Here is a 115,343-nt window from a genome sequence, read left to right as displayed (position 1 = left end):
CTTCATCGACAGCAGCATCCGGATGCCGAGGATGAGCAGGGCGCACGAGGCGACGGTGAGGCCCAGGCCGGCCAGGATGGTCTGGATCGACTTGAACATGCCGTCGAGGGTCGTCGCTGCCAGGATCATGAGGTGTCTGTCCTTCGGTGTGAGGGGCGTACGGATGGGTGGCGCGTCGGGCGGGGCGGTCGGTACGCCGCCTCGCGGATGACGCGTCAGTGGGACTTGGAGGCTTCCGGCTTGGGCGAGGGGGAGGGGCCGGCGGAGGCCGGACCGGACGGCGAGGGTGAACCGGACGGGGCCGGTGAGCCGCTCGCTCCGGTGGCCGGGGCGGCGCTCGGCGAGGCCGTGGCCGTGCCCGGTGTGTCCGCGCGGCCGCCCGTCGGGTCCATGACACCGCCGCGGATGTCCTTGATGAACCAGCCCTGCGCCGTGTTCACCACGGTCACCCGGTACGAGCGCTTCAGCGTCACTTCCGCCTTGGCGTCATCGGCCCCTCCGCCGCCCCAGGCGACGGTGACCCGTGCCGGGACCGCCTGGCCCTGGTTGTACGTGATCTTCTTGCCCGTCTCGGTGCCCTCGGGGGCCAGCGCCTGGACCTCCTGGACGACCGGTGTGGTCAGCGCACCGGCCAGGCCCGAGACCGCCGCCGGGGTGGCGTCGGGGGTGGTGAAACGGGCGAGGGCGGTGGTGTCGGAGGCGGCCCACGCCTTGAAGTAACCCGCGAAGACCTGGTCCCTGAGCTGGTTGGAGAGCTCCTGGTCGACGACCTCTCCCCCCTTCTCCAGCGCGGGCGCGGTGTCACGGACCGGCAGCGGCATCTCGCCGACGTTGCCGACGACCCGCAGCCCCGAAGCTCCGGCGAGGTCCTTGACGTACACCGGTACGGAGAGGGTGGTGGTGCGGCCGCCCGTGTAGGTGACCTGGATGTTGAGGTACCGGCCGTTCTTGCCGTACTCGGGGAGCTCTTCGACGGTCCCGTCCCAGCTCGCCTGCTTGACCTGCTGCTTGCCCCTCCCGTTCCATCCGCAGTCCCGGTCGACGCCGGACGAGATGTAGTGGGAGAGGGATTCACGGCGCTTGTCGGCGTTCTCCGGCGAGTACGTCATGCACAGGGACGCGTACTCCTCGGCGAAGACCGCCGCCGACTGGACCGGGAAGTCGGTGAGCCGGTAGCGGGTCAGGTCCTGCCCGTCGAGGGCGGCGGGCTTCACGGAGACGGACGACCTGCCGATGACCAGGCCGGTGACACCGCAGGACCCGAGCGCGAAGGCGCAGGCGGTGATCATCAGGGTCGCGCGCAGGGCGACGTGCGTACTCCTGCCGTTCGAGGGCAGCCGGCCCCCGGGGCGCGGCACCTCGAACCGGGCTTCCGGCCCCTTGGCGCCGCTTCGCCCGGGCGCGGTCACGACGGCGGCGGACGGGTCCGCGGCAGTGGCGGGTGCGGCGGCGGCGCCGGGTGCGGCGGCAGCGGGTGCGGCGGATGCGGGTGCGGCGGATACGGCCGGTATCCCGGCGACGGAAGCCTTCCCGCCCCCCTTGCGGCTCTCGCGCGCGGCCTTCTTGCTCTCGTACTCGGCCTTGCGGACCGCCTTCTTGCGTTCGTACTCGGCCTTGCGCGCGGCCTTCGCCTGCTCCCGCTTGTCCTTCTTCGACTCGGCGGCGGGCCCGTCCGCGCGCGGCGGAAGGCTCGGTACGGCGGCCTGGCCCGGCGGGACGTTGGACTGCGGGGCCACACGCACCCACGCGGCGGCGACCTGGCTGCGGGCCGCCTCGGCGGAGAGCTGGGGCACGGGCGGGGCGTCGTACGGACCCGGCGCCTGCTGCGCGGGGTGCCCGGCGGACCGGCCCTCGCCGACCCCGTCCGCAGAACTGCTGTGGTCCGTCATCGAGTCGGCTCTCTCCCCGCGTGTGATCCCCGTCCGCCGGTCGGGCGTGCGGCGGGCCCTGGTGAGACCAGGTGCGGACCGCAGTGTGGCAAATCGAGCTGACATTCCCCTCCCGCTTTTCCCCGCGAGAGGGGGTGAGGAAAAAATAAGGAATCCCTGCGAGGAAAACCGAGGGGCCGTCGGCGCGGTGCCCCGCCCACGGCTCCGTCACAATGCCGGGTTGTGCCCCAGTCGCGGGCGCGGAGCCGTCCCCGACCTCCCGAAGGACGAGAGTTGAGCGAGCAGAAGCTTCACCCGTGGCAGGACGCGGGCACCGCCCCCGAGGCCCCCGAACCGCCGCTGGTGGAGGCCGAGCACGCCTGGATCGCCGGCTACGAGCCGGGAAACCCCTGGCAGTCGAAGCTCTGCCTGCGCACCCCGCACGGCACGGTCACGTACCCCCTGACCCCGCACACCATGCCGGACCTCCTGGAGGGCCTGGTGGTGGTCGCGCAGGCGCAGCAGGGGGTGACGGGCGCGGACGCCCTGTACGACTCCGAGGCCGACGAGCCCGAGGACGACGCGGAGCCCCATGAGCCGACGGAGACCCCGAGCATCCACAACGGCCGCGCGGCACGCCTGACCGGCTGGGCCGTGGTCCACGAACTGTGGGAGCGCGAGGACCCGAAGGTCCGCCTCGTCATGGGCGCGATCGTGGTGGCCGTGTTCTCGTTGGGGATCTTGCTTTCCTGACGAGATACGGTCAACTGCACGCCACGCACGAAGGAGCGCACATGCTGACGGAGACCACCGGCCGCACGCCCCAGGACCTCGCCGCCGAACTGACCGGCCTGCGCACGGTCGACGACTGGCCGTCGGTCTGGTCCGGTCCGCCGCAAGGCGGTTCGGCCGAGTTCGACGCGTGGTGCGGCCGGTACGGCTGGGAACCGCTGACCTTCGACCGGCAGCTGCGCGTACGGACCCGCAGCGGCGGACGATGGACGTTCTACGACCGCATCGGCGGCGAGTGGAGCCCGCTGGTGAACCTGACGCACTATCCGTGGCAGGTGAGGGCCGGCTCGGCAGCCGAGAACAGCGAGGTCCTCACGACCGCCGCCACGGTCTGGCCGGCGCACCTGGAGGCAGCCGTGGGCGTGTTGGGCGCACCCACATGGACCGGCCCCTGGGACGCCTCGGACTTCCCGGAGCCGCCCCACCCGTCGTACTGGCACAGCCGTGACGCGCGCATGCGGTCGCGCCGCCCCTACCAGTTCGCGTACTGGGCACCGGGCGCGGACGTGTCGGGACAGCCGTTCATCGTGCTGAGCCAGTCGGTGGCGTTCCCGACCTGGACTGCCGACATGCCCGGCGGATCGGCGATCTCCCTTGACGTGTACGCGCCCGAAGAGCTCCAGGGCTCCGGCCGATGACGGATGCGACGCACCCCACTCCCGCCGAGCTCGCACGCGCCATAGCGCTGGAGACCGCGTACGAGGCGTCCAAGCCGCGCACCCCGGACCGGGTGGAGGAGGTGACGTCCCGTATATGGGGCGACTGGGCAGCGGCCTACCCGGAGGCCGGGACCCGGCCACCCCTGCTGGACTTCATCCGTGAGGTCGCCGCCACCCGTTCGGTCACCATCGAGGGCCGTGGCGACACCCGCGCCTTCTGGTCCTACAGGTCCCAGCCGGAAGGCGCCCCGCAGGACGTGGGACACCGGTTCCTCGCGCAGGCGTGCGGTGAGAGCCGCGGGTACCAGGTGCTGGAGGACACCGAAGCGGGCCGGACGCTGGACTCCTACCACCTGTGGCAGCCCGAGGTGCAGAAAGCACTGGCCCAGGACCTCGGTCTGCCCGAGCAGGAGTTGCAGTCACTGGCTCCGGAGGTCTGGAAGGCCGCCTCGTTCCGCTATGCCCAGGCGGCCCAGGGGCCGGTCGTGGCCTTCGCCGCCGATATCGGCGCCCGTTCCGTCCTCGGTGAGATCGAGATGCCGCAACTCCTCGACCACCCGAACGTCGGGAAGGAAGGCGTCAGGTTCCCCCTCCCGCTCCCCCGCCACGAGCATCTGCCCGCGGAGCTGGACGAGCTGATGTCGGACGAGGCCGTACGGTGCCAGTTGCGGATGGAGGACTACGACGCGAAAAGCACCACCCCCGCGACGTTCGCTGCCAAGCTCGCTGCCATCGACGCCCCCGAGCGGCAGAGAACGGCACTCGCGGCGGCCGTCACGAGTCTGCGGGCGGCCGAGAGTTACACGGATCTGGCGGGACCGGCTGCAGGACACCAACAGCCCGAGCCCAAGAAGCCCGTACTGGGTCAGTCCTTCATCCACGGGGCAGCCATCCCCACCACCCTCACCGTGCCACCCCGCCCCGCGATCGCCGTAGCCAGCACCCATGGCGTGATCAACCCCGGGGTCGAAGCCGCACCCGAGTCGGCGGGAATCGGACGGTGACCGGCTCCGTGGACACGACCGCTCCCGGCGAGCAGGTCGAGCTGTACTTCTCCGATGTCTTCGCCTTCGTCAAGGATTTCCTCGCCCCGACCGTCCGCCGCCGCCTCAACGGCTCCTCCGCCACCTGGTGCCCCCGCTGGTGGGAGCACCCCGAGGCCGGCGCGCGGCTCTCCGCGCTCTGGCTGGCCTGGGAGCAGCTGCGCCTGGAACCGACGCTCGGCCTCTCCACGTGGTGGCTGCACCACGCCGACCCGCACCTGCGGGTGCTGATGGACACCGACCTCGGCCCGTTCGCGGCCTGCTCCCCCAAGCCGGGTGGGCACACGGCGTACCCCTTCGACCCGCTCCCACTGGAGGAGTACGACCCGGAGGCACAGCCCTTGTAAGGAACCGGTGAGGACGCGCGAGCCGTTCCTCACCGTTTCCCCACATCCCCCAACCACCCCCCGGAAAGCCCGTTTTCCTCACCCGGTCCCCGCGTTTTCCTCGCCTTTCCCCCGCGAGGAAAACCCGCGCTCCCCCGGCCGTCCCGCCACCTACGGTGGCTCGGCGACCAGACTGAGGGAGGCCCGGGACGGTGGATTCACCTGCCGAGAACAAGCGAAGTGCCGTACTGGCATTGGCACTGCTCGGTGCCCTGCTGGTCGGCAGCCTGGTCGTGCTCACCGTGTTCGACGGCGAGGACGATCCCGGAGACGACGCCAAACCCAAGGCTCCGGCGACCACCCGGAGCGCGGGCACCGGCACCGGTGCGGGTTCCGCCGCCGGTGCCTCCGCAGCGCAGTCCGGGTCGGCCGACTCCGTTCCCCCCATCGTCAAGCCGGACGACCTGGCCGCAGCGCACCGCGTGATGGCCGAGTACATGTCGGGCCTGAGCACCTACAAGCACACCGACACAGCCGCCTCCTGGACGCCCCCGCTGCTCGACCGCACCGTGCGCAACGAGGAGATGAAGCAGCTGACCGTGCTCCCGACCGGCAAGGCATGGGCGGAGTGTCAGCAGGCCAAGTGCTCGTCCGTCGGGAAGGCGATCGTGCGCCGGGACGCGCAGATCGCCGACGAACTCGCCCGTGGCAGCGGACAGATGATCTCCAGCGTGGTGGAAGTGACCGCGACCCGCTCGAAGGACGGCCACAAGACCGAGACCGAGACCAACACCTGGCTCGTGAGCGCGCGCAAGAGCGGCGGCGAGTGGCAGGTGGCGGGCTTCGACATCTACGGCCTGGGCAACGTGGGCGCGCCCGAGCCGAAGGGGGGGTGAACGCCCATGGTGGCTCCTGCCGTACTGGCAGCCGCGTCGAAGGCCGCCAAAGTGGCGAAGGCCGCCAAGAGCGCGGCCCAGGTCGCCTCGGGACAGGGTGGCGGAGGCGGCGGCAAGAAGAAGAACAACCTCAAGTGGGTGCTGCTCATCGCCGCCGGCGGGATGCCGATGTTCGGCATCGGCATCGTCCTCATCATCCTGCTCATCGCCCTGGTGGGCGGCATCGGCGGCGGAGCCGCGCAGGCGGCCTGCGGCGGGTACGGGAACACCGCCGGGGCGGGCAACACCAGCGACAAGGCGGCGACGAACCCGATCATGCCGGCCGGCAAGATGTACATGCCGAGCGACACCGCCCGCGACGAGATCCCTCCGAAGATGATCCTCGCCTCGATGCGCGCGGCCGCGCGTTACGACGGCCTGGACTGGACGATCATCGCCGGGCAGATGTACCAGGAGACGAGGTACGGCCAGGACAAGTCCGCGGCCCCGGGCGGAGACAACGGCCTCGGCTACAAGGGCCTGCTGCAGTTCGGTGACTGGGCCTGGGGCCAGTATGGCGAGGACGGCAACGGCGACGGCCAGAAGGACCGTTACGGCATCGACGACCTGGCCTTCGCCGCGGCCAACTACATGCACGCCCTGAAGGCGGAGACCAACGCCTGGGACGCGCTGCTCGGCTACTCCGGCTCCACCAAGACCAACACGGTCTATCCCCGCGTGGTCCTCACCCAGGCCGCCCGCTACCGCGGCACCCTCACCAGCGACAAGGACCTGATCAACCGCTGGTACGCGCACCTGAAGGCCACCGTCGAGAAGAATCCTTCCTTCCCGGTCCTGGGCCAGAGCCAGGGCATTCCCGAGCCCGTCAGCAGCGACGCCCAGCCGAGCGAGGCGCTGAGCATCCGTTCCAAGGGCCCCCACAGCTGGTCCACCCCGCCCCTCGGCGGAGGCGGACAGGGCGGCACGACCACGGCCATGGCACCGATGGGCTTCTCCCGCCCGCTCACGGCCCCGTTCCGCCCGGACGACCCGCCGGCGACGACCAGCGGCAAGAACTGGCAGTGGCCGCTCAAGGAGGGCTCGTACAAGCTCGGTACCAAGTACCACCAGGAAGGCCCGCACTGGAGCCTCGGCTACCACACCGGGCTCGACCTGGAAGCGTCCACCGGCACCCCGATCTACGCCCCGGCCGACGGCAAGGTCGTGAAGGTCGGCAGCGGTGGCGCGTACGGCAACGAGACCCGCATCGAACACGCGGGCGGCGTCATCACCCTGTACGCCCACCAGAGCAGCGTCGCCGTGAAGCTGGGCGACACCGTCAAGCGCGGCGACCAGATCGGCGCGGTCGGCGAGACGGGCAACGCCTTCGGCCCCCACCTCCACTGGGAGGTGCTGATGCCGGGCGTCGACGACCCCTTCCGCAGCGGCCAGGACAACGGCCCGGGCGAGATCGACCCGGAGGGCTGGCTGGCCGGGAAGATCACCGCCAGCCCGGACTACGGTGGTGTCCCCGGCGGCAGCGGCAAGGGCAAGGACGCGGACTACCGCGACTGCGCCAAGAACGGCCAGGGCACCCCCGTCTCGCCGGACGGCGCCGGCGCGACCGGGCCCCTGCCCGACGTGGACGACCAGGTGGTCCGAGCGGCACTCGGCTGGGCTCAGCGCGGCATCGGCAAGCCCTACGTCTGGGGGGCCGCCCGCCTCCAGGGCGACAACCCCACGTCCTTCGACTGCTCCAGCTTCACGCAGTGGATGTACTACCAAGCCAGTGGCGGCAAGATCAACATCGGGTACAACACCTACGAGCAACAGCCCAACCTCTCGAAGTACAAGGTCGACCTGAGCCAGTCCAAGCCGGGCGACGTGATCTTCTTTCACCCCAGCGCGGCCGGCTCGGAGCACGTCGGCATCGTCTGGGACCCGGCCAAGCACACGATCCTTCACGCCCCGAGGCCGGGCAAGAACGTCGAGTTCAGCAACTGGGAGTGGCAGGGGCAGATCACGGGCGTCTACCGGGTGCCTACGGGCGGGAAATTCCCTTCCTGATCCCGGCCGCACGACACGACGCCCGAAACCACCGGAAGAACGAGATGCCGATGCCCCCCACAGGCCCGGCGGAAGGAACGCCCTGACCATGGCCCCCGAACCACAGAAGAAGCCGCGCGCCGAGGACGACTGGACGATCGAGATCGTCCTCCTCGTGGTCGGCGTCCTGGCCCTCCTGTCCGCCGCCTGGCTCGCGGCCCGCCTCGGCGCCGCGTTCGCCGACCAGCCGGAGCCCCCGGGCAACCCCTTCTCCTTCGGCATCGCCCTGGCCAAGGGCGACTACCCCTGGCCCGGCGGCGCGGCCAGCGCCATCGCCGCCGCCGAGGCGCTGCTGCTCGCCGGTCTGATCACCGCCGGGTACCGGATACGCCAGCGGCTGCGCGACAAGCCGGACGTGGACCGCGCGGCCAAGCACATGGCGGACGGGACGGACCTCGGCAAGCTGACCATGAAGGGCGCGGCGGCGACCGCCGAGCGGCTCGGCGTGAAGGCGCAGGTGCCGGGCGTGTTCATCGGCCGCTCCGTGAAGGGCCGCCAGCCCCTGTTCGGCTCCTTCGAGGACATGCACGTCGACATCTGGGGACCGCGTACCGGCAAGACGACCCGGCGCGCCATGCCGGCGATCCTCGCCGCCCCGGGCGCGGTGCTCGTGACCTCCAACAAGCGCGACATCGTCGACGGCACGCGCGGCCCGCGCCAGGCCCGGGGGCAGGTGTGGGTGTTCGACCCGCAGCAGGTGGCCCAGGAGCCGCCGCTGTGGTGGTGGAACCCCCTGTCCTACGTCACCGACGTGGCCAAGGCCCGCAAACTGGCCGACCACTTCGCCTCGGGCTCGCGCGACGCCGACGCCTCCACCGACGCGTTCTTCGACCCGGCGGGCCAGGACCTCCTCGCCAACCTCCTGCTCGCGGCGGCCACCGCCAAGCTGGCGATCACCCAGATCTACACCTGGCTGTCGAACCCGAAGGACGACACCCCGGAGCGCATCCTGCGCGGCGCCGGACACCACATGCCGGCCGACGCCCTGGGCGGCGTCATCACCGCCCCCGACAAGCAGCGCAGCGGTATCTACGGCGTCGCCCAGCAGATGGCGTCCTGCCTGATCAACCCCGAGGTCAACAAGTGGGTGTCCCCGCTCGGCGCGGACGACGGCCGCCCGGAGTTCGACCCGCACGAGTTCGTCCGCTCCTCCTCGACCCTCTACTCGCTCTCCCGCGAGGGCAGCGATTCGGCCGGTCCGCTGGTGACGGCCCTGACCGTGGCCGTCGTCGAGGCGGCCGAGGAGTACGCCACCACCCAGCGGGGCGGCCGCCTGTCGCTCCCGATGGTCGGCGTCCTGGACGAGGCGGCGAACGTCTGCCGCTGGCGCGCCCTGCCCGACCTCTACTCGCACTACGGCTCGCGCGGCATCGTCCTGATGACGATCCTCCAGTCCTGGGCCCAGGGCGTCGAGGTGTGGGGCGACCGCGGCATGGAGAAGCTCTGGTCCGCCGCGAACGTCCGGGTCTACGGCGGCGGCGTCTCCGACACCCGCTTCCTCGGCGACCTCTCGGAACTGGCCGGCGAGTACGAGCTCCGCGAGTACTCCGCGACCCAGGAGGCGGAGTTCGGCGGCTGGTCCGGCAACCGCACGGTGAACGAGTCACGGCGCCGCGAGCGCCTCCTCCAGGTCTCCGACCTGGGCGCGATGCCCCCGGGCCGCGCCCTGGTCCTGGCCTCGGGCACGAAGCCGGTCCTGGTGGAGACCATCCCCTGGTGGGAGGGCCCGTACGCCACCGAGGTCAAGGCATCCCTCTCGAAGTACGACCCGGGCGCCCGCTGAGCCCACGAAACGTGGCCGGCCCCCGGGGCCGGCCACGGTTCCGCTCACGCATCACAGCCGGACGGAAGTCCCGGCTGCTCCCGGGCCCAGCCCTGGGCGCCGGCGCTGCCGCTCCGGCCGCCGCGATCGTGCCGAAGCCCTGGGATACCTCGCGCATGCCGTCGCCGCGCTTCGCCGGAACCAGCCGCTCCACGACGACCGCGCCGCCGGCTCACGGGCTGCTGTCCTTCTGCCTGCTGATACGAGCGGCCGCCCGTCACTGACGGCATGTCATGATGCCCGACGAGCAACAGGATGAGGAGCTTGGGACGATGCTGACGGAGACATCGGGCCGCACGGCCCGTGACCTGGCCGCCGAGCTGGAGGGCCTGCGGGGGGTGGATTGGGCATCTGTCTGGGCGGGTCCGCCGCAGGGCGGTTCTCCCGAATGCCGCACCTGGTGCGAGCGCTACGGCTGGGAACCGCAGACGGCCGACCGCAATCTTGTGGTGCTCAGCCGGGCCGGCGGCAGGTGGACCTTCGAAGCGGGTGGCAACTGGCATCCCGTACGACGCCTGACCCACTGGGCGTGGCACCTCAAGGCAGACGAGGCGTCCGAGAACCCCGGTCTCTTGACCCGCGCGGCCGACGAATGGCCCGACTTCGTCAAAGCGGCCGAAAGTGTGCTGGGGCCCGCGGTATGGGCCGGCCCCTGGGATGCACCAGACTTCCCGGAGCCGATGGAACCGGCGTTCTGGGAGAGCCGTGAATACCGCCTCGAGACCCGCACCCCCTACCGGATGGCGTACTGGAAGCCGGTGGGTGACCATCCCGGGCAGGCACTCATCGTGCTTGCGCAGTCGGTGTCGTTCACAGCGTGGACCACTGACACGCCGGGCGGTTCGCGGATCCAGCTGACCGTGTATGCCCCTGAAGGGTCACGGAGGAACCCGTGACCCCCGACGCCCCTCCGACCCCGGAGGAGACAGCCCGGGCCTTTGCCCTCCAGCAGGAACATGCCGCGGCGGAACCACGCGACAGGCAGTCCGGGGCCGCGATAGCCCGCAGGCTGTACGGCGACTACCTGTCGACACTCGATCCGGAGGCGGAGGGTCCCAGGCCCGGTCTTGTGGACTTCATAAGGAGGGCATCAAGTTCGCCACGCCGTTGCCTCAGCACGCTCACCTTCCGCCCGACATCAACGCGTTCATGGCCCATCCCCCCATCCGCTGCCAACTGCGGATGGGAGACGACGACCCCGGGAAATCCCCCGAGGAATTCGCCATGAAGCTTCACGCCATCGATGTCCCCGAGGACCAGAAGCAGGCCCACGCGGTGATCGTCGACCGGCTGTCGACGGCCAACTCCTACGAGGAACTGAACCCGACGACCGCCGAGGCGAAGCGGAGGGAGCACATGAGCACCTTCATACCCGGTGTGAACCTAGGCCACGGACTCATCCGCACGCCTCGCAGCGTCCTCACCGGCCACGGCGTGAGCGAGCCCACACCCCGCAGATCACACCGAAGTCCTCCGGTATCGAGCACTGACCGGCAGGTCTGCCACGATGCGTTCGCGCGCACCCCTCCCTGTACCGAGCACGCGAGGACGCTGACCAGGACCACGGGCGGAACCGCCCAGCACCTGGTTCCGGCGTATTGGCGGCCACCGCAGTCCTGGGGGCGCCGCGGGCTCCGGTTCCCGCCCCATGCCCTCACACCAAGCAAAAAAGCAAAAGCCCCAGGTCACGGCGAGTGAGTCCTGGGGCTTCTACAGAGCCGCCTTCGGGATTCGAACCCGAGACCTACGCATTACGAGTTGTCCGATCTTGGTCCGCCAGCCTCCACTGACGTCCCCCACGAACTTGATTCCCCTGCTCAGAGGGCGTCCCGAACATCAGCGAACACCGGCGCACAGCGCCGGATACAGTCCCGAGCGAGCCCCCAACTGAGACCCGTTCGCCGCGCCGGGTAGGGCTGCTCGATGCCCTGCTATCCGGCGCCGTTGATGTCAGCCATGGACGCCAGAGGCCTTCTGACCGGCTCTGGAACCGCCGCACCGCGCAGGAGCCTGCCACACCACCGTGGCGCCGACGACCAGAACTGGCAAGTCAGTACCAGCGGCGATAGCGATTACTCGGCTTCGTGATTCGGTCAGATTTCGTCGCATTGCATTTCTCGCAGAGCAACTGCAGATTTGTGACGTCATTCAGTCCGCCACGCGATAGCGGCATCATATGGTCATAGTTCGCAACGTCAAGCGAATCAATTAGCCCCGACAGATTCACGCCGCAGTCAGTACAACGGCCGCGATCACGATAGAAGACGGCCCTACGGGCCCACACCGGGGGGCGTGAACGCTTGAGTTCCCCTTCGCGCTCGAAGAGCCGAGCGAAATCGCTTTCGTCTTCATCGAACGCTTCCGGGTCAACGTCGTCCACATACATGGCCAAAAATCTGTTCAAGTTGGCCAATGCCTGCCGATTCAAGAACATGACATAGAAGACTTCATCGGCAATGCGGGACATGAGGTCTTCGTAGACCTGAGTCAAGCGCAGGTGCACGAGGTAGTCGTAGCAGGCGTTGGCGACGTAGTGCGGGTCCTCGGAACCTGACGGATCACCATCACCCCCCGTCTGCCCGCCCGGCATAGGGTCATCAGGAATCAGAAAAAGTGGTTCACGGATGATCCCGTAGTTCATCATGGCGGCGTCTGCGGGGAGAATCCACCGAGGGTGGACTAGATTAGGCCCGAAAGGCACCCGAGTGGGACCATGCGCGTCACCCATTAGAATATCTTCGGCAACGAAGCGGATGAACTTATGGAGAGCGGATTCCTTCTGCCAATTCGGAAGAAAGTCGTAGATTCCGTTGTCGACAGTCAGCGCCTCCAATTCGCGCAAATAGGCGAAGGGGTCGCGCATGATAGTTTCGACGGCGTTTGCGATTCGGTACGTACGGAAGTACTCGTGGGCCAACCACTCGTTCTTCTTGCCCTTCACTCACTCCCCCTAGGTATGTGATCAACGGCCACCCCATCCTGCCCCGTGATACTGCACGGCGTCCCGGATATCGACGGCCGCCCCCAGCCGCAGCCGGGTTCACCACCCATCAACCCGAACTGTCCGGCGTGCGGCCGATGGCCGGCAGGAGCGGGGCGTAACAGGAGCGGCGGTCCGCACGACGACCCGCACGCGCCCCGCCATGCGCGGCGCGTGCCCTTGATGGAGTAGGAACTTCCCACCATGGGAACGACGCCGTCTGTCGCCGCCAGGCACCCATCACATCGTCCGAGACGGAAGCCCGGCGGCTTCGACGACCTGCGGTCGGACTGTTGCGGGGCCGATCATCGATGGGCTACGAGGCGGCTCGTGAAGCCCTCAGAACAGAGACGTTTGTAGGCCGCGGAAACGGCCGGCGGAATGTCTTGGTGGATCAGGAGCCCCTGCTGCGGGTAGATGGCCAGACGCTGCTGCGCGCCGACGAGCATGTCGATGACCAGGCGTGGGTCCTGGATCGAATCCACATACTCCCCAAGCGTCATCGGCGCAGAGGCGCTGACGATCTCGACCTCCGGCCACAACTTGCGAGCTGTCGCATAGGCCCGCCGCTCTTCGTACGGCTTGGTGACCAACAGCACCGACTCGACGTGGACGCCACGGTCTACGAGCAGCGACCGAGAGAAAACGATGTTCTCGCCCGTGTTGCGAGCCTGCGGCTCCACGAGAATGGCAGACGCAGGCACGCCCAGCTCCATCGCCCGCTCGCGATAGTGCTCCGCCTCCCCGCGGGGCATCCGCTCGCGGGTCGTCCGGCTGGTGGCGCCGGTGAAGACGATCAGCGGCATCATGCCGCGCTCGTAGAGGTCAACTGTGAAGTCAGCGACGCCCAGGTCGTGGCTTCCGAGCACCGCCTCGACAAGCTCGCGCCGGAACACCTGGAGGTGATGTACGCGGCGATGCTGGAGGAGGGGCACGCCCCTTCGCACGTGGTCAAGGTGCACCGGATCCTCTCCCGCGCCCTGAAAATCGCCCACCGTCGCCGGATCATCAGTGAGAACGTCGCCACGCTCGTGGACCCGCCGTCCGTGGACGAGACGGAGGCGAACCCGTTCTCGCGGGAGGAGTCGAAGGCTTTCCTGGCGGCCGCCGCCAAGCGTCCGACGTTCATGCGGTGGGCCATCGGGGTCGGCATGGGCTTCCGGCAGGGAGATGCCTTTGGGCCTCCGCTGGCCCTATGTCGACCTGGAGCAGGGGTTGTTTCACCCCGCCTGGCAGCTCCAGCGCCTTACCTGGAAGCACGGTTGCAAGGACGCACACGCATGCGGGGCCCGACTGCACCGGTTCGAGCCATGCTCGCCTGACTGCTCGGCGCACAAGGGTTACAAGCGCGGTTGCCCGCAGCCCTGCCCCAAGACCTGCCGCCGGCACGCCAGCACCTGCCCAGAGCGGAAGGGCGGGGGACTCGCCTTCACCCGGCCCAAGACGAAGAAGAGCCAGAACCCCGTACCGATCCCGCCGCCCTTCCTGCCCTATCTCCTGGAGCACACCCGCGAGCCGACTGGGCGGAGTTCAAGGAGCTGCTTGACGAAGCGGGGATCAGCGATCGTCGCCAGCACGACGGTAGCCGTCACACGGCGGGGACGATCCTCAACGAGTTGGGCATCGACATGCCGACCATCATGGAGATCCTTCGGCACACGCAGATCAGCCAGACGAGGCGGTACGTGAAGGGGCGATCGGAGCTCTCGCGGGAGGCGATGCGCCGGATGGGCGAAGCATTCATGCCTGGCCCCAATCCGGTGTACGAGACCAGAACTGAGACCGAGAGCACCCGAACGGCCCGCGCACGGCGGCGGCGCAAGATCCGGTAAATAGCAAAAGCCCCAGGTCACGGCGAGTGAGTCCTGGGGCTTCTACAGAGCCGCCTTCGGGATTCGAACCCGAGACCTACGCATTACGAGTGCGTTGCTCTGGCCAACTGAGCTAAGGCGGCACCGCTGGGAAGACAAGATTTTCCCCGCAGGGAGCCTCTCATCAGCAGCGTCGCCAAGTCTACAGGGTGGGAAGCGATGCCCCGAACCGGGTTCCGGCTGTGGGGTCAGCAGCGTTTGCCCGGGGTGGGGGGACTGCCCTCCAGGAGGTAGCGGTTGATCGCGGTGTCGATGCAGTCGCTGCCGCGGCCGTACGCGGTGTGGCCGTCGCCGTCGTAGGTCAGGAGGGTGCCCGAGTCCAGCTGGTCCGCCAGGGCCTGGGCCCACTTGTACGGGGTCGCCGGGTCGCGGGTGGTGCCGACCACCACGATCGGGGCCGCGCCCTGGGCCTTCAGGGGCTTCGCCGTGCCCGTGGCCTTCACCGGCCAGTAGGCGCAGTTCAGCGAGGCCCAGGCCAGCCCCGCGCCGAAGACCGGTGACGCCTTCTCGAAGGACGGCAGGGCGGCGTCCACCGCCTCCGGCCCGCTGAAGGCGGCGGGCTGGTCGAGGCAGTTCACGGCGGCGTTGGCGAACATCAGGTTGGCGTACTTGCCGTCCGCGTCGCGCTCGTAGTAGCTGTCGGCCAGCGCCAGCAGGGCGGCCCCGTCGCCGTTCATCGCGTCGCCCAGGGCCTGGCGCAGCTGCGGCCAGGCGCTCTCGTCGTACAGGGCCGCGATGACGCCCGTCGTCGCGAGGGACTCGCCCAGCGGGCGGCCCTGGTCGCCGGAGGGGACCGGCTGGGCGTCCAGCTTGCGGAAGAACTCCTTCAGGCGCTGTCCCTGGGCCTGCGGGGTGCCCTGGCCCAGCGGGCAGTCGGCCTGCTTCGCGCAGTCCCGGGCGAAGGAGCGGAAGGCCGTGTCGAAGCCCGCCGTCTGGTCGCGGTTGAGTTCGAGGGCGGGCCGTGAGGGGTCCATCGCCCCGTCCAGGACCAGCCGGCCCACCCGGGCCGGGAAGAGGTCCGCGTACGTCGCGCCGAGGAAGGTGCCGTAGGAGGCGCCGACGTAGTTCAGCTTCTGGTCGCCGAGGACCGCCCGGAGCAGGTCCATGTCGCGGGCGGCGTCCACCGTGGAGACGTGCGGCAGGACCCGCGCCGAGCGCTGCTCGCAGCCCGCCGCGAACTCCTTGAACGCCGCCACCAGCCGGGCCCGTTCCGCCTGGTCGTCCGGGGTCTGGTCCACCTGGGTGAAGCGGTCCATGGCCGGCCCGGCCAGGCATTCCACGGGGCTGCTGCGGGACACCCCGCGCGGGTCGAAGGAGACCATGTCGTAGCGGGCGCGCACCGGCGCCGGGTAGCCGATGCCCGCGTACGCCTGGAGGTAGCCGATGCCCGATCCGCCGGGGCCGCCCGGGTTGACCACCAGGGAGCCGAGCTTCTTGCCCGGGCCGGTGGCCGTGCGCCGGGACACCGCGATGTCCACGTCCTGGCCGGAGCCCGGGTGGGCGTAGTCCAGCGGCGCCTTCATCGTGGCGCACTGGAAGCCCTGGACACCGCAGTCGCGCCAGCTCAGCTTCTGCTCGTAGTACCGGCGCAGCGCGGAGGGGACCGCGGACGGTTCGGCCGAGGCGGAGGCCACGCCCGGGCTGCCGGAGGTACAGCCGGAGAGCAGCAGCCCGGCCGCTGCGATCACGGTCCCGGTGGTACGCAGCAGTCGCCTGGTGTCCATGCGGCGAGCGTACGGCCTGCCGGGACGCCTGTCCGTCGGCCGCCGCTCGTACGGGTGAACCCGTCAGCCGGCCCGCAGGGCCATCGTCATGGCCTCCACCGCCAGGAGCGGGGCCACGTTCCGGTCGAGGGCCTCGCGGCAGGCAATGATCGCCTCGATGCGCCGCAGCGTGCGCTCCGGACCCGAGGCGCGGGCGATCCGGTCGAGGTCCGGGCGTATGTCCTCGTTGGCGATGGCCAGGGCCGAGCCGAGCTGGAGGGCCAGGACGTCCCGGTAGAAGCCGGTCAGGTCGGTGAGGGCGAGGTCGAGGCTGTCGCGCTGGGTGCGGGTGCGGCGGCGTTTCTGGCGGTCCTCCAGTTCCTTCATCACCCCGGCCGTGCCGCGCGGCAGCCGGCCGCCGGCCCCCGCTCCGGCGCCGAGCGCGGCCCTCAGCTCCTCGGTCTCCCGCGTGTCGACCTCCTCGGCGACCTGCTTGGCGTCCTCCGCGGCGGCGTCGACGAGCTCCTGCGCCGCCTTGAGGCAGCCGCCGACGTCGTCCACCCGCAGCGGGAGCTTCAGCACGGAGGCGCGCCGGGTGCGGGCGGCCTCGTCGGTGGCGAGCCGGCGGGCCCGGTCGATGTGCCCCTGGGTGGCGCGGGCGGCGGCCGCGGCGGCGGCGGGCTCCACGCCGTCGCGCCGCACCAGGACCTCGGCCACCGCCGCCACGGACGGGGTGGTCAGGCTCAGGTGCCGGCAGCGGGAGCGGATCGTGGGCAGCACGTCCTCCAGGGAGGGCGCGCACAGCAGCCAGACCGTACGGGGCGCGGGCTCCTCCACTGCCTTCAGCAGGACGTTGCCCGCGCCCTCGGTGAGCCGGTCGGCGTCCTCCAGGACGATCACCTGCCAGCGGCCGACGGCCGGCGACAGCTGGGCTCGGCGGACCAGCTCGCGGGTCTCCTTCACACCGATCGACAGCAGATCGGTGCGGACGATCTCCACATCGGCGTGCGTCCCGGCCAGGGTGGTGTGACAGCCGTCGCAGAATCCGCAGCCCGGTTCACCGCCGAGGGCGCGGTCCGGGCTGACGCACTGGAGGGCCGCCGCGAAGGCGCGGGCGGCGGTGGCCCGTCCGGAGCCGGGCGGGCCGGTGAACAGCCAGGCGTGGGTCATCTTGGAGCCGGGCGGCAGCGGCTGTCCCTCGGCGACGGCCGAGACCAGGGCGTCGGCGTCGCGGGCGGCCGAGGCCAGCTGCGCCTGCACGCGCGCCTGTCCCACCAGGTCGTCCCACACGGGCATCCCGCCCACCGCCTTTCACCGTCCGCCGGTGCTCCGCACCCGCCTGCCCTGCCTGCCCTGCCTGCCCTGCTCACATTGTGGCGCGCGCCACTGACAATCCGTCCCTTCCCCGCCCCGGGAGGACCGGCCGCCGGGTCAGCGGCGGCGCCGCCGGCCGCCCCGGCCGTCCGCGTCACCCTGGTCGTCCCGGGCGTCCCGGCCGTCCGGGCGCGGGCCGAGCAGTTCGTCCGCCAGGCTCGGCAGGTCGTCCATCGGGGTCGCCTCGGCCCAGTCGGAGGGGGCCCGGCGCGGCCGGCCGTCCTCGTCGAAGGCGGGGAGCTCACGCGTCACGTCGTTCGCGGAGTCCCGGAAGATCCCCGGCGGCACCCGGTCGGCCGGCGGCTCCTGCGTGTGCGGGGCGGTCGGACGCTCCGCCGGACGGGTCCGACCGTCCGGGGCGGCGGGAGCCTGGCCCTCGGGCCGTACGGCGGGCATGACCGCCGTCTCGTCGGACGGGCGCCGGGCGGACGGGTCGACCTTGGGCACGGGGACGGTCTGGGTGACGTCGTCGGGCTGGACGACCCGTCGCACCACCGGCGTCTCGACCGTGAGCTCCTCGTCCGCCGGCAGCGGGTCCTTGCGCATCACGACCTTGGGCGCCGGCGTCTCAGCCGGGGGTTCAGCGCGCGTAGCGGCCGGCCTCTCGGCCGCCTTCGCCGCCGCGGCGGCCGCAGCGGCCGAGGCCGCGGCGAGCTTGCGCGCCTCCTCCGCCCGCAGCAGGGCCTCCTCGGCCCGCCGCTGCTTCTCCCGCCGGAGCTCCTCCGCCTCGGCGCGCAGCCGGGCCTCCTCCGCCTCCTGGAGCCGGATCCGCTCGAGCTCGGCGGCGCGGGCCCGCTCCTCGGCCTCGGCGCGCAGCCGCTCGGCCTCGGCCCGCACCCGCGCCTCCTCCTCAACCCTGCGCCGCTCCTCCTCGGCCCTCACCCGGGCCTCCTCCGCCTTCCGCGCGGCCTCCACCTCGGCGAGCCGGCGGGCCTCCTCGGCCTCCCGCTCGGCCCTGATCCGCGCCTCCTCGGCCTCCCGGGCCAGACGGGCTTCCTCCTCGGCCCTCAGCCGGGCCTCCTCCGCCTTGCGCGCGGCCTCCTCCTCGGCCTTGCGCCGGGCTTCCTCCTCGGCGAGCCGGCGCGCTTCGAGCTGCGCGGCCACCTCCGCCTCGGACAGCGGGAGCATCCGGTCCAGGCGGTGGCGCACGACGGTGGTCACGGAGCCGGGGTCCTGGCCCGCGTCGACCACGAGGTAGCGGCCCGGGTCGGCGGCGGCCAGCGTCAGGAAACCGGCCCGCACCCGCTGGTGGAACTCGGTGGGCTCGGACTCCAGCCGGTCGGGGGCCTCGGTGAAGCGCTCCCGGGCGGTCTCCGGGGACACGTCGAGCAGCACGGTCAGGTTCGGGACCAGGCCGTCGGTGGCCCAGCGGGAGATCCGGGCGATCTCGGTCGGGGAGAGGTCGCGGCCCGCGCCCTGGTAGGCCACCGAGGAGTCGATGTAGCGGTCGGAGATGACCACCGCGCCCCGCTCCAGGGCGGGCCGGACGACGGTGTCCACGTGCTCCGCCCGGTCGGCCGCGTACAGCAGCGCCTCGGCGCGGTTGGACAGCCCGGCGGAGGAGACGTCCAGCAGGATCGAGCGGAGCCGCTTGCCGACCGGGGTGGCGCCCGGCTCCCGGGTCACGACGACCTCGTGGCCCTTGCCCCGTATCCAGTCGGCCAGGGCCTCCACCTGGGTGGACTTCCCGGCGCCGTCGCCGCCCTCCAGGGCGATGAAGAACCCGGTCGCTGACGGCGCCTGGACGGGCTCCCCACCGCGCAGCGCCTCGCGCAGGTCACGGCGCAGCGGTACGCCGCCGCGGTCGTCGGCCCGGAGGAGGACCACCACGGCGGCGGGCAGCAGCAGGGCGCCGACCAGCATCAGCGTGTAGCCGGCGCCCCCGTGCGCGAGGACGATCCGGCCCGCGTGCAGGCGGTGCGGGCCGATCGCGCCGGCCAGCAGCGGGGCGGCCACGGCGCCGAGGGCCACGGCCACCCGGACCACGGCCTGGAGGTGCTCGGTGACCCGGGCCCGGCGGAACTCCTCGGTCTCCTGGTCGAGCAGGGTGTGCCCGGTGTTGGCGGCGACACCGGCGGCGGTACCCGCGAGCAGCGCCAGGAACAGCACGGTCGCCGTGTCCCGGACCAGCCCGGTCAGCAGCAGCGCCAGCCCGGCGACCGCCATGGCCAGGGCGAGGAGCCGGCGCCGCGACAGCCCGGGCAGCACCTTCCCGGCCTGGACGGCCCGGATCCCGGCGGCGGTGCCGCCCACCAGGGCCAGCACCATCAGGGCGTACGAGGACGGCCCGCCGCCCAGGTCGAAGGCGTGCAGCACGGCCACGGAGGCGGCGCAGGCCACGGCCGCGGCGACGGCGGCGCAGGCCAGCACCAGCAGCCGGAACGCCCCCGTGCGCCCCTTCTCGGCCCGCTCCCCCGACCGCGGGGCCCGCAGCCCCTCCAGCGGGGAACGCGGCCTGGGGGTCTTCACGGCGGGCAGCGTCAGCGGCAGCAGCAGCGAGACGGACGCGGCGAACAGGCCGGCGGCCACGTACGAACCCAGCGCCGACTGGTTCGCGGCGAACCAGTCCACGCCCAGGCCCAGCGCCCGCCCGACCAGGGTCGCCACCAGCAGGGCGGCGGCCGCCGCGGGCATCGCCGCGAAGGCCGTGCGCAGGCTGAGGCGGCGCAGGGCGTCGAGGTGGTCCGGGAGCGGGCGTACGGTCGCCCCCTCCGGAGGCGGCGCGGGCAGCAGCGCGGGGGCGGCGCTCTCCTTGGCCAGGGTCCACACCCGCTCGGCGGCGCCGGACACGAGGACGGTGGCCAGCAGGGCGGTCGTGGCGTACGCCGGGATCCAGTCGAGCCACAGCGGGGCGACGACGAACAGCAGGATCCGCAGCGCGTCGGCGCCGATCATCGTCCAGCGGCGGTCCAGCTTGCCTCCGGGGGCGGTGAGCTGGGCCAGCGGGCCGAGCAGGACCGCCCCGAAGAGGACGGTGGCGAGCCCCCGTACCGCGAAGACGGCGGCAACGGAGAAGGCCGCGCCCCGGTAGCCGCCGCCGAAAAGGTCTCCGGAGGCGGTCGTGACGGTCGCCTGGAGGGTCAGCAGGACGAGCACCAGCAGGGCGAGGGCGTCGCCGATGCCGCTCACCAGCTGGGCGCTCCACAGCCGGCGCAGCCCGGGCGTGCGCAACAGGGCGCGCACCGCTCGCTCGCGGGAGTCCGCGGCCAGGGCTTCGTCGTAGGAGGGGTTCTCGGAGGCGGTCACGACCGTCGGCTGCTCGGTTCGCGTCATCCGCCCAGCCTATCCGCTGCGCTGGGCCGCCGCGGTGGCCTGTGGACAGCGCCCGGTGTGACCCCGCACCCACCTCCCGGCGCCGCCTCCCGACGTCCTCCCCCCGGCGGCTACTCCTCCGCCGGGGCGGTGACGGCCGCCTTCTTCGCGGCCGCGGCCGTCGTCGTCTTCTTCGCCGCCGTCTTCGCGGTCGTCTTCTTCGCGGTCGCCGTCTTCGCCGCGGTCGTCTTCTTGGCGGCCGTCGTCTTCTTCGCTGCCGCGGCCGTCGTCGCCTTCTTGGCGGTCGCCTTCTTCGCCGGGGCCTTCTTCGCCGGGGCCTTCTTCGCCGTCTTCTTCGCCGGCGCCTTGGCCCGCTTCTCCGCGAGCAGCTCGTAGCCCCGCTCCGGCGTGATCGTCTCGACGTCGTCGTCCCGCCGCAGCGTCGCGTTCGTCTCGCCGTCCGTCACGTACGGCCCGAAGCGGCCGTCCTTGACGACCACCGGCCGCTCGCTCACCGGGTCCGTGCCCAGCTCCTTCAGCGGCGGCTTGGCCGCGGCCCGGCCCCGCTGCTTGGGCTGCGCGTAGATCGCGAGGGCCTCGTCCAGGGTGATCGAGAAGAGCTGGTCCTCGGTCTCCAGGGACCGCGAGTCCGTGCCCTTCTTCAGGTACGGGCCGTAGCGGCCGTTCTGGGCGGTGATCTCCACGCCCTCCGCGTCCGCGCCCACGACCCGTGGCAGGGACATCAGCTTCAGCGCGTCGTCCAGCGTCACCGTGTCCAGGGCCATCGACTTGAACAGCGAGGCCGTGCGCGGCTTGACCGCGTTCTTGCCCGTCTTCGGCGTGCCCTCGGGCAGGATCTCCGTCACGTACGGCCCGTAGCGGCCGTCCTTGGCGACGATCTCGTTCCCGCTCACCGGGTCCTTGCCCAGCGCGAACTCGCCGCTCGGCTTCGCGAACAGCTCCTCCGCGTACTCCACCGTCAGCTCGTCCGGAGCCAGATCCTCCGGTACGTCGGCGCGCTGGTGGCCCTCCGCGTCCTTCTCCCCGCGCTCCACGTACGGCCCGTAGCGGCCGACGCGCAGCACGATGCCCTCGCCGACCGGGAAGGAGGAGATCTCCCGGGCGTCGATCGCGCCGAGGTCGGTGACCAGTTCCTTCAGGCCGCCGAGGTGGTCGCCGTCGGACGGGACGACCTCGGAGGCGTGCTCGGAGCCGAAGTAGAACCGCTTCAGCCACGGCACGGACTGGGCCTCGCCCCGCGCGATGCGGTCGAGGTCGTCCTCCATCTTGGCGGTGAAGTCGTAGTCGACCAGCCGGCCGAAGTGGGTCTCCAGCAGGTTCACGACGGCGAAGGACAGGAAGGACGGGACGAGCGCCGTGCCCTTCTTGAAGACGTAGCCGCGGTCGAGGATGGTGCCGATGATCGACGCGTACGTCGACGGGCGGCCGATCTCCCGCTCCTCCAGCTCCTTGACCAGCGACGCCTCGGTGTAGCGGGCCGGCGGCTTGGTCGCGTGGCCGTCGGCGGTGATCTCCTCGGCGGTCAGCGCGTCGCCCTCGGCGACCTGCGGCAGCCGGCGCTCACGGTCGTCGAGCTCGGCGTTCGGGTCGTCGGCGCCCTCGACGTACGCCTTCATGAACCCGTGGAAGGTGATCGTCTTGCCGGAGGCGCTGAACTCGGCCTCACGGCCGTCGGCCGCCCGGCCGCCGATCTTGACGGTGACCGAGTTGCCGGTCGCGTCCTTCATCTGGGAGGCGACGGTCCGCTTCCAGATCAGCTCGTAGAGGCGGAACTGGTCGCCGGTCAGGCCCGTCTCGGCGGGGGTGCGGAAACGATCACCCGAAGGCCGGATCGCCTCGTGCGCCTCCTGCGCGTTCTTGACCTTGCCGGCGTAGACGCGCGGCTTCTCCGGCAGGTAGTCGGCCCCGTAGAGCTGCGTGACCTGCGCCCGGGCCGCGGCCACCGCGGTCTCGGAGAGCGTGGTGGAGTCCGTACGCATGTAGGTGATGAAGCCGTTCTCGTACAGCTTCTGCGCCACCTGCATCGTCGCCTTCGCGCCGAAGCCGAGCTTGCGCGACGCCTCCTGCTGGAGGGTCGTCGTACGGAACGGGGCGTACGGGGAGCGGCGGTACGGCTTGGACTCGACCGAGCGGACGGAGAAGTCGGCGCCCTCCAGCGCGGCGGCGAGCGCCCGCGCGCCGGCCTCGTCGAGGTGCAGCACCTCGCCCTTGAGCTGCCCGTTCGAGCCGAAGTCTCGGCCCTGGGCGACGCGCTTGCCGTCCACCGAGTTCAGGCGGGCGACCAGGGTGGACGGGTCGGAGGCGTCGCCGGTACGGCCGGTGCCGAAGGTGCCGGTCAGGTCCCAGTACTCGGCGGAGCGGAAGGCGATCCGCTCGCGCTCGCGCTCGACGACGAGACGGGTGGCGACGGACTGGACGCGGCCGGCCGACAGCCGCGGCATGACCTTCTTCCACAGGACCGGCGAGACCTCGTAGCCGTAGAGGCGGTCGAGGATGCGGCGGGTCTCCTGGGCGTCGACCATGCGCTGGTTGAGCTCGCGCGGGTTGGCGACGGCGTCGCGGATGGCGTCCTTGGTGATCTCGTGGAAGACCATCCGGTGGACCGGGACCTTGGGCTTGAGGACTTCCTGGAGGTGCCACGCGATGGCCTCGCCCTCGCGGTCCTCATCGGTGGCGAGGAAGAGCTCGTCGGACTCGGCCAGCAGCTCCTTGAGCTTCCTGACCTGGGCCTTCTTATCCGCGTTGACGACGTAGATCGGCGCGAAGTCGTGCTCGACGTCCACGCCGAGGCGACGGACCTCGCCCGTGTACTTGTCGGGGACCTCGGCCGCGCCGTTCGGGAGGTCGCGGATGTGCCCGACGCTCGCCTCGACGACGTACCCAGGGCCGAGGTAGCCCTTGATCGTCTTCGCCTTGGCAGGGGACTCGACGATGACGAGTCGGCGGCCGCCCTGTGCGGTCTCGCTAGTCGGGGACAACTTGGCTCTTCTCTCCGGTCGGCACTCGGTCGCAGTACGGCGACGCTGCGGAGTGTGACGGTACAACCCGCCCCCGTGTCAAACGGCACAAGCCCGCAACGGCCACTCGAACGGTAACCCGACAAGTGCCATGTCTGCCGCACAGATGCCGCGCCGGACCCGTCGCGGTCACCGGGCCGAGTGGCCCCGGGGCCGTCTGGCCCCGCCCCCGCACCCGCCGCGACGTCGCGTTTCCCACACCGTGGAGATCATCTCCGGCCGGCGCCTCAGAACCGCTGGAGGCACCAGACTCCCAGGGCCAGCGATCCGGCGCCGGCGAGCAGGGCCAGCGGTACGGCCACCGCCGGGCGCACGCCCTCGGCCACCGGCGCGCGGCGACTCGCACGCGCCCCCGTCCAGATCAGCAGAGCCGCCCCGAACAGCAGGAACACGCCCGCCGCGAAGACCGCCGGACCGCGTTCCATACCGTTCCCCTCACCCCCGGACCGCCCGGGGGATCCCCCCGGATCCCCCGCCGCCGGGGAGCCTGCCACCCCCGGGGGTACGGCGGGCGAACCCCGGGTTACATCACGGGGTCGCCCGGCGCCACGGCTACGCGTCCGGCTCCGAGACGGGCTCCAGGAAGCCCTGCTCGACCAGCATCCGGATCGCCTCCGGGGTCCTGTCCCGCAGCAGGACCGGGTCCTCCTCGACCAGCTGGGCGATCGCGTCGAGGATCCGGCCCGCGCTCAGCGAGCCGTCGCAGACCCCGGCGAAGCCCGCCCCGACCGTGTCCACCGTGGTGGCCCGGCGCATCCCCCGGTTCTGCCGGAGCACCACGTGCTCGGGGTCCTCCGCCCCGGGCGCGCCGACCTGCTCCTGGACGACCTCCTCGGTCAGCCGGAAGTACCCGGCCAGCAGCGCGGCGTCGTCGTGTTCGCGCAGGTAGTCCTGGCGGGCGAAGTGGGCGAGGACGGTCTCGCCGAGCGGCTGCTCCACCGTGTGCGGCCACTCCTCGGCCACGATCGAGGGCTCGGCCGCGTCCGTACGGCGCAGCGTGATCCAGCCGAAGCCGACCGCCTTGGTCTTGCGGGACTCGAACTCGTCCAGCCAGTCCTCGTAGCGCGCCGCGTACTCGGCCGGATCGGCGCGGTGGTCCCCGGCGTCACGCAGCCACAGCTCGGCGTACTGCGTCACGTCCTGTACGTCACGCTGCACGATCCACGCGTCGCAGCCGCGCGGCACCCAGGAGCGGACCCGGTCGCGCCAGTCCTCGCCCTCGACGTGCTGCCAGTTGCCGAGGAACTGCGCGAACCCGCCCGGGTTGAGGTGCTCCCCCGCCTGCTGGACCAGGGTCCGGCACAGGTCGTCGCCGCCCATGCCGCCGTCCCGGTAGGTCAGGCGGGCGCCGGGGGAGATGACGAAGGGCGGGTTGGAGACGATCAGGTCGTACGTGGCGTCCCCGACGGGCTCGAACAGGGACCCGGTGAGCAGCTCCGCCTCCGGTGCCCCGGACAGCGCCAGGGTCAGCCGGGTGAATTCCAGGGCGCGCGGGTTGACGTCGGTGGCGGTGACACGGGTGGCGTGCTGGGCGGCGTGCAGCGCCTGGATCCCCGATCCGGTGCCCAGGTCCAGGGCCGAGCCGACGGGGATGCGGACGGTGATCCCCGCCAGGGTGGTGGAGGCGCCGCCGACGCCGAGGACGACGCCCTCCTCGCGGCTGCCGATGCCGCCGGCCCCGCCGACGGCGCAGCCGAGGTCGGAGGCGATGAACCAGTCCTCACCGTCGGGACCGCCGTACGGGCGCACGTCGACGGTGGCGTGCACCTCGTCGCCCTCCCGCCGCAGCCAGCCGTCGGCGAGCGCGGCCTCGACCGGCAGCGCCTGCGCGGCGTGCACGTACGGGACGGGGCACTGGAGGAGGAACAGCCGGACCAGGGTGGGCAGGGGGCCGTCGGCGTGGCTGCGGGTGGCGCGCAGGGCGGGGACCGTCTCGCTGCGGGCGAGCGCGGCGTAGGCGGGGGCGCCGAGCAGGTCGAGCAGCCCGTCGGCGGTGAAACCGGCGGCGAGGAAGGCTTCGCGGAGTTCGGCGGCGCGCTCGGGCGTGGGGAGGCTGGTGGTACTCACGCGTCCATTGTGGCCGTTGGCGCCGCGGTTCCGTACGACCGGCGGCACCTGACGGGGCGGCCGCGGGGCACGGACGGCGCGGGCCCGTACGCGCCCGCGCCCCGGCCGGCGGCCGTCACTTGGGTGCCGAGACCTGGCAGCCCTTCTGGGTGTAGATCACCTTCAGGCCGGTGGAGTTGAGCTTCTCCTTGCTCGCGGTCTCATTGGCCGCGACCTCGGTGAGACCGCTGGCGACCTGCTGGAGGCCGTCCGCGAACTTGGCCTGGTCCTTGGGGTCGAGCGCGTCGATCTTCGTCTTGAGGTCGGTGTAGCCCTTGGCGATCTCGCCGTAGCTCTTCACCACGGAGTCCTGGGCGGCCTTGCCGTCCTTGACCGGGGCCTCACCGGCGGCCGTCAGGGAGCCCGCCATGCTCTTGTAGGACTCGGAAAGCTTCTGGAAGGCGGCCGAGTCGGTCGACTGGACCTCCTCGGGCTTGCTGCTCTGCGAGGCGACCCGCTTCAGGTCGTCGTTGGTGACCTTGATCTTGGTGAGCTCGGGCTCCCACTTGTCGCAGACCTTCTTGGCCCAGGCGTCGGCCTTCTTGTCGCCGTCGTCGTCACCGCCGCAGCCGGACAGCACGAGCATCAGTACCGCACCGCAGGACACCGCGGCCGCAAGCTTCTTGTTCACCGGATTGGTCCCTTCGAAGGCTCTCGGCCGGAAGATACACGTCCGCCAACGAGCACACACAAAGGCGGACGGACGGCGCGTCAGTACGCGCCGCCCGTCCGCCGTTCGGGCGCATGCCCCGGCCCCGCTCGGGCCAAGGGGCCGCAGGCCGCCCCAAGGGTTCCGCGGGGTCAGGAGACCGTCGCCGGGTCCGCCTTCTTGGCCACGCGCTCGGCGGCGTCGCCCCCGTCGTCGTCGCCGACGGCGATACCGCGGCGCTTGGACGCGTACACCGCCCCGACGATGACCAGGAGGGCGACCGCCGCGACGACGGCCCGTACGGTCGCGCTGGTGTCCTCGCCGTAGCTGAACTGCACGACGGCGGGGGCGATCAGCAGGGCCACCAGGTTCATCACCTTCAGCAGCGGGTTGATGGCCGGTCCGGCGGTGTCCTTGAACGGGTCGCCGACGGTGTCGCCGATGACGACCGCGGCGTGGGCCTCGCTGCCCTTGCCGCCGTGGTGGCCGTCCTCGACGAGCTTCTTCGCGTTGTCCCACGCGCCACCGGAGTTGGCGAGGAAGACCGCCATCAGGGTGCCGCAGCCGATGGCGCCCGCGAGGAAGGAGCCGAGCGCGCCGACGCCGAGGGTGAAGCCGACCGCGATCGGGGTGAGGACGGCGAGCAGGCCGGGGGTGGCCAGTTCGCGCAGGGCGTCCTTGGTGCAGATGTCCACGACGCGCCCGTACTCGGGCTTCTCCGAGTAGTCCATGATCCCGGGGTGCTCGCGGAACTGGCGGCGCACCTCGAAGACGACGGCGCCCGCCGAGCGGGACACGGCGTTGATGGCGAGACCGGAGAAGAGGAACACGACGGCCGCGCCCAGGATCAGGCCGACCAGGTTGTTGGGCTGGGCGATGGACAGGCTGAGGTTCATCTCCCCGGCCTTGGCGCCGACCGTCTTGACCGCGTTGGTGATGGCGTCGTTGTACGAGCCGAAGAGCGCGGCCGCGGCGAGCACCGCGGTGGCGATGGCGATGCCCTTGGTGATGGCCTTGGTGGTGTTGCCGACGGCGTCGAGGTCGGTGAGGACCTGGGCGCCGGCGCCCTCCACGTCCCCGGACATCTCCGCGATGCCCTGGGCGTTGTCGGAGACCGGGCCGAAGGTGTCCATCGCGACGATGACCCCGACGGTGGTGAGCAGGCCGGTACCGGCCAGGGCCACCGCGAAGAGGGCGAGCATGATGGACGTGCCGCCGAGCAGGAAGGCCCCGTAGACGCCGAGGCCGATGAGCAGCGCCGTGTAGACGGCGGACTCCAGGCCGACGGAGATCCCGGCGAGGACGACGGTGGCGGGGCCGGTCAGCGAGGTCTTGCCGATGTCCCGGACGGGGCGGCGGCTGGTCTCGGTGAAGTAGCCGGTGAGCTGCTGGATGAGGGCGGCGAGCACGATGCCGATGGCCACGGCGACCACGGCGAGGATCCGCGGGTCCCCGGAGTGGCCCAGGATCGCGGCGTCCTCGACTCCGGTGAGCTCCTTGTAGGTGGCCGGCAGGTAGGCGTAGACGGCCACACCGACGAGCACCAGGGAGATCACGGCGGAGATGAAGAAGCCGCGGTTGATCGCGGTCATCCCGCTGCGGTCGGAGCGGCGCGGGGCCACGGCGAAGATGCCGATCATGGCGGTGATGACGCCGATGGCGGGCACGATCAGCGGGAAGGCGAGGCCGAGGTCGCCGAAGGCGGCCTTGCCGAGGATGAGGGCGGCCACGAGGGTGACGGCGTAGGACTCGAAGAGGTCGGCCGCCATCCCCGCGCAGTCGCCGACGTTGTCGCCCACGTTGTCGGCGATGGTCGCGGCATTGCGCGGATCGTCCTCCGGAATGCCCTGCTCGACCTTGCCGACCAGGTCGGCGCCCACGTCGGCGGCCTTGGTGAAGATGCCGCCGCCCACGCGCATGAACATCGCGATGAGCGCGGCGCCGAGGCCGAAGCCCTCCAGCACCTTGGGGGCGTCGGCGGCGTAGACGAGCACGACGCAGGACGCGCCGAGCAGGCCGAGGCCGACGGTGAACATGCCGACCACACCGCCCGTACGGAAGGCGATCTTCATGGCCTTGTGGGCGACTTCGGTCAGGTCCTTGGCCGGTTCGCCCTCGGCGGGGGTGGCCTCGCGGGCGGCCGCGGCGACGCGGACGTTGGCGCGGACCGCGAGGCGCATGCCGACGTAGCCGGTGGTCGCCGAGAAGAGGGCGCCGACGAGGAAGAAGGCGGAGCGCCCCGAGCGCTGCGTCCAGTCGTCGGCGGGGAGCAGGAAGAGCAGGAAGAAGACCACGACGGCGAAGACGCCGAGGGTGCGCAACTGACGGCCCAGATAGGCGTTGGCGCCCTCCTGCACCGCCGCTGCGATCGCCTTCATGCTGCTGGTGCCCTCGTCGGCCGAGAGGACCTGGCGGACCAGGATCTGCGCGACGACGAGGGCGGCCAGTGCGATGCCCGCGATGACGAAAATGATGACCCGGTTGTCATCGGTGAGTACTGCGGCCGCCAGATCACCTGCGTGATCCACGGCGGTGGGGGTGAAGAGCCCCGTCATTCGTCCTCCTTGACGTGATGAGCTCAAGATGTGGACGGATTGTAGGGAGCGCGCACCGATCAAAACAGTGGGCGTGAAACGGAATTGGCGTGCTCGTGCTCCTCAGCAATAGATCGCGTCACTCCTTTACCCCCGAAAGAGGTAATGGGGCAAAGGCATTGACAGCAGATCAGCGATCAAGAGGATTTCCCGGCAAATGAAAAAGGCCCTGCTCAGCAGGGCCTTGATAAAGATCGGAAGATACGACGGGTGCGATCAGGCAGGGCCGGGTACGGCCTTACGGAAGATCGGTTCCCCCGGAGACGGGCCAGCGCATCCGGATGGTTCCGCCCGATTCCCCACTGGTGACGGAGACGTCGTCGACCAGCCCGCTGATCACGGCGAGGCCCATCTCGTCCTCCCCGTCGGCATCGGGGTCCAGGGCCGCGTCCATCCCGGGGACCGGCTCGGAGGATCCGCCGGCCGGTCCGGGCACCTCGTCGCCGACCTCGATGGAGAACGACTTCTCCTCCTCGGTCAGCACCACCCGGACGGGCGCGGTCAGCCCATTGCTGCGGTGCAGTCCGACGGCACGCGAGCACGCCTCGCCCACGGCGAGGCGGACCTCGTCGAGGACGGCTTCCTCCACCCCGGCCCGGCGCGCCACGGCGGCCGCGACCAGGCGGGCCGTGCGGACGTGTTCGGGCTGGGCGCTGAAGCGCAGTTCAACGGTGGCCATGTGCGTCCCCCTCGGACTACAGGCGTGCCTTGACAGGGGCCCGGACCACTCCTGGTCCGGCACCCCCTGCTCGTCATCGGCTCCCGCGCCGCCGGAGCGGCGCCCGCCGGGAGCCGTCAGTCGGTGGCGTTGACGGCGTCTTCCACAGACGTGTGGATCGGGAACACCTTGGTCAGGCCGGTGATCCGGAAGATCTTCAGAATGCGCTCCTGGTTGCAGACCAGACGCAGCGAGCCCTCATGCGCGCGGACGCGCTTGAGACCTCCCACGAGCACACCCAGGCCGGTGGAGTCGAGAAAGTCCACTCGCTCCATGTCGACGACCAGGTGGTAGCTGCCGTCGTTCACCAACTCCACCAACTGCTCGCGCAGCTTGGGCGCGGTATACACATCAATCTCGCCACCGACCTCTACGACCGTGCGGTCGCCGACAGTGCGAGTCGACAGGGACAGGTCCACGGATCCTCCAGCACCTTGCTATCGAGCGGCGCCCCCCAGGGGCCTCCCACCCGAAGGTAGGGGAGGGATCGGCTGCCGCGATGGCATTCAATCACTTACCGGCAGGCGCGCACGACGCCTTGAGCCCATTGTCCCGCACGCCAGTGACACACTCGGTTCCAATGGCCAACACTCAGCGCCCCGGTCCGGCCACGGCACCGGTGGACCCACGACCCACCCCTGGCACCGTTCTGGACCGCCTGTCACGGGGGCCTTCCCGGGCTGCGCGTATCACTCATACGGAGCACTTGCCCCCGAGGGAGGGCCGTCATGCGGTCTGGCCGCACCGGGTCCGATCGGATGTCGTGGCCGCGATCCGTGCCGCCGGGATCGAACACCCGTGGGAGCACCAGGCCGCCGCGATCGAGCACGCCCTGGACGGCGAGTCGGTCGTCGTCGCCACCGGAACCGCCTCGGGCAAGTCCCTCGCCTATCTGGCCCCCGTGCTGTCCGCCCTGGCCGACGGCGCCGAGGCGCCGAACGGGCGAGGTGCGACCGCCCTCTACCTGGCCCCGACCAAGGCTCTGGCCGCCGACCAGCGGCGGGCCGTCCGGGAACTGGCCGCGCCCCTCGGGAACGCGGTGCGACCGGCCGTGTACGACGGCGACACACCGGTCGAGGAACGCGAGTGGGTACGCCAGTACGCCAACTACGTGCTGACCAACCCCGACATGCTGCACCGGGGCATCCTGCCCTCCCACCCCCGCTGGTCCTCCTTCCTCAAGGCGCTGCGGTACGTCGTCATCGACGAGTGCCACAGCTACCGGGGCGTCTTCGGCTCCCACGTCGCCCAGGTGCTGCGGCGGCTGCGCCGGCTGTGCGCCCGCTACGGATCCGAGCCGGTGTTCCTGCTGGCCTCCGCCACGGCCGGCGACCCGGAGGCCGCCGCCTGCCGACTGACCGGGGTACCGGTCGTGGGGATCACCGATGACGCCTCCCCGCGTGGCGAGGTGGTCTTCGCCCTGTGGGAGCCGCCGCTGACCGACCTCAAGGGTGAGCGGGGCGCCCCGGTCCGCCGCACCGCGACGGCGGAGACCGCCGACCTGCTGACCGACCTGGTCGTCCAGGGCGTCCGGACGGTGGCCTTCGTCCGCTCCCGGCGCGGGGCCGAGCTGATCGCGCTGATCGCCCAGGAGCGCCTGGCCCAGGTGGACCGGTCCCTGCCCGGGCGGGTCGCGGCCTACCGGGGCGGCTACCTGCCCGAGGAGCGCCGCGCCCTGGAGCGGGCCCTGCACTCCGGGCAGCTGCTGGGGCTGGCCGCCACCACCGCCCTGGAACTCGGCGTGGACGTGTCCGGCCTGGACGCCGTACTGATCACCGGCTATCCCGGCACCCGCGCCTCGCTGTGGCAGCAGGCCGGGCGCGCCGGCCGGTCGGGGCAGGGCGCCCTGGCGGTGCTGGTGGCCCGCGACGACCCGCTGGACACCTACCTGGTGCACCACCCCGAGGCCCTCTTCCGGCAGCCGGTGGAGGCCACCGTCCTGGACCCCGACAACCCCTACGTGCTGGCCCCGCACCTGTGCGCGGCCGCCGCCGAGCTGCCGCTGACCGAGGCCGACCTGGACCTCTTCGGCCCGGCCACGCGCGAGCTGCTGCCCCAGCTGGAGGCGGCGAAGCTGCTGCGCCGCAGGGCCGCGGCCTGGCACTGGACCCGCCGGGAACGGGCCTCTGACCTGGCCGACATCCGCGGCGGCGGGGGCCGCCCGGTACAGATCGTCGAGGCTTCGACGGGGCGGCTGCTGGGGACGGTGGACGAATCCGCCTCTCACACCGCCGTCCACGACGGCGCCGTCCACCTGCACCAGGGCCGCACCTATCTGGTGCGCCGGCTGGACCTGGAGGATGCGGTGGCCCTGGTCGAGGAGGCGGACCCGCCCTTCTCCACCACGGCCCGCGACACCACCTCCATCTCCATCCTGGAGACCGAGACCGAGATCCCCTGGGGCGCGGCACGGCTCTGCTTCGGCTCCGTCGAGGTCACCAACCAGGTGGTGTCCTACCTGCGGCGCAAGCTGATCACCGGCGAGGTGCTCGGCGAGGCCAAGCTGGACCTGCCGCCGCGCACCCTGCGCACCCGGGCCGTGTGGTGGACGGTCACCGAGGAGCAGCTGGACGAGGCCCGGATCAACCCGGAGATCCTCGGCGGCGCCCTGCACGCCGCCGAGCACGCCTCCATCGGCCTGCTCCCGCTGTTCGCCACCTGCGACCGCTGGGACATCGGCGGGGTCTCCGTCCCGCTGCACCCGGACACCCTGCTGCCCACGGTCTTCGTCTACGACGGCCACCCGGGCGGCGCCGGCTTCGCGGAGCGGGCCTTCCACACGGCCCGGGCCTGGCTGACGGCCACCCGGGACGCCATCGCCGCCTGCGAGTGCGAGGCCGGCTGCCCCTCCTGCATCCAGTCCCCCAAGTGCGGCAACGGCAACGACCCCCTCCACAAACGCGGCGCGATCCGCCTCCTCACCCGCCTCCTGACCCCGCCCCCCTGACCCCGCCCGGCCCGCCGAATCCCGACGACCGTTGGCACAGCGTCCGGGCGTGGCGGGCCCGGAGGGGGGCCTTGGCGCGGGCGGTTCCGCCAGGGGTGGTCCCGCGCGGGCGGCGACCGCCGGGGCGAAAGGGCCGGCCCGGACGGCGGCCGGGCGTGGCGGGCCCGGCAGGGAGCCGGCCGCCGGCACCGCCGCCGGGCTCACCGGCCCTGGAGGGGGCCCAGGCGGGGGCGGTTCCGCCAGGGGTGGTCCCGCGCGGGCGGCGACCGCCGGGGCGAAGGGGCCGGCCCGGACGGCGGCGGTGACCTCGGCCACCTCGCCCTGGACCCGGCACCCGGCCAGCACCGCACCCTGGGCCACCGCCACCCGCCCGGCCGCCGCGCAGGCGGCCTGCGGGCCGTGCGCCCAGGTGGCCGCCGCCGCGAGGGCCGCCAGATCGGCCGCGGCTCCCGCACGGTGCCGCGCCACCACCGCCTGGCCCAGCAGCAGCACGCCCCCGAACACCGCCACCAGCACCGTGGCCACCACGGTGGCCCACACCGTCGCCGAACCCCGGTCCCGGCTCACGGCGGCGGCCCCACGCTGTCCTCGGCCAGGGCCACCGCCTGCGCCCCGAGCCGGACCGGCAGCCCGGCCGGCCCCGGGGCGGGCGCCGCCACCCGTACCCGCCACAGGTCGCCGGACCGCTCCAGCCGCACCTCCGCCCCCGGCGGGGCGGCCTGGCGGGCCGCCGCCAGCACCGCACCGGCCGGCTCCGACCGGGCCGCCGCCCGGGCACCCGCCCGGGCGGCGTCCACACACCGGATCTGCGCGGCCGCCGCCATCAGCGCCCACACCAGAAGCGCCGCGAACAGCACCAGGGCCGGAATGACGAGCGCCGCCTCCGCCGTCACGTACCCCCGGTCGGCGAAGCCCGGCGGCTTTCGCTCAGAAGGGCGCATCGAGCGCCTTTCCGATGGTCGACTGGAGTGCCGCCGAAACCACGTCACTCGTCACCACCTTGTACAGAACGGCGGCGAACGCGCAGGCCGCGATCGTGCCCATGGCGTATTCCGACGTCGACATTCCCGCGTCGTTCCCGCGACCGCTCACAGCCGCCCGCAGACGCGTCCAGATGATCCTCATGACACCCTCCAATGGGATTACGTTCTTGATCTGTTTTCAGGTTTTGATTCCGGAACCGACCACCGGATCACGGACCACGGGGTCACCGGATCCCGGCGGACTCCGGGAATTCAGCCGGCCGACAGCAGGCCGGAGGCCATTCCGATCACCACCGGCGCCACCCCGACCGCGAGGAACGCGGGGAGGAAGCACAGCCCCACCGGCGCGGTGACGAGCACGGCGGCCCGCTGCGCCCGGGCGCCCGCCTGATGGGAGCGGTCCGCCCTCAGGGCCGCCGCCAGCCGGGCCACCGGCTCCGCCGCCGGCGCCCCCGTCCGCGCGGCCCGCTCCAGGCACTCCGCCAGCCCCCGGGCCCCGGGTATGCCCGCCAACCTCCCCCACGCCGTGCCCGGTTCACCGCCGAGCCGCAACTCCGCTCCTGCGAGCGCCAGCCGCTCGCCGACCGGGCCGCCCAGCGACTGACCCACCACCTCGGCCGCCTCGACCGGGCCCGCACCCGCCGCCAGACAGGCGGCCAGCAGGTCCGCCGCGAGGGGCAACTGCCGCTCCGCCTCCCGTGGATCGACCCCGGGGGCCGGCCGGGGCCGGGCCGACCACCACCGCGCCCCGGCCGCCGCACCGCACCCGGCCAGGAACCCCGGCGCCCCGCCGATCAGCACCCAGCCCGCCAGCAGCGCCCCGGCGGGCGCCGCCCAGGCCACCGCCACCGCCCGCATCCGGCGGCCCAGTGGCGGCCCACGCCGTACCGGCTCCGCCGCCCGGAAGACCAGCACGAGCCTGCGCCCGGCCGCCCGCCGCCCCAGCCGCGCCGACACCGCCGACGCCGGCCACCACACCGCCACCGCCAGGCACAGGACCGTCCCCAGCCTGTGGACCACCGCCCCGTCCATCACCCTTCCCCCGTCCGCACGATCCGCCGGCACCACAGCAGCCCCAGCGCTTCCAGCACCCCGCCCGCCGCCAGGCAGCCCCACCCCACCGGGGAGTGCAGCAGTACCTTCAGCGGATCGGCCCCGAGCCCGGTGCCCATCAGCAGTCCCACCAGCGGCAGCAACGCGAGCACGACCGTCGTCGACCTGGCCCCCGCCAGCTGGGCCCGCAGCGACTCCTTGCGGTCCCGCTCGGCCTGCAGGGCGCCCTCCAGCCGGTCCAGCCCGGCCGCCAGGCCCGCGCCGCCGTCCACCGAGACCCGCCAGCAGGCCGCCATCCCGGCGAGCCCCTCCGCGCCCGGCTCCCGCGCCGCCTCATGGAGGGCACGGGCCACGTCCCCGCCGAACGCCGCGGCGGCCAGCACGGCCGCCTCCGCCGGGCCCGGACCCCCGGGACCGGCCGCCGTCCGCCGCAGCCCGGCCGTCAGCGCCTGCCCGGGCTGGGCCCCGGCCCGCAACTCCCCGACCAAGGCCCCGCACAGCGCCAGCACCCCGGCGGCCCGGGCCGCCCGGAGCCGCTCCCGCTCCCGGACCCGCAGCCACCGCCGCAGCATCGGCACCGCGACCGCGCCCAGCACCAGCGGGATCACCGAGCCGCCCAGTACGGCGACCAGCAGACCGGCCCCGAGCGCCGCCCACTCCCGCCACCGCACGACCCGCACCCGGACCACGGCCGCCAGCCGCCGCACCGGCGAGGGCCCGCGCGGCACGACCGCGCCTCCCCCGGCCAGCACCAGCCGGGCCCGCCGGGCCGCCCCGTCCCCGCCGGACAGCCCCCAGGCGGCCGCTCCGGCGCACAGCACTCCGGCGAACACCGGCACCGTCCCCAGTGCGTCGGTGTTCACCGGGCACCTCGCAGCAGGGGCCCGAGCCGCTCCCAGCCCCGCTCCCGTACGAACCCCCGCGCACCCCAGCGCAGCGCGGGGACGGTCACCACCAGCCCCGCCGGATCCCGCTCCAGCACATGGACCTCGGCCACCCTCCGCCGCCCGGACCGGTCCCGGGTGAGGTGGACCACGAGGGTGAGGGCGGCCGCCAGCTGACTGTGCAGGGCGGCCCGGTCGAGCCCGGCGGCGCTTCCGAGCGCCTCCAGCCGGGCCGGCACGTGCTCGGCGGCGTTGGCGTGGACCGTGCCGCAGCCCCCCTCGTGCCCGGTGTTCAGGGCGGCCAGCAGATCGGCCACCTCGGCGCCCCGGACCTCGCCCACCACCAGCCGGTCGGGGCGCATCCGCAGGGCCTGGCGGACCAGGTCGGCCAGGTTCACCAGCCCCGCGCCCTCCTGGTTGGCCGGCCGGGTCTCCAGCCGCACCACGTGCGGGTGGTCCGGCCGCAGCTCGGCGGAGTCCTCGGCCAGCACGATCCGTTCGCCGGGACCGACCAGCCCGAGCAGGGCGCTGAGCAGGGTGGTCTTGCCGGTGCCCGTGCCGCCCGAGACGAGGAAGGACAGCCGGGCCTCGACCATCGCCCGCAGCAGCCGCTGCCCGCCCGGCGGCAGGGTCCCGGCGGCGACCAGTTCGTCGAGGGTGAACGCCTTGGGCCGCACCACCCGCAGCGACAGGCACGCCGACCCGACGGCCACCGGCGGGAGGACGGCATGCAGCCGGGTGCCGTCCGGCAGCCGGGCGTCCACCCAGGGCCGGGCGTCGTCCAGCCGCCTCCCGGCGACGGCGGCCAGCCGCTGGGCCAGCCTGCGCACGGCCTCGGCGTCGGCGAAGGTGACGGCCGTCAGCTCCAGCCCGCCACCCCGGTCCACCCACACCCGGTCGGGCGCGGCGACGAGTACGTCGGTGACCCCGGGGTCGGCGAGGAGCCGCTCCAGCGGCCCGGCGCCGACCAGTTCGGACCGCAGCTCGGCCGCCACGCCCAGCACTTCGGCGTCCCCGAGCAGCCGGCCCTGCGCCCGCAGGGCCGCCGCGACCCGGGCCGGAGTGGGCTCACCGCCGCTCTCGGCCAGACTCCGGCGTACGGCGTCGAGCAGGACGGCGCTCATGCCGCCACCCCCTGCGCCGGGCCGAGCGCCCGCTGCCAGAAGCCGTCGCAGAACCGGGCCAGCGCACCGCGCGCACCCGGCGGTTCCCCTTCGGCCACCCGCCCCGGCAGCCCCACTTCCACCGGAACCTCGCCCGCCAGGGGCGCTCCCAGCAGCCCCGCCACGGCCTCGGCGTCGAGCCCCTGGCGGCAGCGTCCCCGGACGACCACGCGGACGTCCCGGGCCACCATCCGCACTCCGGCGGCCACCCGCCCCGCGGCGGCCACCGACCGCAGTTCACCGGGGACCACGAGCAGCACGAGGTCCAGCTGGGCCAGAACCTCCGCCACCGCCTCGTCCACCCGCCGGGGCAGGTCGACCACGACCACCCCGCCCCGGCGGCGGGCGGCGGCCACGACCGACCGCATCGCGGCGGGCGGCACCACCACCCGGTCCCCCCGGTCCCAGCTCAGCACCCGCAGGGCGTGCAGTTCGGGCAGGGACTCCTCCAGCGCTCCCGCCCCGACCCGGCCGCGCGAGGCGGCGAAGTCCGGCCAGCGCAGCCCTTCGGCGCCCTCTCCGCCCAGCAGGACGTCCATGCCGCCGCCGAGGGGGTCGCCGTCGATGAGAATGGTGCGCTCCCCCGCCCTGGCGGCGCGGAGCGCGAGGGCGCAGGCGAGGGTGGACGCCCCGGCCCCGCCGCTGCCGCCGATGACCCCGACGGTCAGGGCGGGCCGTCCGGCCCCTTCGACGACATCGGCGAGGCGGTCGACGAGCCTGTTCTCGGCATCGGGCAGCCGCAGCACCTCCTCGGCGCCGATCTGGACGGCCCGCTGCCATACGAAGGGGTCGTCGAGGTCCCGCCCGACGAGGAAGACGCCGTCCCGGCGCGGCACCCCGCGCACCCGGCGGGCGGCGTCGTCGCCGACGAGCACCAGCGGGGCGTTGTCCCAGCCGACGCCCCCGCGCGTCCCGTCGGCGCCCGCGTCGTCCCCGGCGCCGGGGTCACCGGCTCCGCTGCGCTCCGGCACCGCATGCTGCACATGCGGCTCGGCCCCCGCCGCGGCGCACAGCCTCAGCAGGTCGTCGAGCAGCAGCGGGTCCTCCGTGATGATCAGCGGCCGCCCGCCGCCCGGCCCGGCTCCCGAGGCACGGGCGGGCAGCCCGCCCCCGCCCGCCACGACGGGCTCCAGCGCTCCACACGACTTCGATCCGGTCACGATCTCCGCCCCCTTCTTCACCGCGAATCCACACGCCGCGGACTTCGCGGCCTGGAATCACGGTGCAGGGACCGGGAAAAAGAAGTGGATCTTGCTTGAAAACTGTGGACAAGAAGCCACTTGTGAATATCTTCGCCACCCCGGCGGGTGAGTTCCTAGCGCGCCGGAACAACTACACAGCGTCACGCGTCGGAGGGAGTGAGGGCCTGAGCCATGTAGGGCCGCCGAGCAGGAAGGGCCGGAAAGATGTCCGTCAAAACCCTCAAGTGTGGGGCGCGAACCGCGTCCGGACATGCGACGACCCCCGCCGGGGGGGAGAGCGGGGGTCGTCCCCACGGTCCGACTCGGGGGGGGAGGAGCCAGACCGGGTTAGCACGGTCGCGAACGATCCGTGACTTCCATGGTGTACCCGAGAGCCCTCTCAGGCAAACCCACGCGCCACACCTTACGCCGAATGGTGGGCGCATATGCTCGGTGCGTGGAAAATCAGCCCTTGCCGCACTCCTCGCCCCGGACCGCCGCCTTCTTCGACCTGGACAAGACGGTCATTGCGAAGTCCAGCGCCCTGACGTTCAGCAAGCCCTTCTACCAGGGCGGTCTGATCAACCGGCGGGCCGTGCTGCGCACCGCGTACACCCAGTTCATCTTCCTGGCCGGCGGCGCCGACCACGACCAGATGGAGCGGATGCGCGAGTATCTGTCCGCCCTCTGCAAGGGGTGGAACGTCAGCCAGGTGCGGGAGATCGTCGCCGAAGCGCTGCACGAGCTGATCGACCCGATCATCTACGACGAGGCCGCGTCCCTCATCGAGGCCCACCACACCGCCGGCCGTGACGTGGTGATCGTGTCCAGCTCCGGCGCCGAAGTCGTGGAGCCCATCGGGGAGATGCTCGGCGCGGACCGGGTTGTCGCGACCCGCATGGTGGTCGGCGAGGACGGCTGCTTCACCGGGGAGATCGAGTACTACGCCTACGGGCCCACCAAGGCGGAGGCCGTGCGCGAGCTCGCCGAGTCCGAGGGTTACGACCTCGCGCGGTGCTACGCGTACAGCGACTCCATCACCGATGTGCCGATGCTGGAGGCCGTCGGACACCCGCACGCGGTCAACCCCGACCGGGCGCTGCGGCGCGAGGCGGTCGCGCGGGAGTGGCCGGTGCTCGTGTTCAGCAAGCCGGTGCGGCTCAAGCAGCGACTGTCCTCGCCCACACGTCCCGCGCTCGTCGCCGCGGCGGCGGTCGGGGCGGCGGCCGCCACCGCCGGGCTGGTCTGGTACGCGAGCCGCCGACGGGCCGCGGCCGCAGCCCTCGCGTCGGCCTGATCGGGCATCCGGGCATCCGGGCATCCGGGCCCGTCGGCAGCGGAGGGGCAGCGGCGAGCCCGCACGCGAGCCGGTGGCCTTCCCGCACGCCTCACGCGACTCATCCCCTGCGAAGGTCAAATAAGGCGCCCGAATAGCACTGATTTAACCCGAAAAGTAAAGAACCTGGCCTAGGGGTTTCACTCAGGCCCCAAGAGAGGTACAAAGGATTCACGGCCCGCGAGACCAAAGAACATCCGAGAGGATCATCTTTAAACCGCAGTAAGGCCCACGGACCGAAGCAGGAACGCCGGGCACCCACGCGACGTCGACCCGTCGATTACGGGCCAGCCGCACCAGGCGACGGGCAAAGCACCCGGCCTGATGGGCATCATCGAGGACGCTTGGTAACTTGGCGGGAATGCCAGCGGCGACACCATGAGCAGGACGGTGTCGCCGCAACCCTGCGCCCAGGAGCCTTGCTCCCGGGAACCCCGCACCTCGGGCCCCCGCGCCGGCGACCTCGCGCCCGGGCCGCAGCCCTACGCCGCGCCGCGCTGGAGCGCCTCACAGACCGCCGTCGACTCGCGCGCACCGAGCTCCACCGCGCGGCCGCAGTGCGCGATCCAGGCGGCCATCCCCTCCGCGGTGCCGGAGACATAGCCGTGGAACGCCTCCAGGTAGGCCCCGGCCCCCTGTTCGGCGTGCCCGACCTCCGCCGGGCAGATCGCCTTCGGGTCCAGACCGCTGTTGATCAGGACGATCCGCTCCGCGGCGCGCGCGACCAGACCGTTGTACGAGGCGAAGGGCCGCAGGGCCAGCAGTTCGCCGTGCACCACGGCCGCCGTGACCAGGGCCGGCGCCGACCCGCCGGCGATGACCAGCCGCGAGAGCCCGTCGAGCCGGCCCGCGACCTCCTCGGCGTCCGGGAGCGGGAGGTCCACCAGAGGCTCGTCCACCGGCTCACCGGCCAGCCGTGGACGCCCCACCACGTCCCCGGCCACGGCTGAGCCCGACGCGACCAGGTGCAGCCGGGCGAGCACCCGCATCGGCGACTGGCGCCAGATGCTCAGCAGCTGGCCCGCCTCCGCCGTCAGCCGCAGGGCGGCTCCGACGGCCAGCGCCTCGGGGTCCGCGCCGAAGTCCGTCCGGCGGCGCACCTCCTCCAGCGCCCAGTCGGCCCCCGACAGCGCCGCACTCCCCCGGGCCCCGCGCAGTGCGGCCTCCGAGGTGATCTCCCCGCCGCGCCGGCGCATGACCCGGTGCCCGTAGACCCGGTCCACGGCCTTGCGTACGGATTCCACGGACTCGGCGACGCCCGGGAGGGCACCCAGGGCCACCAGCGGGTCGGAAGCGCTACTCATAAGTAGGGAGCCTACGCACTGCGGACCCGTACCACCGACCCCTCCTTGGAGTGGTCTTCTTCACTCGCCTCGGCCACTCCGCGCACTCAACCCACTACGCTTGGTGAACATGAAGATCGCTTTCGTGGGAAAGGGCGGTAGCGGGAAGACCACGCTGTCCTCCCTCTTCATCCGCCACCTCGCTGCCAGTGGAGCCCCCGTCATCGCGGTGGACGCCGACATCAACCAGCACCTCGGAGCCGCCCTCGGACTCCCCGAGGAGGAGGCAGCGACGCTGCCCGCGCTCGGTGCGCACCTCCCGCTGATCAAGGAGTACCTGCGCGGCTCGAACCCGCGCATCGCCTCAGCCGACAGTATGATCAAGACGACCCCGCCCGGGACCGGTTCGCGGCTGCTGCGGGTGGACGAGGACAACCCCGTCTACGCCGCCTGCGCGCGCACGCTCCCCCTGGACGGGAACCCCGTACGGCTGATGGCGACGGGCCCCTTCACCGAGTCCGACCTGGGGGTGGCCTGCTACCACTCGAAGGTCGGCGCGGTCGAACTCTGCCTCAACCACCTGGTCGACGGCCCGGACGAGTACGTGGTCGTCGACATGACGGCCGGCTCCGACTCCTTCGCCTCGGGCATGTTCACCCGCTTCGACATGACCTTCCTGGTGGCCGAGCCGACCCGCAAGGGCATCTCCGTCTACCGCCAGTACAAGGAGTACGCACGGGACTTCGGGGTGCGGCTGCGCGTGGTCGGCAACAAGGTGCAGGGTCCGGAGGACATCGAGTTCCTCCAGGACGAGGCGGGCGAGGACCTGCTGGTGACGTTCGGCCACTCCGACTGGGTGCGCGCGATGGAGCGGGGCCGCCCGGCCGCCTTCGAGCTGCTGGAGGCGGGCAACCAGCTCGCCCTGAAGGCCCTCCGGAGTGCGGCGCAGGACTCCTACTCGGGCCGCGACTGGGCCAAGTACACCGAGCAGATGGTCCACTTCCACCTGCGCAACGCCGAGAGCTGGGGCAACGCCAGGACCGGGACCGACCTGGCGCAGCAGGTCGACCCCGGCTTCGTCCTCCACGAGGGCCTGGTCAGCCCTCGTCCGGCTCCCCGGCCGGCTCTCCGGCCGGCCCCTCAGCCGGCTTGACCTTGGCCGCGGGGGCGGCCGGCGGCGCCGGCGGCCCCGCGGTGAGGAACTTCGTCCAGCCCTCCTTGGGCGCCTGGCCGACCTCCAGGGTGCGCAGCCAGTCCAGGATCTTCGGGTCCTGGGCGTCCAGCCAGTCGGCCAGCTCACGGAAGGGCACGCAGCGGACCTCCGGCTGACCGCACATGCTCTTGATGGACTCCTCGACGGCGTGCATGTAGGTGCCGCCGTTCCAGGACTCGAAGTGGTTGCCGATGATCAGGGGTGCGCGGTTGCCCTGGTAGGCGCGGTCGAACGCCTGCTTGAGGCCGTCGCGCATCTGCTCGCCCCAGTACTGGTGCTGCGAGGGGTCGCCCTGGGTGGTCGTACCGGACTGGTTGACCATGTAGTTGTAGTCCATGCTCAGCGTGTCGAAGGCCCGGCCGGGCATCGGTACCAGCTGGAGCGGGAGGTCCCAGAGCCCCTCCGTCTTCTTGGGCCACACCTGCTTGCTGATTCCGCTGGAGTCGTAGCGGAAGCCCATGTCCTTGGCCGCCAGCATGAAGTTCTTCTGGCCTTCGAGGCAGGGGGTGCGGGCGCCGATGAGCTCCTTGTCGTAGTCGAAGGGGAGCGGCTCCGCGTCCTTCAGGCCGGAGTTGGTCTTCCAGCTCTTGACGAAGGACTTGGCCTGGTTGATCTCGCTCTTCCACTCCTCGACGGACCAGGTGCCGACGCCTCCCTCGGGGCCGCAGAAGTGGCCGTTGAAGTGGGTGCCGATCTCGTTGCCCTCCAGCCAGGCCGCGCGCACCTGTTCGGCGGTGTCCTTGATGCCCTGGAGGTCGCCGAAGCCGATGTCGGAGCGACCCGGGGCGTGCTGCGGCGCGGTGTAGAGGGAACGCTTCTCCTCCGGCAGCAGGTACACGCCGCTGAGGAAGTACGTCATCCGGGCGTTGTACTCCTTGCCGACCTCGCGGAAGTGCGAGAAGAGCTTCTGGCTGTCCTCGCCGGCCCCGTCCCACGAGAAGACCACGAACTGCGGCGGCTTCTCACCGGGCTTGAGCTTCTGCGGCTTCTGCACGTTCGGCTGCGCACCGGTGTAGACGGTCGAGCCGTCGCCGATCGGCCGGTTGACGCTGCCGGGCGCCTCCGGCGCGGGGGCGCCCTTCCTTCCGCTCGGTCCGCCGTGGGCCCCGCGCTCCGCGGGCCCGGAACCGCTGCACCCGGCGGCGCACAGGACCAGGGCCGTGGCGACCAGCCCGCCGGCGATCTTCTTCGTGGCGGCCATCATCCGCACACCTCTCCCTCGCAGTACCGATGCAGGACGTTCGCGACGCAACGTCCCACGCGGTGCGGTTTTAGGAAGGTATGACAAGGCCGACAAAATGCTTAATCACCCCTAGGGGTGGGTTTCTAGCCCGTGTGCACGGATTTACTCCCGCTCTTCTTTACTCTCCATTACCGTCCATTTACTGACTGTTGAGAATCCCGCCGCTTCATCCCTCCTCAGAGGAGACGGGAACCCATGACATCCACCGCACCAGCCACCGCACCCGCCGAAGCCCCTCTCCCCTCCCAGGCCCGGAAGCCATCGGGCTCGAGAGGCTTCCGCAAGGACCTCCCGGCCGACCTCTCCGCCTCCGTGGCCGTCTTCCTGATCGCCCTGCCGCTCTCGCTCGGCATCGCGCTGGCCACCGGCGCCCCGCTGCAGGCCGGGCTGGTGGCCGCGGCGGCGGGCGGGATCGTGGCCGGGCGGCTCGGCGGCGCACCTCTCCAGGTCAGCGGACCGGCCGCCGGACTCACGGTCGTGACCGCCGAGTTGATCCAGCGCTACGGATGGCGCACCACCTGCGCCATCACCGTCCTCGCGGGCTGCTGCCAGCTCGGGCTCGCCTTCCTGCGCACCGCCCGGTCCGCGCTCATGGTGAGCCCGGCCATCGTGCACGGGATGCTCGGGGGCATCGGGGTGACCATCGCGCTGGCCCAGCTGCACATCGTGCTCGGCGGCACCCCGCAGAGTTCGGCCGTGGCCAATGTGGTCGGTCTGCCCGCCCAGTTGGCCCACCCGCAGCCGGCCGCGCTCGTGGTGAGCGCGCTGACGCTGTGCGTCCTGCTCGGCTGGAACAGACTGCCCGGGCGGGTGGGCCGCGCCCTGCGCAAGGTGCCGGCCGCGCTGGCCGCCGTCGCCTCCGCGACGGCGTTCGCGGCCCTCGCCGGGCTGGCCCTGCCCCGGGTCGAGCTGCCGTCCTGGAGCAGTCACGCGCTGCCGGAGCTGCCCGAGGGGCCGGTGCTCGGCCTGATCGCCGCCGTGCTGACCATCACCCTGGTCGGCAGTGTGGAATCCCTGCTCTCCTCGGTGGCCACCGACAAGCTGATCGCCGCCGAGCGCGGTACGGACCGCCCGCCCCGGGCCGACCTCGACCGCGAGCTGCGCGGCCAGGGCGCGGCGAACATCGTCTCGGGCCTGCTGGGCGGGCTGCCCATCACGGGTGTGGCCGTGCGCAGCGTGGCGAACGTCAAGTCCGGTGCCGTGAGCCGGAAATCAGCCATGTTCCACGGGCTGTGGGTGGTGCTCGCGGCCGGGCTGCTCGTCCCGGTCCTGGATCTGATCCCGCTCGCGGCCCTGGCCGCGCTGGTGATGGCCGTCGGGATCCAGATGGTCAGCATCACTCACCTGCGGACGGTCTCCCGGCACCGCGAGGTCCTGGTCTACGCGACGACGATCGCGGCCGTGGTGCTGGGTGGGGTACTGGAGGGGGTGGCCGTCGGGATCGCGGTGGCGGTGGCCCTGGCCCTGCGCCGGCTGGCCCGGACCCGGATCACGTGGGTGGAGGAGGGGCATGTCCACCGGATCACCGTGCGGGGGCAGCTGACCTTCCTGGCGGTGCCCCGGCTGAGCCGGGTGCTGAACCTGGTGCCGCACGGCGGGCACGCGGTGGTCGAGCTGGACGGCTCCTTCATGGACCATGCCGCCTACGAGACCCTGCACGACTGGCAGGAGTCGCACCTGGCGCACGGCGGTTCGCTGGAGCTGACCGGACGCGGCGGCGCGGCCTTCTCCGGCGCGGCCGCGGGTGCCCCCCGTCCGCGCTCCGGATGGGACGAAGGGGCGGGCGGGGACCTGTCCCGGGTCTCGGCGGCCGATGACCACCGGGCCGAGGGCGGCCGGGGCGGGCACCAGTGCTGCCGCCCCTGGACGCCCTGGCGGAACCACTGCGACCACCGGGCGGCGCAGACCGCCGAGCCGGACCCGGCCGAGGCCACGACCGCGGCCGCGGCCGGCGAGGACTCCCCCACCGCCCTCCGTACGGTTCCCGGCGCGCCCGGGGTCCCACGCGGTGCGGCGGCCGACGCCGGGCGGCGGCCCGGGGCGGGACAACTGGCCAGCGGGATCAGCGCCTTCCAGCGGGACACCGCGCCCCACGTACGCGAGGAGCTGGCCCGGCTGGCGCGCGAGGGACAGCGGCCCTCGCAGCTCTTCCTGACCTGCGCGGACTCCCGCCTGGTCACCAGCATGATCACCGCCAGCGGTCCGGGTGACCTGTTCACCGTGCGCAACGTGGGCAACCTCGTCCCGCTGCCCGGCGCCGAGTCCGGTGACGACTCCGTCGCCGCGGCCATCGAGTACGCCGTGGACGTGCTCCAGGTCTCCAGCATCACGGTGTGCGGGCACTCGGGCTGCGGGGCCATGCAGGCCCTGCTGGGTTCCCGCCCCGGGGACCCGGCGACCCCGCTGACCCGCTGGCTGCGGCACGGCCTGCCCAGCCTGGAGCGGATGGGCAGCCGGCACCACCCCTGGGCCCGCATCTCGGGCCGGCTCCCGGCCGACGCCGTGGAACAGCTGTGCCTGACCAACGTGGTGCAGCAGCTGGAACACCTGCGGGCGCACGAATCGGTGGCCCGGCGCCTGGCCGAGGGGGCGTTGGAGCTCCACGGCATGTACTTCCACGTGGGTGAGGCCCAGGCGTATCTCCTTTCCCCCGGAGAGGACTTCTTCGACTGTCGGGTTTTCGACACCGTCGGCCAGAACGCCTGACCAGAGGCCCTCTCGAACCGATACCCTCCCGTATCCGTGCAAGCTGTCGGCCCCTTCGCGCACGCGGTGGCGAGAAGGGGCCGTCTGCGCGCCGCCGCACGCACACCCCGCCCCACCGTGCGAGGGCGGCCGGGCACGGGCCCAGCCGTGGTATAGGTCTAAACCAATTTTCGGGAACCCCTTGTCACCTGGGCGTCTGACTGATGAGCTGTCCCCGGGACCCAGCTATGCCCGGGGAACAACGGACACCCTGGGAAAGGGAGATGTCGTGAGCAACGAGAGCCTGGCCAACCTGCTGAAAGAGGAGCGGCGGTTCGCACCGCCCGCCGATCTGGCCGCCACCGCGAACGTGAAGGAGTCCGCGTACGCGCAGGCCGACACGGACCGGCTGGGCTTCTGGGCCGAGCAGGCCCGACGGCTCTCCTGGGACACCGCGCCCACCGAGACGCTCGACTGGAGCAACCCGCCCTTCGCGAAGTGGTTCGCCGACGGCAAGCTGAACGTCGCGTACAACTGCGTCGACCGGCACGTGGCGGCCGGCAACGGCGAGCGCGTCGCCCTCCACTTCGAGGGTGAGCCCGGAGACAGCCGCTCGATCACCTACGCCCAGCTCAAGGACGAGGTCTCGCAGGCCGCGAACGCCCTCACCGAGCTCGGCGTCCAGGCCGGCGACCGGGTCGCCGTCTACCTCCCGATGATCCCCGAAGCGGTCGTCGCGATGCTCGCGTGCGCCCGCGTCGGCGCCGCGCACTCGGTGGTCTTCGGCGGCTTCTCCGCCGACGCCGTCGCCTCCCGCATCCAGGACGCCGACGCCAAGCTGGTGATCACCGCCGACGGCGGCTACCGCCGCGGCAAGCCCAGCGCGCTCAAGCCCGCCATCGACGAGGCCGTCGCCCGCTGCCCGCAGGTCGAGCACGTCCTCGTCGTCCGCCGCACCGGCCAGGACACCGCCTTCACCGAGGGCCGCGACCTGTGGTGGCACGACCTGGTCGGGCGCCAGTCCACCGAGCACACCCCGCAGGCGTTCGACGCCGAGCACCCGCTGTTTATCCTCTACACCTCGGGCACCACGGGTAAGCCGAAGGGCATCCTGCACACCTCGGGCGGATACCTCACGCAGGCCGCGTACACCCACCAGGCCGTCTTCGACCTGAAGCCGGAGAGCGACGTCTACTGGTGCACCGCCGACATCGGCTGGGTCACCGGGCACTCCTACATCGTCTACGGCCCGCTGGCCAACGGCGCCACGCAGGTGATGTACGAGGGCACGCCGGACACCCCCCACCAGGGCCGGTTCTGGGAGGTCGTGCAGAAGTACGGCGTCACCATCCTCTACACCGCGCCCACCGCGATCCGCACGTTCATGAAGTGGGGCGACGACATCCCCGCCAAGTTCGACCTGTCCAGCCTGCGCGTGCTGGGTTCGGTCGGCGAGCCCATCAACCCCGAAGCCTGGATGTGGTACCGCAAGCACATCGGCGGTGACCGCTGCCCGATCGTGGACACCTGGTGGCAGACCGAGACCGGCGCCATGATGATCTCCCCGCTCCCGGGCGTCACCGCGACCAAGCCGGGCTCGGCCCAGCGCGCCCTGCCGGGCATCGGCGCCACCGTCGTGGACGACGAGGGCCACGAGGTACCCAACGGCGGAGGCGGCTACCTGGTCCTCACCGAGCCGTGGCCGTCGATGCTGCGCACCATCTGGGGCGACGACCAGCGGTTCGTCGACACCTACTGGTCCCGCTTCGAGGGCCGCTACTTCGCCGGCGACGGCGCCAAGAAGGACGACGACGGCGACATCTGGCTGCTGGGCCGCGTGGACGACGTGATGCTGGTGTCGGGCCACAACATCTCCACCACCGAGGTGGAGTCGGCGCTCGTCTCCCACCCCGCCGTGGCCGAGGCCGCCGTCGTCGGCGCGGCCGACGAGACCACCGGCCAGGCCATCGTGGCCTTCGTGATCCTGCGCGGCAGCGCCTCCGAGACGGACACCCTGGTCGGGGAGCTGCGCAACCACGTGGGCGCCACCCTCGGGCCGATCGCCAAGCCCAAGCGGATCCTGCCGGTGCAGGAGCTCCCCAAGACCCGCTCCGGAAAGATCATGCGCCGTCTGCTGCGCGACGTGGCCGAGAACCGCGCCGTCGGTGACGTCACCACCCTCGCCGACTCCTCGGTCATGGACCTGATCCAGACGAAGCTGCCCAGCGCCTCCGACGAGGACTGACCGGTCCCGGCAGGCCAGCGGCCACGGAGGGTGTCCGGCGCACAGCGCGCCGGACACCCTCCATCCGTTTAAGGTGAAGATCACCCGATACGACGGAACGGAGGTCCTGCGTGGCCACGCCCGCACCCCGCCGCAAGCTCCTCGGACGGCTCTCCCTGCCCGAGCGCCGCTTCGTGGCGGACGCGCTGCGCACCGAGACCGTCGGCGGCGTCCTGCTGCTGGTGGCTGCGATCGCCGCCCTCCTGTGGGCCAACATCCCCGCCCTCTCCAGCAGCTACGACAGCGTCCGGTCCTTCCACCTGGGCCCCGCCGCCCTCGGCCTGGACCTCTCCCTCCAGCACTGGGCGGCCGACGGTCTGCTCGCGATCTTCTTCTTCGTCGCGGGCATCGAGCTCAAACGCGAACTCGTCGCGGGCGACCTGCGGGACGCCAAGGCCGCCGCCCTGCCCGTCATCGCCGCCCTCTGCGGCATGGCCGTACCCGCGCTCGTCTACCTGCTGGTCAACACCCTCGGCAGCGGTTCGACCGACGGCTGGGCCGTCCCGACCGCCACCGACATCGCCTTCGCCCTCGCTGTCCTCGCGGTCATCGGCACCTCGCTGCCCTCCGCGCTGCGCGCCTTCCTGCTGACCCTGGCCGTCGTCGACGACCTCTTCGCCATCCTGATCATCGCCGTGTTCTTCACCAGCAGCATCAACTTCGCGGCGCTCGGCGGGGCCGTCGCGGGCCTGGTCCTCTTCTGGTTCCTGCTGCGCGCCGGTGTCCGCGGCTGGTACGTGTACATCCCGCTCGCCCTGGTCATCTGGGGCCTGATGTACAACAGCGGCGTCCACGCCACCATCGCGGGCGTCGCCATGGGCCTGATGCTGCGCTGCACCCGCAGGGAGGGGGAGGAGCACTCCCCCGGCGAGCACATCGAGCACCTGGTCCGCCCCCTGTCCGCGGGCCTCGCCGTCCCCCTCTTCGCCCTGTTCTCCGCGGGGGTCTCCCTCTCGGACGAGTCGATCGCGCAGGTCTTCACCCGCCCGGAGACCCTCGGTGTGGTCCTCGGCCTGGTCGTCGGCAAGACGGTGGGCATCTTCGGCGGCACCTGGCTGGCCGCCCGCTTCACCCGGGCGGAGCTGAACGAGGACCTCGCCTGGCCCGACGTCCTCGCCGTGGCCACCCTCGCCGGCATCGGATTCACCGTCTCCCTCCTGATCGGCGAACTCGCCTTCACCGAGGACCCGGTCCTCACCGACGAGGTCAAGGCCGCCGTCCTGCTCGGCTCCCTCATCGCGGCGGTCGTCGCCGCCGTCCTGCTCAAGCTGCGCAATCGCAAGTACCGCGCCCTGACCGACGCGGAGGAGCGCGACGAGGACCTCGACGGAATCCCGGACATCTACGAAGAGGGCAATCCGGAATACCACCTGCGGATGGCCCGGATCCACGAGGAGAAGGCCGCGGAACACCGCCGCCGGGCCACCGCCGCCGCCCTGGCGGCAGCCTCCGAGGCGGGCGACGACGCGGGCGAAGCCACGGGCGGGTCCAGCGCGCGGGCCGACCGTCCGGCATGATCTGACTGACGACGGAGGACAGCCGCCGGCAGACGACGACAGAGGGAGACAGAGATGAGCGCAGTGGACCAAGGGGCTCCGGGGGCCGAGCGCACCCTCGGCCAGCTCGTCGCCTCGGCCACCGCCGAGATGTCCGCCCTGGTGCACGACGAGATCGCGCTGGCCAAGGTGGAGATCAAGCAGGACGTCAAGCGCGCGGGCATCGGCAGCGGCGCCGGGATCTCGGCGGGCGTGCTCCTGCTCTTCTCCCTCCCCGTACTGAGTTTCGCCGCGGCCTACGGCATCCACAACCTCGGTCTGGGGCTGGCCTGGTCCTTCCTCATCGTCGGCGCCGTGTTCTGGCTGCTGGCGGGGGTGGTCGGGCTGCTGGCCGTGTCCAAGTTCAAGAAGATCAAGCCGCCTGTGAAGACGATGGAATCCGTCAAGCAGACCGCGGCGGTCGTGGGAACCGTCAAGCCGCATCCGCGGCCCGTGAGTGACCAGGCCGTGGGTGTGGCACGCTCGTCCTCATGACAGCCCCCTCGCCGGACTCCGCCACTCCGCCCACCGCTGCCACGGCGGTACGGCTCGACCTGCCGGACGGCACGGCGGTCACCCACCGGGACGTCGCCGCCAACGGCGCCCGGTTCCATGTCGCGGAGCTCGGCGACGGGCCCCTGGTCCTCCTGCTGCACGGGTTCCCGCAGTTCTGGTGGACCTGGCGGCACCAGCTGACGGCCCTCGCCGACGCCGGGTACCGCGCGGTCGCGATGGACCTGCGCGGGGTGGGCGGCAGCGACCGCACCCCGCGCGGCTACGACCCGGCGAACCTCGCGCTCGACATCACTGGGGTCATCCGGTCCCTCGGCGAGCCGGACGCCGCGCTCGTCGGACACGACCTGGGCGGCTACCTGGCGTGGACCGCCGCCGTGATGCGGCCCAAGCTGGTGCGCCGACTGGTCGTCTCCTCCATGCCGCATCCGCGCCGCTGGCGCTCGGCCATGCTGGGCGACCTCGGCCAGACCCGGGCGAGCTCCCATATCTGGGGCTTCCAGAGGCCGTTCGTCCCCGAACGGCAGCTGGTCGCCGACGACGGGGCCCTCGTCGGGCAGCTGATCCGCGAGTGGTCCGGGCCGGGGCTCCAGGAGGACGGCGTGGACGAGGACGTGCTCGGCGTGTACCGGCGGGCGATGTGCATCCCGTCCACCGCGCACTGCTCGGTCGAGCCCTACCGCTGGATGATGCGGTCGATGGCGCGGCCGGACGGGCTCCAGTTCTACCGCCGGATGAAGCGGCCCGTACGGGTGCCCACGCTGCACCTGCACGGCTCGCTGGACCCGGTGATGCGGACCCGGAGCGCGGCCGGGTCCGGGGAGTACGTCGAGGCCCCCTACCGCTGGCGGCTCTTCGACGGCCTCGGGCACTTCCCCCACGAGGAGGACCCCGTCGCCTTCTCCACCGAGCTGGTGAACTGGCTCAAGGACCCGGAGCCGGACCGCCCCTGACGAGGCATTGGCCTGTACCTGACGGACCGGTGGCCGGATGCCGATGGGTGCTGACGGCGCGCCAGTTCGTTCGTACGACGGACACATGGTCGTTCAATTGCCCGGCGCATAGGCCAATTGGCCGCTCCGGACGGGGTTACCGACCTTGGAGGCCGGGCAGAGCTCGTTGTATGGGCTGGACGCACGACCACGGTGACACCGCACGCGAACGCCGCTCGGCCACGGCGCCGGGCACGCACGACCAGGGAGCGGGCCGCGAGGGCCACGACCCCCGGCTCGGGATTCCGCGCATCCTGCGCCGCCGCGCCCGATGGGTATCGGCGCGGCTGCGTCATTCACGGGTGTAGCGGCGCGCCGCCTCACCGCCGCGGGCCCGGCCCGCGGCGGTAAGGCGCAACCTCACGTCAGAGGGCGCAGCCCTGGGTGTCGACCCGCCGGTCGGCCGTCTTGCCGACGCGGATGTCCTCGCGGATCTCGTCCCCCGTCAGGGCGTAGCCGGTGTTCGGGTCGTCGAGCGACTTCGCGAAGACGACCCCGTACACCCGGCCGTCGGGGGTGAGCAGCGGGCCGCCGGAGTTGCCCTGGCGGACGGTCGCGTACAGCGAGTAGACGTCACGGCGGACGGTACCCCGGTGGTAGATGTCCGGGCCGTTGGCGTTGATCCGGCCGCGGACGCGGGCCGCACGGACGTCGTAGGCGCCGTTCTCGGGGAAGCCCGCGACGATCGCGTCGCTGCTGCTCGTCGCGTCCTTCTCGGTGAACTCCAGTGCCGGGGCGCGCAGCTTGGGCACATCCAGCACGGCGATGTCGCGCTCCCAGTCGTAGAGCACGACCTTGCCGTCGTAGAGCTTGCCCTCGCCGCCGACCTGCACGGTCGGCTCGACGACACCGCCGACGACATGGGCGTTGGTCATCACCTTGCCGGGCGCGAAGACGAAACCGGTACCCTCCAGGACCTTGCTGCAGCTGGGCGCGGTGCCGACGACCTTCACGATCGACAGCTTGGCCTGCTGCGCCACCGCGCTGCGGGCGAGCGCCGGGTCCGGCGGCTTCACCTCGGCGATGGGCTCGTTCGAGAAGGGGCTGAAGACCTGCGGGAAGCCGTTCTGGGCGAGGGTGGAGCTGAAGTCCGAGAACCAGGTGTTCGCCTGGGTGGGCAGCACCCGCGCCACGCCCAGGAGCACCTTGGAGTTGCGGACCTCCTTGCCCAGCGTGGGCAGCGAGGTCCCGGCCAGGGCGGAGCCGATCAGCCAGGCCACCAGGAGCATCGCGACGACGTTGACCAGGGCGCCGCCCGTCGCGTCGAGGGCGCGCGCCGGCGACCAGGTGATGTGGCGTCTGAGCCGGTTGCCCAGATGGGTCGTCAACGCCTGGCCGATCGAGGCGCAGACGATGATGACCACGACGGCGATCACCACCACGGTGGTGGACACCTGGGCGCCGTCGTCCGTCACCCGGTCCCAGATCAGCGGGAGCAGGGACACGGCGATGAGGCCGCCGCCCAGGAAGCCGATCACCGACAGGATGCCGACGACGAAGCCCTGGCGGTAGCCGACGATCGCGAACCACACGGCCGCGAGCAGCAACAGGATGTCCAGCACGTTCACGAGGGTCACCGTCTCATGCGTGCCAGTCGAGCGGGACGTGACGTGAGCGGTCCCACGGCCGTTCCCAGCCGGCGAAGTGCAGGATCCGGTCGATGACACCGGCGGTGAAGCCCCACACCAGGGCCGATTCCACGGTGAAGGCGGGCCCCTGATGGCCTCTCGGGTGGACCACGGTGACCCGGTGGGCGGGGTCCGTGAGATCCGCCACGGGCACCGTGAAGACCCGGGCGGTCTCGGCCGGGTCGACCGGGCCGACCGGCGAGGGCTCGCGCCACCAGCCGAGCACCGGGGTCACCACGAACTCGCTGACCGGGATGTAGAGCCGGGGCAGGACGCCGAACAGCTGCACGCCGGCCGGGTCCAGGCCGGTCTCCTCCTCGGCCTCGCGGAGCGCCGCGCGCAGCGGGCCCGTGGTGTGCGGGTCTCCGTCGCCGGGGTCCAGGGCGCCGCCCGGGAAGGAGGGCTGCCCGGCATGGGAGCGGAGGGTGCCGGCACGCTCCTGGAGGAGGATCTCCGGGCCGCGCGGGCCCTCCCCGAAGAGGATCAGCACGGCGGACTGGCGGCCCCGGCCGTCCTCGGGCGGCAGGAAGCGGCTGAGCTGCCGGGGCCGGACCGTCCGGGCCGCCCCGGCCACGGGCTCCAGCCAGCCGGGCAGGCCGACGGTGGTGAGCTCCAGGCCGTCGGCCCGGCGGCCGGCCTCGGCCGTCGTCTCGTGCTGCGTACCGCGCGTCATGGGCAACCCCTGTCCGTGTTCTCCCCGCCCGCTGAACGCGGGCCGGGTGCCGATTGGTTCCGCCGGGGGCGCACGGCGGGGCGGCCGCACGCCCCGGGCCCCCTCCGCGCTGCCCCGCTCAGGGCTCCGTACGGGCCCCCAGGGGCGCGGCCGGGAGCCCGGGGTAGTCCGGGGGCGGGGAGAGCCGCTGGCCCGGCTGGCCGCCCTTCTCGTACTTCAGCAGCTTCTTCGCCTTCTCCGGGTCGGTCTCGCCCTCCCCGTAGGCCGGGCAGAGCGGGGCGATGGGGCAGGCTCCGCAGGCGGGCCGGCGGGCGTGGCAGATACGGCGGCCGTGGAAGACGACGCGGTGCGAGAGCATCGTCCACTCGCTCTTCGGGAAGATCCCGCAGATCTCCGCCTCGACCTTCTCGGGGTCCACCTGCTCGGTCCACTTGAAGCGGCGCACCAGCCGACCGAAGTGGGTGTCGACGGTGATCCCGGGGACCCCGAAGGCGTTGCCGAGGACCACGTTCGCGGTCTTGCGGCCCACGCCGGGCAGTTTGACCAGGTCCTCCAGGCGGCCCGGGACCTCGCCGCCGAAGTCGTCGCGCAGGGCCTTGGAGAGGCCGAGGAGGGACTTCGCCTTCGCCCGGAAGAACCCGGTCGGCCGAATGAGCTCCTCCAACTCCTCCGGCGCGGCCGCCGCCATGTCCTCGGGGGTCGGGTAGGCGGCGAAGAGGGCCGGGGTCGTCTGGTTCACGCGCAGGTCGGTGGTCTGCGCGGAGAGGACGGTGGCGACCAGCAGCTCGAAGGGGTTGCGGAAGTCCAGCTCCGGATGGGCGTACGGGTACACCTCCGCGAGCTCGCGGTTGATCCGGCGGGCGCGGCGGATCATGGCGAGCCGTGACTCGGGCTTGGCCGCGGCGGCCTTCGCTGGCGTGGCGGGCTTCGCGGACGCGGCGGGCTTCGCGGACGCAGCGGGCTTCGCGGTCTTGGCGGGCTTCGCGGAACGCGCCGCTCCGGCCGTCCCCGCAGGTCGCGGTTTCTTGGCCGAAGCTTTGCCCTGAGGGGCAGGCCGGGCCTTTTCGGACGTCGCCGCGGGGGCCTGTTCGCCCACGGCTGAATTCTGGGCCGCCGTCACTCCAGCGGACCCCTTGGCCTGTGCTCTCACCGGCTTATTGGACACCCGGCCAGCCTAAGGCCGGACGCTGACACCCCGCCCGGACCTCAGGTAACACCCCTCCGATCGGTCTCCCGCCGCACAGCACGCCCGTCCTTCCGGCATCCTTGTGATTGATCGCACTGTTTGAGCCGTCCGGCAAAATGGGGAACGGTCCCCACTGGCTGGTCGACATAGGAGAGAGACTCGTGGACGACGTTCTGCGGCGCGCCCCGCTCTTCGCGGCGCTCGATGACGAGCAGGCCGCGGAGCTCCGCGCCTCCATGGGCGAGGTGACCCTCGCACGCGGTGACGCCCTGTTCCACGAGGGCGACCCCGGTGACCGGCTGTACGTCGTGACCGAGGGCAAGGTGAAGCTGCACCGCACCTCCCCCGACGGCCGCGAGAACATGCTGGCCGTCCTCGGCCCCGGCGAGCTGATCGGCGAGCTGTCGCTGTTCGACCCGGGCCCGCGCACCGCCACCGCGACCGCCCTGACCGAGGTCAAGCTGCTCGGCCTCGGCCACAGCGACCTCCAGCCCTGGCTCAACGCCCGGCCCGAGGTCGCGACCGCGCTGCTGCGCGCCGTCGCCCGGCGCCTGCGCAAGACCAACGACCAGATGTCCGACCTGGTCTTCTCCGACGTCCCGGGCCGTGTGGCCCGTGCGCTCCTCGACCTGTCGCGCCGCTTCGGCGTGCAGTCCGAGGAGGGCATCCACGTCGTGCACGACCTGACGCAGGAGGAGCTGGCCCAGCTCGTCGGCGCCTCGCGCGAGACCGTGAACAAGGCGCTCGCCGACTTCGCGGGCCGCGGCTGGCTGCGCCTGGAGGCGCGCGCCGTGATCCTGCTGGACGTGGAGCGGCTCGCCAAGCGCTCGCGCTGACGCGGCACACACCGTCGTGGAAGGGCCCCGTCCGGGTGTCGGACGGGGCCCTTCCGCGTACAGGAGGGATCATGGACCGAAGAGGGCTGGACGCGTACGGGTACTTCGAGCGGGAGGGGTCCCTCGGGCGGATCCAGCCCGCCTTCGCCGAGCTCGTAGCCGCCGCGCGCGCCCGGCTCCTGGAGGCGTACGGGAACCGCCTGCACAGCGCCTACCTGTACGGCTCCGTACCCCGTGGGACGGCCCGCCCCGGACGCTCGGACCTCGACCTCCTGCTCGCCCTGCACCGGGAGCCCGCCGACGAGGACCGGAACACGGCCGAGGTGCTGGCCCGCGGACTCGACCAGGACTTCCCGCAGATCGACGGCGTCGGCATCCTGCTGTACGGCAAGGACCGGCTGCTGAGCGAGCAGGAACGTTTCGACCTGGGCTGGTTCCTGGCCTGCCTGTGCACCCCGCTGCTGGGGGCCGACCTGGCCGAGCACCTGCCCCGCTACCGCCCCGACAGCCGGCTCGCCCGTGAGACCAACGGGGACCTCGCCGCCCTGCTCCCCCGGTGGCGGGCCCGCTTCGAGGCGGCCTCGGAGCCGGAGGAGTTCCGCCGGATGAACCGGCACTTCTCCCGGCACCTGGTGCGGACCGCCTTCACCCTGGTCATGCCGGTGTGGGGCGGCTGGACGAGCGACCTCGCCGAGTCCGCGGAGGTCTTCGGCCGCTACTACCCCGAGCGGGCCGCGCAGCTGCGGGAGGCCGCCGCGATGGCGCTGGACCCCGTCGGGGACCCGGCCGTGGTCCGCCGCTACCTGGACGACCTCGGGCCCTGGCTGGCCGCGGAGTACACGGCCCGGCACGGCACGAAGACCCCGCGCCCGGGGCCCTAGACGGGCGTCTCAGCGGCTCCGCGGCGCCAGGTCCAGGGACTCGACGGCCTGCTTGGCCTCGGCCAGGCCCGCGCCGGTGATCTCGCGGTAGCTCTTGATGGCGGCGACGGTCCGGCCCTCGCGCGCCAGCGCGCGTACCGCCTCCAGCCCGGCCGGCTCGGGCTCCTCGATGCCCAGGTGGTCCAGGACGAGGCCGAGCCGCCGCTCCAGCCGGTCCGCCCGTACCTGCAGGGCGCGCATCCGCAGGGTCAGCGTCGAGACGGTCCAGCCGGCGGCCACGACGACCGCCGCCACCACGTACAGAGCGTTCATTCAGGTCCCCCCGGGATCAGTCCGTGATCACGAAGGTACTCGAGCTGCGCGCGGACGGACCAGGCGGCGGCCGGCCAGAGCGAGCGGTCCACATCGGCGTAGACGTGGGCCACGACGGCCTCCGGGGTGACGAACCCGTCCTCCACCGCCGTCTCGACCTGCGCGAGCCGGTGGGCGCGGTGGGCGAGGTAGTACTCCACGGCGCCCTGCGCGTCCTCCAGGACCGGCCCGTGGCCCGGGAGGACGGTGTGCACCCCGTCGTCCACGGTGAGGGAGCGCAGGCGGCGCAGGGAGTCCAGGTAGTCCCCGAGGCGGCCGTCGGGGTGCGCGACGACGGTCGTACCCCGGCCCAGGACGGTGTCGCCGGTCAGCACCGCCCGGTCGGCCGGGAGGTGGAAGCACAGGGAGTCGGAGGTGTGCCCGGGGGTGGCCACCACGCGCAGTTCCAGGCCGCCGGTGCGGATGACGTTCCCCGCGGCCAGGCCCTCGTCACCCAGGCGCAGCGCGGGGTCCAGGGCGCGGACCTTGGTACCGGTCAGCTCGGCGAAGCGGCCGGCGCCCTCGGCGTGGTCGGGGTGGCCGTGGGTGAGGAGGGTCAGCGCGATCCTCTTGCCAGCCTGCTCGGCGGTGGCGATGACGTTGCGCAGGTGGGCCTCGTCCAGGGGGCCCGGGTCGACGACGACGGCGAGTTCGGATCCGGGCTCCGAGAGCAGCCAGGTGTTGGTGCCGTCCAGGGTCATGGCCGAGGCGTTGGGGGCCAGCACGTTGACGGCGCGGGCGGTGGCCGGTCCCGAGACGACCGCTCCGCGGGGCTGGCCGGGCAGGGCCGCTGCGTCGGTCATACGGGGCCTCCTCCGAGGGTGACGCGCTTGGTGAACTCGTCGTGGCCGGGCCAGCTGAGCACGACCACGCCGTCCTCCAGCGCGGCCTCGGCCAGGACGGGTGTGAGGTCCTGCGCGCCGGCCGCCGCGAGGGCGTCGGCGGCGGCCGCGTACGGCTCCAGGGAGCGCAGGGTGGAGATGGTGGGCGGCATCATCAGCAGCTCGCCCCTGTCGTAGCCGGCGGCGGCGTCCTGCGGGCGGATCCAGACGGTCCGGTCGGCCTCGGTGGAGGCGTTGCGGGTGCGCTGGCCCTCGGGCAGGGCGGCGACGAAGAACCACGTGTCGTAGCGGCGGGGCTCGAACTCGGGGGTGATCCAGCGGGCCCACGCGCCGAGCAGGTCGGAGCGCAGCAGCAGGCCGCGGCGGTCGAGGAACTCGGCGAAGGACAGCTCGCGCCCGACGAGGGCCGCACGGTCGGCCTCCCAGTCGTCCCCGGTGGTGTCGCCGACGACGGTGTCGGGGGTCTGCCCGGCGAGGAGGACGCCGGCCTCCTCGAAGGTCTCGCGGACCGCTCCGCAGACGATCGCCTGGGCGGTGGCGGCGTCGGTGCCCAGGCGCGCCGCCCAGGCGTCCTGGCCGGGGCCGGCCCAGCCGATGCGGTGGTCCTCGTCGCGGGGGTCGACCCCGCCGCCGGGGTAGGCGTAGGCGCCGCCGGCGAAGGCCATGGAGGCGCGGCGGCGCAACATGTGCACGGCAGGGCCCGCGGGGGTGTCGCGGAGCAGCATCACCGTGGCGGCGCGCTTGGGCTGCGCCGGGGTGAGGGCGCCTTCCGCGAGGGCGCGGATGCGGGCGGGCCACTCCGGGGGGTACCACTGTCCTCCGGCGGAGGGCTCGGGCGAGGGCTGACCGTGCTGACCATTCGGCATGGCCGGATGCTACGGCCATCCGCCCCGATGTTCGAGGCCCCCTGGGCGCTGCCCGGTCACACGTCGGCGGGGCTGCGGACAGCCCCGCCGACGGGGCGGTCAGACGTCAGGGGTGAGTTCCACCTGGATCTCGACCTCGACGGGGGCGTCCAGCGGGAGGACGGCCACGCCGACCGCGCTGCGCGCGTGCACGCCCTTCTCGCCGAGGACCTCGCCCAGCAGCTCGCTCGCGCCGTTCAGCACGCCGGGCTGCCCCGTGAAGTCGGGGGCCGAGGCGACGAAGCCGACGACCTTCACCACACGGGCGATCCGGTCCAGGTCACCGGTGACGGACTTCACCGCGGCCAGCGCGTTCAGCGCGCAGGTCGCCGCCAGCTCCTTGGCCTGCTCCGGCGAGACCTCCGCGCCGACCTTGCCGGTCAGCGAGAGCTTGCCCTGCACCATCGGAAGCTGGCCCGCGGTGTACACGTACGCGCCCGAGCGCACCGCCGGCTGGTACGCGGCCAGGGGCGGGACGACCTCGGGGAGGGTCAGGCCGAGCTCGGCGAGCCGGGCCTCGACGGCGCCGCTCATACCTTCTCCCGCTTGAGGTAGGCCACCAGCTGCTCGGGGTTGTTCGGGCCGGGCACGACCTGGACGAGCTCCCAGCCGTCCTCGCCCCAGGTGTCCAGGATCTGCTTGGTGGCGTGGACCAGCAGGGGGACCGTCGCGTATTCGAACTTCTTGGTCATGGGGGCGAGCGTAACGCCTGGGCGGGAGTGGTTAGGCTCGGAGGTTGTGAGCAGGCTCCAGGTGGTCAGCGGCAAGGGCGGCACCGGCAAGACCACGGTCGCCGCCGCACTCGCGCTGGCCCTCGCGCGCGAGGGCAGGCGGACTCTACTCGTGGAGGTCGAGGGCAGGCAGGGCATCGCACAGCTATTCGGCACGGAAGCGCTCCCCTACGAGGAGCGGAAGATCGCCGTCGCACCGGGCGGTGGCGGCGGAGAGGTGTACGCGCTCGCGATCGACGCGGAACGGGCGCTGCTGGACTACCTCCAGATGTTCTACAAGCTCGGTTCGGCCGGACGCGCCCTCAAGAAGCTGGGGGCCATCGACTTCGCGACGACCATCGCGCCCGGTCTGCGAGACGTCCTGCTGACCGGCAAGGCGTGCGAGGCGGTGCGGCGCAAGGACAAGGCCGGGCGGTTCGTCTACGACCACGTGATCATGGACGCCCCGCCGACGGGCCGGATCACCCGCTTCCTGAACGTCAACGACGAGGTGGCGGGGCTCGCCCGGTTCGGGCCGATCCACAACCAGGCGCAGGCCGTCATGAAGGTGCTCAAGTCACCGGACACCGCCGTGCACCTGGTGACCCTGCTGGAGGAGATGCCCGTCCAGGAGACCGCGGACGGCATCGAGGAACTCCGGGCGGCCGGACTCCCGTTCGGCCGGGTCGTCGTCAACATGGTGCGCCCGCACCACCTGGACGAGGACACCCTGCGCTCGGCGGCGGAGGACCGCCGCCCCGAGATCGCCAGGGCCCTGTCCCGGGCGGGGCTCGGCGGGGCGCGCCGCGGCGGGCTGGCCGAGCGGCTGGTGGAGCCGCTGCTGGCGCAGGCAGCCGAGCACGCGAGCCGGGTGGAGCTGGAGCGGGAGCAGCGCGCGGTGCTGGCGGGGCTCCAGGTGCCGACGTACGAACTCCCCCTGCTCGGCTCGGGGATGGAGCTGGCCGGGCTGTACGAGCTGGCGACGGAACTGCGCAAGCAGGCGGACGCGGAATGAGCGGGGACGGGAAGACCATGGGCCTGGACACGCCGCGGCGGCTGGCGGTCGACGCGCTGCTCGACGACCCGAAGACCCGGATCATCGTGTGCTGCGGCGCGGGCGGGGTCGGCAAGACCACGACGGCCGCGGCGCTGGGCGTACGGGCGGCCGAGCGCGGGCGGAAGGTGGTGGTGCTGACCATCGACCCCGCGCGCCGGCTGGCCCAGTCGATGGGCATCGACTCGCTGGACAACACCCCGCGCCGGGTCGCGGGGGTGGACGGCGACGGCGGTGAACTGCACGCCATGATGCTGGACATGAAGCGGACCTTCGACGAGATCGTCGAGGCGCACGCGGACCGCGAGCGGGCGCGGGCGATCCTGGCGAACCCCTTCTACCAGTCCCTGTCGGCCGGCTTCGCGGGCACGCAGGAGTACATGGCGATGGAGAAGCTGGGCCAGCTGCGGGCCAAGGACGACTGGGACCTGATCGTCGTGGACACCCCGCCGAGCCGGTCCGCGCTGGACTTCCTCGACGCGCCGAAGCGGCTCGGGTCGTTCCTGGACGGGAAGTTCATCCGGGTGCTGATGGCTCCCGCGAAGGTCGGCGGGCGGGCCGGCATGAAGTTCCTCAATGTCGGCATGTCGATGATGACGGGCACGCTGAGCAAGCTGATGGGTGCCTCGCTGCTGAAGGACGTGCAGACCTTCGTGGCGGCGATGGACACGATGTTCGGCGGCTTCCGCACCCGTGCCGACGCCACGTTCCGGCTGCTCCAGGCGCCGGGCACGGCCTTTCTGGTGGTCGCGGCGCCCGAGCCGGACGCGCTGCGCGAGGCGGCGTACTTCGTGGAGCGGCTGGCCGCGGAGAAGATGCCGCTGGCCGGCCTGGTGCTGAACCGGGTGCACGGAAGCGAGGCCCGGCAGCTGTCGGCGGAGCGGGCTCTGGCGGCCGCGGAGAATCTTGAAGAAGGCGGCATTGTGGATCAGGAGCCCGGGAAAGCTGGACTTCGTGACGCCGCCGACGACGCCGATGCGATGACCGCGGGGCTGCTGCGCCTGCACGCGGAGCGGATGCAGGTGATGGTGCGCGAACAGCGCACGCGTGACCGTTTCACCTCGCTGCATCCCGAGGTGCCGGTGGCCGAAGTGGCCGCCCTGCCCGGCGATGTGCACGACCTCGCCGGGCTGCGGGCCATCGGAGAGCGACTCGCGGCCGGGCTTCCGGCCGGAGCGTGACCGTACGGGGAACCGTACGACGAGTGGTGCCGACGCGGTGTCCGGGTGGCTACCCGGCCGCCGCGTAGGTCTCGTACGCCACGTCGATCTCCGCGCCGACATCCATGGTGAGGATGCCGGTGCTGCGCTCGTACTCCGTGCGCGCGGTTTCGAGCAGCCGTCGCCACGAGGTGACGGTGGGACGCCTGCGCAACAGCGCACGTCGTTCCCGCTCGGTCATTCCGCCCCATACTCCGAACTCGACACGGTTGTCGAGCGCGTCGGCCAGGCACTCGGTCCGCACCGGACATCCGGTGCACACCGCCTTGGCCCTGTTCTGTGCCGCTCCTTGAACGAACAGTTCATCCGGATCGGTAGTGCGGCAGGCTGCCTGCGCACTCCAGTCGGTTACCCAGCCCATCCCGGTGCCGTCCTCTCCCGAATCGAGGCTCCCCCACGGCGGTAGCGGCATATTCACCGCTGCCAGTTGAGGACGTTACGGAAGGCGAGGACGGCGCAACACCCCCGACGGGCCCAATCTTGAATGGTCCGAACGGACTATGGGTAAGCGGCAGATCACCCGACGGAGTGATCCGGCGACATGCCCGACCATTCCGGCGATTCGGGTGAAATCGGGGAAGCACCGGCGAACGGCCGTCAGAGTGAGGGGCGGGATTCGGACACGCGTCCACCCCATTCGGGAAGGGTGAAAATCAAGCCGCGGGGTTGATGCCGCACCACACTGCTGTGACAGTTGGGCACAGCTTAGGCCAAGGCATTCGCGCGTGTCCGGCGAATGAGAACGTAGGCTTCCCTCCATGGGAAAGAAGCGCTCGGGCGCAGGGCTCACGGGGCCGCAGCAGGCCACCAGGTTCCTCGGTTTGTCGGTTCTCTCCGGAGTCGTTCTCGCGGGCATCGCGATCCCGGGCGCGGGTGCGCTGGGTCTCGCTGCCAAGGGCACCGTCGAGGGTTTCGATGAGATCCCGGCCAATCTCAAGACGCCTCCGCTGAGCCAGCGGACCACCATTCTGGATGCCGAGGGTGGCCTGATCGCCACGGTGTATTCACGGGACCGGCAGGTGGTCCCGCTCACGGCCATCTCGCCGTACATGCAGAAGGCGATCGTCGCGATCGAGGACTCGCGTTTCTACGAGCACGGCGCCGTCGACCTCAAGGGCATCCTGCGCGCGGTCAACCGCAACGCGCAGGAGGGCGGCGCCGCGCAGGGCGCCTCCACGCTCACGCAGCAGTACGTCAAGAACGTCTTCGTCGAGGAGGCCGGAGACGACCCGGCCAAGGTCGCCGAGGCGCAGCAGAAGAGCCTCGGCCGCAAGATCCGCGAGCTGAAGTACTCGATCCAGGTCGAGGAGGAGCTCGGAAAGAAGAAGATCCTCGAGAACTACCTCAACATCACCTACTTCGGGCAGGCCGCCTACGGCATCGAGTCCGCGGCCCAGCGCTACTTCAGCAAGCCGGCCAAGGACCTGACCCTGGAGGAGTCGGCCCTGCTGGCCGGCGTCGTCCAGTCGCCGAGTCGCTTCGACCCGGTGAACGACGCGGCGGAGGCGATGAAGCGGCGCAACGTCGTCCTCCAGCGGATGGCCGACATGAAGGACATCTCGCAGGCCCAGGCGGACGAGGCGAAGAAGCTGCCGGTCACCCTGAAGGTGACCCGCCCGAAGAACGGCTGCATCACCGCGGTCAAGGGCGCCGGCTTCTTCTGCGACTACGTGCGCAACACCTTCCTGTCCGACCCGGTCTTCGGCAAGACCCGCGAGGAGCGGGCCAAGGTCTGGAACCAGGGCGGCCTGACCGTCCGCACCACCTTGGACCCGCAGTCGCAGGACGCCGCGAACAACTCGATCCGCGACCACGTCCACCAGGACGACTCGATCGCCACGGCCGTGACCATGGTCCAGCCGGGCACCGGCCGCGTCCTGGCGATGGGCCAGTCCAAGCCGTACGGCTTCGGGAAGAACGAGACGCAGATCAACTACTCCGTCGACAAGAAGATGGGCGGCTCCAACTTCGGCTTCCAGGTGGGCTCCACCTTCAAGCCCTTCATCGCGGCCGCGGCCCTGGAGAAGGGCGTGGAGCCGACGAAGGTCTACTCGGCGCCCAACAAGATGGAGTACCCGAGCCCGGTCTCCCGGTGCGAGGGCACGCCGCCCTGGCAGAACCTGCCGCTGGACGGCGGCAAGCTGCAGACCGCCGAGAACGAGACGGCGGACGAGGTCGGCCCGTACGCGCTGAAGACGGCGATGGAGAAGTCCATCAACACCTACTTCGTGCAGATGATCTCCGACATCGGGCTCTGCCCCGTGACGGAGATGACGCAGAAGCTCGGTGTGGTCCCGGCCAGCGGGGTGAAGCTGCCCGAGGAGCCGTCCATCGCGCTCGGCTCCGCCGAGATGTCCCCGCTGACGATGGCCAACGCGTACGCCACCTTCGCCAACCGGGGCGTGTACTGCACCCCCATCGCCCTGGAGTCGATCACCGACGCCCACGGCAAGTCGCTCCCGGTGCCCAAGAGCAAGTGCGAGCGGGCGATGTCCCAGGACACGGCCGACACGATCAACAACCTGCTGCGCGGAGTGGTCGACTCCGGTACCGGTGAGAAGGCGGGCCTGAGCGACCGCGACAACGCGGGCAAGACGGGTACCACCGACAACCGCTACAACGCCTGGTTCGTGGGGTACACCCCGAACATGTCCGGCGCGGTGTGGGTCGGCTCGGGCGGCGCGAAGAAGATCACGATGGAGGACATCACCATCGGCGGCCAGTACTACCCGAAGGTCTTCGGCGGTGGACTGCCCGGCCCGATCTGGAAGGACGCGGTCTCGGGTGCGCTGGCCGGCCGCGAGGCCCCGCCGTTCGCCAACGTGCGCATCGCGGAGCCCTCGGTTCCGGGCGGCGGCACCGGCAACAACGGGGGCGGCGGGGGCGGGGGCCGGGGCAACACCCCCAGCCAGCCGACCACCCCGCGCAAGCCCAAGCCCGGGAAGCCCGGCGGCGACGGGAAGCCCGGCGACACCCGCCCCGGCACCGCGGCCGGCGGCGCGGGCGACACCCCGGCCGACCCGCCGACCGCCCCGATCCCCGGCCTCCCGGCGGACCCGGGCCTGATCGGCGGCAACGAGACCCAGTAGGCAGCGCGGACAGAAGGGGAGGGCCCCGGCCGGATCACCCGGCCGGGGCCCTCCCCTTCACTCTCCCGTTTGCTCGCCCGGAGCTACGAGAGCTGCTTCTTCACGGCGGCCGCCACCCGGCCGCCCTCCGCCAGGCCCGCCACCTTCGGGTTCACGATCTTCATGACGGCGCCCATGGCCCGCGGCCCCTCGGCACCGCCCGCCTTGGCCTCCTCGACCGCCTGCGCCACGATCGCGGCGAGCTCGTCGTCGCTGAGCTGCTTGGGCAGGTAGGCGTCGAGGAACTGGCCCTCCGCCGTCTCGCGCGCGGCCTGCTCCGGGCGGCCGCCCTGGGCGAAGGCGTCCGCGGCCTCGCGGCGCTTCTTCGCCTCCTTCGCGAGCACCTTGAGCACCTCGTCGTCGGAGAGCACGCGGGCCTCCTTGCCCGCGACCTCCTCCTTGGTGATGGCGGCGAGGGTCAGGCGCAGGGTGGACGACGCGAGTTCGTCGCGCGCCCTGATGGCGTTGGTGAGGTCTTCCTGGAGCTTGGCCTTGAGCGTGGTCATGCCCTTGAGTCTGCCAGGTACGGGGGCTGCGGCGCCCATCCGTTTTCCGCGTCTGAGACGATGGGGCCATGCGCGCGCGTTACGGAGTACCCCTGAAGGTCACCGCCGGAATCGCGGCGGTGGGGGCCGCGGGAGTGGCTTATGCCGCCGGGTTCGAGGCCCGCTCGTTCCGGCTGCGCCGGGTCACCGTCCCGGTGCTCCCCGCCGGGGCCCGTCCGCTGCGCGTGCTCCAGGTCTCGGACATCCACATGGTCGCCGGCCAGCGCAAGAAGCGCGCCTGGCTGCAGTCCCTGGCCGGGCTGCGGCCCGACTTCGTCGTCAACACCGGGGACAACCTCTCGGACACCGAGGGCGTACCGGAGCTCCTGGACGCGCTCGGCCCGCTGATGGAGTTCCCCGGCGTGTACGTCTTCGGCTCGAACGACTACTACGGGCCACGGCTGCGCAACCCCGGGCGCTACCTGATCGAGAAGGCCCAGGGCCGGCACGGCCTGAACGGCAACAAGCCGGTCGTCGGCGCCGTCCACAACCCGTGGGAGGGGATCCGGGACGCCTTCGACGCGGCGGGCTGGCTCAACCTGACCAACACCAGGGGCCGGCTGAAGCTCCAGGGCATGGAGCTGGCGTTCACCGGCCTGGACGACCCGCACATCAAGCGCGACCGCTACGAGCGGGTCGCCGGCGGGCCTGAGGCGGACGCGGACGTCTCGATCGCCGTCGTGCACGCCCCGTACCTGAGGGTGCTGGAGTCCTTCACGGCCGATCGCTACCCGCTGATCCTCGCCGGTCACACGCACGGCGGCCAGCTGTGCGTCCCCTTCTACGGGGCGCTGGTCACCAACTGCGACCTCGACACCAAGCGCGTGAAGGGCCTGTCCACGTACGAGACCGGGGGCGAGCGCGCCTACCTGCACGTCTCGGCGGGCTGCGGCACCAACCGCTTCACCCCGGTCCGCTTCGCCTGCCCCCCGGAGGCCACCCTCCTGACCCTGGCCCCGAAGTCCTAGAACCCCCGCAGCACCGCCGCGCACCCCCCGCGAAAACCGGATTTCGTCTCCGGCGCCGGGTCCGCTAAAGTAATCGATGTCGCCAGGCAGAAACGCCAGGGCGACGATCGGGGTGTAGCGCAGCTTGGCAGCGCGCTTCGTTCGGGACGAAGAGGTCGTGGGTTCAAATCCCGCCACCCCGACTTCGCAAGACCAGGTCAAGGGCCTGATCCGCATCGCGGGTCAGGCCCTTCCTGCGTTTACGGGCCTGTCTTGGGAGCCATCTGGGAGCCGACCTCGGAATCCGGCTCCCACGGGGAGCCGGGCCGAGCGCCGCCCGCCCGGAAAGCTCACCGCATGGCTTGTGCCGGCACGAGCGCCGACGGTACGACGATCACATGCACCGTTGGTCACCCCTCAACGATCGCCAGCTTGCCCTCCTGACCCGGATCGGGGAGGGCGTCGAACCTGTCACGTCGGACGCCCCCGAACTCGCCCTCACCGCCAGAGCCCTGAAGGAGCGGGGGCACATCACCATGCCCAAGGAGGGCGGGACGTGGCGGGCAGAGATCACCGAGGTCGGGCGCTACTACCTCCAGCACGGCCATCACCCCGACCGGCCTGACCCGGCACCGCGGAAGATCCGCTCGGCGACGGCGCCCGGACCCAAGAAGCCGGAGTCCGACCGCGCCGAGGAGAAGGCCGCTGCCGAGCAGAAGCCCCCGGTACAGAGCGTCGCCAAGGCCCCACGTCCTTCTCCAGCCGACATCGGACGGGCCCTGATCACCGAGGTGCAGCAGGCCGGCCGCTTCCTCCGAGTCCCCAACCCGGACGAGACCGCGCGGGCCCGCTACCGGAGGGCATTCGACGCGGCTCGCCAATGTGCGCCGGCCGGGTACCACCTGAAATACAGCGGGCGGACCAAGGGGGACTTCTTCCTGGGGCTGCTCCGGGTGACCGGCGAGGACGACACGGAGTGGAACCGGATCCGCCTGGCGCGCAGTCGTGTGATCACCGACGTGGACGATGTCCTCGCTGCCGTGACCACGGACCACAGCGCCTTCGAGATCTCCGACGGGGTGCTTCCGCGCGTTCTGTCCCTGCTCCGCCTCATCGCCGAGCAGGCTCTCCCTCTCCACGGGGAGGTCGCAGTGTCCAAGAAGCGCAGGCAGGCCAGGCCACTCCTCACAATCCATGGCCGGACCTACGAGATCACCTTCAAGGAACGGCAGAAGCAGGTCCGGTACGTGCCGAAGCCTGAGGGCCGCCGCCGCACATACGACTGGCAGCGGGTCGTGCCGGCACAGCGGTTCGAGCCGTCCGGGGAACTGGAGATGGTCCTCGCCCAGCAACAGGGCTACCAGTACGGCTGGAAGAAGGAGTGGGCCGACACCGAGAAGAAGCCTCTTGAGGATCAGATCGGTTCGGTACTTCGCGCGCTGAGAGCCCGGGCCGATGAGCAGGAGCGGGCCCGGCTGGAGCGAGAGGCCGAACAGCGCCGCCAGAATTGACCACCTAGGAATAAACCGGCAGGTCAGAGCGCTACTCCGTGATCCACAAATTGGTCCGCCCCGCCACGTGCTGCGCTGCCCGCTCGCGTATCGCTCACACAGAAACGCCCGCGCCCGAGGCCACTCACCTGCGCATTGGGCCTCACTGGGAGCAGACCCTCGGCGCCACCGCCATCCCCCACGTCGCCCCATTGCCCGACCATGGACCCCAAGAACGGGTGGGAGGACGCCCTCGACGTACTGGCCGCCTGCTGCGATGACATCGCCGCCTCCTACGACGCCGAGGGGCCACCCTCCCCCACCTCCACCGCGCGCCGTTTACGCGCCTAGCTTCAGCACCTCTTCGCCGAGCACCAGCATCCGGCCCACCGCGCCCGCCTGGACCCGTTGAACGCGAAGGCCTCGGGGCTGCTCGCTTGCATGTCCGTCACTGCAGGACGCCTGCCAGTCGCCCGCGCCTACAGACAGGAAGCCCTCACACTCACCGTTGCGTCGACGCCAGCGACCTGATCGCCCAGACCCGCGGCACCCGATCTCGAGAGGCTTACTACGCCGGCCGGCACCTTGACTCCCGCTGCTACGCCCTGCCCGGCGTCGGCGCCGATCCCACCCGCGACTCCGCTCCCCGCTCCTTCCTGAGTCCTCTGATGCAGCGACGCCCCCAAGACAGAAGGCACCTACAAGAAGGGGACGCACCACCAACCGCGCCCCGCGAAAGCAAGCGGCGAGCCCGAATCTTCACCACCTGCCACAAGAGGTTGCGCACCCCTCCCCCGGCTTCAGTCATGATGCTCACATGGCTACCATCCAGTCCGCAGCGGAAATCAGCCCCCTCTTGGCGCACCTCAAGGGGCGGAGAATCACAGCGCTGCAGGTGCTCGGCATCAACTCGTTGAAGTCCGCTTCACCGCCGCCAGAAGCACTCGCGGGTGAAGTTGTGTCGGCGGTCGAGATCGTCGAGCGAACGATCAACATCAACACTGCCGGCCACCTCATCACGTTCGATCTTCAGCGGACTGGCCGCGTTGTCCTGCACGAGGCTGCGGAACCATTTCGGCTGGCGGCCGGGACCACCCGCCCCACCGTGCGCCTCCTCATGGACGACGGATCGGGCCTGGATCTCACCGAGCCCGCGAAGACGAAACGCATCACGGCAACGATCTCAGCCCAGCCTGAATGACCTGCGCCGCATCGAAACGATCAACTTCCCAGGCGACATCGATGCAGCTACTCTCGACGCAGGGATCGAGCACGTCATCGGGAGAGCCATGGCCCAGCAGAACCACCGCAAGGATGACCTCCTGGTCTCCTACAACTTCATCCGTGCCGTCCGAGAGTCGGGCTACGTCAGCCTCTCGACGGCCCTCGCCGAACTCGTCGACAACTCCCTACAGGCGGCCGCCACGGTGATCTCGGTCACAATCGCGCGTCCCGTGGCCGGCGGACTCCCAGAGATCCGAGTCGAGGACAACGGGGTGGGCATGTCACGCCCAGAACTCGAGGCGTGCCTACGGTTCGGCGGCTCATCCCGCTTCGATGAGCGGAAGTCGTTCGGTCGGTTCGGAATGGGCCTGCCTGCTGCGTCCCTTAGCCAGGCTCGGCGAGTCGAGGTGACCTCATGGCAAGACGACAAGGCTGCTCACCAGGTCCGCCTGGATGTTGATGAGATCGTCACAGGCGCTCCGGTCGACCTTCGCGCTCGCCGACGGAGCGGTGGCACCACAGGGTCAGGCTGCCTTGTAGTCTGGCAGAATTGTGACCGCATCGAGTACAAGCGTCTCGCTTGGCTCGAACGCGCCTTGCGCCGCGATTTGGGTCGCATGTATCGAAGGTTTATCGGCAACGGCGATGTCACCTTGAGTATCAACGGGAAGCAAGTCGACCCGATCGACCCCCTGCTCCTCACAGCCAAAATCGAGGGTCACAGCGCACGCATGGCCTTCGAGCCGCTCCGCTACGAACTCGCATCATCCTCAGGCGAAACGGCCTTCGTCACAGTTCGGTTCTCCATGCTTCCAGTTGATCGCTGGCACCACCTCGACAACATAACCAAGAGACGTGTCGGCATCGTAGGCGGCGCTGGCGTCTCGATCCTCCGCGCTGGCCGTGAGATCGCAACCGGCTGGCACCTCATGGGCGCGAAGCGAAAGGAGAATTATGACGACTGGTGGCGCTGCGAGATCGAGTTCGACCCTGTGCTCGATGAGCACTTCGGCATCACCATCAACAAGCAGGGCGTGCGGCCCTCCCAGGTGCTCCAGGAAGCGCTCGGGCCGGAGCTGGAGTCGATCGCCCGGCTGTTGAACTCTCGCGCACGTCAGGCCTTCGAAGAAGTCAAGTTTCGAGCGGCGACGGAGATGTCATGCCGGATTGCCGAGGCCGCTGATCTCGACCTGCCCGTGATCCGGAGGACGGGGAGAGGTTCAGGCGCTTTGTCCTACCGGATCGGATCACGGCAACTCCCAGTCGGGACCATGTTCACCTCGAGCCTGAAGCGACGCACGCTCGACGTGACGCTGAACGTTGATCATCCTGCCTTTGCAGCGCTCTACCACCCGCTGCAGACACTGAGCGACGAGGCGGCAGGAGAACTGCGCGTCGCCCTCGAACTCTTCCTCTTGTCACTTGCTCGCACCACAACACTCCTGGGCCGGGATGGCCAAGATTGCGATACTCTCCTGCAACTTTGGAGCAGGACCTACGGACGGATGCTCCAGAAGTCATGAAAGAAAAGGCCGCGCTCCTTCCCCTCAGCCTGCCGGACGACGCCTCTCGCCAGGAACGCCAAGGCTTCGCCCGCCTCTGCGCCCTGCTCGAGAGCGTTGCGGCCGACGGCAAGGACGTGGGTGACCACGAGCACTGGATCCGAGCCGCCAAGATCACCAAGCTCTATGAGCAGCCTACGCTCGCGGCAGCCGCTCACTGCGTCATCGATCTCGTGGACCAGGGTTGGACGGTCAAGGCGGACAGGTCCAAGGCGGTCTTCGCTCCCCCGTCAGCGCATGGTGACCGCGCGACGGAGAAGGCCCGGATCCGGCGCCAGGAACTTCTCCGTCGAGATGAACAGCTCAGCAGGAGCAGCGTTCGACGATTCGTCGAGGGGATGGAGCGTACGCACGAGCACGGCGGCCGGCTCGTCTCCGTTTTCAACCTGATGCGAGACGGCCGGGAGTTGGCAGAAGCCCTTCAGGGCGCGGCTACGGCCGCGGACGCCATCAGGCCCTATGTTCAGGTCGTCGATTCCTCAACGTGCGAACGGACTGGATTCAAGCTACACGACATCTGGCGTTACTTCCGGCACACCTGGTCCAACGCCTATGCCACCGTCCCCGGGCGCTCAATGCCGATCTTGATCCGGGACGCAGCCACCGAATTTCATACGGTGATCGGTCTGGCAGCGATCTCCAGTCCGATCGTCCAGATTGCCGAACGCGACCGCTGGATGGGTTGGGAAACCGATCAGTTCCTTGCGCAGTTGCGCGCTGAGCCCACACACGATGGCGCTTCATGGCTAGCTCAACGGATTGAGGCTCAGCGAAGCGAGATCTACCTCGACGACCTCCTGCGTGACGGAGTTCTCCAACCGACCGACCTGGTGACACCCACCCCCGAGGCCGTTGCACGGCTGCGGGATGATGCTGAGCGGCACCGTCAGAGACATCACCAGACAACCACGATCCGTGAAGTCCGCAATATCGGACGCAACGCGTGGGTGGAGCGCGCCAAATCAGACCTGTTTCGCAGCAAGCGCTCAGCAGCCCTCGCAGATGCGCTGGAAATCGAGACCCTGCTGGGGGCCTACCTGTCCCCGCCCACCTCCGAAGGCCTCGCCAAGGCCTTCTCCGATCCAAAGGCCCGTACGCAGATGCGTCGTGTGGTCCGTCGGGCACGAGGAGAACGAGTCGGCACTGTCATCGCAGACCTCACGGTCTGCGGTGCCGTGGCGCCGTACAGCGCACTGGCCGCCGGCAAACTAGTAGGGGCATTGGCCGTCTCACCCCCTGTCATCACGGCCTACCGCGAGAAGTACGCGCGACCGAGTGAGATCGCATCTGCGATGGCAGGCCGTCCAATCATGCGCGAGCCTCGTCTCTCCTTTATTGGAACCACGTCGCTCTACGGCACTGGATCAAGTCAGTACAACCGACTGTTCTGGCCAGCCGAGGTCATGGGGGGCGACAGCGCTACCCGGATGGGCTTCCACGAACTCGGACGTTCCCGCTCGTTCGGAACCTCCCACTTCTCAGAGGAGACCGTTGACGCCCTAACCCGGCTGCCGGCGCTGCGCGGCTCACTCGTCCGCGTGAACAGCCTCTTCGGCGAGGGCGTCAGTCCACGCCTACGCAAGGTGCGGCTGGGACTGGCGGCACTCGGATGGCCGGCCAACGAACTCCTACGGCACGGCAGGGAACGCATCCTCTACGGTGTTCCGCTGGTCGAGAACCTCCGTGACTACTCACTCGGCGTCGACGGAGAACCGCAGTACCTGCTGGATCCAGAACTCCCGGACGCTGACGCCAAGGTTGCTGAATGGTGGCTCGAGCGCTGGTGTCGGCCGCGCGCACGCCGCGAGGAAGTCCTCGAAGCCATGCGCGCTCACCGGTTGGTCCGCCCAGTTGAGCACGGTGCCCGCGTGCCACTGCCCCCCAGAGGCGTAGAACTGCCCGTCGGCGAGGGGATGCTCCCTCTCGCCGACTAGCATGGCTCCACGCAGCCGCTGGCGCATCGCCCTCGTCGCTGGCTGCCGCACTCGGACCTCCAAGAGTGTGGCAACCAGCGGTCGGCGAGCATCGGTGTGCTGAGGGCATCGATCAGGAACCGTTCGGGCAATGCGCGCGCCAGCCCTAGGCTTCTCCCAAGTCCGGAGCTGAAGACCCTGAGATGTGTCGCAGGAAGCTCGAATCGACCACGATGTCGCCCGTCAGGCGCCAAGCACGGCGCTCGTATGACAAGTCCCCGGTTACTGTGAAGGGGAGTTGACGCTTGTACGACATGATGGCCCAGCCGTGGTCGTCCCCTGCAAGAGGAACCTGAACCCGCAGAGCCCTGCCATTCACCTCCGCCGCGATGGTGACGATCGCCGTCTCTTCGCCGCTGGGCGTGGAGTCGTCTCGCGCCAAGGACTTAACGAGTCCCACCAGCGTTTCGCGGCGGACGGGCTCATCTCTCCGGATGAGTTGCTCCCGGATATGCGGGAATTCGACAATCAAGTCCCGGTCGAACGCAATCGTTGCCAGCCCGACGTCCGGCCTTCGTTCTGCAGCAGCCCACTCAAAGGACAAATCCAGTGATTGCAGATTTTCCGGCGCCGACAAGTCTTCGAGCGACTCGATGAGGCCCACGCTGAGCCCCAAACCGCCCGGAGAGATGAGGGATTGATTCCCCCCAGCTTGCGCCAACAGTCTTGTGGCCTCCAGGCCTCTGGCTAGGGTCTCCATTACTCGCCGCGGGAAGGTGGCGGTCAGCCGCTCGGGATCATTCGCCGACTGGGAATCGGCGTCGCCCAGGCGCGTCACCACGGTGAAGACAAAGCTGCCCCGCTTCGTGTGGCCGAGCCGTACAGATTCCTCCAGGAATTCTCCCACCGCTTGCGGGCGGCGCCCCTTGTGCGAGTGGTTGGGATCCGCGGCTGTCGTGGCCGACGCCTTCATCATCTTATGGATCCCCTGCAGGGTCCTTTCGGCCTGCTTGAAGGGGATCGTGCCGTCGGTCATAAGCTGGTCGAGGCGGACGAAGAACAGGTCGGCGCGCGTGGCCAGAACATGCTCGAGAAGTTGACCTGCATCCCAGTCGTGGATGTGCCCCAGCGATTCTAGTGCATCGATGAAACGCGGCGTGAAGTCGGAGAAATCCGTAGCCAAAGGGATCATGACCCGCGGCGCTGCCAGAAGTGGACCATCCGAGCGGTAACGCCAGACTTCGCGGACTTTCGACTGACGCTGTTCCAGTTCCCAATCTTGGGAAGCGAGAAACTGAGACACTGCAGCCGGAGTCAGCGAGGATGCGATCTCACGGTACGTATCAAATGCCGTCCGGCTCACCTCTGCCCTTCCTCTGCGTCGCCAATGGACTTCATGATGCCCTGGAGCTGATTGCCCGTGAACAGATTCTGACGCGGCAGATGGACCGTGTGGTAGTCCTTGATCGGTCCGTCGTATCTGAGGTTTTCGGCGGATTCCCAGAACATGCGGCTACGCGTGAACAGTCCCCATTCATCTACATTGAGCCACGGCTCCGGATCGCGGGGTATCAGGAGCACTCCGAGGTACGCCGGAATGTACCGCTTGCTGCGCGTCAGTTTCCGAAAGGGCTTCGCCTTCATCCGCCAAGTCATACTGTCGTCTTTGAGTAGACTTTCTTGGTAGGTGCACTTCAGCTGAAGCTCGAATTGTGGGCCGTAGTAGCCACGATACTCCGTCGACGAGACGATCGTAATGTCGACGCCTTCGTAGTCGGTCTCGTGAGGCTTGATAGAGCATCCGGCCGCATAGGCGATCATCCGCGTGAACGAAACGCTGAAGTGTTCCTGTAGTGCGGTGATGGGCACCTGGCCTTCCGCAAGGTCGTCTTCACCCATCTTGTCTTCGCTGCCGTCTGTTGACATATACCCCCTCCTGGCTTCTCCTGACGGCGGCCCGCCACCGTCGCTCTGACTGCCACTTCGACGCGAACCATGCTGTAGTCGCAGAAGGCCCGCCGCCGGATTGCGATGGGGCGGCGGACCATTATCCGCTGTCGCCTAGCTCAGTGTCTGAAGCACCTGATTGCTGGCGAACGGGAGGTTGCGTGAGATGACCGTGTCGTCGATCAGATGGACCGGCACGCTGCCCGCCTCCTTCGCGCGACGCAGTTCCTCGGTGGGTGCCACATCGGGGCTCAGCGGGTCATGCACGCCGAAGATCCACTGCTGGTTGCCGCGCTGCGCCAGAATCGGCGCGGTGATTGCTCCGACACCTTTGATTTCGATCTTGGCGCCACGCGTGAAGTGCGCGTCGCTCCCTCGACTACTGAGGTCCTCGTAGAGGGTGTCGGCCGACACCTCGAGCCGTTCGTCGTTCAGGGTGGGTGCTGTCCCGTGGATCAGGTACCGCAGAAGGCTGGCGCCGACATGACGGTCGAGGAGGCTGTGCTCGAAGCGGTTCCGGAAGCTGCGCAGACACCTGTAGCAGGACTGGTCGCAGTTCTCCGGGCAGTCCTCAAGGAGTTTCAGCGTCTCCTCGAGGATCTCCACGCCGTAGTCGTTGACCCTTCGAGTGAAGCCGGCTCCGCCCGCAAGCGTGTCGTAGAGGTAGATCTCGGCTTCCAGGCCTTCGTTACCGAGGGCAGTCAGCGCCGGCCGGTACTCCGCCTGCAACTCCGTGGCTTCAATGCCGAGCTTTAGGGTCGCCGCGATCGTGAGCGCCTCAGCAACTGAGCGCAGTGCGATGTGCGTCGAGAGATTCGCTGGCCTCAGCGTGATCGGCGAGTCGACCCTCAAGCGAACCAAGAGCACGTCGGAAATGAAGTCGGTGCCCAACACCATCCCCCGGGTTGAGCCGGTGCCGGGGCATTCTGGCTCCTTCAGGTCGGGGAAAGGCTTCTTGTGGGTAGCGAGCAGCCTTCCCGTGGCCATAGCAGTCGGTTCGATGAGGCCGCAGCGGGTGCAGTACGTGTATCCCTCGTTGCGGGGGCCGGTGTTGGTGACCAGCAGAGTCTCTCTGCGGTATGTCTGTGCCACGCGTTCAGTGACTCGCTTCCAGGCGGTCTCCTCCGTCGGCCCAGGTGCCATGAGCTTGGCGCGCGTCGCGTAACTGCGCGCCGGGGCGTCGTCCGGGCTCGTTCCCGGATCCTGGTCTGCCGGGTGCGCGAACCCGGGCGGTCGCATCCAGGTCTTGGCCTTGCCGAACTTACCCTCGGCGCCGCAAGCCGGACAGTCGCGCTCCTCTCCGCGCTCTGCCTCATCGAGTGGGAAGTGCTTGGCGTAGTGGCAGTCCTGGCATTCGAAGTAGAGCAGCCGTTCCTGCCATGCCTGATAGCGCTCCTTCTGGACCGGTGAGTATATGGCCCCAGAGGTCCATTCCTTATTGTCGATCCACACCACCTTGCCCGGTGCATACTGGCTGAGCGCCACCGTGAGACCCTGACTGGCAGCATATTGGAAATAAGTGTTGAACCGCGTGGACGAGTTGACATCGAAGACGTGGAAGGCGACCACATCGGTCGGAAACGCGTAGCGCGGCAGGACGCCCTTGTACAGGAGACGGTCGAGCAGGTTCTTCTGGCTCCGTCGTGCGTTCGGCTCCTCCGCGTCGAGCTCTATCGGGGGTTCAACCTCCTGCTCAGAGTTCAGCAGCGGGTCTTCGACCGTATTAGCCTCTACAGGCGACCCGTCAAGGTCAAGCTCGAGAGCTCTGTCGATCTCGAAAAGCGTTCGCGTCACGATGGCTTGTAGGACTTCTGTACGGGCATCTGCGCTCAGTTCGTCGGGAAGCCAGGCCGCGACCTCTTCGCGAAGCACGTTCTCCTTACTCTTCAGCCACTCTTCCAGGTCCGTTCGGTTGAGCGGGGATGTCGTCCCTGTGAATGAGGTGACCTGTCCCAGAACTTCGAAGAGCTGAGGCTGGTCCTCGGGTTGGATTGCTGGCAGTCGATCCTGGTGGTACCGCTGCAGCAGATAGGCGATGACATGGCGCTGCACGATTTCTTCGTTGTCCATGGTCAACACCGGATCATCGACCTTGCCGCGGATCATGAGGTCTGGCTGGCGGAAGTAGTGGTCGTCGTGCGTGTCAGCGCTGCCGAAGGCAAGCACTGTGGCGACCGCATTGCCACGGCGGCCGGCCCGGCCTGCTCGTTGCTGGTAGTTGGCACGAGACGGCGGCATGTTGCGCAGGGCCACACCGGTCAGGTTGCCGATGTCGATCCCAACCTCCATGGTGGTCGTGCAGGAAAGCACGTCAATGGCGGCGCGCGACTGCTCTCCCTGAGAGAACCGGCCGAGATCAACGTCCTGGAAGAGCAGCTCGTGCTCCTCGGCCTTAGAGAAGACGGCGTCCGACTGCGCGGCGTTGAGCTGCGCCGTGTGCTCGGCGGCGATGATACTCATGGGCAGCTCAGGCGGACTGTTGAGAGCCCGGACGGCACTGGCTCGGTAGTAGCCCTTCCGGGCCTGGAAGACCGGATCGGTCTCGGGGTCCAGGGTGCGGACTCGATCGGCGCCGCAACTGCCACACTTGCAACTGCCAGGAAGTGGCCTCTGCGTGAATCGACACCGCTCGCAGTAGCCCCACTGCCCACCGAGTTCCAAAGCCAAATTCGAGGCCAGCATGCGGTAGGTACCGCTACCTACCGATTCGCAGAAGGCTGTGAGCATTGTGGGCAGCCACCCCTCCCTGAACGTCTGCCTTGCGGCTTTCGATCCGAGCAAGCGGTCGACGGACTTGAACCTTCCTGTGTGTGGCTGGACGCCGCCCTTCTGCTTCCACCAGTCCCCGTCAGTCATCGACGGGAACCAGATGCCAGCGCCACTCCAAGCAGCCAGCCACAACCGCACAAAAGCCAGCTTGGCTTTGGCACCCTCTGCGACGCCACCGATGTCCGGCAACTTCGCGAGCAACTCGTCCGTGAGGTTCGCCCGCTCACGGATCGAGGCCAACCCAAGCGATGCCAGCCCGTAGTACTTGTCCGTGAGCGTTGCATACATAGCGCGCAACAGCGACTGCGGCGGCGGTGCGGTGGTGAGGAGCGCACCCATTACAGCGAGGTTGCCTGTGAGCGCGCCCTTGTCGATTGCCCGTGCGACCGTGCCCATCACCTGGAGCGACTCTGTCGGGCGCAGTTCTGGACGCAGCCGCACTGAAAGCACATATGATCCGGCCATAACCGCCACATACAGCCTGTCCAGAGCGAGAATCGGTCCCAGAACTTGGTGATTAGCGAGCTCCCGCCACCCCCGCAGGATCACCGGCCGCATGACATCGCGCAGCGAGTAGGTCTGCAGGTTGGGCGCAAGTCGCGCGGCAACCTGCCGGGAGTCGGAGAATGCGAGCACCTTGCGCCCGCGCAACGGGGCGAAGTCGTTGTACGGTTGCGCGCCAGGCGGTTGGACCTCGACTTGACGAGTCACCAACGCCTGGAAGGGCTGATCACCCTTCGTCTGGTGATCCTGTACCGATGATCGACCGAAGCCAGCGAGTCGCCCGCACACACCGCAAGGCTTGAACTCGCCGTTAGCCTCGCCTTCTTCGCCATCATCGTCACTTCCGACGGACTCTCCCCCACGGAGCCGAGGGATGAAGACGCTGCGCGTGCGTGGCCCGAGCTCCCCTGGTGGATTAATTCGACCGGTGATGAGATCAAGGTCCGCGGGCTCCACGTTAGCTGCGTCATGCGACGGGGCCTCCAGCAGTAGATCGAGCGCTTGGAGTTCGGGGATGGAGCCAGTGGAGGAATGGAAGTCCGCACCTGGCTCGTGCCAGAGATGGGATGGTTCAAGTACATCATCCGTATAGGCTCGCGCATAGGCGGAGCCGCAGTGCCGGCAGGTGTACAACTCGAAGACACGGGCTCCGCATCCGCATGTGGCCTGCGGCTGGGCGTAGAGCTTGCCGACCGGACCAGGCTCCGGGCTCGCCTCCCGGTCGGCCTCTGAACATTCGGGGTCGAGACAGGCCCACAACCCTGCCAGCCCTCGGAAGAACGCGTGCACTCGGCACGGCAACAGCCCGGCGTCATCCGTTGACCGGCGGGCGGCGCTTCCGAGCGCTACCAGCGTCGAGGCCGCTCTATCGGCAAGCTCCTTCTCCGCAGCGGGAAAGATGCTGGCACCCAGTTCATCGAGCGGATGAGCCCTTTGCATCGTCTGGTTGACGAGCAGATTCATGGGGGCGAAGTCGGCAAGGGCCTCGTGGAGCAGTTGCCCCGCACTGACTCCGGGCGCCTTCTCAGTGACCTCCCGGTAGTCCAGCAACCCGCGGACCGCGTCAATGCGGCCAGCGTCTGACTCCGCCTCGTAGAACGTGTGCATCGGTACGGCAGCGAGGACCTCTGCGTCCTGGACCGTCCCGGTGGTGGCTGGTTCCCGCAGGGCGAGTCGTCCTTCCACCGTCTTGAAGTCGTCTGGGGCCTTGCCGCTCAACTGCGCGGCAAACAGGCGCGCGTACTCCGCGCTGGCAAAGCTCGCGCTTGTGCAGATCACCTGCAGCCGATCGGGCGTGATCCCAAGCCTTGCGCGGAGTCGCCGGAGCAGGAGCGCTACCTCGGCGCCAGCCGCTCCGCGGTAGAGGTGGGCCTCGTCTACGACCAGGAGGAACCTCTCGTCCGGGTTGTTCTCCAACCATGCCCGGGTCGCATCGAAGACCGGCCGCTCGAGCGGACGCATGAGCATGTACTCAAGCATCGAGTAGTTCGTGATGAGCACGTCTGGCGGCGTGTCCAGCACTTCATGGCGCGTCAGGAGCTCGGGGTCCTCATGCCGGAGGACCGCACGAATGAACTCGCCTTCCCTGTTCTTCCAGCGGGAGCCACGTTCTCCGTACCAGGCTTTCAGGTCCGGTTTGGCCGGCCACTTTCCACGCGACTGCAACTTCTCAATGAGAGCGGTTGCTTCACCATATCCTTGTGCCGAGGGGTTGGACGCCCGGTCAATGAGGTCGATGTAGAAGTCCTCAATCGACCGCAGCCGCTCTTGATCCTTCTCGACCCGCCGAACACCGGGATACAGCGTGCGGCTCGTGTAGCGGGCGAAGCGTGCTGGACGTCCGGCCCACGCGGTGAACTGTGCGGTGACTCGCGGATCGCCGAGCAGCAGCCGAAGACGTCCCAGTTGATCGTTCACCAGCGCGTTCATCGGATAGAGGATCAGGGCCCGGACGGAGGGGGCTGCGAACGACTCAGGCTTGTGTGCAGCCTCCGTTGCGAACTTCGTCAGAATCGGCTCGAGGAACGTCTCCGTCTTTCCGGAACCGGTGCCGGTCGTGACTGCAAGGCTGAGGCCATCGCGAATCGTCCACTCCAGGGCCTCCGCCTGGTGCGTGTATGGCGGGTCGTGCAGGAGTGGCTGGTGACCACCGATGTGTGTACTCAGGCTAACGAGGAGCGCCCTGGCCGCTGCATCGAGTTCGAGATCACCGAAGCCTCGGCCAGTCTGGTAGCGGGGGGTACTCTCGATGAACGGCTCACGGTGGAGCACGCCCTCCCGCTTCAGCAACTCGCGACGCTGCTCGATCACGGTTGGGTGTCCCACGTGGTACGTGGCCTCAATGTAGTCCCGAAGGGCCGCCTGAATGCTAGCGACCGTCTCTGCAATCGTGGGCGCTTCCGCGGTCACGCCACTCCTCCCTCATCGTTGACGTGCATCCACAGCATGTCAGCGAAGAACTTCGTTAGTTCGCCGATCGCCCAGAGCGGCACTCGATACGTGATCAGCGCGTCCCTGGCCCGCGGGCCTGGGACCCCCACAAGTTCCAGGTAACGCTGCGCCCACCCGGGCACAGGGCCGAACAGATCCAGAGTCCGGCTCCCCTGGGCCCCGTCAGCGTGCCGAATCCGCAGGATCTGCGGCTTTCCCCGTGCAGCATCGATCGCTGCCTGAAGCCGCCACGCCTCGTCGCACGCCGGAACAGCAGGATCGTCGGTTGGCATATCGATGAGCGAACGAGGCATGCCACTCTCCACTCGGACAAAGCACCACAGATCAGCTCCGTATGCCTGCGGCCGACGGGCAACGTAGTCTCCACAGTCACCGTCGGCGGGTAGCCGCCAACGGCCCCGGTAATAGAGAACCGACGACGCAGGATCGAGAAGCCTCAGATCGTTGACGAGACCCGAGTGTGCTGCCCAGTCCAAGCGTTGACGCATCCCGCGGACGATGGCAGCAGCGCTAGCCACAGTCGGTTGCCTGCGCCAGTCGTCGATGCTGATCTCATGGAGTCCGGCGCCATGCAGTCGAGCCGGTCCCATGGTGGCGTCCATTTCGATGGACCGCACGTGGCCCTCGAAGCGCACGTCCGCGCCGACAGACTCGTCCAGGAGCGGGACGCCGTCTGGGCGTACACCCAGCAAGAGGTACCGCCCGGGAGCCTTCGTCACATAAGAGGGTGGAGCGAGATAGAGCCTCCTACTTCCACGATCCTTCCGGTTCGGGAGCTCGACTAGGTCGCCGATTGCTACCAGCAGATCCAACTGGGTGGCTAGCTGGGCACGAGTGACCGCGGACGAGTCGTCGACCGGTCCGAGCACCTCCATCACCGCATCGACGAGTTCCCTCGGCGTCGCCGGGCACAGGAACGCGGCTGCGCGGCGTAGTGACGAGCAGATCGCTTCGGGTGCACTCAGATCGATCGCCGTCTCCCCCAGGCCAAGCGCGTGGACGGTACGGCTGGCGACCTCACGGCCGCTGAGCGCATTGATATTCATCGGCCGCTCCCGGAAGCCGGCTGGTCCGATGCATCCCGGAGGGCGCGAGTCCCCAGCACCGCGAACCTCGCTGCCCGGATGAGTACGGGGGAACTCAGTACGCCAATCAGGAGCCGGTCCCTCTCGGGCTCCGCCCAGTTCGCGACCGAGCCTGGCCGGCTCGCGAGCGCCAGCAGGAAGTCTGCTGCGGCATGAAAATCACCCAGGCCGCTGGACGTCACGATGGCTTCGATAGCATCAGCAAATCCCTCGCTCAACGCAGCCGATGAATCTACCCACTGCCAGAGGTGGCGAGCGATCTGCCGCGCAGCGGAGCGCTGTTGGGAGGCCTCGCCTACGAGCTTCTCCATTTCGTCCAGGAGTTCAAGCTGCCGGTACGCATCAGCCGTATCGCGCTTGCGCTCTAGGTTTGCCCACCGATGTCCGGCGATGACGGACACAAGCGCCCTAGTGATCGCCTCAAGGACTTGCTCCTGCTGGTGACGAGCGAACGGGTCCGCCGGCAGATCGGCGTCAAGCCACCGACGGTGACCTTCGATGAGCCGCTGGACCTCAAAGAGCGAGCCATCCGAGGATCGCGGCACAGCCGGGTGGCTCCGGCGCAGTTGGTTTGGCTCGGGCGGCAGGATGGTCGCTGCTGTCATCCTGCCGGAAGTCGCCTGCAGGAGTCCGCCTGTCGCTGGCACGGTGATTGGTCCACGGGGGTCGTGCTCCATGCCGGCCAACGGGTGCTCCACCAAGAAGATGTGCACCTGGGTGTCGTCGTTGCCTGTCCGGTCTATCAGCCGCGCTTCGTGTTGCCCGCTGTGCCTCTTGGCAAGTACCCAGCGGAGCGGGTCGAAGCCGCGTTCACAGACCAACGATGCGAATCCAACTCCATTGCGGAATACCGATACTTCACATGACTCGGCCTCTTCGTACGCGCCGAGCATTCTCTTCTTACGCAAGACCTGCTCTGCCAGCTTCTCCCACGCGCCATCACTGAAGGGCACTGAGATGCCATGGAGTTGCCTTTCCAGTTGCCTTCCCGCAACGTCACGAAGAGTGATCGACAGTTCCGCCCTTGTCTCCAGCGGACCGTCAATCGAGAGACTGGCCCTGCCATCCCAGAGTTCAGTCATCTTTGGGCGCGCCGGCGTGGTGAACAGCCGGATCGCAGTACCTTCCGTCGCGGCTTCGCGATTGCTGTGGAGGTCACGGATTGTGATCGTCAGGGAGCCGCTGAAGAGGGGTCGATCCGTCTCTGGGGTGAGCAGCGCGACGTTCACATCGTGTGTACCCACGCCGAGGTCCTCCAGAGCAAAGAAGAGCTCTGGTTGGCCCTCCGGGAACTCCAGCACAAAGGGAAGGCCACGGTCTACGGTCACCGCGCACTTGTGCGCAGCGTGAGCAGACTTCACGGCCAGCATCGTCGGCTCCCCAGCAAGCCACTCGATGGCGCCGTCCCCGTCCCAGGATCCTGGCACCAAGCCAACGGGCCGGATCGAGACATCGGATGCCACTGTCAACCCGACAGTGGCAAGTTGCTCGACTTCCGCTGCTCCGATGATCTGCGGCACCGTGAACTCGAAGACGTGCACGCCTTCGACCGAGGTCACTGTCTGCCCGATCCAGGGCAACGAGGGCGGACTGCTGCCGACACGCCCAATTAGGCAGTACTCGTTACCGCGCCGAACGAACTTGCCTTTTACCTCCATGGGCTCTCCGCCTGATCGCTTCCTGAACAGCCACCAGGGCCCCGGATCGATGGAGCAGTGCTCGGCGATCAGCTTGTTGACGGCCTCCGGTCCGTGCTCCAACTGGATGGCTGGAGCACCCGGTCGAGGCCAGGCCGACAGCGGCACTTTGTCGGGCCACAGCAGCCGACCCCGGGCGAGCGGACGGGGATGACCTTCAACCTTTGCACGCCGGATCCGAAGTTCCTGATCGACTTGTGGGTTGCTTGTCTGCAGCGGCGTGAGATCGGGCAGTTCCAGATACGGCTGCCAGCCGCCATGATGGTTGCGCAGGAACAGCCTTAGGCTGATGTCAGCTGGGGCGCGGCGCCTTCGCTGTACAGAAGCGGTACCCGCTCCCTTCGGAAGGAAGCCACTTGAGCGGATCACTTTGGCCGACTGCCTGGCGCGCGACAGCCAGCTGCGGGAGGCCTGTTCATTACTCAGGCCAGCAACCAGGCGGAGGAGTGTCGACCGCACCAGGTATGGGGACTCTTCCTCGTCGCCCGAGAGCAGCGCAACTGCGACCTGACCCAGGAGGCCCTGATTGTCGCAGAGGATACGGAAGCGCTCGCTGTATCCACCCGTGCGCGACGCCAGACATGCGCCCAACGCATCAGGGTCAGCCAACAATTGCGCATTCAACACTCCGCGCGACTCGAACAGAAGCTGGGCCATCTGCCGCTGAAGGTCCGCCGGCATCACGGCATGTGTGATCGGCCACGCAATGATGGTGAAGTTCGTGGCGAAGCCTCCTCTCGGCTCCGCACCTCCGTAATCGTCCGCGAACCGCCTGAACCACTGCTTGATGCGTTTCCGGTTGAGGGGTGCGTTCCACTGAGGCCCACCCTCCCACCCCGGCGCCCTCTGTCCCCAGAGGGGCCAGAACTCGCCCCCGACGTAGTCGTAGCCGATCTCAGCGGCAAACACCACGAAGGGCAACCACCAGGCGCGGTACCGAGCGTCGAGTCCATCAGCTACAGCCCCACGCACTGCGGCCAGGAGCAGTTCGAGCTCCTCACCAACAAGGTCGTGCTCCAACGCGAAGACGGGAGCTGGCGGATGCAGGGCCCGGCGCCGCTCGTGGAGTATCCGAAAGTGGTGATCGAGTTGCAGGTGTAGGTGCTTGAGTACCTCCACCGACCCGCCGCGTACTATCCCCTCCACTCTCGACACCACTTCCTCTCCTGTCACGTGTTACTGAGGGCGTCGCCAGACGGGGGTAGTGACGCTCGGGGGATAGCTAGCCACTTAGCGTAGATCATGCCGCCGCAGTCCAGGGGGGCAGATGGCTGAACTGGGATCATGCCGCCCCGCCGGTCGGCCCTGGCTGAGACCGCAGGCGAAGCCGTTCTACAGCTCACGCAGGCCGACCAGCACCCTTCCGATCAAAAGCGGGTCTGAGGACTGGGCCGGTAACTTCGGCCGGCTGCCCACGCTCCTTGGCTTGCTCCGTGCGGCCTGGACCGTACCGCCCGGAACCGTGAAGGAGGAGCTCGACCCAGACGGCCTTCCCGGCCGTGGTGGGGTAGTAGCCTCAGCGGCTTGCCTCTCGCTCACGAGGAACAGTCCGCGTCCGCCGGTGGCCTACCAGCGGCCGGGCATCGCGGTCTGCGCCTTGGACGAGCAAGCCCGTTCTTGTCAGCTGGAGGGCGCGGTTGAACGTGCCGACGTCGGCCAGCCTCGGGTATCCGGTGTTCTGCGGCTCGTTGTCGGCTGGATGGCGGACCGCGTTGGGGTGAGCTCAGGGACGATGAGGTTGGTCGTCTCGATGATGGTGTCTGGAGTCCACCAGCGCCGCAGGATGTCCGCGGGGTGCCCGGTCTCAGGGGACCGCGTTGGGGGTGTCGGCCAAGGCATGTGGTGCCGACCTGAGTGGTCATTTGGAGCCCTCCGCGGGGAGATGATTTCGCTTGGAAGCGAAACCCGACGCAGCTGGCGTCGTCGCACATCACGCCCTGGGCTACTCCGTCGGTTCGCAGCAGACCCGAACACCACCCCTTAGGGGGACCTGGCAGCCGCCCTGCTGGGAGCCAACTGGGAGCCGGTCTGCTCCCCGAGGCCCCTTGAGACTCCCCCAGACCATCTGAGGCCAAGGCGCTGACCAGGGGAAATGTCGTTCGCGCAGGTGGGGATCTTGGGTCGACCTCATTCGGGACGAAGAGGTCGTGGGTTCAAATCCCGCCACCCCGACAGAGTAAGACCAGGTCAAGGGCTTGATCCTCACTGAGGATCAAGCCCTTCCTGCGTTCCGGGCCGGAGCCCGCCAGGCCGTGAGGGTGCCGGTCGGCGAGGAGTCGCATCGGTGGACCAGCCGCTCGAGCAGCCGCCGGGTGCTGCTGGTGGTGCACAACGTCACCTCGGCGGGCCGCCTTCTGGATGTGCTGCCGCTTTTCCATGACGACTCCGGGTGCAGCCTCTGGTGACCTCGACGGACTCGTCCGCGTTCCGTGCCGGGCTGGCCGAGTTGTTCGCCGGGCTGGAGCTGCCTGTACTGCCATGGGAGCAGGCCAGGGCCACACCCGTCGACCTGGCGATCACCGCGAGCTTCGGTGGTGAACTGCGCGCTCTACAGGGCAAGTTGAGCGTTGCGCCACAGTATGTCGGCTGTGCTAAAAAGCTGTCGCAGCCAGGAGCCGGCGTTCGCGGTCTGTCGCCGGAGTGGCTTCTCGCCGACGGCGAGCCGTTCGTGGACGGGCCCGGCGGCCTACGCTTCCGCGCTGGCCGCCTGGCTGGCTGCCGGGGGTCGGTGCCGCCGGGCGGGATCGCCCTCCGGGTGCTCGCGGCCGCAGGAGTGCACCCCGTAGCCGTGGAGCCGCTGCTACCCGGCGACCTCGCAGCGCAGTCGCAGGACGGCCAGGTAGCCGGGGCGTTACACGTCCAGGGGGTTGGCGGCGATGCGCTGGGCCGCGCCGCTCGCCACGTACGCGGCTGCCGCGCAGGTGGGCTTGCGGGTCGCCTGGTCCTCGACCAGGGCGAGGAAGGCGGGGCCGAAGCCGAGGCGGGGGTAGGCGGTCAGGAGGGCGGTGCGGAAGGACGGGTCGAAGTCCGGTACGCGCAGGCCCGAGACGTCCGCGCTCGTCCCGACCTGGAGGAGGTGGCTCTCGACGTCCTCGGCGGCGGTGACGTCGTCCCGCATGTGCAGCACGATCACCTCCTCCGCCCTGGCCCGGCGGGCCGCGTCCCAGCCCAGGCCCGCGGTGAAGATCCGGGCCACGTGCCCGCCGGCCTCCTCGAAGGGGAGGGTGTGGCTGTCGAACGGCGCCGTGAGGCCCAGGTCATGGAGGAGGGCGCTGACGTAGAAGAGCTCGGCGTCGTACGAGAGGCCGTGCTGCCGTGCGTACTCGGCACCGAAGGCGTAGGAGCGGACGGAGTGGTTGAGCAGGGCGGCGTCCGCGTACTCGGAGGCGATCTCGAAGGCGCGGCGGGCCGGGCCGGAGTCAAGGTTGTGCAAGGTCCACGTCATGCTCCGCACCTTAGAGGGGCGGGGTGAAGTCCATGTCGGACGGGCCGGGTTGCCCGGGCCACCACAGCCGGGCCGGCGCGGGCGGGGTCTCCGCGAGGACGGTTCCGCGCGAGACCACGTACCGGGGCCGGACCTGGCGGCGGAGCGCCTCGGCGGGGGTCGGCGCCGGGAGCAGGACGAAGGAGGCCGGGGCGCCCTCCGTGACGCCGTACTCGTCCGTGCCCAGCCCGAGGACGCGGGCCGCGCGCTCGGTCACCATCGAGAAGGCGGTCGGGATCTCCTGCGCCCCGGTGAGCTGGGCCGCGTACAGGCCGACGAGGGCGGTCTGGAGCGGGTTGGCGGTGCCGAGCGCGTTCCAGGGGTCCATCACGTCGTCGTGCCCGAAGGCCACGTTGACCCCGGCGGCCAGCATCTCCTTCACCTGGGTGAGGCCGCGCCGCTTGGGATAGGCGTCGAAGCGGCCCTGGAGGTTGAGGTTGGCGAAGGGGTTGGCGACCAGGTTGACGCCCGAACGCGACAGGAGCCGCTGGAGTTTGAAGGCGTAGGCGCCGTTGTAGGAGCCCATGGCGGTCGTGTGGGAGGCGGTGGCCCGCTCGCGCAGCCCCGTCCGCAGCGCGAGCGTGGCGAGCACCTCCACGAACCGGGACTGTTCGTCGTCGATCTCGTCGCAGTGGGCGTCGAGACGCAGCCCGTTCTCCTCGGCCAGTGTGAACGCGGTCCGCAGGGACGCGATGCCGTCCTCACGGGTGTCCTCGAAGTGCGGGATCGCGCCGACGACGTCCGCGCCGCGCGCCACGGCCTCGCGCAGCAGCGCCTCGCCGTCGGGGAAGGAGACGATGCCCTCCTGGGGGAAGGCCGTGATCTGGAGGGTCATGACGTCCCGGACGCGGTCGCGGACCTCCAGCAGGGCGTCGAGGGCGGTCAGCGAGGGATCGGTGATATCGCAGTGGGTGCGGACGTGCAGAACGCCTTGGGCCGCCTGCCAGCGCAGCACCTCCGTTGCCCGCGTGATCACGTCCTCGCGGGTCAGGGTGCGTTTGCGCTCGCTCCAGCAGGCGATGCCCTCCCAGAGGGTGCCGGAGGCGTTGGGGCGGGGCTGTCCGGCGGTGAGCGCGGTGTCCAGGTGGATGTGGGGCTCGACGAAGGGGGCGCTGAGCAGCCCGCCGTGGGCCTCGATGAGGACGCCCGTCGCGGGCGGCTCCTTCTGGTCGTCGTACGGCAGGACGCGCGCGATGCGCCCGTCCTCGGCCACCTCCACGTCGTGGAGTCCGTCCTCGTGCAGCAGCCGGGCGCCCCGGACGATCATCCGCATCCCGTCAGGCTAGGCCGAAGGGGCCATGTTTCACGTGAAACACGGACAGTAACCGGGTTTCACGTGAAACATCGCCCGTGATCGGCCTGGCCTCAGCCGCGCTTGGCCTGGGCCTTCTGGTGCATGCCGCGCGTCTTCGCCGAGAGGGACTGGGCTTCTCTGCCCGCAGCCTTGGCACGCGCCTCGGCCGCCGTGTTCTTCGCCATCGCCTGCTCGGAGTCCTGATGGCTGTGGTGACCGGTACGAGCCTTCTTGGCCATGATCAACACCTACTCGGGAAGCGTTCGCCGTACGCCCTCCACCATGCGCCCGTTCGGCTCAGTCGGCATCCCGGCGGCCCGGCGGGCCAGAATGGACGGCATGACCAGCAGCGACAGCGATCTGACCCCCGGCGGGACCCCCGCTTCCGAGATGCCCGACTGGGAGAAGCGGTTCCGGGCCCCGCGCGTGGGCCTCCCCGAGTGGGCCGAGGACGCCCCGGACCGCTCGCTCTTCGTCTCGAACGCCACCGGGACCTACGAGCTCTACGCCTGGGACCGCACCACCGGAACGCAGCGCCAGGCCACCGACCGCCCCAACGGCACGACCGACGGCACCCTCTCCCCCGACGGGGAGTGGATCTGGTGGTTCTCCGACACCGACGGCGACGAGTTCGGCACCTGGGTGCGCCAGCCCTTCGCGGGCGGCCCCGACGAGCCCGCCACACCCGGCCTGGAGCCCTCCTACCCCGCCGGGCTGGCCATCGGCCGCGACGGGACGGCGGTCGTCGGCCGGTCCACCGACGAGGACGGCACCACGATCCACGTCGTCAGGCCCGACGGCAGCGCCCCCGCCGTCATCTACCGGCACCGCGAGTCGGCCGGCGTCGGCGACCTCTCCCGCGACGGGACCCTGGTCGCGATCGAGCACACCGAGCACGGCGACGCCATGCACTCGGCGCTGCGCGTGGTCACCCTCGACGGAGCCACCGCGGCCGAGCTGGACGACTCGCGCGGCGGCACCGAGGAGCTGGGCCTGGAGGTGCTCGGCTTCGCACCGGTCGAGGGGGACACCCGGCTGCTGGTCGGCCACCAACGGCGCGGGCGCTGGGAGCCGATGGTGTGGGACGTGGCCACGGGCGCCGAGGAGGACCTCGCCATCGAGCTCCCGGGCGACGTCAGCGCCGAGTGGTACCCGGACGGGACGGCGCTGCTCATCGTGCACAGCTTCGAGGCACGCGACGAGCTGTGGCGCTACGACCTGGCCGCGCGGGAACTCGTACGGGTGGACACGCCCCCGGGGTCAGTGTCGGGTGCCACGGCGCGTCCGGACGGCACGGTGGAGTACCAGTGGTCCTCGGCCGCCGAGCCCGCCTCCGTACGGTCCACCGCGGGCGGGGTGGTGCTGGACCCGCCCGGGTTCCGGCCGCCCGGCTCGGTGCCGGTGGAGGACGTGTGGGTGGAGGGCCCGGGCGGGCGGATCCACGCGCTCGCGCAGCGGCCGGCGGGGCACGGCGAGGGCCCCTTCCCGACGGTCTTCGAGATCCACGGCGGTCCCACCTGGCACGACTCCGACTCCTTCGCGGCGACCCCGGCGGCCTGGCTCGACCACGGATTCGCAGTGGTCCGGGTCAACTACCGGGGCTCGACCGGGTACGGCCGGGAGTGGACGGACGCCCTCAAGCACCGGGTCGGCCTGATCGAGCTGGAGGACATCTCGGCGGTCCGCGAGTGGGCCGTCTCCTCGGGCCTGGCGGACCCCGCCCGGCTGGTGCTGTCCGGCGGTTCCTGGGGCGGCTACCTGACCCTGCTGGGCCTCGGGACGCGGCCCAACGACTGGGCGGTGGGGCTGGCCGCCGTACCGGTGGCGGACTACGTGACGGCGTACCACGACGAGATGGAGGCGCTGAAGTCCCTGGACCGCACCCTCTTCGGCGGTACCCCCGAGGAGGTCCCCGAGCGTTTCGCCGCCTCCTCGCCGCTGACGTACGTGGACGCGGTGAAGGCGCCCGTGCACATCGCGGCGGGCGTGAACGACCCGCGCTGCCCGATCCGCCAGATCGACAACTACGTCGACCGGCTCGCGGCGCGCGGCGCGGTCCACGAGGTGTACCGCTACGACGCCGGGCACGGCTCGCTGGTGGTGGAGGAGCGGATCAAGCAGGTCCGGATGGAGCTGGAATTCGCGCTGAAGCACCTGCCTCAGGGGCTGCCGCGCTGACCCGGCACCGGACACCGGGCGCACCCCCCGTACCGTTGGTGGGGTGCACCGGTTTCTCCTGACCCCGCGCTGGTGGGGGATCAACGTCTTCGTCGCGCTCGCCATCCCCTTCTGCCTGTTCATGGGGACCTGGCAGCTCGGCCGCTTCGAGGACCGCGTCGACAGTCACCGGGAGGCCGGCGCCGAGCGCCCGGCCGAGGTGGCGGCCGCCCCGCTGGACTCGCTGCTTCCGGTGGACACCAGGACCTCCGGGCGGCTGGCCTCAACGGCCGGTGAGTACGGGAAGCAGCTGCTGGTCCCCGAGCGGGACCTCGACGGCAAGCGCGGCTTCTACGTCCTGACCCTGCTGCGGACCGACTCCGGCAGGACCGTCCCGGTGGTCCGGGGCTGGATGCCGGGTACGGCGGACGCGGCCAAGGCCCCGGCCCCGCCGGCCGGGCGGGTCCAGGTGACGGGTGCCCTACAGGCTTCGGAGAGCGCGAGCACCAAGGGCGTGCACGCGCAAGGCGGACTGCCGCCGGGCCAGCTCGGGGTGATCGGCTCGGCCACGCTGGTCAACCTGGTGCAGGACCCGCTGTACGACGCCTGGCTGACGGTGCAGACCCCGGCGGACGGGATGGTCCCCGTCCCGGCGAAGGCGCCGAGCAACACCGGGCTCGATCTGAAGGCGTTCCAGAACCTCGGCTACACCGGTGAGTGGTTCGTCTTCGTGGCCTTCGTGCTCTTCATGTGGTGGCGGCTCTACCGGCGCGAGGTGGAGACGCTGCGCGACGCCGAGGCCGGCCTGCTGCCCGCCGGGGGCCCGGCCCCGTCAACCCCCGCCCCGTCAAGCCCCGCCCCGTCGAACCCGGCTGCACCGGCCACGGCGTCCGTCACGGCGCCGGAGCCGGCGCCGGCTCCGGAATGATGCCCGTCCGGTAGACCGTGCCTCCGCACGCCTGCGGGATCGTGGTCCGGGTGACGGGGGCGCCCGTGCCGGCCGGGGCGTGGGAGACGGCCACTCCGGCCGCGTCGGGGGTGGTCCGGCCGTCGGGCTGTCGCACCGCACCCGTCGTCCCGTCGGCCCCTGCCGGGGTGTCGGCCGGACCGGTGTCGGCCTGGCCGCCCTGGCGCTGTCCCGTACCAGCCTGCTGCTGGGGCGTGGCCGTGGGGCCGGACGTCGCCGCCGGGCAGGACTGCGCGGAGGGCACCCAGGCGAAGCGGACCTCGTACGCCTGCTTCGGCTGGAGCAGCAGCGCCGGAGCCTCCGCCGACGGGTCGGGCAGCCCGCTCGCCGGGTCCCCCGCCGTGTGGCCCGTCACCGCCACCGCGCGGGGCTGCGCGGGCGGCGGGGCCTGGGTCACCGAGGCCGCCGTCACGGTGTCGGGGCCGGTGACCGTGCAGCCCTGGCCGGAGACGTTGGTGACCTTGAAGCTGCCGTACACCGTGCCGTCGGCCTCGGGGGCGCGGGCGCTGCCGGCCACCCCGAGCTGCCCGGCGGTGCATCCGGGAGCCGCCGCGGCCACTCCGGCCGGGGGCTGCGGGCCGTTGCCGAGGGCCGCGGTGGGGGACCCGCCGCCGGAGGGGCCCGCCGTCACCCCGCCGGAGGGTGAGCCGCCGGACTGCTGCGGGGAGGGCCGGCCGCCCGCGCCGCCCGCCGTCTGGCCCCTGCCCGAGGGTCTCGCCGGCTGCGGCCGGACCCCGCCGTCCGCCTCTCCTGAGGCCGGGCCGCCGGGGTGGACACCCTGTGCCTCACCGTGGCCCGCCATGGCGGAGTGCCCGGCGGCGGAGCCCTGGTCCTCGTCTCCCAGGTGCAGCGCCGCCGGGACGGCGGCGCCGGTCAGCACCACCGCCACGGCCGCCCCGACCAGGGCCCGCCGTTTACGGGCCCGGCGGGCCGGCACCGCGTGGCGCAGCCGTTCCAGGGCCCCCTCGGAGGGCTCCAGGCCCTGCACGGCCCCGGCGAACAGGCTGCGCAGCACCTGCTCGTCGCCGGCGGCCGGGCCCGGGCGGTTGGTGTGGTCGTCCTTCATGACTGCGCAGCCTCCATCGCCACCCTCAGCGCGGCAATGCCCCGCGATCCGTACGCCTTGACCGAGCCGAGCGAGACGCCGAGCGTCTCGGCCACCTGGGCTTCCGTCATGTCCGCGAAGTAGCGCAGCACCAGCACCTCGCGCTGGCGGCGCTGGAGTCCGCGCATGGCCTTGATCAGGTCGTCCCGTTCGAGCTGGTCGTACGCCCCCTCCTCCGCGCTGGCCATGTCGGGCATCGGCTTCGACAGCAGCTTGAGCCCGAGGATGCGGCGGCGGAGCGCGGAACGCGAGAGGTTCACCACGGTCTGGCGGAGATAGGCCAGGGTCTTGTCGCGGTCGCGCACCCGGTTGCGGGCGGAGTGGACGCGTATGAACGCCTCTTGGACCACGTCCTCGCAGGAGGCGGTGTCGTCGAGGAGGAGGGCGGCCAGGCCGAGGAGCGAGCGGTAGTGGGCCTGGTAGGTCTCGGTGAGGTGGTCGACGGTGGTTCCGGCCACGACCGGGGGCACATCGGCATCGGCGTCGGCGGCCGCGGAGGCCACCGCGGGGTCGTGCGCGGCGGTGGCGGCGTGCCCGGCCGGTCCGGCGCCGTCGCGGGGCGAGGGGACACGGCCGCCCGGGGTCGCACCCACAGCGGGTACGGCGGCTGGTGCGCCGGCCTGCGGGGCGGGCACGATCACTGGAAAGCCGCCGTATGCGCCGGTACGACGGCGCGGAGGAACGGTCCCCGCGCGCGCCGGTACGACGGCGAAATCCAAGAGTGCCTCTGCCACGCCTGTTGGACGCGCGTCCCCCGGTCAGGGTTGTACGCGCGAGGCAGAGTATTCAGCAATATCCCCATTGCCTTCATGCGTACCCGCTCTTCCCGATCGCCCCGTTCATCCAGGCGGCAGGTCGGGCCATCACCTTGATCAAGGGATCGATGCCGATCCTACAAAGCGGATTACGCGAATTCACCCGCGATCAGTTCCGAGATCTGAGCGGCATTGAGGGCCGCGCCCTTGCGGAGATTGTCCGCGCAGACGAAGAACTCCAGGGCCCTGGGGTCGTCAAGCGAGCCCCTCAGCCGGCCCACCCAGGCCGGGTCCGTCCCGGCGGCGTCGGCCGGCGTGGGCCACTCCCCCGCCGCCGGATCGTCGACGAGGACCACCCCGGGGGCCGCCTCCAGGATCTCCCGGGCGTGCGCGGCGGCCACCTCCCGCTCGAAGCGGGCGCGCACGGTCAGGGAGTGCCCGGTGACCACGGGGACCTGGACGCAGGTCACGGAGACGGGCAGGGCCGCCAGCCCCAGGATCCGCCGGGTCTCCGCCCGTACGGCCAGCTCGTGCGAGGACCAGCCGTCGGCGCGCAGCTCCCCGGACCAGGGCACGACGTTCAGCGCGAGCGGCGCCGCGAACGGCCCGGTGTCCTCGCCCACGGCGCGGCGCACATCCCCGGGCTGCTCGCCCAGCGGGCTCCCGGCGACCAGCGACAGCTGGCGGCGCAGTGCCTCCGCCCCGGCCCGCCCGGCCCGGCTGGCGGCCTGGTACGAGGAGACGGCGAGCTCCGCCAGCCCGTACTCGGCGTGCAGCGCGCCCAGGGCGGCGATCATCGCGGCGGTCACGCAGTCGGGGCCCGCGACGATCCCCCGCGGGCGGTTCCGTACGGCGTGCGCGTTGACCTCGGGCACCACCAGCGGCACCTCGGGGTCCTCCCGGAAGGCGGCGGACTGGTCCACCGCGACGGCCCCCCGCGCGGTGACGACGGGGACCCAGCGGGCCGAGACCTCGGCCGGGGTGAGGAAGAGCACGACATCGCCGGTCCCGAGGCCCTCGAAGGCGTCCTCGGTGAGGGCGAGCACCTCGGTCTCCTCGCCGCGCACGGCCAGCACACGGCCGGCCGAGCGAGGGGAGGCGATCAGGCGTATGGCGCCCCAGACGTCCGCCCGCTGGGACAGGATCTGGAGCAGGATCGATCCGACCGCCCCGGTCGCCCCGACCACGGCGAGCGCCGGGGCCGGGGCCGACCGGTGCGGACTCATCGTCCGGTGCCTCCGTAGACGACCGCCTCGTCGGTGTCGGAGTCGAGGCCGAAGGCCGTGTGGACGGCGATGACGGCCGCGTTGACGTCGTCCTGGCGGGTCACCACCGAGATGCGGATCTCGGAGGTGGAGATCAGCTCGATGTTGACGCCCGCGTCGGACAGCGCCTGGAAGAAGGAGGCGGTGACGCCCGGGTTGGTCTTCATCCCCGCGCCGACCAGGGAGATCTTGCCGATCTGGTCGTCGTAGCGCAGGGAGTCGAAGCCGATCTGCCCCTTCGCCTTCTCCAGGGCGTCGATGGCCTTGTGGCCCTCGGCCTTGGGGAGGGTGAAGGAGATGTCCGTCAGACCGGTCGAGGCCGCCGACACGTTCTGGACGATCATGTCGATGTTGATCTCGGCATCCGCGATGGCGCGGAAGATGGCCGCGGCCTCGCCCGGCTTGTCCGGGACGCCGACGACAGTGATCTTGGCTTCGGAGACGTCGTGGGCGACTCCGGAGATGATGGCGTGCTCCACCTGCTCGTCCCCTTGCGACTCGGGCTTTTCGTTGCTGACCCAGGTACCCGGCAGTCCGGAGAAGGACGAACGGACGTGGATCGGAATGTTGTAGCGGCGCGCGTACTCCACGCAGCGGTGCAGCAGCACCTTGGAACCGGAAGCGGCGAGCTCCAGCATGTCCTCGGAGGAGATCCAGTCGATCTTCCGGGCCTTCTTCACGACGCGGGGGTCCGCGGTGAAGACGCCGTCGACATCGGTGTAGATCTCGCAGACCTCGGCGTCCAGCGCGGCGGCGAGCGCCACGGCGGTGGTGTCCGAGCCGCCGCGGCCGAGGGTGGTGATGTCCTTGGAGTCCGCGGACACGCCCTGGAAGCCGGCGACGATGGCGATGTTGCCCTCGTCCAGCGCGGTGCGGATACGGCCCGGCGTCACATCGATGATGCGCGCTTTGTTGTGGACCGAGTCGGTGATCACGCCTGCCTGGCTGCCGGTGAACGACTGGGCCTCGTGGCCCAGGTTCTTGATCGCCATGGCCAGCAGGGCCATGGAGATCCGCTCTCCGGCGGTCAGGAGCATGTCGAACTCACGCCCCGCAGGCATCGGCGATACCTGCTCGGCGAGATCGATCAGCTCGTCCGTCGTGTCGCCCATCGCGGAAACCACGACGACCACCTGGTGGCCGTTCTTCTTGGCATCCACGATCCGCTTGGCGACGCGCTTGATGCCCTCGGCATCGGCTACGGAGGAGCCTCCGTACTTCTGCACGACAAGGCCCACGTGCGCTCCTCGCTCGGTCCGTCTCATTGCGGGTGCAGTCTAACGAGCGGCCGCGATGCGACCGCCTCGTACCACATCATGAGATGGGATTATTTACGGCCGAGCCTACCGAGTTCCTGCTCCATGACCTGCCCCGCCTGCTCCACGAGGTCCTCCTCGGCGAGGTCCTCGTCCGTGTCCAGACCGTCGAGGGCCGCGAGCGGCTGGTCGAGGCGGACGTGCGAGATCAGCGACTGGAGGGCGCGCAGGGTGGCCGAGGCGGTCGGCCCCCAGTTGGTGAAGTACGAGAACTGCCACCACCACAGCGCCTCCGTGACCCGGCCCGCGTCATGGTGGATCAGCCCGTGCCGCAGGTCCGCGACCACGTCCGCCAGGTCGTCGGAGATCCGGTGCGCGACGGGGGCCTTGCGCGGCTCGTACGGGTCGAAGACCTCGGAGTAGACGTCGACCGGCTCCAGCATCACGGCGAAGCGCTCGCGCAGGTCGTCCACGTCCGGCTCCGGGCCCAGGTCGGGCTCGTAGCGCTCCTCGGGCAGGACGTCCTGGTACGCGCCCAGCCGGCCGCCCGCCAGCAGCAGCTGGGACACCTCCAGGAGCAGGAAGGGCACGGCGCTGTCCGGGTCCTCGCCCTTGGCCACCTCGGTGACCGCGACGAGGAAGGACTGGATCTGATCCGCGATCGAGGCGGCGAAGTCGTCCGGATCCTGTCCCAGGGCGTGCAGCGTTGCGTCAGACATCGAGAAGTCGCCTTCCTTCAAAGGCCCGCCCGAGCGTGACCTCGTCCGCGTACTCCAGGTCTCCCCCGACGGGGAGCCCGCTGGCCAGGCGGGTGACCTTCAGGCCCATGGGCTTGATCATGCGGGCGAGGTAGGTCGCGGTCGCCTCGCCCTCCAGGTTCGGGTCGGTCGCGAGGATCAGCTCGGTGACCGTCCCGTCCGCGAGGCGCGCCAGCAGCTCGCGGATGCGCAGGTCGTCGGGGCCCACGCCCTCGATCGGGCTGATCGCGCCGCCCAGGACGTGGTACTTGCCCCGGAACTCGCGGGTCCGCTCGATCGCGACGACGTCCTTCGGCTCCTCCACCACACAGATGACCGTGGTGTCGCGGCGCGGATCGCGGCAGATGCCGCACCGCTCCTCCTGCGCCACGTTCCCGCAGACCGCGCAGAACCGGACCTTCTCCTTGACCTCCAGCAGCGCGTGCGCGAGGCGGCGGACGTCGGTGGGCTCGGCCTGCAGGATGTGGAAGGCGATCCGCTGCGCGCTCTTGGGCCCGACGCCGGGCAGCCTGCCCAGCTCGTCGATCAGGTCCTGGACCACGCCTTCGTACAACGGAGTGCCTTCTTTCGGTTCTGGTGCTGTGTTCTACAGGGAACGGGGGCCGGGCGGGAAGGGGTCGGAAGGGGTAGGGGCTAGAAGGGCAGGCCGGGAATGCCGCTGCCGCCGCCGCCCAGGCCCTGCGCCAGCGGGCCCAGCTTCTGCTGCTGGAGCGCCTGCGCGTTCTCGTTGGCCGCCTGGACCGCCGCGACCACCAGGTCGGCGAGGGTCTCGGTGTCCTCCGGGTCCACGGCCTTCGGGTCGATGACCAGGGCCCGCAGCTCACCGGAACCGGTGACCGTCGCCTTCACCAGGCCACCGCCGGCCTGGCCCTCGACCTCGGTCCGGGCCAGTTCCTCCTGGGCCGTGGCGAGGTCACGCTGCATCTTCTGGGCCTGCTGGAGCAGCTGCTGCATGTTGGGCTGGCCACCACCGGGAATCACGGGTACACACTCCATCTGCCGCTTCGGCCCTGTGCGGGCCTCGGAAACGCTCGGTCACTGACGAGCCTACGTGCTCCCCGCGCACCGCGCCCTACGCCGGGAGGACCAACTCTTTCGAGTGAGACAGGGGGCGCGCGCGTCCCTGCTGGAGACCTCCGTGCGGGCGGAAAACCGGGGATTCGCCGCCCATCGCGTGTCATTCGAAGGTAGGAAGAGCATGCGCACCATTGCGCACACGCGCACCACGACACGTCAGTGCAGGCAGAGGGAGTGCCCGGGTGAGTCAGCCGGAGATGCAGCCCGAGGGGCCACCCCGGGATCCCGCAGAGGACGGCGACCTGACCGGGCGGCCGTTCCCCCTCGGCGACTGGGGCGAGCCCGCCGAGCGGCTCGACGAGCTCTACCGCCGGGTGGAGGCCGACGCGCTGCGCACCGCCGAGTGGTACCTGTCGGACCGGGCCTGGAAGCGGCGGGGCGCCCGGACCCTGCGGGTGGGCGCGGCCGTGGGCGCCGTCACGGGTGCGGCGATGCCGCTGCTGGAGCTGACCGGCTCGGCTCCCGGCGTGACCCCGTACGGCTATCTCTCGCTGCTGCTGGCCGCCGCCTGCCTGGCGTGCGACCGGTTCTTCGGGCTGACCTCGGGCTGGATGCGGGACGTGGCGACGGCGCAGGCGGTGCAGCGCAGGCTCCAGACGCTCCAGTTCGACTGGGCGTCGGAGAACGTGCGCGAGGTGCTCGGGCCGACGGAGGGCACGGCGAGCGAGGCCGCCGAGCGCTGTCTGACGGTGCTGCGGCGGTTCTCCGAGGACGTCATGGAACTGGTGCGCTCCGAGACGGCCGACTGGATGGTGGAGTTCCGGGCCGGGCCGACGCCGCTGGCCATGCAGTCCCTGGCCGCCGCCCCGGCCCGCCCGGACCCCGGTGTGCCCCAGGCCCGCTTCCCCCTCCCGCCGGGAACCCGGCCGAACATGCCCCGCCAGCGGCCTCCGGAGCAGCCCCGCTGAGGAGGCCGCCTCAGCTAAAGATGATCATGGAGCCTTGGCCCAGGCTCCGGGTGGCGGCCGCGTGGAGGCCCAGCCATACGTGCCGCTCCCGCGCGAAGGGGCTCGCGTCGTACGGCATCGGTCCCGCGGGCTCCTCCACCGCCGTCGGGCCGCCCGGCGGGGCCGGTGCGGCGGGCGGGTTCATCGGGTCTATCCCGATCGCGGGGGCTACGAAGGCCAGCTCCCGCAGCAGCCCCTGCGCCGACCCCAGCGGACCGCCTCCGCCCAGCAGCTCCTCGTTGGCCAGCGGCGCGGGGAAGTCCACCGGGACGTAGGCGCCGGCATGGTCGTAGTGCCACACCAGGTGCGACTGCTGGGCGGTGGACTCGAACATCTCCAGCAGCTGCTCGTAGTCCCCGCCGAGCTCGTCCACCGGCGTCACCGGCAGCCCGCAGACCTGGAGCAGGTACGCCCGCCGCAGGAAGTGCAGGGCGTCGTAGTCGAAACCGGCCACCGGGGCCACGTCCCCGCTCAGGCCCGGCATGTAGGCGAACACGGGCACCGAGGGCAGACCCGCCTCGCCCAGTGCCTTGTCATACGCGGCGATCTCCTCCGCGAAGGGGTTGTCGGGGCTGTGGCACAGCACGTCGACAAGAGGGACCAGCCACAGGTCACAGGCCACGCGGGCTCCGATCAGTCGTTGCCGCCGATCCCGCCAGCGTAATGCGCCGGACACGCTCCGCGAAGGGGTGCGCAGAACCTGGTGCGACGGGCTGCGTGCGGGCGCCCGGCCTCAGAGGGTCGCGGCCCAGTCCAGCCCGTGCTGGTTGTACGCGCGCACGATGCGGCGTACCGCCTCGGCGTCGGCCAGCGTCACGGCGTCGACCAGCTCGCCGTGCCCGTCCCACAGCGCGGCCCCCGGCTCGGGCATCCCCTGGAGGTGCGGCACGGAGAAGACCCAGCACTGCACGCGGATCCGGTGCAGGAACTCGGTGATGTACGTGTTGCCGGCCAGCCCGCTGAGCTCCCGCCAGAACCTCAGGTCGTAGCCGATCAGCACTTCGAGCGAACCGCTGCGCGCGGCCCGCCGCGCCTCCTCCGCGCGGCGGCGCACGGACACCAGGAGCTCGGCGGAGCCGGGGGCGGTGCCGCACTCGACGAGCCGGCGGAAGATCCCGTCGAGTATCAGCATCCGGGCCTCGATCATGCCCCGGTAGTCGTCGACCGAGAAGACGCGCACCCGGAAGCCCCGGTGCTGGACCGATTCCAGCAGGCCCTGCGCGGCGAGGTCCACCAGCGCCTCGCGCACCGGGGTCGCGGAGACCTCGTACTGCTCGGCGATCTGCTTGACGGTGAACTCGGTGCCCGGGGGCAGCCGGCCCGCGAGCACCTCGTCACGCAGCGCGTCCGCGATCTGCTGCCGGAGGGTGCTGCGGGTGACACCTCCGCCGCTGCCGCTGCTGCCTGACATAGGGGTCCGTCTCCTCGATAGATGTCGGACACCTTAGGCCAGGCAGCGCGGCCGAAACCGATCGATGCACTTCCGCTATGCGGAGGTACCGACCGTTATGCGGACGATCACACCCCTGTCGTGTGCCGGTCGGCGACCGTCAGGGCCTCGTCCAGGAGGGCCAGGCCCTCCTTGGCCTCGGCCTCCGTGACGGTGCACGGGGGGACGACGTGCGTCCGGTTCATGTTGACGAACGGCCACAGGCCGGATGCCTTGCAGGCCGCCGCGAACTCGGCCATGGGCACGTTGTCGGCGCCCGAGGCGTTGTAGGGGACGAGGGGCTCCCGCGTCTCCTTGTCCTTCACGAGCTCCACCGCCCAGAAGGTGCCCAGCCCCCGCACCTCGCCGACCGACGGGTGGCGGTCGGCGATCTCGGCGAGTCCGGGGCCGATCACCTCGGCGCCGATCCGGGCGGCGTGGTCGACGATGCCCTCCTCCTCCATCGCGTTGAGGGTGGCGACGGCGGCGGCGCAGGCCAGCGGGTGGCCGGAGTACGTCAGTCCGCCCGGGTAGGGGCGGGTGGCGAAGGTCTCGGCGATGGCGCCGGAGATGGCGACGCCGCCGAGCGGCACGTAACCGCTGTTCACGCCCTTGGCAAAGGTGATCAGGTCCGGGGTGACGTCCCAGTGGTCGGCGGCGAACCACTTGCCGGTGCGGCCGAAGCCGGACATGACCTCGTCGAGGATGAAGACGATGCCGTAGCGGTCGCAGAGTTCGCGGACGCCCGCGAGGTAGCCGGGGGGCGGGGTCATGATCCCGGCGGTGCCGGGCACCGACTCCAGGATGACCGCCGCGACGGACTGCGGGCCCTCGAAGGCGAGGGTGTCGGCGAGGTGCGCGAGGGCGCGCTCGCACTCCTCGGCCTCGGTGGTGGCGTGGAAGGGCGAGCGGTAGAGGAACGGGCCCCAGAAGTGGACGACACCGGCGGAGGCGGTGTCGGAGGGCCAGCGGCGCGGGTCGCCGGTCAGGTTGATCGCGGCGGCGGTGGCGCCGTGGTACGAGCGGTAGGCGGACAGCACCTTCTGGCGGCCGGTGTGCAGCCGGGCCATGCGGACGGCGTTCTCCACGGCCTCGGCGCCGCCGTTGGTGAAGAAGATCTTGTCCAGGTCGCCGGGGGTGCGCTCGGCGATGAGGCGTGCGGCCTCGGAGCGGACGTCGACGGCGAAACCGGGTGCGAGGGTGCAGAGCCGGGCGGCCTGCTCCTGCACGGCCGCGACCACCTTGGGGTGCTGGTGGCCGATGTTGGTGTTGACCAGCTGGGAGGAGAAGTCGAGGAAACGGTTCCCGTCGTAGTCCCAGAAGTACGAGCCCTCGGCGCCGGCGACGGCCAGCGGGTCGATCAGGGCCTGGGCGGACCACGAGTGGAAGACGTGAGCGCGGTCGGCGGCCTTGACGGACGCGCCGGTGACATGAGGGGTCATGGCGTCACGCTAGAAGTGCGCAGGTGGGGAGGGATATCGGCGGACTGTATGGGGGTGGGGGGCCGCCCTCGGCAGTCTGTCTGCCCCTTCTGGCGTGGACAGCATGCTGTCAAGGGTGGCAGCGTGGTGGTGTCCCTCTCCTGCCATCCGCCCACCCCGGAGGCGTCCCATGAGCGGTACTCCCGGCGCTCCCGCCGCCCGACCCGTCCACCTCGCGGTCTACGACACCTACGCGGACTGGGAGACCGGCCACACCACCGCGCACCTCACCCAGCGCGGCCACCGCGTCCGCACGGTCGGCCCCGCGGCCGGACTGCCCGTGACCACCATGGGCGGCGTCCGGATCCAGCCCGACCTGGCCCTGGCCGAGCTGCGCCCCGAGGACTCCTCGCTGCTGATCCTCACGGGCGCGCGGCTGTGGGACACCGGAAGCGAGCTGGACGCCTTCGCCGCCAAGGCCGCCGAGTTCCTGGCGGCCGGGGTGCCCGTGGCGGCCATCTGCGGAGCCACGGCGGGCCTCGCGCGCCAGGGCCTGCTGGACGACCGCCCGCACACCAGCGCGGCCGCCGCCTACCTCGCCGCGCAGCCGGGGTACGCGGGCGCCGCGCACTACGTGGAGGCCGACGCGGTCACCTCGGGAGACCTGATCACGGCGGGCCCGACGGAGCCGGTGGCCTTCGCCCGGGAGGTCTTCGCCCGGCTGGGGGTGTACAAGCCGGACGTACTGGACGCGTGGTACCGGCTGTTCCACGACTCCGACGCGCGTGCGTTCCCGGTGCTGATGGCGGCGGCCGAAGCCGGCGATGCCTGAGCCGGTGGGGCGGGGGGTTGCGGGCGACGGCGCGGCGCAGGGGGCGCGTGGGGCGCAGGCGGTGCGCGGGGCGCAGGAGTTGTGTGGGGCGCAGGAGTTGCTCAGCCGGACCGCGCTGGGGGTGTTCCAGCTGAACGGCCAGTTCCTGGCCGTCTCCGAGGAACTGGCCCGTCCGGCCGGGCTGACGGCCGCGCGGTGGCAGGTGCTGGGCGCGGTGCTGAGCGAGCCGCTGCCCGTCGCGGGGATCGCCCGCCGGATGGGCATCACCCGGCAGAGCGTGCAGCGCGTGGCGGACCTGCTGGTGGCCAAGGGCCTCGCCGAGTACGTACCCAACCCCGCCCACCGCCGCGCGAAACTGCTCCGGCCGACGGAGGAGGGCCGCGCCGCGATCGCCCGCATCGACCCGGGGCACGCACAACTCGCCACCCGCCTGACAGCCCTCCTGGGCGAGCCCGCCTTCGCCGAAACGGCCGCGGCACTGGAACGGCTCTCGGCGGCGCTGGCGACGCTGAGGGGACCGGAAGCGGAATCGGGGACCTTGGGCGGCTGACGCCGCGTTGAGTCGGCGGGGTGCGGGGCCGGGGGCCGTTGACGGAGCTTCCGGAGGCCGCGAAGGAGGGCGCAGGGGCCACACCACCCCCGGGAGGTTACCTGGGTACCGGAGTCCTCCCCCCGGGTGCCGCGCCAGGGCTACGCTCGGGCCGTCCGGCAGGCTCAGGGGGAAGGGATCCACCCGGCGATGGAGCAGCTGCACCCGTCCGACCCGCACCGCATCGGCCCGTACCGCCTGCTGTCCCGGCTCGGGGCCGGCGGCATGGGGCAGGTCTACCTCGCCCGCTCCGACCGGGGCCGCACCGTCGCGGTCAAGCTCGTCCATCCCGGCCTCGCCGCCCACGAGGAGTTCCGCTCCCGGTTCCGCCAGGAGGTCGCCGCCGCCCGGCGCGTCGGCGGCGCCTGGACCGCCCCCGTCCTCGACGCCGACACCGAGGCGGCCGTCCCCTGGTTCGCCACCGGTTACGTCGCCGGGCCCAGCCTGCACCAGGTGGTGGCCGGCGATTTCGGGCCCCTGCCGGCCCGCACCGTGAGGATCCTGGCCGCCGGGCTGGCGCACGCCCTCCGCGACATCCACCGCGCCGGGCTCATCCACCGCGACCTGAAGCCCTCCAACGTCCTGCTCACCCTGGACGGCCCCCGCGTCATCGACTTCGGCATCGCCCGCCCCCTGCTGGACCCCACCGGCGGCATGACCCGCACCGGGGAGATCGTCGGATCGCCCGGCTTCATGGCCCCGGAGCAGGTGCGCGGCGAGATGGTCACCCCGGCCTGCGACGTGTTCTGCCTCGGCGCCGTCCTGGCGTACGCGGCCACCGGACGCCTGCCCTTCGGTGACTCGGGGCAGGCCGGCGGGACCGCGGGGCTGCTGCTGCGCATCGCCGAAGCGGAACCCGCGCTGGACGGCGTACCGGGCGAGCTGCGGGAGCTCGTCGCGGAGTGTCTGCACAAGGATCCCGCCGCCCGCCCGGACCCGGCGGCCGTCCTGGCGCGGATCGGGGCGGGGGGCACGGTGGCGGACGGGCGGGCTCTGGAACCGTGGCTTCCGGCACCGCTCGTGGCGCAGCTCGGGCGGCACGCCGTGCGTCTCCTCGACCGCGAGGACACCGGCCCGCACGAGGCCCCCGCCCCCGGCCCCGGCCCGGCGCCCGCCGCTCCGGACGCCGTCGCCGCCACGCTGGCCGCACCCCGCTTCGGTCCGCCGCCGGGCCACCAGCCGCCGCCCGGGTACCCGACGCCCGGCTACCCGTCGCCGCCGCCCGGGTACCTGACGCCGCAGTTCGCCTGGCCCGCTCCCGGGTCCGCGCCGGCCCCCGCGCCCCGGCCGGCCGCCGGGTCGACGGCCTTCCTCGTCTCGATAGCGCTGGTCGTGGCGATCGCGGCCGGAGGCACCGTGTACGCGGTCATGAACTCCGGCCGGACGTCCCCGCCCCCCGGCCGGGCCCAGTCCTCCGGCGCGTCCTCGGCCGGCGCGGGCGGCTCCGGGTCCGCTTCCGCTTCCGCTTCCGCTTCCGGCGGGCAGGGAAGCGGAGACAAAGCGCCGGGCACGCTCCCCGCCGGCTACGCCGGCAGCTGGCGCGCCACCTCCGGCTCCGCCAGCTGGCACCTCGTCCTCACCCCGGGCGCGGTGGGCGATTCCGTCATGACCCTGAGCGTCGAGGACCCCGGCTACTCCTGTTCCTGGCGGGCCACCCTGCGCAGCGCCCCCGACCCCGTGGAGCTGGGTGCCTCCACCCTCGTCTCCGGCGCCCCGCCCACCTGCACCCCCGGCGGCTGGAGCCGGCTGCGCCTGCTGCCCGACGGCAGCCTCCGCCGCGAGCTGGACGGGTCGGCCAGCGCCCCTCTCACGTATGACCGGGACTAGCCGGCCGGGACGGGTCGACCGGCGCTGGACAGGGCGCCGTGTCCCGCTGGAGGGTGACGGGTACGCCACAGGTCCCGCGGCGGGCCCGGTGGCAGACTGGGCCGCGTGCTCACGCAACTCGCAGCGGCGACCGGGGTCCTGGCCCTGCTGACCCTCGTGCCCGGCCCGGACATGGCCGTCGTGACCCGGCGGGCCGTCTCGCGGGGACGGGCCGACGGGCTGCGCACCGTCGGCGGGATCGCCGCCGGGCTGCTGCTCTGGGGCACCCTCACCGTGGCCGGGCTGGCGGCGCTGCTCGCCGCCTCGGCGCAGGTGTACCTCGTGGTCAAGCTGGCGGGTGCGGCGTACCTGTGCTTCCTCGGCGTGCAGTCGCTGCGCCGACCGGGGGCGGGGGCACCGGCGGAGGGGGAGGGCCCGGGCGGCGGGCGTGGTGACCGGGGTGGTGCCTGGCGGACCGGGCTCGTCAGCAATGCCCTCAACCCGAAGATCGCCGTGTTCTACACGGGTCTGCTGCCCACGCTCGCGCCGCCGGGACTGCGCCCGGCGGCGGGGATGGCGCTGCTGGTCCTGGTCCACGTCCTGCTGACCCTGGCCTGGCTGAGCACGTACGTCTACGTGTTGTCGCGCGCCCGGCGCTTCTTCGCCCGGCCGCGCGTCCGCCGGACGATGGACCGGGTGACGGGCGTGGTCCTGATCGGCTTCGGGGTGCGGGTGGCGACCTCGGCGTCGTAGCCGGGGTCGTCCTGAGGTATCACCGTCAACCGATCAACCGGTGAGCTGGTCCAGCTCGTGCGTGATGGCGGCGCGTATCGCGTCGTGGCGGGGGGCCAGGGCGTGGCGGTCGCCGCGCCAGCACTCCTCGTCGGTGTAGCGCCAGACCGGCATCCGGACCAGGTGTTCGGGCTCCCAGTCGTAGCGGGGCCAGATGTGGGCGTGGAGGTACGGGTCGGTGTTGCCCAGGATCTCGATGTTCACGCGGCGGAACGCCGGGTCCAGGCGCGCGCAGGCACGCTCGACGGCCTCGGCGAGCCGCTCCAGGTCGGTGAGGTAGGCGGTGCGGCGGGTCGGCGGGAGGTCCGAGAGGCGGGTCACGGCGGGGTCGTCGGCCAGCAGGACGGAGTATCCGGGGAGGAACTGCCGGTCCCCGATCGCGGCGAAGCCGGCGCCGAGGCGGCGCAGGACGGTGGGGTTCTGGCCCCGGTGGGCGCTGCCGATGCGGTCGTGCCGCCAGTCGTTTTCGATCATTGACGGACCCTAGCCGAGCGGTTGTCCGGGGCTGCCGGGCGGCGGGCCAGGGCGATGGGGCGGCGGGCCGGGGCGACGGGGCGGCTCGCCGACAGGCTGGTCGGCTGGCTCTCAGGTAGGGGATGTCATACCTGAGAGCCATCTCCGAAGGCCGCTCCGTAGCGGGACGCCGACCAGGGGTGCGGATTCCTACCTTCGATACCGGAGCGGGCGAGTGCCCGACGGGGAGCGAAGCACGGGGGGCACCGCCATGACCGGAAATTCCACCATCACGAGGGGCAGCGGCAACCACAACGGCACCGGCACCGGCACCGGCACCGGCGGCAGTGGGAGCGGGAGCAGCGGCGGGAGCCATGGCCGGCGGGGCCGGCTCCGGCGCACGCTGCTGGCCGGGCTCGTCGCGACGGCCGTGGTCGTCCCCGTGTCCGCCGCCGCCTCCCCCCAGGTCCCGGCGCCCGCGCCGGCGGTGCTCGACGCCTCCGCCGGACCACAGGAGCGCTATGCCGCCAACCTCGCCAATCTCACCGCGTCGGCCCGGACCGCCGAGGAGGCGGGCCGGAGCGGGCGCGCGGCGAAGCTACGGGAGATGGCGGCGGCGGGGGCGGCGGGAGCCCAGTTCCTCTCCTTCGACGGGCGCGGCAGAGGCCGGGCCGTCGAGGTGTTCGGCGATCTGAGCACCGCCGACCGGATAGCGGTGCTGGTACCCGGCTCCGATACGACCCTCGACACCTACCAGCGCTTTCGCGACGGGGCGATCAGCCTCCAGCGGCGGCTGGGGGAACAGCACCCGCACTCCGCGGTGGTCGCCTGGCTCGGGTACGACACCCCGGGCACCGTCAGCACCACCGTGCTGACCGCCGACCGGGCCGACCGGGCCGCCGCCGAACTGGGGCCGTTCCTGGACCGGTTGCGGGGGCTCGCCCCGGCCGGGGCGCGGATATCACTGCTCTGCCACTCGTACGGCTCCGTGGTCTGTGCCCGCACGGCCACCGGCCCCGGGGTGACGGACATGGCCCTGTTCGGCAGCCCGGGCACGGGGGCGGACTCCGCCGCCGCACTGCCGACCCACGCCCGGGTGTGGGCCGGCCGGGGCAGCGAGGACTGGATCGGGGGTGTGCCCCATGTCCGGCTCGGCGGAGTCGGGTTCGGGACCGACCCGGTGGATCCGGCCTTTGGCGCCCGGGTGTTCGCCGCGGGCACCGCCGGGCACAGCGACTACCTCAAGCCGGGCACCGCCTCCCTCGACAGCCTGGCCCGCATCGTCCTCGGCGCTACGGAGGTTCCGCATGCTTGAGGTACAGGGCCGCTGGGCCGCGCTCGCGGACCGCGTCGACCGGGCGACCCCGGCCGGGCGGGACCGGGGCGTGGACGCCCTGAGGGCCTTCGCGATACTCGGCGTGGTGCTCGGGCACTGGCTGGTCACCGCCCTGACGGCGGGCGACGGCGCCCTGAGCGGTACGAGTCCGCTGAAGCAGATGCCCTGGCTTGCGCCGGTGACCTGGGTGTTCCAGACGCTGGCCGTGTTCTTCCTGGTCGGCGGACATATGGCGGCCCAGGGGTACGCCTCGGCGCGGGCGCGCGGGGTCCCGTACGGGGCGTGGGTCGGGCAGAGGCTGGGCCGGCTGTTCCGTCCCGTGGCGGCGGTGGTCGCGCTGTGGGCGGTCGTGGCGGGCGGGCTGCTGCTGGGCGGGGCCGGGTGGGACACCGTGCTGACCCTGCTCAAGCTCGTGTGGTCCCCGCTGTGGTTCCTGCTGGTGTTCTCGGCGCTCACCGCCTCGACCCCGCTGGTGGCCCGGCTCAGCCCGGTATGGCCGCTGGCCGTGGTGGCGGGGGTCGATGCCTGGCGGTTCGGCTTCGGCGGCCCGCAGGGGGCCGGCTGGGTCAACGTGGCCGCCGGCTGGCTCGTCCCTTACACGCTGGGGGCCGCCTGGGCCCGGGGTGCGTTCACGCGGCGGCGTCCGGCCCTGTTCCTGCTGGGCGGGGGTGCGGCGGCCACCGTCGCGCTGGTCCTCTGGGGCGGGTACCCGGCCTCCATGGTGGGGGTGCCGGGTTCGGCGATATCGAACCTGAACCCGCCGACGCTGGCCGCCGTCGCGTTCGGTCTGGCCCAGTGCGGGCTGGCCCTGTGGGTGCGCGAGCCGCTGGCCCGGGCGATGCGCCGGCCCCGGACCTGGGCGAAGGTGGCGCTGCTGAACCTTTCGGCGATGACGGTGTTCCTGTGGCACCAGACCTCGATGATGGCGGTCACCGCCCTCGGGCTGCTGGTCTCCGCCGATCTGCCCGGGCTGCACACGGAGCCCGACTCGGTGGTGTGGATCGCCGCCCGGCTGCTGTGGCTGCCGGTGTTCGCGGTTGTCCTGGCCGTCTGCTGGGCGGCGTTCCGTGTCCACGAGCAGCCCCCGCCCCGGCCCCGGGCGGCCGGTCGTACGGCCTCCGGCGCGGTCCGTCACCTGGAAGACGCCCGGGGCACCGGCAGCGGACGGGCTGAGTCCCCGGCGGTGATCTTGCGTGCCTAGGGTGGGCGGCGTGACCAAGAAGAGCGAGCCCGCGGTCCCGGTTCCGGCCCCCGAGCGGGACGGCGCCGCCCCGAGGGGTGTGGTCCGGCAGCTGTTCACCTTCGGGCGGGATCCGCTGCCGCCGATGAAGCGGCCCCGCTGGCTGGCCCGGCTGCCGCACGCGCTGGTCGGGTACGCGGCCGTCTTCTTCGGGTTCATGACGCCCGTTCAGCTCCAGGACCACTACGACGTGCACGATCCGAGCATCGTCGTCCTCGCCCTCCTCACCGGCTTCTCCATCGTGGCCGCCCTCTTCCGGCCCCTCGCCGCGTGGTGGCTCGGCCTGCTGACCGCCGGGTTCGTCGCCGTGACGATCCGCGGCACGGTCGGACCGGGGCAGACCTGGCCCTGGACGCCGATGGGGCCGTTCGCCTTCGCGCCCCTGATCCTGCTCGTGGCGCTGCGCGTACCGCCGAAGGTGACGGCCCTGGTCATCGGGATCACTCTGGCCTGCACCGGCGTGGCCGAGGCGTTCTTCAGGCCCGAGCACAGCCGGAGCGGCTCGATGGGGGCGCTGCTGGTGTTCGGCTTCGCCGGGCTCCTCGGGTACGCGCTGCGGGCGACGCGGCTGGCCCGCAGCCAGCTCGTCGCGCAGGAGAACCTGACGGAGGAGGAGCGGGCCCGGCGGACGGTGCTGGAGGAGCGCAGCCGGATCGCCCGCGAGCTGCACGACGTGGTCGCCCACCACATGTCGGTGATCTCCATCCAGGCGCAGGTCGCCCCGCATCTGGTCGAGAACCCGTCCGAGGAGCTGAAGGAGAACCTGGCGGGCATCCGGGAGAACGCCCTGGAGGCCCTGACGGAACTGCGCCGGGTGCTCGGCGTGCTGCGCTCCGAGCATCCCGGCGACCCGGCCGCCCCCCACCATCCCCAGCCGACCCTCGCCGAGCTGGACGGGCTGGTGGACAACGTGCGCGGCGCCGGACTGGAGGTCACCACCGAGGTGGCCGGTGTCCGGCGGGCGCTGACCCCGGGCGTCGAGCTCACCGCGTACCGGATCGTGCAGGAGGCGCTGAGCAACTGCCTTCGGCACGCCCCCGGTTCCCGGGTGGAGGTCGGCATCGCGTACGGGCCGCGCGAACTGCACCTGTGCGTGGCGAACTCGGCCCCGACCCGGCCGGCCCCGCCCTCGCCGGGCGCCGGGCACGGGCTGCTCGGGATGCGCGAACGGGCGGGCATGCTGGGGGGCGAACTGGCCGCCGGCCCCCGCCCCGGCGGCGGGTACGAGGTGCGCGCCGTCCTTCCCATGGACCCGCCCGGCCGGTCCCCCTCCGAGACGAAGAAGGACTGATGAGCACTCCGATCCGGGTGATGATCGCCGATGACCAGATGATGGTCCGGCAGGGGTTCACCGTGCTGCTGAACGCCCAGCCCGACATCGAGGTGGTCGGCCAGGCCGTCGACGGGGCCGATGCCGTGGCGAAGGTCGCGGAACTGGGGCCGGATGTGGTCCTGATGGACATCCGCATGCCCGGGATGGGCGGCATCGAGGCCACCTCCGTCATCTCGGGGACGCCGGACTGCGCCGCGAAGGTGCTAGTACTCACCACCTTCGACCTGGACGAGTACGTGTACGAGGCGCTGCGCGCCGGTGCCTCCGGGTTCCTGCTCAAGGACGCCTCGGCCGATCAGCTGGCCGAGGCGGTGCGGGTGGTGGCCGCCGGCGAGGCGCTGCTGTCGCCGAACATCACCAAGCGGCTGATCACCGAGTTCTCGCGGCTGGGAGCCCCGCGCGCGCCGTCCAGGGCACGGCTGAAGGATCTGACGGAACGGGAGACGGAGGTGCTGTCGCTGATCGCGCAGGGGCTGTCCAACGCGGAGATCGCGGAGCATCTGGTGCTGGCGGAGCAGACGGTGAAGACGCATGTGGGCCGGATCCTGGTGAAGCTGGGCCTGCGGGACCGGACGCAGGCGGCGGTGTTCGCGTACGAGACGGGGCTGATCCGTCCGACGGGCTACTGAGGGGCCCGTGTAGTACCTGAGAGGGACCCCCGGATATCCCCTTCAGCGGCGACGCGGACGAACCAGGCCGCGGCCTACCGTGAGGACATGACCGAGACGACCACCGGGGCGACCCCCCGGCCTCCCGAACTGCGGCTGGCTACAGGCTTGATCGAGAGCCTGCGGGACGACCTGCTCACCGATGCCTTCGCCTACCGTCCGCTCGCCCCGATGCGGACGGACGGCCGACTGCCCCGGCTACTGCCGCGGCGGATACGGCCGAAGGCGGCCTTCCTGCCGCACGCGGCGGTGGCAGCGGTGGCGTTCTTCGTCTTCCTGCTCGGCAACACCGCCCACTTCAACGGGATGCCCCCGGTGCAGGCCCTGGTGATCGGCGTGCTGGCGGCGACGCCGGTGCTGATGACCCTGGTGCGACCGGTGGGGGCGTTCTGGGCGTCCCTGGCGGCCACCGCGGTGCTCGCCGTGCTCCACGACCAGATCATGGTCTGGCCGTGGGCTCCGGCCACCTTCATGGGCCATCTCGCCGTCATGGCTTTCGTGGCGATGCGGACCCGGCCCCGGGTCGCCGGGTGGATGTGGGTCATCACGCTGGTGTTCGGGACGGCCCTGCCGGTCCTCGTCGGCTCGGCGGGCTCGGTGCAGCCGGCGCCGATGGCGGTCGCCTCGGCGGTGGCGCTGCTGGCGGTGACCGTGCGCAACACCCGCCGGGAGGCGAAGCAGGAGGTCACCGCACAGCAGGAGGTGACGGCCGTCGAGCGGGACCGGCGGACCTTGCTGGAGGAGCGGACGACCATCGCGCGCGAGCTCCATGACGTGGTCGCCCACCACATGTCGGTGGTGGCGATCCAGGCGGAGGCTGCCCCGTACCGGGTGAAGAATCCGCCGCCGGAGCTGGAGGCGGCCTTCGCGACCATCCGGGAGAACGCGGTGGCGGCGCTGACGGAGCTGCGCCGGGTGCTGGGCGTGGTCCGCTCCGCCGACTACGAGGCGCCCGAGGCGCCGCAGCCGACGCTGGCGTCCCTGGAGGGGCTGCTGGCCAATGTGCGGGAGGCGGGGCTGAGGGTGGAGAAGACGGTCACGGGGGCGGTGCGCGAGCTGCCGCAGGGCGTGGAGCTGTCGGCGTACCGGATCGTGCAGGAGGCGCTGAGCAACAGCCTGCGGCACTCCCCGGGGGCGGAGGCCGGGGTGGAGATCTCGTACGTCCTGGGCGGGTTGGGGATACGGGTGGTCAACGGCCCGGCGGTCGGTGATGTGCGGCCCTCGCCGGGCGCCGGGCACGGGATCACCGGGATGCGCGAGCGGGTCGCCATGCTGGAGGGGGAGATGACGGCGGGGGAGAGGGCCGGCGGCGGGTACGAGGTGGCCGTGTTCATACCGGTGCGCAGCCGGCCGGTGGCCGAGGAGGCGCCGGCATGACCATCAGGGTGCTGATCGTCGACGACCAGATGATGGTCCGCGAGGGTTTCTCCGTCCTGCTGAACGCGATGGAGGGCATCGAGGTCGTCGGCGAGGCGGTCGACGGGCGGCAGGCCCTCGCGCAGGTGGCTGCGCTGCGGCCGGACGTAGTGCTGATGGACATCCGGATGCCGGAGATGAACGGGCTGGAGGCCACGCGGCACATCGTGGCGGCCGACACGGACGCGAAGGTGCTGGTCCTGACGACCTTCGACCTCGACGAGTACGTGTACCAGGCGCTGCGGGCGGGGGCGTCGGGGTTCCTGCTGAAGGACGCCTCCGCCCGGCAGCTGGCCGAGGGGGTGCGGGTGGTGGCCGCCGGGGAGGCGCTGCTGGCCCCTTCGGTGACGAAGCGGCTGATCGTGGAGTTCTCGAAGCTGGCGGAGGTGAACCGCACCCGCGACCCGGCGGGCATAGGGGAGTTGACGGAGCGGGAGACGGAGGTGCTGGTACTGATCGCGCAGGGGCTGTCCAACGCGGAGATGGCCGACCGCCTGCTGGTCGCGGAGTCCACGGTCAAGACCCATGTGAGCCGCATCCTGGTGAAACTGGGGCTGCGGGACCGGACGCAGGCGGCGGTGTACGCCTACGAGACACGGCTGGTGACGCCCGCTTAGGGTGCAGGGATGGGTTTTGATCCGTGGGATGCCGGCTTCGTCGCCGATCCGTACCCCGCCTACCGGGAGTTGCGGGAACGGGGGCGGGCCGAGTGGTCGCCGGCGACCGGGCAGTGGCTGGTGTCGCACTACGCCGATGTGAGCGCGCTGCTGCGGGACCGGCGGCTGGGGCGGACGTACCTGCACCGCTTCAGCCACGAGGAGTTCGGGCGCGATGCCCCGCCGGCGGAGCACGAGCCGTTCCATGTGCTCAACGGCAACGGCCTGCTGGATCTGGAGGATCCCGCGCACGGGCGGGTGCGGCGGCTGGTGTCGAAGGCGTTCACCCCGCGTACGGTCGAGCGGCTCGCGCCCGCCGTGGAGCGGCTGGCGCGGGAGCTGGTGGCCGGGCTGCTGGCCGACGGGGGCGGGGACCTGCTCACCGCCGTCGCCGAACCGCTGCCGGTCGCGGTGATCGCGGAGCTGCTGGGGATCCCGGAGGCGGACCGGGGGCTGCTGCGGCCCTGGTCGTCGGCCATCTGCGGCATGTTCGAGCTCCGGCCGGACGCGGAGACCGTGCGCAGGGCGGTGGCCGCCAGTGTGGAGTTCAGCGCCTACCTGCGGGAGCTGATCGCCGAGCGGCGCCGCAGCCCCGGCTCGGATCTGATCTCGGCCATGATCGCCGCCCACGACGAGGGAGGCCGGCTCAGCGAGCAGGAGATGATCTCCACCTGTGTCCTCCTGCTGAACGCCGGGCACGAGGCGACGGTCAACACCACCGTCAACGGCTGGTGGGCCCTCTTCCGCAATCCGGAGCAGCTCGCCGGGCTGCGCGCGCTCCCCGGATCTCCCGGTCCCGAAAAGTTGTCCACAACTGTGGATGAACTTCTGCGCTACGACACACCCCTCCAGATGTTCGAGCGCTGGGTCCTCGACGACATCGAACTGGGGGACACGCTCATCCCGCGCGGCGCCGAGATCGCCCTGCTCTTCGGATCCGCCAACCGGGACCCCGCCCGCTTCACGGACCCGGACACGCTGGACCTCGCACGGGCCGACAACCCGCACCTGTCCTTCGGCGCCGGCATCCACTACTGCCTGGGCGCCCCGCTGGCCCGCCTGGAGCTGGCCTCCTCCTTCGCGGCGCTGCTGGACGAGAAGGTCCCGCCCCTGCGGCTCGTGCGGGAGCCGCGGTGGCAGGACGGCTACGTCATCCGGGGCCTGCGGGAGCTGCTCGTCGAGTTCTGAGCGGCAGCCACAGCAAGACCACGGCCAGGCCCTCGCAAGGCCACGGCCAGGCCACGGCGAAGGCGGCGGGCCGTCAGGGCCGTCAGGTCCGGGGGAGGGTCAGGGACCAGGCGGCCGGGTGGCGGGTCCAGGTGCGGCGGCGGGCCGGGGCGCCGGCCGGGGCATGGTCGGCGCGGTAGGCGAAGTCCGCCCCGGGCCCGGTCACGGACACCGTCACCGCCTCCCCACAGCCCGAAAGCGGCGCCCCGCCCGCGAGCCGGACCACCACCCGCGCCGGCCCGCCGTCCTCCCAGGTCCGCACCGCCACGTCCTCCACCAGCCGGTCCTCGTCCACCAGCACCACCCCGTCGACCTCCACCCGCAGCCGCTGCACCGGCCCGCCCCCGCCCGGCGCCGCCGCCGGAGCCGGCAGCAGGGTCCGCAGCAGCGACCGGTACCCCCCGGCCCGCCGCAGCGACGGCACGAGCGGCGCGGCGATCCGCAGCCCGCCCAGCACCACCCCGCCGCAGTCGTCCACCAGCAGGTCACGCGGCCGTGTCACCCCGTCCAGCGCCGCCCGCGCCGCGAAGACCGGAGACAGCGGCACCCCCAGGGAACGCGCCAGCGCCAACGAGCCCACGGGCCCCACCGGCACCAGCGCCACCGCCCCCTCCGCCGACGAGGACGCCGCCCCCGGTTCCCGGTGCAGCAGCCCCACGGCCCGCACCAGGGCGCCGTCGTCCCCCACCACCACCAGCCTCCGATGCCCCCGGCGGGCCAGCGCCCGCGCGAATTCCTCCCGCGAGTCCGGAAGGCAGATTTTCGCCGCGGCCCCGGCTGACAACACATCCTTCGCGATGCGCACGGACTCGCCGTCAAGACGGCGGGCGACCGGGTCGACGAGCACGAGCAGACCGCCTACCGGCGCGCCCGCATGGCTCATGGTGGGCTCTGGAGCCGACACCTCGGTCCTTCCTCGGGTAGCATCTTTGTGCAAGAGGCCCTTGCGCTATTGCGCCAGGGCCTTCGTCTATTCCGGGGTACCGGTCCGACGGCTCAGCCTGCGGTGTACATCGTCGTACGCCCCCTGACCTTGGACATGCCCCATCCGGAAGAGGTGTACGCCTGTGCCCGCTCTTGTGCTGCTCGGAGCTCAGTGGGGTGACGAGGGCAAGGGAAAGGCCACCGACCTGCTCGGTGGATCCGTTGACTATGTGGTGCGCTACCAGGGCGGCAACAACGCCGGCCACACGGTCGTCGTAGGCGACCAGAAGTACGCGCTGCACCTTCTCCCCTCCGGCATCCTCTCCCCCGGATGCACCCCGGTCATCGGCAACGGTGTCGTCGTCGACCCGGCCGTCCTGCTCTCCGAGCTGCGCGGCCTGAACGAGCGCGGCATCGACACCTCCAAGCTGCTCATCAGCGGCAACGCGCACCTGATCACGCCGTACAACGTCACCCTCGACAAGGTCGGCGAGCGTTTCCTCGGCAAGCGCAAGATCGGTACGACCGGCCGCGGCATCGGCCCGACCTACGCGGACAAGATCAACCGCGTCGGCATCCGCGTCCAGGACCTGTACGACGAGTCGATCCTCACCCAGAAGGTCGAGGCGGCGCTGGAGAACAAGAACCAGCTGCTCGCCAAGCTCTACAACCGCCGCGCGATCGAGGTCGGCGCGATCGTGGAGGAGATGCTCCAGTACGCGGAGCAGATCAAGCCCTACGTCGCCGACACCACCCTGATCCTCAACAACGCGCTGGACGAGGACAAGGTCGTGCTCTTCGAGGGCGGCCAGGGCACCCTGCTCGACGTCGACCACGGGACGTACCCCTTCGTCACCTCCTCGAACCCGACCGCCGGCGGCGCCTGCACCGGCACCGGCGTGGGCCCGACGAAGATCAGCCGCGTCATCGGCATCCTCAAGGCGTACACGACCCGCGTCGGCGCCGGCCCGTTCCCGACCGAGCTGTTCGACGAGGACGGCGAGGCGCTGCGCCGCATCGGCGGCGAGCGCGGCGTGACCACCGGCCGCGACCGCCGCTGCGGCTGGTTCGACGCCCCGATCGCCCGCTACGCGACCCGCGTCAACGGCCTGACGGACTTCTTCCTCACCAAGCTCGACGTGCTGACCGGCTGGGAGGAGATCCCGGTCTGCGTCGCGTACGAGATCGACGGCAAGCGCGTCGAGGAGCTGCCCTACTCGCAGACCGACTTCCACCACGCGAAGCCGATCTACGAAACCCTGCCGGGCTGGTCCGAGGACATCACCAAGGCCAAGACCTTCGCCGACCTGCCGAAGAACGCGCAGAACTACGTGAAGGCGCTGGAGGAGATGTCGGGCGCCCCGATCTCCGCGATCGGTGTCGGCCCCGGCCGCACCGAGACGATCGAGATCAACTCCTTCCTGTAGGAGGCAGCGGCACAGCACTGAGGGGCGGGGGGGGGGGGGGGGGGGGGGCCCCCCCCCCCCCCCCCCCCCCCCCCCCCCCGCCCCCCCCCCCCCCCCCCACACCCCAAAAA

The 115,343-nt window shown here is 71.1% G+C and carries 95 protein-coding genes, 2 tRNA genes and 2 pseudogenes (1 of these 99 running past the window's edge); 45 read left to right on the top strand and 54 right to left on the bottom strand.

What is annotated here, in order from left to right; translation table 11 throughout:
- Both ABZ716_RS18150 and ABZ716_RS18145 read right to left on the bottom strand, forming a co-directional pair.
- Positions 1-129: the beginning of a hypothetical protein gene (locus ABZ716_RS18150; RefSeq protein ID WP_121015388.1), read on the bottom strand. Its footprint begins 132 nt before the window's first position; only the first 129 of its 261 coding nucleotides appear in the window; the start codon lies at positions 127-129; the stop codon falls past the left edge of the window.
- Positions 130-215: 86 nt separating this feature from the next.
- Positions 216-1,889, bottom strand: a complete 1,674-nt coding sequence (locus ABZ716_RS18145; RefSeq protein ID WP_358960003.1) for a conjugal transfer protein — start codon at positions 1,887-1,889, stop codon at positions 216-218.
- 273 nt (positions 1,890-2,162) lie between these two features.
- Here ABZ716_RS18145 and ABZ716_RS18140 point away from each other — a divergent pair, with 273 nt between their 5' ends.
- The 9 genes from ABZ716_RS18140 (at position 2,163) to ABZ716_RS18100 (ending at position 11,189) form a co-directional block, all read left to right on the top strand.
- Positions 2,163-2,621: a hypothetical protein gene (locus ABZ716_RS18140; protein WP_358960001.1), complete on the top strand. Its 459-nt coding sequence runs from the start codon at positions 2,163-2,165 to the stop codon at positions 2,619-2,621.
- 41 nt (positions 2,622-2,662) lie between these two features.
- Positions 2,663-3,298 (top strand): hypothetical protein, encoded by a 636-nt coding sequence (locus tag ABZ716_RS18135; RefSeq protein ID WP_358959998.1) that lies wholly within the window; start codon positions 2,663-2,665, stop codon positions 3,296-3,298.
- Complete coding sequence (locus tag ABZ716_RS18130; RefSeq protein ID WP_358959997.1) at positions 3,295-4,323, top strand: hypothetical protein; 1,029 nt, start codon at positions 3,295-3,297, stop codon at positions 4,321-4,323. Before ABZ716_RS18135 ends, ABZ716_RS18130 begins: the two co-directional genes overlap by 4 nt.
- 8 nt (positions 4,324-4,331) lie before the next feature.
- A complete protein-coding gene (locus ABZ716_RS18125) occupies positions 4,332-4,709 on the top strand; it encodes a DUF4913 domain-containing protein (RefSeq protein ID WP_121017671.1) in 378 nt (125 codons plus the stop codon).
- A 233-nt stretch (positions 4,710-4,942) separates the two neighbouring features.
- The gene (locus ABZ716_RS18120) at positions 4,943-5,584 is read left to right on the top strand and encodes a hypothetical protein (RefSeq protein WP_358959995.1); all 642 of its coding nucleotides are present in this window, start codon (positions 4,943-4,945) and stop codon (positions 5,582-5,584) included.
- 6 nt (positions 5,585-5,590) lie between these two features.
- Positions 5,591-7,630 carry a peptidoglycan DD-metalloendopeptidase family protein gene (locus tag ABZ716_RS18115; protein WP_358959993.1) on the top strand — a complete coding sequence of 680 codons (2,040 nt, stop codon included), beginning with the start codon at positions 5,591-5,593 and terminating at the stop codon, positions 7,628-7,630.
- A gap of 88 nt (positions 7,631-7,718) precedes the next feature.
- Positions 7,719-9,452: a TraM recognition domain-containing protein gene (locus ABZ716_RS18110; protein ID WP_358959990.1), complete on the top strand. Its 1,734-nt coding sequence runs from the start codon at positions 7,719-7,721 to the stop codon at positions 9,450-9,452.
- 275 nt (positions 9,453-9,727) lie between these two features.
- Positions 9,728-10,387 (top strand): hypothetical protein, encoded by a 660-nt coding sequence (locus ABZ716_RS18105; protein ID WP_358959988.1) that lies wholly within the window; start codon positions 9,728-9,730, stop codon positions 10,385-10,387.
- 286 nt (positions 10,388-10,673) lie between these two features.
- Positions 10,674-11,189 carry a hypothetical protein gene (locus tag ABZ716_RS18100; protein ID WP_358959986.1) on the top strand — a complete coding sequence of 172 codons (516 nt, stop codon included), beginning with the start codon at positions 10,674-10,676 and terminating at the stop codon, positions 11,187-11,189.
- A gap of 352 nt (positions 11,190-11,541) precedes the next feature.
- Here ABZ716_RS18100 and ABZ716_RS18095 read toward each other — a convergent pair whose 3' ends face one another.
- Positions 11,542-12,432, bottom strand: a complete 891-nt coding sequence (locus tag ABZ716_RS18095) for an HNH endonuclease signature motif containing protein (RefSeq protein WP_358959984.1) — start codon at positions 12,430-12,432, stop codon at positions 11,542-11,544.
- A 344-nt stretch (positions 12,433-12,776) separates the two neighbouring features.
- Entirely contained in the window at positions 12,777-13,367 is a 591-nt protein-coding gene (locus ABZ716_RS18090; RefSeq protein WP_358959982.1) for a YdcF family protein, read from the bottom strand.
- Here ABZ716_RS18090 and ABZ716_RS18085 point away from each other — a divergent pair.
- Positions 13,335-14,303, top strand: a pseudogene (locus ABZ716_RS18085) (tyrosine-type recombinase/integrase); the annotation flags it as partial. The gene ABZ716_RS18090 and the pseudogene ABZ716_RS18085 overlap by 33 nt on opposite strands.
- A gap of 48 nt (positions 14,304-14,351) precedes the next feature.
- On the opposite strand, the gene ABZ716_RS18080 reads toward ABZ716_RS18085, so the two are convergent.
- The 11 genes from ABZ716_RS18080 to bldG form a co-directional block, all read right to left on the bottom strand.
- Positions 14,352-14,425 (bottom strand) — tRNA-Thr (locus ABZ716_RS18080).
- A 105-nt stretch (positions 14,426-14,530) separates the two neighbouring features.
- Positions 14,531-16,066, bottom strand: coding sequence for an alpha/beta hydrolase (locus tag ABZ716_RS18075; RefSeq protein ID WP_358959979.1), 1,536 nt, complete (start codon positions 16,064-16,066; stop codon positions 14,531-14,533).
- 63 nt (positions 16,067-16,129) lie between these two features.
- Positions 16,130-17,341, bottom strand: coding sequence for a DNA polymerase III subunit delta' (locus ABZ716_RS18070; protein WP_121015408.1), 1,212 nt, complete (start codon positions 17,339-17,341; stop codon positions 16,130-16,132).
- 135 nt (positions 17,342-17,476) lie between these two features.
- A complete protein-coding gene (gene tmk, locus ABZ716_RS18065; RefSeq protein WP_358959976.1) occupies positions 17,477-20,692 on the bottom strand; it encodes a dTMP kinase in 3,216 nt (1,071 codons plus the stop codon).
- A gap of 110 nt (positions 20,693-20,802) precedes the next feature.
- Positions 20,803-23,670: a type I DNA topoisomerase gene (gene topA, locus ABZ716_RS18060; protein WP_358959973.1), complete on the bottom strand. Its 2,868-nt coding sequence runs from the start codon at positions 23,668-23,670 to the stop codon at positions 20,803-20,805.
- 266 nt (positions 23,671-23,936) lie between these two features.
- The gene (locus tag ABZ716_RS18055) at positions 23,937-24,134 is read right to left on the bottom strand and encodes a hypothetical protein (RefSeq protein WP_351887254.1); all 198 of its coding nucleotides are present in this window, start codon (positions 24,132-24,134) and stop codon (positions 23,937-23,939) included.
- A 127-nt stretch (positions 24,135-24,261) separates the two neighbouring features.
- Entirely contained in the window at positions 24,262-25,776 is a 1,515-nt protein-coding gene (locus ABZ716_RS18050) for a methyltransferase (RefSeq protein WP_358809515.1), read from the bottom strand.
- Positions 25,777-25,891: 115 nt separating this feature from the next.
- Positions 25,892-26,446 carry a small secreted protein gene (locus ABZ716_RS18045; protein ID WP_358809516.1) on the bottom strand — a complete coding sequence of 185 codons (555 nt, stop codon included), beginning with the start codon at positions 26,444-26,446 and terminating at the stop codon, positions 25,892-25,894.
- 170 nt (positions 26,447-26,616) lie between these two features.
- Positions 26,617-29,019: a sodium-translocating pyrophosphatase gene (locus ABZ716_RS18040; protein ID WP_358809517.1), complete on the bottom strand. Its 2,403-nt coding sequence runs from the start codon at positions 29,017-29,019 to the stop codon at positions 26,617-26,619.
- A 277-nt stretch (positions 29,020-29,296) separates the two neighbouring features.
- A complete protein-coding gene (locus ABZ716_RS18035; protein WP_358809518.1) occupies positions 29,297-29,737 on the bottom strand; it encodes an ATP-binding protein in 441 nt (146 codons plus the stop codon).
- A 116-nt stretch (positions 29,738-29,853) separates the two neighbouring features.
- Positions 29,854-30,195 (bottom strand): anti-sigma factor antagonist BldG, encoded by a 342-nt coding sequence (bldG, locus tag ABZ716_RS18030; protein WP_069920854.1) that lies wholly within the window; start codon positions 30,193-30,195, stop codon positions 29,854-29,856.
- Between the two features lie 80 nt (positions 30,196-30,275).
- Between bldG and ABZ716_RS18025 the strand changes: the two genes are divergently transcribed.
- The gene (locus ABZ716_RS18025; RefSeq protein WP_358959971.1) at positions 30,276-32,723 is read left to right on the top strand and encodes a DEAD/DEAH box helicase; all 2,448 of its coding nucleotides are present in this window, start codon (positions 30,276-30,278) and stop codon (positions 32,721-32,723) included.
- Between the two features lie 306 nt (positions 32,724-33,029).
- Here the strand turns inward: ABZ716_RS18025 and ABZ716_RS18020 are convergent.
- The 7 genes and pseudogenes from ABZ716_RS18020 to ssd form a co-directional block, all read right to left on the bottom strand.
- Positions 33,030-33,227 (bottom strand): annotated as a pseudogene (locus tag ABZ716_RS18020) (Rv3654c family TadE-like protein); the annotation flags it as partial.
- A 59-nt stretch (positions 33,228-33,286) separates the two neighbouring features.
- Entirely contained in the window at positions 33,287-33,664 is a 378-nt protein-coding gene (locus ABZ716_RS18015; RefSeq protein WP_358959969.1) for a TadE family type IV pilus minor pilin, read from the bottom strand.
- Entirely contained in the window at positions 33,651-33,848 is a 198-nt protein-coding gene (locus ABZ716_RS18010) for a DUF4244 domain-containing protein (protein ID WP_351887278.1), read from the bottom strand. Before ABZ716_RS18010 ends, ABZ716_RS18015 begins: the two co-directional genes overlap by 14 nt.
- Positions 33,849-33,958: 110 nt before the next feature.
- Positions 33,959-34,726: a type II secretion system F family protein gene (locus ABZ716_RS18005; protein WP_358959967.1), complete on the bottom strand. Its 768-nt coding sequence runs from the start codon at positions 34,724-34,726 to the stop codon at positions 33,959-33,961.
- An 11-nt stretch (positions 34,727-34,737) separates the two neighbouring features.
- Positions 34,738-35,622 carry a type II secretion system F family protein gene (locus ABZ716_RS18000; protein ID WP_358959964.1) on the bottom strand — a complete coding sequence of 295 codons (885 nt, stop codon included), beginning with the start codon at positions 35,620-35,622 and terminating at the stop codon, positions 34,738-34,740.
- Positions 35,619-36,767, bottom strand: coding sequence for a TadA family conjugal transfer-associated ATPase (locus ABZ716_RS17995; protein ID WP_358959962.1), 1,149 nt, complete (start codon positions 36,765-36,767; stop codon positions 35,619-35,621). The genes ABZ716_RS18000 and ABZ716_RS17995 overlap by 4 nt, the downstream gene beginning before the upstream one ends.
- Entirely contained in the window at positions 36,764-37,909 is a 1,146-nt protein-coding gene (gene ssd / locus ABZ716_RS17990) for a septum site-determining protein Ssd (protein WP_358960055.1), read from the bottom strand. The genes ABZ716_RS17995 and ssd overlap by 4 nt, the downstream gene beginning before the upstream one ends.
- Positions 37,910-38,420: 511 nt before the next feature.
- Here ssd and ABZ716_RS17985 point away from each other — a divergent pair.
- Complete coding sequence (locus ABZ716_RS17985; protein ID WP_358959959.1) at positions 38,421-39,284, top strand: HAD-IB family hydrolase; 864 nt, start codon at positions 38,421-38,423, stop codon at positions 39,282-39,284.
- 521 nt (positions 39,285-39,805) lie between these two features.
- Here ABZ716_RS17985 and ABZ716_RS17980 read toward each other — a convergent pair.
- Complete coding sequence (locus tag ABZ716_RS17980; RefSeq protein WP_358959957.1) at positions 39,806-40,627, bottom strand: oxidoreductase; 822 nt, start codon at positions 40,625-40,627, stop codon at positions 39,806-39,808.
- A 109-nt stretch (positions 40,628-40,736) separates the two neighbouring features.
- On the opposite strand from ABZ716_RS17980, the gene ABZ716_RS17975 reads away from it, so the two are divergent.
- Positions 40,737-41,759 (top strand): ATP-binding protein, encoded by a 1,023-nt coding sequence (locus ABZ716_RS17975; RefSeq protein ID WP_358809526.1) that lies wholly within the window; start codon positions 40,737-40,739, stop codon positions 41,757-41,759.
- On the opposite strand, the gene ABZ716_RS17970 is transcribed toward ABZ716_RS17975, so the two are convergent.
- The gene (locus ABZ716_RS17970; RefSeq protein WP_358959955.1) at positions 41,704-43,023 is read right to left on the bottom strand and encodes a hypothetical protein; all 1,320 of its coding nucleotides are present in this window, start codon (positions 43,021-43,023) and stop codon (positions 41,704-41,706) included. The two genes, ABZ716_RS17975 and ABZ716_RS17970, sit on opposite strands and share 56 nt — an antisense overlap.
- Before the next feature lie 234 nt (positions 43,024-43,257).
- On the opposite strand from ABZ716_RS17970, the gene ABZ716_RS17965 reads away from it, so the two are divergent.
- The 5 genes from ABZ716_RS17965 to ABZ716_RS17945 all read left to right on the top strand — a co-directional run bounded on the left by ABZ716_RS17965 (position 43,258) and on the right by ABZ716_RS17945 (position 51,032).
- Positions 43,258-45,768 (top strand): SulP family inorganic anion transporter, encoded by a 2,511-nt coding sequence (locus ABZ716_RS17965; protein WP_358959952.1) that lies wholly within the window; start codon positions 43,258-43,260, stop codon positions 45,766-45,768.
- A gap of 268 nt (positions 45,769-46,036) precedes the next feature.
- Positions 46,037-47,992: an acetate--CoA ligase gene (gene acs / locus ABZ716_RS17960; RefSeq protein ID WP_358959950.1), complete on the top strand. Its 1,956-nt coding sequence runs from the start codon at positions 46,037-46,039 to the stop codon at positions 47,990-47,992.
- A gap of 110 nt (positions 47,993-48,102) precedes the next feature.
- A complete protein-coding gene (nhaA, locus tag ABZ716_RS17955; protein WP_358959947.1) occupies positions 48,103-49,548 on the top strand; it encodes a Na+/H+ antiporter NhaA in 1,446 nt (481 codons plus the stop codon).
- A 54-nt stretch (positions 49,549-49,602) separates the two neighbouring features.
- Complete coding sequence (locus tag ABZ716_RS17950; RefSeq protein ID WP_358809530.1) at positions 49,603-50,061, top strand: phage holin family protein; 459 nt, start codon at positions 49,603-49,605, stop codon at positions 50,059-50,061.
- Positions 50,058-51,032: an alpha/beta hydrolase gene (locus ABZ716_RS17945; RefSeq protein ID WP_351887313.1), complete on the top strand. Its 975-nt coding sequence runs from the start codon at positions 50,058-50,060 to the stop codon at positions 51,030-51,032. The genes ABZ716_RS17950 and ABZ716_RS17945 overlap by 4 nt, the downstream gene beginning before the upstream one ends.
- 404 nt (positions 51,033-51,436) lie before the next feature.
- Here ABZ716_RS17945 and ABZ716_RS17940 read toward each other — a convergent pair whose 3' ends face one another.
- The 3 genes from ABZ716_RS17940 to nth form a co-directional block, all read right to left on the bottom strand.
- Entirely contained in the window at positions 51,437-52,639 is a 1,203-nt protein-coding gene (locus ABZ716_RS17940; RefSeq protein ID WP_358809850.1) for a MarP family serine protease, read from the bottom strand.
- A 13-nt stretch (positions 52,640-52,652) separates the two neighbouring features.
- Complete coding sequence (locus tag ABZ716_RS17935; RefSeq protein ID WP_358959945.1) at positions 52,653-53,372, bottom strand: CoA pyrophosphatase; 720 nt, start codon at positions 53,370-53,372, stop codon at positions 52,653-52,655.
- Positions 53,373-53,490: 118 nt separating this feature from the next.
- Positions 53,491-54,492, bottom strand: a complete 1,002-nt coding sequence (gene nth, locus ABZ716_RS17930; protein WP_358959942.1) for an endonuclease III — start codon at positions 54,490-54,492, stop codon at positions 53,491-53,493.
- A 227-nt stretch (positions 54,493-54,719) separates the two neighbouring features.
- On the opposite strand from nth, the gene ABZ716_RS17925 reads away from it, so the two are divergent.
- Together ABZ716_RS17925 and ABZ716_RS17920 are read left to right on the top strand one after the other, a co-directional pair.
- Positions 54,720-55,394 carry a Crp/Fnr family transcriptional regulator gene (locus tag ABZ716_RS17925; RefSeq protein WP_042811540.1) on the top strand — a complete coding sequence of 225 codons (675 nt, stop codon included), beginning with the start codon at positions 54,720-54,722 and terminating at the stop codon, positions 55,392-55,394.
- A gap of 71 nt (positions 55,395-55,465) precedes the next feature.
- A complete protein-coding gene (locus ABZ716_RS17920; protein ID WP_358959940.1) occupies positions 55,466-56,275 on the top strand; it encodes a nucleotidyltransferase domain-containing protein in 810 nt (269 codons plus the stop codon).
- A 9-nt stretch (positions 56,276-56,284) separates the two neighbouring features.
- On the opposite strand, the gene ABZ716_RS17915 is transcribed toward ABZ716_RS17920, so the two are convergent.
- The 5 genes from ABZ716_RS17915 to ABZ716_RS17895 all read right to left on the bottom strand — a co-directional run bounded on the left by ABZ716_RS17915 (position 56,285) and on the right by ABZ716_RS17895 (position 59,065).
- Positions 56,285-56,587 (bottom strand): hypothetical protein, encoded by a 303-nt coding sequence (locus ABZ716_RS17915; protein WP_358959938.1) that lies wholly within the window; start codon positions 56,585-56,587, stop codon positions 56,285-56,287.
- Positions 56,584-57,429: an MBL fold metallo-hydrolase gene (locus ABZ716_RS17910; RefSeq protein WP_358809534.1), complete on the bottom strand. Its 846-nt coding sequence runs from the start codon at positions 57,427-57,429 to the stop codon at positions 56,584-56,586. The genes ABZ716_RS17915 and ABZ716_RS17910 overlap by 4 nt, the downstream gene beginning before the upstream one ends.
- Positions 57,426-58,334, bottom strand: a complete 909-nt coding sequence (locus ABZ716_RS17905) for an NUDIX hydrolase (protein WP_358959936.1) — start codon at positions 58,332-58,334, stop codon at positions 57,426-57,428. The genes ABZ716_RS17910 and ABZ716_RS17905 overlap by 4 nt, the downstream gene beginning before the upstream one ends.
- A gap of 99 nt (positions 58,335-58,433) precedes the next feature.
- A complete protein-coding gene (locus ABZ716_RS17900) occupies positions 58,434-58,907 on the bottom strand; it encodes a RidA family protein (protein WP_351887334.1) in 474 nt (157 codons plus the stop codon).
- The gene (locus ABZ716_RS17895) at positions 58,904-59,065 is read right to left on the bottom strand and encodes a DUF4177 domain-containing protein (protein ID WP_150528430.1); all 162 of its coding nucleotides are present in this window, start codon (positions 59,063-59,065) and stop codon (positions 58,904-58,906) included. The genes ABZ716_RS17900 and ABZ716_RS17895 overlap by 4 nt, the downstream gene beginning before the upstream one ends.
- Positions 59,066-59,111: 46 nt before the next feature.
- Between ABZ716_RS17895 and ABZ716_RS17890 the strand changes: the two genes are divergently transcribed.
- Together ABZ716_RS17890 and ABZ716_RS17885 are read left to right on the top strand one after the other, a co-directional pair.
- Positions 59,112-60,098, top strand: a complete 987-nt coding sequence (locus ABZ716_RS17890; protein WP_351887338.1) for an ArsA-related P-loop ATPase — start codon at positions 59,112-59,114, stop codon at positions 60,096-60,098.
- Complete coding sequence (locus ABZ716_RS17885) at positions 60,095-61,318, top strand: ArsA family ATPase (protein WP_358959933.1); 1,224 nt, start codon at positions 60,095-60,097, stop codon at positions 61,316-61,318. Before ABZ716_RS17890 ends, ABZ716_RS17885 begins: the two co-directional genes overlap by 4 nt.
- 49 nt (positions 61,319-61,367) lie before the next feature.
- Here the strand turns inward: ABZ716_RS17885 and ABZ716_RS17880 are convergent, their stop codons facing one another.
- Positions 61,368-61,718, bottom strand: a complete 351-nt coding sequence (locus ABZ716_RS17880; protein ID WP_351887345.1) for a WhiB family transcriptional regulator — start codon at positions 61,716-61,718, stop codon at positions 61,368-61,370.
- A gap of 397 nt (positions 61,719-62,115) precedes the next feature.
- On the opposite strand from ABZ716_RS17880, the gene ABZ716_RS17875 reads away from it, so the two are divergent.
- Positions 62,116-64,446, top strand: coding sequence for a transglycosylase domain-containing protein (locus ABZ716_RS17875; protein ID WP_358959931.1), 2,331 nt, complete (start codon positions 62,116-62,118; stop codon positions 64,444-64,446).
- Between the two features lie 83 nt (positions 64,447-64,529).
- Here ABZ716_RS17875 and ABZ716_RS17870 read toward each other — a convergent pair whose 3' ends face one another.
- The gene (locus ABZ716_RS17870; protein ID WP_358959929.1) at positions 64,530-64,991 is read right to left on the bottom strand and encodes a GatB/YqeY domain-containing protein; all 462 of its coding nucleotides are present in this window, start codon (positions 64,989-64,991) and stop codon (positions 64,530-64,532) included.
- Positions 64,992-65,059: 68 nt separating this feature from the next.
- On the opposite strand from ABZ716_RS17870, the gene ABZ716_RS17865 reads away from it, so the two are divergent.
- The 7 genes from ABZ716_RS17865 (at position 65,060) to ABZ716_RS17835 (ending at position 72,187) form a co-directional block, all read left to right on the top strand.
- A complete protein-coding gene (locus ABZ716_RS17865; RefSeq protein ID WP_355966598.1) occupies positions 65,060-65,998 on the top strand; it encodes a metallophosphoesterase in 939 nt (312 codons plus the stop codon).
- A gap of 108 nt (positions 65,999-66,106) precedes the next feature.
- A tRNA-Pro gene (locus ABZ716_RS17860) sits at positions 66,107-66,180 on the top strand.
- Positions 66,181-66,339: 159 nt separating this feature from the next.
- Positions 66,340-67,488 carry a hypothetical protein gene (locus ABZ716_RS17855; protein ID WP_358959926.1) on the top strand — a complete coding sequence of 383 codons (1,149 nt, stop codon included), beginning with the start codon at positions 66,340-66,342 and terminating at the stop codon, positions 67,486-67,488.
- 201 nt (positions 67,489-67,689) lie between these two features.
- Positions 67,690-67,818 (top strand): hypothetical protein, encoded by a 129-nt coding sequence (locus ABZ716_RS17850; RefSeq protein WP_358959924.1) that lies wholly within the window; start codon positions 67,690-67,692, stop codon positions 67,816-67,818.
- A gap of 466 nt (positions 67,819-68,284) precedes the next feature.
- The gene (locus ABZ716_RS17845; protein WP_358959922.1) at positions 68,285-68,668 is read left to right on the top strand and encodes a hypothetical protein; all 384 of its coding nucleotides are present in this window, start codon (positions 68,285-68,287) and stop codon (positions 68,666-68,668) included.
- Between the two features lie 88 nt (positions 68,669-68,756).
- Positions 68,757-70,214 (top strand): ATP-binding protein, encoded by a 1,458-nt coding sequence (locus ABZ716_RS17840; RefSeq protein WP_358959919.1) that lies wholly within the window; start codon positions 68,757-68,759, stop codon positions 70,212-70,214.
- On the top strand, positions 70,211-72,187 hold the full coding sequence (locus tag ABZ716_RS17835; RefSeq protein ID WP_358959917.1) for a Druantia anti-phage system protein DruA: 1,977 nt from the start codon (positions 70,211-70,213) through the stop codon (positions 72,185-72,187). The genes ABZ716_RS17840 and ABZ716_RS17835 overlap by 4 nt, the downstream gene beginning before the upstream one ends.
- 145 nt (positions 72,188-72,332) lie before the next feature.
- Here the strand turns inward: ABZ716_RS17835 and ABZ716_RS17830 are convergent, their stop codons facing one another.
- From ABZ716_RS17830 to ABZ716_RS17795, 8 genes are all read right to left on the bottom strand, one after another.
- Positions 72,333-73,529, bottom strand: a complete 1,197-nt coding sequence (locus ABZ716_RS17830) for a hypothetical protein (RefSeq protein WP_358959915.1) — start codon at positions 73,527-73,529, stop codon at positions 72,333-72,335.
- Positions 73,526-74,092, bottom strand: a complete 567-nt coding sequence (locus tag ABZ716_RS17825) for a DUF4365 domain-containing protein (protein WP_358959912.1) — start codon at positions 74,090-74,092, stop codon at positions 73,526-73,528. The genes ABZ716_RS17830 and ABZ716_RS17825 overlap by 4 nt, the downstream gene beginning before the upstream one ends.
- Before the next feature lie 135 nt (positions 74,093-74,227).
- Positions 74,228-79,795, bottom strand: coding sequence for a DEAD/DEAH box helicase (locus tag ABZ716_RS17820; RefSeq protein ID WP_358959910.1), 5,568 nt, complete (start codon positions 79,793-79,795; stop codon positions 74,228-74,230).
- Positions 79,792-80,883: a hypothetical protein gene (locus tag ABZ716_RS17815; protein WP_358959907.1), complete on the bottom strand. Its 1,092-nt coding sequence runs from the start codon at positions 80,881-80,883 to the stop codon at positions 79,792-79,794. The genes ABZ716_RS17820 and ABZ716_RS17815 overlap by 4 nt, the downstream gene beginning before the upstream one ends.
- Positions 80,880-83,738, bottom strand: coding sequence for a hypothetical protein (locus tag ABZ716_RS17810; protein WP_358959904.1), 2,859 nt, complete (start codon positions 83,736-83,738; stop codon positions 80,880-80,882). Before ABZ716_RS17810 ends, ABZ716_RS17815 begins: the two co-directional genes overlap by 4 nt.
- A gap of 1,732 nt (positions 83,739-85,470) precedes the next feature.
- Entirely contained in the window at positions 85,471-86,064 is a 594-nt protein-coding gene (locus ABZ716_RS17805) for an HD domain-containing protein (RefSeq protein ID WP_358959901.1), read from the bottom strand.
- Positions 86,065-86,074: 10 nt separating this feature from the next.
- Positions 86,075-87,376, bottom strand: a complete 1,302-nt coding sequence (codA, locus tag ABZ716_RS17800; protein WP_358959898.1) for a cytosine deaminase — start codon at positions 87,374-87,376, stop codon at positions 86,075-86,077.
- Positions 87,377-87,468: 92 nt separating this feature from the next.
- Positions 87,469-87,636, bottom strand: a complete 168-nt coding sequence (locus ABZ716_RS17795) for a hypothetical protein (protein ID WP_351887364.1) — start codon at positions 87,634-87,636, stop codon at positions 87,469-87,471.
- Positions 87,637-87,736: 100 nt separating this feature from the next.
- Between ABZ716_RS17795 and ABZ716_RS17790 the strand changes: the two genes are divergently transcribed.
- Together ABZ716_RS17790 and ABZ716_RS17785 are read left to right on the top strand one after the other, a co-directional pair.
- Positions 87,737-89,575 (top strand): prolyl oligopeptidase family serine peptidase, encoded by a 1,839-nt coding sequence (locus ABZ716_RS17790; protein WP_358959896.1) that lies wholly within the window; start codon positions 87,737-87,739, stop codon positions 89,573-89,575.
- Between the two features lie 43 nt (positions 89,576-89,618).
- Positions 89,619-90,482 carry an SURF1 family protein gene (locus ABZ716_RS17785; RefSeq protein WP_358959893.1) on the top strand — a complete coding sequence of 288 codons (864 nt, stop codon included), beginning with the start codon at positions 89,619-89,621 and terminating at the stop codon, positions 90,480-90,482.
- Here the strand turns inward: ABZ716_RS17785 and ABZ716_RS17780 are convergent.
- From ABZ716_RS17780 to ABZ716_RS17750, 7 genes are all read right to left on the bottom strand, one after another.
- Positions 90,448-91,587, bottom strand: a complete 1,140-nt coding sequence (locus ABZ716_RS17780; RefSeq protein ID WP_358959890.1) for a hypothetical protein — start codon at positions 91,585-91,587, stop codon at positions 90,448-90,450. The genes ABZ716_RS17785 and ABZ716_RS17780 overlap by 35 nt on opposite strands.
- Complete coding sequence (locus tag ABZ716_RS17775) at positions 91,584-92,129, bottom strand: SigE family RNA polymerase sigma factor (protein WP_351887377.1); 546 nt, start codon at positions 92,127-92,129, stop codon at positions 91,584-91,586. The genes ABZ716_RS17780 and ABZ716_RS17775 overlap by 4 nt, the downstream gene beginning before the upstream one ends.
- 401 nt (positions 92,130-92,530) lie before the next feature.
- The gene (locus ABZ716_RS17770; protein ID WP_358809542.1) at positions 92,531-93,607 is read right to left on the bottom strand and encodes an aspartate-semialdehyde dehydrogenase; all 1,077 of its coding nucleotides are present in this window, start codon (positions 93,605-93,607) and stop codon (positions 92,531-92,533) included.
- Positions 93,604-94,884: an aspartate kinase gene (locus tag ABZ716_RS17765; RefSeq protein WP_358809543.1), complete on the bottom strand. Its 1,281-nt coding sequence runs from the start codon at positions 94,882-94,884 to the stop codon at positions 93,604-93,606. Before ABZ716_RS17765 ends, ABZ716_RS17770 begins: the two co-directional genes overlap by 4 nt.
- A gap of 89 nt (positions 94,885-94,973) precedes the next feature.
- Positions 94,974-95,621: a DUF5063 domain-containing protein gene (locus ABZ716_RS17760; RefSeq protein WP_351887386.1), complete on the bottom strand. Its 648-nt coding sequence runs from the start codon at positions 95,619-95,621 to the stop codon at positions 94,974-94,976.
- Complete coding sequence (gene recR, locus ABZ716_RS17755) at positions 95,614-96,213, bottom strand: recombination mediator RecR (RefSeq protein WP_351887389.1); 600 nt, start codon at positions 96,211-96,213, stop codon at positions 95,614-95,616. Before recR ends, ABZ716_RS17760 begins: the two co-directional genes overlap by 8 nt.
- An 80-nt stretch (positions 96,214-96,293) precedes the next feature.
- Positions 96,294-96,641, bottom strand: coding sequence for a YbaB/EbfC family nucleoid-associated protein (locus ABZ716_RS17750; protein ID WP_358809544.1), 348 nt, complete (start codon positions 96,639-96,641; stop codon positions 96,294-96,296).
- A 278-nt stretch (positions 96,642-96,919) separates the two neighbouring features.
- On the opposite strand from ABZ716_RS17750, the gene ABZ716_RS17745 reads away from it, so the two are divergent.
- Positions 96,920-97,645 carry an SLATT domain-containing protein gene (locus tag ABZ716_RS17745; RefSeq protein WP_358809545.1) on the top strand — a complete coding sequence of 242 codons (726 nt, stop codon included), beginning with the start codon at positions 96,920-96,922 and terminating at the stop codon, positions 97,643-97,645.
- Positions 97,646-97,655: 10 nt separating this feature from the next.
- On the opposite strand, the gene ABZ716_RS17740 is transcribed toward ABZ716_RS17745, so the two are convergent.
- The 3 genes from ABZ716_RS17740 to ABZ716_RS17730 all read right to left on the bottom strand — a co-directional run bounded on the left by ABZ716_RS17740 (position 97,656) and on the right by ABZ716_RS17730 (position 100,555).
- Positions 97,656-98,306, bottom strand: a complete 651-nt coding sequence (locus ABZ716_RS17740) for a hypothetical protein (protein WP_358809546.1) — start codon at positions 98,304-98,306, stop codon at positions 97,656-97,658.
- 111 nt (positions 98,307-98,417) lie between these two features.
- Positions 98,418-99,095 carry a GntR family transcriptional regulator gene (locus ABZ716_RS17735; RefSeq protein WP_358959887.1) on the bottom strand — a complete coding sequence of 226 codons (678 nt, stop codon included), beginning with the start codon at positions 99,093-99,095 and terminating at the stop codon, positions 98,418-98,420.
- A 107-nt stretch (positions 99,096-99,202) separates the two neighbouring features.
- Positions 99,203-100,555 carry an aspartate aminotransferase family protein gene (locus tag ABZ716_RS17730; protein WP_358809548.1) on the bottom strand — a complete coding sequence of 451 codons (1,353 nt, stop codon included), beginning with the start codon at positions 100,553-100,555 and terminating at the stop codon, positions 99,203-99,205.
- A gap of 169 nt (positions 100,556-100,724) precedes the next feature.
- On the opposite strand from ABZ716_RS17730, the gene ABZ716_RS17725 reads away from it, so the two are divergent.
- The 4 genes from ABZ716_RS17725 (at position 100,725) to ABZ716_RS17710 (ending at position 104,514) form a co-directional block, all read left to right on the top strand.
- Entirely contained in the window at positions 100,725-101,366 is a 642-nt protein-coding gene (locus ABZ716_RS17725; protein WP_358959884.1) for a DJ-1/PfpI family protein, read from the top strand.
- Positions 101,359-101,916 carry a MarR family transcriptional regulator gene (locus tag ABZ716_RS17720; protein ID WP_358959882.1) on the top strand — a complete coding sequence of 186 codons (558 nt, stop codon included), beginning with the start codon at positions 101,359-101,361 and terminating at the stop codon, positions 101,914-101,916. The genes ABZ716_RS17725 and ABZ716_RS17720 overlap by 8 nt, the downstream gene beginning before the upstream one ends.
- Positions 101,917-102,105: 189 nt before the next feature.
- Complete coding sequence (locus ABZ716_RS17715; RefSeq protein WP_358959879.1) at positions 102,106-103,782, top strand: serine/threonine-protein kinase; 1,677 nt, start codon at positions 102,106-102,108, stop codon at positions 103,780-103,782.
- A 105-nt stretch (positions 103,783-103,887) separates the two neighbouring features.
- Entirely contained in the window at positions 103,888-104,514 is a 627-nt protein-coding gene (locus ABZ716_RS17710) for a LysE family translocator (RefSeq protein WP_358809552.1), read from the top strand.
- A gap of 33 nt (positions 104,515-104,547) precedes the next feature.
- Here ABZ716_RS17710 and ABZ716_RS17705 read toward each other — a convergent pair whose 3' ends face one another.
- On the bottom strand, positions 104,548-105,024 hold the full coding sequence (locus ABZ716_RS17705; protein ID WP_358960052.1) for a diadenosine tetraphosphate hydrolase: 477 nt from the start codon (positions 105,022-105,024) through the stop codon (positions 104,548-104,550).
- Positions 105,025-105,277: 253 nt separating this feature from the next.
- Here ABZ716_RS17705 and ABZ716_RS17700 point away from each other — a divergent pair, with 253 nt between their 5' ends.
- From ABZ716_RS17700 to ABZ716_RS17670, 7 genes are all read left to right on the top strand, one after another.
- On the top strand, positions 105,278-106,321 hold the full coding sequence (locus tag ABZ716_RS17700) for an alpha/beta hydrolase (RefSeq protein WP_358959876.1): 1,044 nt from the start codon (positions 105,278-105,280) through the stop codon (positions 106,319-106,321).
- Positions 106,314-107,543 carry an acyltransferase gene (locus tag ABZ716_RS17695; RefSeq protein WP_358959873.1) on the top strand — a complete coding sequence of 410 codons (1,230 nt, stop codon included), beginning with the start codon at positions 106,314-106,316 and terminating at the stop codon, positions 107,541-107,543. Before ABZ716_RS17700 ends, ABZ716_RS17695 begins: the two co-directional genes overlap by 8 nt.
- A 10-nt stretch (positions 107,544-107,553) precedes the next feature.
- Positions 107,554-108,873 carry a sensor histidine kinase gene (locus ABZ716_RS17690; protein WP_358959870.1) on the top strand — a complete coding sequence of 440 codons (1,320 nt, stop codon included), beginning with the start codon at positions 107,554-107,556 and terminating at the stop codon, positions 108,871-108,873.
- On the top strand, positions 108,873-109,544 hold the full coding sequence (locus ABZ716_RS17685; RefSeq protein ID WP_358809556.1) for a response regulator transcription factor: 672 nt from the start codon (positions 108,873-108,875) through the stop codon (positions 109,542-109,544). The genes ABZ716_RS17690 and ABZ716_RS17685 overlap by 1 nt, the downstream gene beginning before the upstream one ends.
- Positions 109,545-109,631: 87 nt before the next feature.
- Positions 109,632-110,960, top strand: coding sequence for a histidine kinase (locus tag ABZ716_RS17680; protein ID WP_358959867.1), 1,329 nt, complete (start codon positions 109,632-109,634; stop codon positions 110,958-110,960).
- Positions 110,957-111,616 carry a response regulator transcription factor gene (locus tag ABZ716_RS17675; protein WP_358959865.1) on the top strand — a complete coding sequence of 220 codons (660 nt, stop codon included), beginning with the start codon at positions 110,957-110,959 and terminating at the stop codon, positions 111,614-111,616. The genes ABZ716_RS17680 and ABZ716_RS17675 overlap by 4 nt, the downstream gene beginning before the upstream one ends.
- 9 nt (positions 111,617-111,625) lie before the next feature.
- Positions 111,626-112,843, top strand: a complete 1,218-nt coding sequence (locus tag ABZ716_RS17670) for a cytochrome P450 (RefSeq protein ID WP_358959862.1) — start codon at positions 111,626-111,628, stop codon at positions 112,841-112,843.
- An 82-nt stretch (positions 112,844-112,925) separates the two neighbouring features.
- On the opposite strand, the gene ABZ716_RS17665 is transcribed toward ABZ716_RS17670, so the two are convergent.
- Positions 112,926-113,765: a diacylglycerol kinase family protein gene (locus ABZ716_RS17665; RefSeq protein ID WP_358960050.1), complete on the bottom strand. Its 840-nt coding sequence runs from the start codon at positions 113,763-113,765 to the stop codon at positions 112,926-112,928.
- 184 nt (positions 113,766-113,949) lie between these two features.
- Between ABZ716_RS17665 and ABZ716_RS17660 the strand changes: the two genes are divergently transcribed.
- Positions 113,950-115,233: an adenylosuccinate synthase gene (locus ABZ716_RS17660; protein ID WP_358809560.1), complete on the top strand. Its 1,284-nt coding sequence runs from the start codon at positions 113,950-113,952 to the stop codon at positions 115,231-115,233.
- Positions 115,234-115,343 lie beyond the last annotated feature (110 nt).

It is taken from the genome of Streptomyces sp. NPDC006687 (assembly GCF_040636215.1).
Lineage (GTDB): Bacteria > Actinomycetota > Actinomycetes > Streptomycetales > Streptomycetaceae > Streptomyces.
The sequence above is the reverse complement of the archived record's forward strand: the minus strand, read 5'-3'. Positions and strand labels throughout refer to the sequence as shown.

Coding starts and splice junctions, on each gene's coding strand:
- ABZ716_RS18145 (WP_358960003.1), bottom strand. CDS start 1,889: ATGACGGACCACAGCAGTTCTGCGGACGGGGTCGGCGAGGGCCGGTCC.
- ABZ716_RS18135 (WP_358959998.1), top strand. CDS start 2,663: ATGCTGACGGAGACCACCGGCCGCACGCCCCAGGACCTCGCCGCCGAA.
- ABZ716_RS18130 (WP_358959997.1), top strand. CDS start 3,295: ATGACGGATGCGACGCACCCCACTCCCGCCGAGCTCGCACGCGCCATA.
- ABZ716_RS18115 (WP_358959993.1), top strand. CDS start 5,591: ATGGTGGCTCCTGCCGTACTGGCAGCCGCGTCGAAGGCCGCCAAAGTG.
- ABZ716_RS18110 (WP_358959990.1), top strand. CDS start 7,719: ATGGCCCCCGAACCACAGAAGAAGCCGCGCGCCGAGGACGACTGGACG.
- ABZ716_RS18105 (WP_358959988.1), top strand. CDS start 9,728: ATGCCCGACGAGCAACAGGATGAGGAGCTTGGGACGATGCTGACGGAG.
- ABZ716_RS18100 (WP_358959986.1), top strand. CDS start 10,674: ATGGGAGACGACGACCCCGGGAAATCCCCCGAGGAATTCGCCATGAAG.
- ABZ716_RS18075 (WP_358959979.1), bottom strand. CDS start 16,066: ATGGACACCAGGCGACTGCTGCGTACCACCGGGACCGTGATCGCAGCG.
- ABZ716_RS18070 (WP_121015408.1), bottom strand. CDS start 17,341: ATGCCCGTGTGGGACGACCTGGTGGGACAGGCGCGCGTGCAGGCGCAG.
- tmk (WP_358959976.1), bottom strand. CDS start 20,692: ATGACGCGAACCGAGCAGCCGACGGTCGTGACCGCCTCCGAGAACCCC.
- ABZ716_RS18055 (WP_351887254.1), bottom strand. CDS start 24,134: ATGGAACGCGGTCCGGCGGTCTTCGCGGCGGGCGTGTTCCTGCTGTTC.
- ABZ716_RS18040 (WP_358809517.1), bottom strand. CDS start 29,019: ATGACGGGGCTCTTCACCCCCACCGCCGTGGATCACGCAGGTGATCTG.
- ABZ716_RS18035 (WP_358809518.1), bottom strand. CDS start 29,737: ATGGCCACCGTTGAACTGCGCTTCAGCGCCCAGCCCGAACACGTCCGC.
- ABZ716_RS18025 (WP_358959971.1), top strand. CDS start 30,276: ATGGCATTCAATCACTTACCGGCAGGCGCGCACGACGCCTTGAGCCCA.
- ABZ716_RS18015 (WP_358959969.1), bottom strand. CDS start 33,664: ATGCGCCCTTCTGAGCGAAAGCCGCCGGGCTTCGCCGACCGGGGGTAC.
- ABZ716_RS18010 (WP_351887278.1), bottom strand. CDS start 33,848: ATGAGGATCATCTGGACGCGTCTGCGGGCGGCTGTGAGCGGTCGCGGG.
- ABZ716_RS17995 (WP_358959962.1), bottom strand. CDS start 36,767: ATGAGCGCCGTCCTGCTCGACGCCGTACGCCGGAGTCTGGCCGAGAGC.
- ABZ716_RS17985 (WP_358959959.1), top strand. CDS start 38,421: ATGGTGGGCGCATATGCTCGGTGCGTGGAAAATCAGCCCTTGCCGCAC.
- ABZ716_RS17980 (WP_358959957.1), bottom strand. CDS start 40,627: ATGAGTAGCGCTTCCGACCCGCTGGTGGCCCTGGGTGCCCTCCCGGGC.
- ABZ716_RS17975 (WP_358809526.1), top strand. CDS start 40,737: ATGAAGATCGCTTTCGTGGGAAAGGGCGGTAGCGGGAAGACCACGCTG.
- ABZ716_RS17970 (WP_358959955.1), bottom strand. CDS start 43,023: ATGATGGCCGCCACGAAGAAGATCGCCGGCGGGCTGGTCGCCACGGCC.
- ABZ716_RS17965 (WP_358959952.1), top strand. CDS start 43,258: ATGACATCCACCGCACCAGCCACCGCACCCGCCGAAGCCCCTCTCCCC.
- ABZ716_RS17950 (WP_358809530.1), top strand. CDS start 49,603: ATGAGCGCAGTGGACCAAGGGGCTCCGGGGGCCGAGCGCACCCTCGGC.
- ABZ716_RS17945 (WP_351887313.1), top strand. CDS start 50,058: ATGACAGCCCCCTCGCCGGACTCCGCCACTCCGCCCACCGCTGCCACG.
- ABZ716_RS17935 (WP_358959945.1), bottom strand. CDS start 53,372: ATGACGCGCGGTACGCAGCACGAGACGACGGCCGAGGCCGGCCGCCGG.
- ABZ716_RS17920 (WP_358959940.1), top strand. CDS start 55,466: ATGGACCGAAGAGGGCTGGACGCGTACGGGTACTTCGAGCGGGAGGGG.
- ABZ716_RS17915 (WP_358959938.1), bottom strand. CDS start 56,587: ATGAACGCTCTGTACGTGGTGGCGGCGGTCGTCGTGGCCGCCGGCTGG.
- ABZ716_RS17910 (WP_358809534.1), bottom strand. CDS start 57,429: ATGACCGACGCAGCGGCCCTGCCCGGCCAGCCCCGCGGAGCGGTCGTC.
- ABZ716_RS17905 (WP_358959936.1), bottom strand. CDS start 58,334: ATGCCGAATGGTCAGCACGGTCAGCCCTCGCCCGAGCCCTCCGCCGGA.
- ABZ716_RS17900 (WP_351887334.1), bottom strand. CDS start 58,907: ATGAGCGGCGCCGTCGAGGCCCGGCTCGCCGAGCTCGGCCTGACCCTC.
- ABZ716_RS17895 (WP_150528430.1), bottom strand. CDS start 59,065: ATGACCAAGAAGTTCGAATACGCGACGGTCCCCCTGCTGGTCCACGCC.
- ABZ716_RS17885 (WP_358959933.1), top strand. CDS start 60,095: ATGAGCGGGGACGGGAAGACCATGGGCCTGGACACGCCGCGGCGGCTG.
- ABZ716_RS17880 (WP_351887345.1), bottom strand. CDS start 61,718: ATGGGCTGGGTAACCGACTGGAGTGCGCAGGCAGCCTGCCGCACTACC.
- ABZ716_RS17875 (WP_358959931.1), top strand. CDS start 62,116: ATGGGAAAGAAGCGCTCGGGCGCAGGGCTCACGGGGCCGCAGCAGGCC.
- ABZ716_RS17870 (WP_358959929.1), bottom strand. CDS start 64,991: ATGACCACGCTCAAGGCCAAGCTCCAGGAAGACCTCACCAACGCCATC.
- ABZ716_RS17865 (WP_355966598.1), top strand. CDS start 65,060: ATGCGCGCGCGTTACGGAGTACCCCTGAAGGTCACCGCCGGAATCGCG.
- ABZ716_RS17850 (WP_358959924.1), top strand. CDS start 67,690: ATGGACCCCAAGAACGGGTGGGAGGACGCCCTCGACGTACTGGCCGCC.
- ABZ716_RS17845 (WP_358959922.1), top strand. CDS start 68,285: ATGGCTACCATCCAGTCCGCAGCGGAAATCAGCCCCCTCTTGGCGCAC.
- ABZ716_RS17840 (WP_358959919.1), top strand. CDS start 68,757: ATGGCCCAGCAGAACCACCGCAAGGATGACCTCCTGGTCTCCTACAAC.
- ABZ716_RS17835 (WP_358959917.1), top strand. CDS start 70,211: ATGAAAGAAAAGGCCGCGCTCCTTCCCCTCAGCCTGCCGGACGACGCC.
- ABZ716_RS17825 (WP_358959912.1), bottom strand. CDS start 74,092: ATGTCAACAGACGGCAGCGAAGACAAGATGGGTGAAGACGACCTTGCG.
- ABZ716_RS17815 (WP_358959907.1), bottom strand. CDS start 80,883: ATGAATATCAATGCGCTCAGCGGCCGTGAGGTCGCCAGCCGTACCGTC.
- ABZ716_RS17805 (WP_358959901.1), bottom strand. CDS start 86,064: ATGACGTGGACCTTGCACAACCTTGACTCCGGCCCGGCCCGCCGCGCC.
- codA (WP_358959898.1), bottom strand. CDS start 87,376: ATGCGGATGATCGTCCGGGGCGCCCGGCTGCTGCACGAGGACGGACTC.
- ABZ716_RS17795 (WP_351887364.1), bottom strand. CDS start 87,636: ATGGCCAAGAAGGCTCGTACCGGTCACCACAGCCATCAGGACTCCGAG.
- ABZ716_RS17790 (WP_358959896.1), top strand. CDS start 87,737: ATGACCAGCAGCGACAGCGATCTGACCCCCGGCGGGACCCCCGCTTCC.
- ABZ716_RS17780 (WP_358959890.1), bottom strand. CDS start 91,587: ATGAAGGACGACCACACCAACCGCCCGGGCCCGGCCGCCGGCGACGAG.
- ABZ716_RS17770 (WP_358809542.1), bottom strand. CDS start 93,607: ATGAGTCCGCACCGGTCGGCCCCGGCCCCGGCGCTCGCCGTGGTCGGG.
- ABZ716_RS17760 (WP_351887386.1), bottom strand. CDS start 95,621: ATGTCTGACGCAACGCTGCACGCCCTGGGACAGGATCCGGACGACTTC.
- ABZ716_RS17735 (WP_358959887.1), bottom strand. CDS start 99,095: ATGTCAGGCAGCAGCGGCAGCGGCGGAGGTGTCACCCGCAGCACCCTC.
- ABZ716_RS17730 (WP_358809548.1), bottom strand. CDS start 100,555: ATGACCCCTCATGTCACCGGCGCGTCCGTCAAGGCCGCCGACCGCGCT.
- ABZ716_RS17725 (WP_358959884.1), top strand. CDS start 100,725: ATGAGCGGTACTCCCGGCGCTCCCGCCGCCCGACCCGTCCACCTCGCG.
- ABZ716_RS17720 (WP_358959882.1), top strand. CDS start 101,359: ATGCCTGAGCCGGTGGGGCGGGGGGTTGCGGGCGACGGCGCGGCGCAG.
- ABZ716_RS17715 (WP_358959879.1), top strand. CDS start 102,106: ATGGAGCAGCTGCACCCGTCCGACCCGCACCGCATCGGCCCGTACCGC.
- ABZ716_RS17700 (WP_358959876.1), top strand. CDS start 105,278: ATGACCGGAAATTCCACCATCACGAGGGGCAGCGGCAACCACAACGGC.
- ABZ716_RS17695 (WP_358959873.1), top strand. CDS start 106,314: ATGCTTGAGGTACAGGGCCGCTGGGCCGCGCTCGCGGACCGCGTCGAC.
- ABZ716_RS17685 (WP_358809556.1), top strand. CDS start 108,873: ATGAGCACTCCGATCCGGGTGATGATCGCCGATGACCAGATGATGGTC.
- ABZ716_RS17680 (WP_358959867.1), top strand. CDS start 109,632: ATGACCGAGACGACCACCGGGGCGACCCCCCGGCCTCCCGAACTGCGG.
- ABZ716_RS17675 (WP_358959865.1), top strand. CDS start 110,957: ATGACCATCAGGGTGCTGATCGTCGACGACCAGATGATGGTCCGCGAG.
- ABZ716_RS17670 (WP_358959862.1), top strand. CDS start 111,626: ATGGGTTTTGATCCGTGGGATGCCGGCTTCGTCGCCGATCCGTACCCC.
- ABZ716_RS17665 (WP_358960050.1), bottom strand. CDS start 113,765: ATGAGCCATGCGGGCGCGCCGGTAGGCGGTCTGCTCGTGCTCGTCGAC.